This is a genomic window from Planococcus ruber, from assembly GCF_022819085.1.
In the GTDB taxonomy this organism is placed as follows: Bacteria; Bacillota; Bacilli; order Bacillales_A; family Planococcaceae; genus Planococcus; species Planococcus ruber.
The window spans coordinates 1231706-1347048 of record NZ_JALHAG010000001.1 but is presented as its reverse complement, the minus strand read 5'-3'; the positions used below and the strand labels follow the sequence as shown (position 1 = coordinate 1347048).

Annotated in this window: 83 protein-coding genes and 2 pseudogenes (1 of these 85 cut by a window edge); 16 read left to right on the top strand and 69 right to left on the bottom strand. The window is 46.2% G+C overall.

All coding sequences use genetic code 11. The features are described 5' to 3' along the window. The first annotated feature begins 474 nt into the window (after window positions 1–474). Window positions 475–1917, top strand: a complete 1443-nt coding sequence (locus MTR82_RS06705) for an MBOAT family O-acyltransferase (protein ID WP_246808401.1) — start codon at window positions 475–477, stop codon at window positions 1915–1917. Between the two features lie 11 nt (window positions 1918–1928). Next, window positions 1929–2978 (top strand): hypothetical protein, encoded by a 1050-nt coding sequence (locus MTR82_RS06700; RefSeq protein WP_246808399.1) that lies wholly within the window; start codon window positions 1929–1931, stop codon window positions 2976–2978. 441 nt (window positions 2979–3419) lie between these two features. Here MTR82_RS06700 and MTR82_RS06695 read toward each other — a convergent pair whose 3' ends face one another. Both MTR82_RS06695 and MTR82_RS06690 read right to left on the bottom strand, forming a co-directional pair. Next, the gene (locus MTR82_RS06695; protein WP_246808397.1) at window positions 3420–4187 is read right to left on the bottom strand and encodes a tyrosine-protein phosphatase; all 768 of its coding nucleotides are present in this window, start codon (window positions 4185–4187) and stop codon (window positions 3420–3422) included. A 125-nt stretch (window positions 4188–4312) separates the two neighbouring features. Further along, a complete protein-coding gene (locus tag MTR82_RS06690) occupies window positions 4313–6169 on the bottom strand; it encodes an S-layer homology domain-containing protein (protein ID WP_246808395.1) in 1857 nt (618 codons plus the stop codon). 176 nt (window positions 6170–6345) lie between these two features. On the opposite strand from MTR82_RS06690, the gene MTR82_RS06685 reads away from it, so the two are divergent. Beyond that, window positions 6346–7248: a hypothetical protein gene (locus MTR82_RS06685; protein ID WP_246808393.1), complete on the top strand. Its 903-nt coding sequence runs from the start codon at window positions 6346–6348 to the stop codon at window positions 7246–7248. Between the two features lie 45 nt (window positions 7249–7293). Here the strand turns inward: MTR82_RS06685 and MTR82_RS06680 are convergent, their stop codons facing one another. Both MTR82_RS06680 and MTR82_RS06675 read right to left on the bottom strand, forming a co-directional pair. Beyond that, a complete protein-coding gene (locus MTR82_RS06680) occupies window positions 7294–7503 on the bottom strand; it encodes a hypothetical protein (protein ID WP_246808392.1) in 210 nt (69 codons plus the stop codon). 159 nt (window positions 7504–7662) lie between these two features. Further along, on the bottom strand, window positions 7663–9060 hold the full coding sequence (locus tag MTR82_RS06675; protein WP_246808391.1) for a trypsin-like peptidase domain-containing protein: 1398 nt from the start codon (window positions 9058–9060) through the stop codon (window positions 7663–7665). Between the two features lie 544 nt (window positions 9061–9604). On the opposite strand from MTR82_RS06675, the gene MTR82_RS06670 reads away from it, so the two are divergent. Further along, window positions 9605–10540: a nuclease-related domain-containing protein gene (locus MTR82_RS06670; RefSeq protein WP_246808390.1), complete on the top strand. Its 936-nt coding sequence runs from the start codon at window positions 9605–9607 to the stop codon at window positions 10538–10540. Between the two features lie 423 nt (window positions 10541–10963). On the opposite strand, the gene MTR82_RS06665 is transcribed toward MTR82_RS06670, so the two are convergent. Beyond that, window positions 10964–13330, bottom strand: coding sequence for a bifunctional 2',3'-cyclic-nucleotide 2'-phosphodiesterase/3'-nucleotidase (locus MTR82_RS06665; RefSeq protein WP_246808387.1), 2367 nt, complete (start codon window positions 13328–13330; stop codon window positions 10964–10966). A 363-nt stretch (window positions 13331–13693) separates the two neighbouring features. On the opposite strand from MTR82_RS06665, the gene MTR82_RS06660 reads away from it, so the two are divergent. Together MTR82_RS06660 and MTR82_RS06655 are read left to right on the top strand one after the other, a co-directional pair. Beyond that, entirely contained in the window at window positions 13694–14776 is a 1083-nt protein-coding gene (locus tag MTR82_RS06660; protein WP_246808386.1) for an S-layer homology domain-containing protein, read from the top strand. A 33-nt stretch (window positions 14777–14809) separates the two neighbouring features. After that, entirely contained in the window at window positions 14810–15871 is a 1062-nt protein-coding gene (locus tag MTR82_RS06655; RefSeq protein ID WP_246808385.1) for an S-layer homology domain-containing protein, read from the top strand. Between the two features lie 101 nt (window positions 15872–15972). Here MTR82_RS06655 and MTR82_RS17080 read toward each other — a convergent pair whose 3' ends face one another. From MTR82_RS17080 to MTR82_RS06625, 4 genes and pseudogenes are all read right to left on the bottom strand, one after another. Beyond that, the gene (locus tag MTR82_RS17080; protein WP_279576975.1) at window positions 15973–19602 is read right to left on the bottom strand and encodes a S8 family serine peptidase; all 3630 of its coding nucleotides are present in this window, start codon (window positions 19600–19602) and stop codon (window positions 15973–15975) included. A 182-nt stretch (window positions 19603–19784) separates the two neighbouring features. Continuing rightward, window positions 19785–19979: pseudogene (locus tag MTR82_RS06635) on the bottom strand (helix-hairpin-helix domain-containing protein); the annotation flags it as partial. Between the two features lie 421 nt (window positions 19980–20400). After that, window positions 20401–24630 carry a S8 family serine peptidase gene (locus MTR82_RS06630; protein WP_246808384.1) on the bottom strand — a complete coding sequence of 1410 codons (4230 nt, stop codon included), beginning with the start codon at window positions 24628–24630 and terminating at the stop codon, window positions 20401–20403. Between the two features lie 262 nt (window positions 24631–24892). Further along, a complete protein-coding gene (locus MTR82_RS06625; protein WP_246808383.1) occupies window positions 24893–25912 on the bottom strand; it encodes an acyltransferase in 1020 nt (339 codons plus the stop codon). A gap of 174 nt (window positions 25913–26086) precedes the next feature. On the opposite strand from MTR82_RS06625, the gene MTR82_RS06620 reads away from it, so the two are divergent. Beyond that, the gene (locus MTR82_RS06620) at window positions 26087–27139 is read left to right on the top strand and encodes an acyltransferase family protein (protein ID WP_246808382.1); all 1053 of its coding nucleotides are present in this window, start codon (window positions 26087–26089) and stop codon (window positions 27137–27139) included. 103 nt (window positions 27140–27242) lie between these two features. Here the strand turns inward: MTR82_RS06620 and MTR82_RS06615 are convergent, their stop codons facing one another. Beyond that, the gene (locus tag MTR82_RS06615; RefSeq protein ID WP_246808381.1) at window positions 27243–29423 is read right to left on the bottom strand and encodes a S8 family serine peptidase; all 2181 of its coding nucleotides are present in this window, start codon (window positions 29421–29423) and stop codon (window positions 27243–27245) included. Window positions 29424–30063: 640 nt separating this feature from the next. Here MTR82_RS06615 and MTR82_RS06610 point away from each other — a divergent pair. Then, entirely contained in the window at window positions 30064–30828 is a 765-nt protein-coding gene (locus tag MTR82_RS06610; protein WP_246808380.1) for a C40 family peptidase, read from the top strand. A gap of 396 nt (window positions 30829–31224) precedes the next feature. Here MTR82_RS06610 and MTR82_RS06605 read toward each other — a convergent pair whose 3' ends face one another. The 9 genes and pseudogenes from MTR82_RS06605 to MTR82_RS06570 form a co-directional block, all read right to left on the bottom strand. Beyond that, on the bottom strand, window positions 31225–32523 hold the full coding sequence (locus tag MTR82_RS06605; RefSeq protein ID WP_246808378.1) for a S1C family serine protease: 1299 nt from the start codon (window positions 32521–32523) through the stop codon (window positions 31225–31227). A 165-nt stretch (window positions 32524–32688) separates the two neighbouring features. Then, window positions 32689–36312 (bottom strand): S-layer homology domain-containing protein, encoded by a 3624-nt coding sequence (locus tag MTR82_RS06600; protein ID WP_246808376.1) that lies wholly within the window; start codon window positions 36310–36312, stop codon window positions 32689–32691. 311 nt (window positions 36313–36623) lie between these two features. Continuing rightward, on the bottom strand, window positions 36624–37409 hold the full coding sequence (locus tag MTR82_RS17145) for an endonuclease I family protein (protein WP_425023883.1): 786 nt from the start codon (window positions 37407–37409) through the stop codon (window positions 36624–36626). 792 nt (window positions 37410–38201) lie between these two features. Further along, a pseudogene (locus MTR82_RS17140) lies at window positions 38202–38552 on the bottom strand (lamin tail domain-containing protein); the annotation flags it as partial. A 417-nt stretch (window positions 38553–38969) separates the two neighbouring features. Next, window positions 38970–43991: an S-layer homology domain-containing protein gene (locus MTR82_RS06590; RefSeq protein ID WP_246808372.1), complete on the bottom strand. Its 5022-nt coding sequence runs from the start codon at window positions 43989–43991 to the stop codon at window positions 38970–38972. Window positions 43992–44294: 303 nt separating this feature from the next. After that, window positions 44295–44570, bottom strand: coding sequence for an excalibur calcium-binding domain-containing protein (locus tag MTR82_RS06585; protein WP_246808371.1), 276 nt, complete (start codon window positions 44568–44570; stop codon window positions 44295–44297). Between the two features lie 425 nt (window positions 44571–44995). Continuing rightward, entirely contained in the window at window positions 44996–45259 is a 264-nt protein-coding gene (locus MTR82_RS06580) for a hypothetical protein (RefSeq protein WP_246808370.1), read from the bottom strand. 345 nt (window positions 45260–45604) lie between these two features. Then, complete coding sequence (locus tag MTR82_RS06575) at window positions 45605–45832, bottom strand: hypothetical protein (RefSeq protein WP_246808369.1); 228 nt, start codon at window positions 45830–45832, stop codon at window positions 45605–45607. A 1249-nt stretch (window positions 45833–47081) separates the two neighbouring features. Next, window positions 47082–49697, bottom strand: a complete 2616-nt coding sequence (locus MTR82_RS06570; RefSeq protein ID WP_246808368.1) for an S-layer homology domain-containing protein — start codon at window positions 49695–49697, stop codon at window positions 47082–47084. A 700-nt stretch (window positions 49698–50397) separates the two neighbouring features. Here MTR82_RS06570 and MTR82_RS06565 point away from each other — a divergent pair. Next, window positions 50398–51675 (top strand): ArnT family glycosyltransferase, encoded by a 1278-nt coding sequence (locus MTR82_RS06565; protein WP_246808366.1) that lies wholly within the window; start codon window positions 50398–50400, stop codon window positions 51673–51675. A 232-nt stretch (window positions 51676–51907) separates the two neighbouring features. Here MTR82_RS06565 and MTR82_RS06560 read toward each other — a convergent pair whose 3' ends face one another. From MTR82_RS06560 to MTR82_RS06540, 5 genes are all read right to left on the bottom strand, one after another. Then, entirely contained in the window at window positions 51908–53302 is a 1395-nt protein-coding gene (locus MTR82_RS06560) for an O-antigen ligase family protein (RefSeq protein WP_246808365.1), read from the bottom strand. Between the two features lie 16 nt (window positions 53303–53318). Next, window positions 53319–54434, bottom strand: coding sequence for a glycosyltransferase family 4 protein (locus MTR82_RS06555; RefSeq protein WP_246808364.1), 1116 nt, complete (start codon window positions 54432–54434; stop codon window positions 53319–53321). 332 nt (window positions 54435–54766) lie between these two features. Beyond that, window positions 54767–55636: a UTP--glucose-1-phosphate uridylyltransferase GalU gene (gene galU / locus MTR82_RS06550; protein ID WP_246808363.1), complete on the bottom strand. Its 870-nt coding sequence runs from the start codon at window positions 55634–55636 to the stop codon at window positions 54767–54769. Window positions 55637–55650: 14 nt separating this feature from the next. After that, a complete protein-coding gene (locus MTR82_RS06545) occupies window positions 55651–56922 on the bottom strand; it encodes a nucleotide sugar dehydrogenase (RefSeq protein WP_052650729.1) in 1272 nt (423 codons plus the stop codon). A gap of 17 nt (window positions 56923–56939) precedes the next feature. Beyond that, window positions 56940–57653, bottom strand: a complete 714-nt coding sequence (locus MTR82_RS06540) for a WecB/TagA/CpsF family glycosyltransferase (protein ID WP_246808362.1) — start codon at window positions 57651–57653, stop codon at window positions 56940–56942. 136 nt (window positions 57654–57789) lie between these two features. On the opposite strand from MTR82_RS06540, the gene csaB reads away from it, so the two are divergent. The 3 genes from csaB to murJ all read left to right on the top strand — a co-directional run bounded on the left by csaB (window position 57790) and on the right by murJ (window position 61723). Next, window positions 57790–58899 carry a polysaccharide pyruvyl transferase CsaB gene (csaB, locus tag MTR82_RS06535; protein WP_052650727.1) on the top strand — a complete coding sequence of 370 codons (1110 nt, stop codon included), beginning with the start codon at window positions 57790–57792 and terminating at the stop codon, window positions 58897–58899. 24 nt (window positions 58900–58923) lie between these two features. Further along, complete coding sequence (locus tag MTR82_RS06530; protein ID WP_052650726.1) at window positions 58924–60096, top strand: glycosyltransferase family 4 protein; 1173 nt, start codon at window positions 58924–58926, stop codon at window positions 60094–60096. Between the two features lie 106 nt (window positions 60097–60202). Further along, a complete protein-coding gene (gene murJ, locus MTR82_RS06525) occupies window positions 60203–61723 on the top strand; it encodes a murein biosynthesis integral membrane protein MurJ (RefSeq protein ID WP_246808361.1) in 1521 nt (506 codons plus the stop codon). A gap of 303 nt (window positions 61724–62026) precedes the next feature. Here the strand turns inward: murJ and MTR82_RS06520 are convergent, their stop codons facing one another. The 16 genes from MTR82_RS06520 to MTR82_RS06445 form a co-directional block, all read right to left on the bottom strand. Continuing rightward, window positions 62027–64057, bottom strand: a complete 2031-nt coding sequence (locus tag MTR82_RS06520; protein ID WP_246808360.1) for an S-layer homology domain-containing protein — start codon at window positions 64055–64057, stop codon at window positions 62027–62029. Window positions 64058–64391: 334 nt separating this feature from the next. Continuing rightward, window positions 64392–65447, bottom strand: a complete 1056-nt coding sequence (locus MTR82_RS06515) for a C40 family peptidase (RefSeq protein ID WP_246808358.1) — start codon at window positions 65445–65447, stop codon at window positions 64392–64394. Window positions 65448–65765: 318 nt separating this feature from the next. After that, complete coding sequence (locus tag MTR82_RS06510; RefSeq protein WP_246808356.1) at window positions 65766–67664, bottom strand: S8 family peptidase; 1899 nt, start codon at window positions 67662–67664, stop codon at window positions 65766–65768. Window positions 67665–67912: 248 nt separating this feature from the next. After that, complete coding sequence (locus MTR82_RS06505) at window positions 67913–69379, bottom strand: N-acetylmuramoyl-L-alanine amidase (RefSeq protein WP_246808355.1); 1467 nt, start codon at window positions 69377–69379, stop codon at window positions 67913–67915. Window positions 69380–69601: 222 nt separating this feature from the next. Next, window positions 69602–71788: a 5'-nucleotidase C-terminal domain-containing protein gene (locus tag MTR82_RS06500; RefSeq protein ID WP_246808354.1), complete on the bottom strand. Its 2187-nt coding sequence runs from the start codon at window positions 71786–71788 to the stop codon at window positions 69602–69604. A gap of 98 nt (window positions 71789–71886) precedes the next feature. After that, on the bottom strand, window positions 71887–72363 hold the full coding sequence (locus MTR82_RS06495; protein WP_246808351.1) for a VanZ family protein: 477 nt from the start codon (window positions 72361–72363) through the stop codon (window positions 71887–71889). A gap of 95 nt (window positions 72364–72458) precedes the next feature. After that, window positions 72459–73871 (bottom strand): alanine/glycine:cation symporter family protein, encoded by a 1413-nt coding sequence (locus MTR82_RS06490; RefSeq protein WP_246808349.1) that lies wholly within the window; start codon window positions 73869–73871, stop codon window positions 72459–72461. 122 nt (window positions 73872–73993) lie between these two features. Then, window positions 73994–75028 (bottom strand): CAP and S-layer homology domain-containing protein, encoded by a 1035-nt coding sequence (locus tag MTR82_RS06485; protein ID WP_246808348.1) that lies wholly within the window; start codon window positions 75026–75028, stop codon window positions 73994–73996. 133 nt (window positions 75029–75161) lie between these two features. Further along, window positions 75162–76253, bottom strand: coding sequence for an amidohydrolase (locus MTR82_RS06480; protein ID WP_246808347.1), 1092 nt, complete (start codon window positions 76251–76253; stop codon window positions 75162–75164). Window positions 76254–76256: 3 nt separating this feature from the next. Beyond that, window positions 76257–77378 carry a mandelate racemase/muconate lactonizing enzyme family protein gene (locus tag MTR82_RS06475; protein ID WP_246808346.1) on the bottom strand — a complete coding sequence of 374 codons (1122 nt, stop codon included), beginning with the start codon at window positions 77376–77378 and terminating at the stop codon, window positions 76257–76259. Between the two features lie 311 nt (window positions 77379–77689). Then, window positions 77690–78646, bottom strand: coding sequence for a nuclease-related domain-containing protein (locus tag MTR82_RS06470; protein WP_246808345.1), 957 nt, complete (start codon window positions 78644–78646; stop codon window positions 77690–77692). Between the two features lie 554 nt (window positions 78647–79200). Continuing rightward, window positions 79201–80814 carry a M20/M25/M40 family metallo-hydrolase gene (locus MTR82_RS06465; protein WP_246808344.1) on the bottom strand — a complete coding sequence of 538 codons (1614 nt, stop codon included), beginning with the start codon at window positions 80812–80814 and terminating at the stop codon, window positions 79201–79203. Window positions 80815–80829: 15 nt separating this feature from the next. Further along, window positions 80830–81990 carry an aminotransferase class I/II-fold pyridoxal phosphate-dependent enzyme gene (locus MTR82_RS06460; RefSeq protein ID WP_246808343.1) on the bottom strand — a complete coding sequence of 387 codons (1161 nt, stop codon included), beginning with the start codon at window positions 81988–81990 and terminating at the stop codon, window positions 80830–80832. Window positions 81991–82187: 197 nt separating this feature from the next. Beyond that, a complete protein-coding gene (locus MTR82_RS06455) occupies window positions 82188–83099 on the bottom strand; it encodes a DMT family transporter (RefSeq protein ID WP_246808341.1) in 912 nt (303 codons plus the stop codon). Between the two features lie 28 nt (window positions 83100–83127). After that, on the bottom strand, window positions 83128–84588 hold the full coding sequence (gene panF / locus MTR82_RS06450) for a sodium/pantothenate symporter (RefSeq protein ID WP_052650710.1): 1461 nt from the start codon (window positions 84586–84588) through the stop codon (window positions 83128–83130). Next, window positions 84585–84854, bottom strand: a complete 270-nt coding sequence (locus MTR82_RS06445; RefSeq protein WP_246808339.1) for a YhdT family protein — start codon at window positions 84852–84854, stop codon at window positions 84585–84587. Before MTR82_RS06445 ends, panF begins: the two co-directional genes overlap by 4 nt. A 223-nt stretch (window positions 84855–85077) precedes the next feature. Between MTR82_RS06445 and MTR82_RS06440 the strand changes: the two genes are divergently transcribed. Further along, a complete protein-coding gene (locus MTR82_RS06440; protein WP_246808338.1) occupies window positions 85078–85989 on the top strand; it encodes a C40 family peptidase in 912 nt (303 codons plus the stop codon). A gap of 124 nt (window positions 85990–86113) precedes the next feature. Here the strand turns inward: MTR82_RS06440 and MTR82_RS06435 are convergent, their stop codons facing one another. From MTR82_RS06435 to MTR82_RS06405, 7 genes are all read right to left on the bottom strand, one after another. Further along, window positions 86114–87421, bottom strand: coding sequence for an efflux RND transporter periplasmic adaptor subunit (locus tag MTR82_RS06435; RefSeq protein WP_052650707.1), 1308 nt, complete (start codon window positions 87419–87421; stop codon window positions 86114–86116). Then, entirely contained in the window at window positions 87414–88031 is a 618-nt protein-coding gene (locus tag MTR82_RS06430) for a hypothetical protein (protein ID WP_246808336.1), read from the bottom strand. Before MTR82_RS06430 ends, MTR82_RS06435 begins: the two co-directional genes overlap by 8 nt. A gap of 282 nt (window positions 88032–88313) precedes the next feature. Next, window positions 88314–88535 (bottom strand): DUF2187 family protein, encoded by a 222-nt coding sequence (locus tag MTR82_RS06425; protein ID WP_052650706.1) that lies wholly within the window; start codon window positions 88533–88535, stop codon window positions 88314–88316. A gap of 365 nt (window positions 88536–88900) precedes the next feature. After that, window positions 88901–89824 carry a S66 peptidase family protein gene (locus tag MTR82_RS06420; RefSeq protein ID WP_246808566.1) on the bottom strand — a complete coding sequence of 308 codons (924 nt, stop codon included), beginning with the start codon at window positions 89822–89824 and terminating at the stop codon, window positions 88901–88903. A gap of 41 nt (window positions 89825–89865) precedes the next feature. Beyond that, the gene (locus MTR82_RS06415) at window positions 89866–90690 is read right to left on the bottom strand and encodes a M55 family metallopeptidase (RefSeq protein WP_246808334.1); all 825 of its coding nucleotides are present in this window, start codon (window positions 90688–90690) and stop codon (window positions 89866–89868) included. Window positions 90691–91215: 525 nt separating this feature from the next. Continuing rightward, window positions 91216–91671, bottom strand: coding sequence for a hypothetical protein (locus MTR82_RS06410; RefSeq protein WP_052650704.1), 456 nt, complete (start codon window positions 91669–91671; stop codon window positions 91216–91218). Window positions 91672–91777: 106 nt separating this feature from the next. Beyond that, window positions 91778–92137, bottom strand: coding sequence for a hypothetical protein (locus tag MTR82_RS06405; protein WP_052650703.1), 360 nt, complete (start codon window positions 92135–92137; stop codon window positions 91778–91780). 317 nt (window positions 92138–92454) lie between these two features. On the opposite strand from MTR82_RS06405, the gene MTR82_RS06400 reads away from it, so the two are divergent. Continuing rightward, entirely contained in the window at window positions 92455–93987 is a 1533-nt protein-coding gene (locus MTR82_RS06400; protein WP_246808333.1) for a hypothetical protein, read from the top strand. Beyond that, window positions 93984–96707 carry a DEAD/DEAH box helicase gene (locus MTR82_RS06395; protein WP_246808332.1) on the top strand — a complete coding sequence of 908 codons (2724 nt, stop codon included), beginning with the start codon at window positions 93984–93986 and terminating at the stop codon, window positions 96705–96707. The genes MTR82_RS06400 and MTR82_RS06395 overlap by 4 nt, the downstream gene beginning before the upstream one ends. Before the next feature lie 52 nt (window positions 96708–96759). On the opposite strand, the gene MTR82_RS06390 is transcribed toward MTR82_RS06395, so the two are convergent. Then, window positions 96760–96903: a hypothetical protein gene (locus MTR82_RS06390; protein ID WP_199876584.1), complete on the bottom strand. Its 144-nt coding sequence runs from the start codon at window positions 96901–96903 to the stop codon at window positions 96760–96762. A gap of 23 nt (window positions 96904–96926) precedes the next feature. Next, the gene (locus MTR82_RS06385; RefSeq protein WP_110925567.1) at window positions 96927–97340 is read right to left on the bottom strand and encodes a single-stranded DNA-binding protein; all 414 of its coding nucleotides are present in this window, start codon (window positions 97338–97340) and stop codon (window positions 96927–96929) included. Between the two features lie 292 nt (window positions 97341–97632). On the opposite strand from MTR82_RS06385, the gene MTR82_RS06380 reads away from it, so the two are divergent. Then, on the top strand, window positions 97633–98070 hold the full coding sequence (locus MTR82_RS06380; RefSeq protein ID WP_246808331.1) for a YwpF-like family protein: 438 nt from the start codon (window positions 97633–97635) through the stop codon (window positions 98068–98070). A gap of 49 nt (window positions 98071–98119) precedes the next feature. Here MTR82_RS06380 and MTR82_RS06375 read toward each other — a convergent pair whose 3' ends face one another. The 20 genes from MTR82_RS06375 to MTR82_RS06280 form a co-directional block, all read right to left on the bottom strand. Continuing rightward, a complete protein-coding gene (locus MTR82_RS06375; protein WP_052650699.1) occupies window positions 98120–98503 on the bottom strand; it encodes a hypothetical protein in 384 nt (127 codons plus the stop codon). 113 nt (window positions 98504–98616) lie between these two features. Continuing rightward, window positions 98617–99054, bottom strand: a complete 438-nt coding sequence (gene fabZ, locus MTR82_RS06370) for a 3-hydroxyacyl-ACP dehydratase FabZ (RefSeq protein WP_052650698.1) — start codon at window positions 99052–99054, stop codon at window positions 98617–98619. A gap of 59 nt (window positions 99055–99113) precedes the next feature. Continuing rightward, window positions 99114–99380 carry a DNA-directed RNA polymerase subunit beta gene (locus MTR82_RS06365; RefSeq protein WP_052650697.1) on the bottom strand — a complete coding sequence of 89 codons (267 nt, stop codon included), beginning with the start codon at window positions 99378–99380 and terminating at the stop codon, window positions 99114–99116. 208 nt (window positions 99381–99588) lie between these two features. After that, complete coding sequence (gene mreB / locus MTR82_RS06360; RefSeq protein WP_052650696.1) at window positions 99589–100581, bottom strand: rod shape-determining protein; 993 nt, start codon at window positions 100579–100581, stop codon at window positions 99589–99591. Between the two features lie 257 nt (window positions 100582–100838). Then, a complete protein-coding gene (murA, locus tag MTR82_RS06355; RefSeq protein WP_246808330.1) occupies window positions 100839–102137 on the bottom strand; it encodes a UDP-N-acetylglucosamine 1-carboxyvinyltransferase in 1299 nt (432 codons plus the stop codon). Between the two features lie 343 nt (window positions 102138–102480). Next, window positions 102481–102714, bottom strand: a complete 234-nt coding sequence (locus MTR82_RS06350) for a DUF1146 family protein (RefSeq protein ID WP_246808329.1) — start codon at window positions 102712–102714, stop codon at window positions 102481–102483. Between the two features lie 130 nt (window positions 102715–102844). Further along, window positions 102845–103249, bottom strand: coding sequence for a F0F1 ATP synthase subunit epsilon (locus MTR82_RS06345; RefSeq protein WP_052650693.1), 405 nt, complete (start codon window positions 103247–103249; stop codon window positions 102845–102847). Window positions 103250–103273: 24 nt separating this feature from the next. Then, on the bottom strand, window positions 103274–104689 hold the full coding sequence (gene atpD / locus MTR82_RS06340; RefSeq protein WP_052650692.1) for a F0F1 ATP synthase subunit beta: 1416 nt from the start codon (window positions 104687–104689) through the stop codon (window positions 103274–103276). 107 nt (window positions 104690–104796) lie between these two features. After that, window positions 104797–105654 (bottom strand): ATP synthase F1 subunit gamma, encoded by an 858-nt coding sequence (atpG, locus tag MTR82_RS06335; protein ID WP_052650691.1) that lies wholly within the window; start codon window positions 105652–105654, stop codon window positions 104797–104799. A gap of 106 nt (window positions 105655–105760) precedes the next feature. Then, on the bottom strand, window positions 105761–107269 hold the full coding sequence (atpA, locus tag MTR82_RS06330; protein ID WP_052650690.1) for a F0F1 ATP synthase subunit alpha: 1509 nt from the start codon (window positions 107267–107269) through the stop codon (window positions 105761–105763). A gap of 28 nt (window positions 107270–107297) precedes the next feature. Next, window positions 107298–107828: a F0F1 ATP synthase subunit delta gene (locus MTR82_RS06325; RefSeq protein ID WP_052650689.1), complete on the bottom strand. Its 531-nt coding sequence runs from the start codon at window positions 107826–107828 to the stop codon at window positions 107298–107300. After that, window positions 107825–108346 carry a F0F1 ATP synthase subunit B gene (gene atpF / locus MTR82_RS06320; protein ID WP_052650688.1) on the bottom strand — a complete coding sequence of 174 codons (522 nt, stop codon included), beginning with the start codon at window positions 108344–108346 and terminating at the stop codon, window positions 107825–107827. Before atpF ends, MTR82_RS06325 begins: the two co-directional genes overlap by 4 nt. Window positions 108347–108508: 162 nt before the next feature. Beyond that, on the bottom strand, window positions 108509–108733 hold the full coding sequence (gene atpE, locus MTR82_RS06315; RefSeq protein ID WP_006829234.1) for a F0F1 ATP synthase subunit C: 225 nt from the start codon (window positions 108731–108733) through the stop codon (window positions 108509–108511). 58 nt (window positions 108734–108791) lie between these two features. Beyond that, window positions 108792–109502, bottom strand: a complete 711-nt coding sequence (gene atpB / locus MTR82_RS06310) for a F0F1 ATP synthase subunit A (RefSeq protein ID WP_246808327.1) — start codon at window positions 109500–109502, stop codon at window positions 108792–108794. A gap of 27 nt (window positions 109503–109529) precedes the next feature. Then, window positions 109530–109901, bottom strand: a complete 372-nt coding sequence (locus MTR82_RS06305; protein WP_235197080.1) for an ATP synthase subunit I — start codon at window positions 109899–109901, stop codon at window positions 109530–109532. A gap of 3 nt (window positions 109902–109904) precedes the next feature. Then, on the bottom strand, window positions 109905–110126 hold the full coding sequence (locus tag MTR82_RS06300) for an AtpZ/AtpI family protein (RefSeq protein ID WP_052654389.1): 222 nt from the start codon (window positions 110124–110126) through the stop codon (window positions 109905–109907). Between the two features lie 237 nt (window positions 110127–110363). Beyond that, the gene (wecB, locus tag MTR82_RS06295; protein ID WP_052650685.1) at window positions 110364–111482 is read right to left on the bottom strand and encodes a non-hydrolyzing UDP-N-acetylglucosamine 2-epimerase; all 1119 of its coding nucleotides are present in this window, start codon (window positions 111480–111482) and stop codon (window positions 110364–110366) included. A 76-nt stretch (window positions 111483–111558) separates the two neighbouring features. Then, complete coding sequence (gene upp, locus MTR82_RS06290; protein ID WP_052650684.1) at window positions 111559–112188, bottom strand: uracil phosphoribosyltransferase; 630 nt, start codon at window positions 112186–112188, stop codon at window positions 111559–111561. 155 nt (window positions 112189–112343) lie between these two features. Further along, complete coding sequence (locus MTR82_RS06285) at window positions 112344–114518, bottom strand: EAL domain-containing protein (RefSeq protein ID WP_246808325.1); 2175 nt, start codon at window positions 114516–114518, stop codon at window positions 112344–112346. Window positions 114519–114699: 181 nt separating this feature from the next. Next, window positions 114700–115343: the 3' portion of a serine hydroxymethyltransferase gene (locus MTR82_RS06280; protein WP_246808324.1), read on the bottom strand. It continues 592 nt past the right edge of the window; the window shows 644 of its 1236 coding nt (coding positions 593–1236); its start codon lies beyond the right edge, outside the window; its stop codon occupies window positions 114700–114702.

The following is a 115343-nucleotide window of genomic DNA, read 5'->3' as shown; positions in this document are numbered from 1 at the left end:
GCTCGACCCGCTTAGGGGGAACTCCCGTAAGAAGCCCGGAAAGGCACCGGTCTTCTTACTTCGTATCCCCCATGGCGCTCCCTCACTTTTGGGTGTGGTGGTAGTTTTGTTGAAATCACCTCAAAACCTGCTGAAATTACCCCAAAGTCAACTGAATTTACCCTTTTAGGTGTCGAAATCAACTTTTCTCCTGTTGAAATCACCCTGCACTTGTTTTTGTCGCTTTTCGCGAAGCGGAAAGCCGGTTTTGAGTAATGAGGTTTTTGTTTTTTGTATGAGTTCTCCCCTCCTCTATTCAGAACGGCATAACTGCCAGTGAAAAGTAGTCCATCTTGCTCTTTTTTTCGGGAAGTGTTTTGAGGTCTGTTTCATTTGCGGGTGTTTGGTTTAGAATGGGAGATAGGTTTTGTTTTCTTGGAGAATTTAGTAGAATGGATGGATTGTTTCATTCTTACAGATCAGAGGGGTTTCGTTGTGATATTTAATTCGTTTGAGTTTATCTTTTTGTTCCTTCCGATTGTTTTTGTGGTTTATTACCTGCTTGGCCGGCTGCATATTCCGTTTGCGAAAAGCTGGTTGCTCGTTGCATCGCTGTTCTTCTATGGCTATTGGAATCCGGCGTATTTGCCGCTGATTTTGGTATCGATGGTGATCAACTATACTGTCGGGGCGTTTCTTGGGAAGAACCGGGCGAAGCCGCTACGCAAAGGGATTCTGACATTAGGAATTGTCTTTAATGTCGGCTTGCTTGGCTATTATAAGTACTACGATTTCTTTGTGGAGAACATCAATATTGTGTTCGGTTCGGAGATTGTGCTGAAAGAGCTGCTGTTGCCGCTCGCAATCAGTTTTTATACGTTCCAGCAAATTGCGTATCTGGTGGATTCGTACCGCCTCGAGACAAAGGAATACAATTTCCTCAATTATGGGTTATTCGTTTCCTTTTTCCCGCAGCTGATCGCAGGTCCGATTGTACACCACGGCCAAGTGATGTCGCAGTTTACGGATAAGAAAAATTACCGGATCCAGTATGAGAACCTTTCGAAGGGGCTCTTGGTGTTTGCGATTGGGCTGTTCAAGAAAGTCGGGATTGCGGATGTGTTTGCCGGTTGGGCGAACACCGGCTATAGCGATGTTGCGTCGCTGACATTCCTTGACAGCTGGTTTACGACGCTTTCCTATACGCTGCAATTGTATTTCGATTTCAGCGGCTATTCGGATATGGCGATCGGACTCGCCCTCTTGTTCAATATCCGCTTGCCGATCAATTTCAATTCTCCGTATAAGGCGCGCGACATCCAGGACTTCTGGCGGCGCTGGCATATTACGTTGTCGCATTTCTTAACTGCTTATATTTACATACCGCTCGGCGGCAACCGCAAAGGGCCGCGGCGGACGTATTTGAATATCTTCATCATCTTTTTGGTGAGCGGCATCTGGCACGGCGCCGGCTGGACGTTCCTCATCTGGGGCGTTCTGCACGGCGTGGCAAGTGTCATCTGCCGCTACTGGAAGCTTGCGGGCTATAAGATGAACAGCATCGCCGCCTGGGTAACGACGTTTTTATTCGTCCACTTGGCTTGGGTATTCTTCCGTGCGTTGACTTTGGAAGACGCAATGACGGTGCTCGGTGCCATGTTCGGCTTCAACGGCTTCTACTTACCTGCCGGCATTTACAAACTGTTCCCGGACATCAATCCGGACTGGGTCGTGCTTCTGCCGTTTGATACGCCAACGATTCATATGTATTTCTTACTATTGATTGGTTTATTGCTCAGCTGGTTTGCGAAAAACTCGATCGAAATCAAAAATGAGATGAAACGGAATGTGCCGATGGCAATTTTTGTCGCGCTGCTGCTCTTCTACAGCACGATGCAATTGCAGCAAGTGAGCGAATTCCTGTACTTCAACTTCTAGGAGGAGATCCCGTGGACGATAAGAATTTTACAATGACGGTCATGACGATCTTCGCTTCGCTGACCGCAATTGTGGTGGCGGTGAATTTTTGGATCGATCCGCTTTGGCATTATGCCCATACGCACCTGTTCAACGATGTGCAGGTCGTGACCGATGAGCGCGAGCAGAAGACGGCGAATCAAAAATACCAGCCTAAGACAGCCGATACGCTGTTGATTGGCTCAAGCCGCAGCACGTATATCCATACGACCGCGTTTGAAGACTGGGATGTCTATAATTATTCGGTGGCGAACCTGTCGATGCGGGAATACCGGACGATGATCGAATATGCGTTTGAGAAGAATCCGGATTACGAACGCATTGTGCTCGGCGTCGATTTCTTCAAGTCGAGCACGCAGGAAGCGGAAGCGCCGAAGGATATTACGAACCACGTGGCGCGGACCGAGAAATCGTTTTACCGGACGAAGAATTTATTGTCATTGGATGTTTTTGAAACGTCGCTGAAGAATTTGCGTTTGTCTGCGGCCAATGAGATTTCTGAAGACCGCTTGTATAATCGCGAAGGCAATGCATTTGCGCGGCGGTTAAGTCCTGAAGAGACAGCTGCGGATACGGCGACTAAAATCGAGATGTTCGAGAAAAGCTTCTACGGTTCGCATTATGTGTACTACCCTCGCTATAAAGAGATCATGGGGATTGTGAAGGATACGGAGCCGGAAATTGAGAAGACCGTGTATACGACGCCGATTTCAACCGAGCTGTTCAAGTCGCTTGTGGCGACGGATCTGTATGATGACTACGAGGTTTGGCTGCGCGATTTGGTTGACGTGTACGGCGGCGTATGGAATTTCATGTATCCGAACTCGGTGACGAATGAAATTACGAATTATTACGATGGGCATCACTTTTATCCGGAGATCGGCAACCTGATCGCAAAGCGTGTGGAGCAAGGTGCGGACGCTGCGGTGCCGGAGGATTTCGGGGTTTTTGTGACGGCAGAGAATATTGAGGAACATTTGGAAGATGTGAGAGCTTTGGTTGATGGGTTGGAGATTGAGTGATGGTTTTAATAGGCGTTCGTCCCGCTTAGGGGGTGACTTTCGCAAGAAGCCAAGCAAAGAGCGCTTGTCTTCTTGCTGCGTCACCCCCATGGCGCTCCCTCACTTGGGTTGTGGTTGTAGGTAGGGTGAGAAAATCGAGAGTGATTTTTCGAGGCTGCTTGTACCTTTTGGTGCGGGTGGCTTTTTTTTTGATGGCGGCGAAATCACCCTGTCAGGTGTCGAAATCACCCTTCTCTCATTTGAAATCACCCCTCCGCTCCACGAAATCACCCTTCTCGCCTTCGAAATCACCCCACACATCAAGGTTTTGCCTTTTCTCGCTTTTTGCGGAGCAAAAACGACGGTTTTGGGCAATTGAGTTTTAAGGGTTTGGGCGAGTTGCTCGCTAACGGACTTGAGTTTCCTCACACTGCCCTTACCCAAAATAAAAACGCCTCCGCATTACGCGAAGACGTTCCACCATTTTGGTTTTGGGATGTCCTGGGGTTCCAAGACGATCAAGTTGCGGTTGAGCAGGATGCGTTCGTTGTTTTCGAGCATCAAGTCGACCATTTCGTGGCGATTCTTTTTTTCCAGGTAGTCGAGTCCTTCATTGAATAGGAATGGACGTTTGTCCAAGCTATGTACATCGGAGCCGTAGACGTGGATCAAGTTCGCATCGAGCAAGGTTAAAGCGGTTTTCTGGATGGCTTTGCCGAAACTTCCGGCGATGGAGCCGGCGGTTACTTGAGCGACAGCTCCGTGGAGGAGGAGTTTTCGCAGGCGCTCCGGCTTTTCGATAATGCCTTGGTTGCGTTCCGCGTGCGCGATGACCGGCACGTAATTGGCTAAAATCAGCTGTTGGATGATCGGCACGGTGTATGCCGGGATGCCAGATGACGGCAGTTCCAGCAAGACGTATTGCGAATCAGCAAGCGGCAATGCTTCGCCGTCTTTTAGGCGCTGCGGCAATTGTTCCGACAGGCGATTTTCAAGGCCGCTGTAAACTTTGATCGGCAGCTGCTGTTCTTCGATGTAGGCATTCGCTGCGGCCAATTGGGTTCGGACGGCCCCGATATCGGTCTTGAAATTGGGGTGGTGACCATGCGGTGTGGCGATGATGCCGGTGATTTGCTCTTCGACTGCTTTTTCAAGAAGCCGTTTTGTCTGTTCCATCGTTTCAGCGCCGTCATCGAGCCCTGCCAAAATGTGTGAATGCGTGTCAATCATAGGTGTTCTCCTCCGTTGCTTGAAAAATGTTGAGTGGAAGCCTTTCGCAGGTTTTATTAGTTGAGGGGCTTTCGTCTTTCATTTAAAAAACAGGCACTCCGGTTAAGAAGTGCCTATTCGTATGATTAGTTGATAAATTTAATTGAGTTAAGGAAATTATACAGGATTCTTGACGTTTCTGCACGTGTTGTTTCATTTTGTGAACGGAACGTGTTGTCTTTGAAACCAGACAGATAAGATGCTTGAAGCACGCGCTCAACATGCGGACGCGCTGCAGGCGAAATGTAACGGTAATCGGCGAAGCTTGATACTTTCTTCGTCGTATCTAATTTTACATCTTCAGACCCGATATAGTCCATTGCTTTGCTGATCATGATAGCCGCTTCGTTGCGTGTGATTTCGTTGTACGGTCCGAACTTGCCGTTGCCGTAGCCTGAAACGATTCCCGCTTCAACCACTGCTGCGATTTCTCCGTTGCGGTTAACCGCTTGCGTTGGAGATACGTCCGTGAAGTCTGCTGAGTTCACGTCTTCAGCCACTAAACCAAGTCCACGAGCAAGCACGGCTGCGAATTCGCCGCGCGTGATTGAAGTTGATGGCGAGAAGCTGTCCGCTGATTTACCGGAAACGATCATTTTCGAAGCCAATTTCTCGATATATTCCTCAGCCCAGTAGCCGCGGTTATCGATGTCTTTGAATGTTTTCGAGTTTTGGATCACTGTGTAAGCTGAGTTTGCCGAGAAGTACAATTTCGCTGTTTTTCCATCAATGTATGTTGGAACTGCTGTAAATGAACCGTCCTGGTTTACCCGTACGCCGACTGAAGTCGCTGCGTTAAGTGCCGTCGGAGTTTCGATTGAACGCAATACTGGGTAACCCAAGTATGTAATGTCAATAGATTTGCCGTCTTTCGCTACTGCTTTGATGCTGAATTCAATCGCAAAGCCGATTGATTTTTCTTTCGTCAATTGGTTAGCGATTTTCGTCAATTCCACTGTGATGCTCAGTTCAGAAGAAGCGACGCCAAGTTCTTTCGCAAGTGCTGCTCCGTCGATTACCGATACCGGCAATTCGTATGAAGCTTCAGATGAAGCAATGACGATTACTGCGTCAGCGTTTTTAATTTCAAGTGCTGAAGCCACTGCCAACGGAATCGATACCGCTTCGCCAGGTTTCACATCCACTGCCAATTCTTTCACAGAAGCTGCTTCTTGAATCGCTTTGATGACATCTTCCGGGTTGTTTTTCAATGTATCCGGAGTTACTTCAACTGCGCCTCCAGGAGTTGTTGTTGGTGGTTCGGTTGGCTCAGTAGGAGTTGTTCCGCCCCCGCCTCCGCCGCCGTTTCCTGGTGGTGTTACTACTGGTGGAGCATTTAAATCTGCCACTGCTTTTTCAATGTTTGAAACGATAGTTGCTAATTGTCCCGCAGAAGGTTTTACTACAATATTTTTAATAGAAGCAGGAGCAGCATTATTTTGGAAGAATGTTAATGCTCTGCTATATAGTGGATCCAAGTCTGTAATTGTAGAGTTTAATGCTCCTTCGTATAAGCTTGTACGAACTAGTTCTGCATAAGCGAATACTTCTTGTACTTGAAGATCATCCTTTAAGTATGAGCGAGCACTGTTTTTAAAATTCGTAATTCTCGTTAATGCCGCCGCTTCAACATCCTCAAGTTCAGTTGAAGATAAAGGTGAAATTAACGTGTTTAAGTTTTGAACCAGCCGGTCTTTGCTTGTGTAGTTCGCATCGATGAAAATTCCAGTTTGTTTCGCTACTTCTTTTTGTGCAATTTCGAGAATTGCTTTTTGGTCTTTATTCAAAGCTTCATAGTCAGCTGCAATCTTAGCTGCAATCTGTGCATCTGTTGGCACTTCTGTTGCAGCATCTGCTGTACCAGCCGGGATTCCTACTGCAATGACTGATGATAAAGCCATAGTTCCAGCTAGGAACATTTTCGTGTTTTTGTTTTTGCTCAACCTTGCTCACCTCTTGTTTCAAATTTGTGGTATTGTCTAATTGTAGCTTAATAAAATTGGTACTACAATATTAATTTCTGTAAAAAGTTAGTAATTCGGTAGATATTTGTATATAATTAGCAATTATTGCGGCTATTTTGATTAGAATATTTATTGAGGTATGGGAGGATTTAACGATGAAAAAGCATTGGAAAAAGATAGTTTTGGTCCTGGGGATCATCTTTCTAAGCGTTGCCGGTTATTTGGTGTATTTATTCCAGTTTAAGGAATACGACGTAGCGGACGAACAGGTGGATGAAATTACCAAAGAAAATTACGAAGTGGAATTGCCAGACGGCTCTAAGATTATTGTTGATGGCGATGGAAATGTAATAGAAGAAGGCGCTGGCGAATCCGCAGCGGATGGTTCGAAAGACTCTTCATCCGACAGCGCTGCTGGAACTGACGGCAACTCATCTGACGGTTCGAATAACGGTTCAAACTCAAGCAGCTCTACTGGAGGATCTTCTTCCGACGGCTCAACTGGCACTGCTTCAGGTACAGCCGGCTCGTCAACCTCGAATGGCGGAAACACTTCTGGCAGTTCGGATAAAGCAAGCAATTCTGGATCTAATTCCGGTTCAACTGCTGGCAATACCGGATCAAATGGCTCCGGTTCTTCTAACGCAGGCAAAGGTTCAACTGGTGGTTCTGGAAACTCCGGATCCGGCAATGGTGGATCTGGCAAAGTCACGGTTGCCCAAATCAAGCAGAAATACGAGCCAAGTTTAGCTGATATCGAAAATCAGGCGAATTCACGCATCAACGGATTGGTGAGCCGTGCGAAGAGCGAGTATGACGCGAAAAAAGCAAACGGCGAATCGATCAGCTACGGTTACTTCTATAATAAGTACATGTCTGCAGCTTCTGAACTCGAAGGCCGTACAGACACAGTCTTCTACGCAGTGCTCGGTTCGATGAAAAAAGAGTTAAAAGCGAACGGTCTCGCAGAATCGCATGCTGATTCCCTTGTTTCAGAATATGAAGCACGCAAAGAACAGCGCAAGAGCGATTTGATCAGCAAGGCTACTGGACTATAAGGACAGCAAAAATGCCGCCCACTTTCAAAAAGTGGATGGCATTTTTTATTTGTCCGGGCAAACGTTTTGGTCGGCGTACAGCGCATGTTTGACTTCTTTTAAACCATAGTAGTTCCGGAAGTAGATAAAGACGCGGCGTGGAATTCCGAGTTCTTTTGCTCCTACGGACGGCCCGTAGTTTTTTGTAATGTAGTATTCGTAAATGATGTCTTTCATGGGCTGGCCAAATTGTTCTTCCAGTTGAGTTTGATACATTTCGAACTCTTCCATAAGCACTTTTACCTACTCTCTATATTATTTTAGTTGAAACCAATAATTATCGGGGCTATAAGTTACAACCATTATAGCTCAATCGGTAATTTTTGCCTATAGAGATTCAGAAGTTTTTTGAGAAAAAATGGGTTTATTTGAAATTTACTGGTTAACGACATCCGAGATGTAATAAAAGCCGGAGTCGTCCATGACGACGGTATAGGTTTTATTGCGCTCTTCTTTTGTCGCTTCTCCTGAAGCATTCAGGAAATCAAACGCTTCGTACGTATGGACGAGTGCGTGATCTTCGTTTATTTCCACGCCGGTGATTTCCAGGTCGGTGAATGTGTATTCCATGCCCTGGCCTGTGATTTCCGTGATGTAATCGCGGATGCCGATGTAGGCCGGACTGTCATATAACAACATGTCTTCGACGTAGAAGAAATCTTGGCTGTTGAGCGCGATTTCGTAGTAATAGCGGAAATCGCCGATGAATTCACTCAGGAACACTTCATCAAAGACCAGATTGCCTTCGTGTTCGTAGTCGTATTCATAGTCTTCACCTTCGTAGTTTTCGAAGTCGTCGTATGCCGGGAACAATGCGGTGACTTGGGACTCCGTCATTGGACTGTGGACCCAGCTGTTGACGAGGTCGACCATCGAATGCATTGGAATCGAGAAGCCGATTTCGCTGCCGTCCATGAAGAGCAGTGAGTTAATGCCGATCACTTTGCCGGTTTTCGCATCAATCAGTGGGCCGCCGCTTGAGCCCGGTGCGATTTGGGCATCGATTTGGTAAATGTCTTCATAGAGGAAATCCTGTTCGAAATCGCGGTCGATCCCCGTTAAGTAGCCGATCGAAGCCGTGTTTTCGAAGCCGGACGGGCTGCCGAGCGCGATGACTTCCGTGCCGACATCGGTCGGATTCATTTCGATTTCAAGCGGCGCAATCCCTTCGTACGCATCGACTTGGATGAGCGCGACGTCGTATTTATCTGAAATGCCGATTACTTTGCCGGGCTGTTCCTGGCCGTTGATGTTCCGGACCATGACGTCTGTGAAGCCCGCCACGACGTGGGCATTGGTTACGACCATGCCGCTATCGGTGAATGAAAAACCGGATCCATAGCCATTTTCTGTTTTAATGGTATAGACTTTTTGCTGCGTTTCTTTAATGATAGCCGTCTTTTCACGCGTCTTCGGTTCTGATGGCTCCTGCTGCTCCGCAGGCGGCTGGATCGTTTCGACTTTCGTCACTTCACCAGCAGCCGGTTCTGCTGGCTCCTCTTCTTTTGGCTCTTCCGGTTCCGGCGCTTCTTCTTCGTTGACGTCAGCCGTTTCTTCAGCCGGCTGCTCGGTGCGCTGGCGTTCATCGTCGTCATCGCCGAACAATTGTGCCGCGCCGATACCTCCTGCCAGCAAAACTGCCGCAGCGATGCCGATATACAAGCCCTTTTTCTTTTTCGGCCGTTTCGAGCGCATCTCTTCCAGCGGTTCGCCGCAATTCTTGCAGAAACGTGCGCCTTCTTTATTTTTCTGTCCGCAATTCGAACAATACATAGTCGTTCCTCCTATTGGTTTTGCAAATGTTTTTTTGCTAATTATGCCATTCCCCTTTGATTATCGCCATTATACATGGTAAATAGTGCCATGAACAGATTACATAAGGTGTGTTTTGGGGCGTTCTTTACAATACCATGTTTTAAATAGACGATATTGAGCGAAGATGGTTCTTTTTGTGTGTGGAGTGAAATTTACTTGCTGGTTGCTGAACTCTACCACTGCATATGCGAAGTCTACCTACTCACCTTCGAAATCTACCACTCGAGCATTGAACTCTACCCGCCCCATCAAAATAAAGCATTCGCTGGCGAATGCTTCCGCTATTGCGTTTCGCTGCAAGCGAAACGCTGGCCATTCATTTTTTGGTATTGATCTCGAGTGCGAAATCTACCACTTGCCAGTCGAAATCAACTTTCCTTCTCTGTTTTTTATTAATAGATAGAAGTCATTTTGCAATGCGCGAATATATTTTGACTACACTAACTTTTTATATCTCTTAGCTTTGGAGATTGGTATACTTCAGGAGAAAAGGAGGAATGCTATGTTTATAAAAGAACGGACACCACCGATTGAATTAAAATGGCTGCCTCGCTTGCTGCGGCGTCTCCCTCGCCATCATAGCAGTTGGCCAAACGTCGAGAAAGCGCATTATATGATGAAAGCAGGATATGGCGGTGAAATTGAAATTGATCGACGGCTGAGGCACTTGCGCTGGAAAGATTGCCTTTTCATTGGTGACTTGCAGTTGAGTTATGCTTATTGCCAGATTGATACGATTGTCCTCACCCCTTATTTTGCGCTCATTTTGGAAGTCAAAAATTATTCTGGTATCTTGATTTTTGATGAAGAAAGCATGCATCTTCGACAAATCACTCGCCAAGGCCAGGCAGTCGGCTATCATTCGCCCGTGACGCAAGCTTGGAATGCGCGCGAAGAATTGCTGGTTTTATTTGGAGAAATGGGGGTTAAGCTCCCAGTCGATGCAGCCATTGTCCTTCCTTATTCAACGACTTTGGTTGAAAATATGCCAAAAGTATTTCCTGTGATTTATGGCCATTCTTTAAACCGTTTTATCTCCTCCATCCCCCAAAACGGAAAACCGCTTCCAAACGAAGAAATTGTTCGTATTGGCCAACTTCTTCTGGAAAAACACTCACCCTTTCCAAAGAAAAATTATTCTCAGACCTTTAAATACGCACCTGCTGAATTAAAGAAAGGTATTCTTTGCCACCAATGCGGATCAATAAGCAGCCGGATCAGTACGCGAACACATTATTGTTCAAGCTGCAATTTAAAGATTAGCGGCGGCCTGTCTTATACGCTTGATGAATGGTTTGCTTTCGCTTCTCCTAAAATCACCAACAGTCAGTGCCGAGAATTTTTGATGCTGCGTGATAAAAATGCCGCGCATCATGTTTTGACACATGCGGGATTGACTCGAAAGCGGGAGAATGGACAATTTTACTATTATAAATAAGCTACTAAGCTGACCTTTTAGAAGGTTGGCTTTTTTCTTTGATGTTGAAATCAACTAGTCGGGGTGTGAAATCTACTTACTTGCTGCTGAAATCTACCTCTGCGCATGCGAAGTCTACTTACTCACCCTCGAAATCTACCACTCGCCTATTGAAATCTACTCTCCAACCCCAATAAGGCATTCGCCAGCGAATGCCTCCTTCCTCGCGGTTCGCTGCAAGCGAAACGCTGGCCATTCAGCTTTTGAAATTGATCTTGAGTGTGAAATCTACTTGTTTGCTGCTGAAATCTACCTCTGCGCATGCGAAATCTACTTACTCACCCTTGAAATCTACCACTGGCCACTTGAAATCTACCCGCCTCCAAAAACCCCCAACCAAAAAAGCCCCCCACCAAAGGTGAAGGGCTCTCCCATTAAAATCGCTTATTTAATTTCAATGCTGTACTTCGCAAATCCGTCTGCTGCTGCGCCTAGGTATTTGATGCCGCTGTCTGCTGGCACCAATTTTTGGGCTTTGCCGGACGTTTCGAAGACGATGTTCGGGTTGCCTGCGACTGGCGCGAATGTCCAGTTGCTGTCAGCCGATGGATCGATGGTGCCGACTTCGACCATGTAGTCCATGATGACTTGGCGGTTTTCGTACGCGTAGTCTGTTTTCTCACTCGCGTTCACGACGCCTGGGAAGTTGCCGCTTGCGCGGTAGTTGTTTGTGACGACAAGGAATTCTTGCGTGTCCGTTACTGCTTTGCCGTCATATTTCAAGTTCTTGATGCGGCTTGCTTTGTCGTTGACCAATTTGCCGTCTGCGTCGTATTTCGCCGGCTGCGTAACGTCAATTTCGTACGTAACGCCGTCGATGACGTCAAAGTTGTAGGTACGGTAATCCGGGTTGATCAATTGCTGCTCCCCTGTTGCTGTTGGGTTGATTTGCTTGAATTGGCCTGCTGACATTTCCAGCCATTCCGTCAAATCAGCACCTGTCATTTTCAACGTGAAGATCGTATTGTCGTAGACGTAAAGGTCCGCTACGTTTTTAATGGCGATTTCGCCTGTGTTGATTTCAGTGTAGTAATCCGCTCCGTTGCGTCCGCCTGCTTTGAACGGTGCTGCAGCTGAAAGGATCGGCAGGTCAGCGTTTGCTGTGCCGGCTACTTTTTGCTCGACATACCATTTCTGTGCATTGTTGACGATTTGGACGGATGGATCATCTTTCACTAGAGAGAAATAGCTGTTGATCGGAGCTGTCGTTTTGCCGACCGGGCTGCGAACATATTCGATTGTGCCTTCGTGCGTTTCTTTAACCGCTTCAATGACTTCTTCTGCCACTTTATCGTTGGTTGAATCGATTGCGCGAAGTGCCGCTTTTTCAGATACGACTTCCCACTCTTCCCCTTTAGGCGAAAGTTTCAAGTCGATGACGCCCAAGTGGCTGCCGAATTTTCCTGGCATCACAACTGGCGTGCCGTTGATTGTTCCTTGATCCTGGTTGACGTTTTTCAAATCGCCGTAAGATCCTGGGAAGACATCGTGGTTATGTCCAGTGATGATTGCATCGATGCCATCAATTTCAGAAAGTTGGTACGTGATGTCTTCTTCGCCGACTTCATGCGTTTCATCACCCATTCCGGAGTGGGAAAGAACCACGACGATATCAGCGCCCGCTTTTTCAACTTCCGGAAGGAATTTCTCAACAGATTCCACTGCATCTTCAGCGATGACTTTGCCTTCAAGGTTGGCGCGGTCCCACTTCATGATGTGCGGAGCGACGACGCCGATGACGCCGACTTTGATCGTATGTTTGTCGCCGTTTCCATCCACCACTTCATGGTCGATGATTTCATACGGCTTGAATTTGTTTTCTTTCGTTTGTGCATCGTAGACGTTTGCGTTCAATACTGGGAATGGCGCATCGTCAAGTGCTTCGTCCAAATAATCAAGGCCGAAGTTGAATTCGTGGTTGCCGAGCGTTGATGCATCGAAATCCAATGATTCAAGCGCTGCATAAGCCGGGTGAAGCTCGCCGTCTTCCAAGCGGTCAACCGTTACTTTATAGCCGCCGAACGGTGTTCCTTGGATCAAATCGCCGTTGTCGAACAATAGGCTGTTCGGGTTCTGCGCACGCGCTTCTTTGATCAAGACGCCGGTTTTCGCTAAGCCAAGGCTGTTCGACACTTTATCCTGATAATAATCGTAGTTGACGAAATTGGTATGAAGGTCGGACGTTCCAAGAATGCGAAGCGATACGTCTTTAGGGTTTACTGGCTGGTATTCTTTCAATAAACGCTTGATGATGGCTGCCATTTCTTTCGGAGCGATTCCTTTTGCCGGTTTGACTGTTCCGTCGCTATAGCCTTTAAGGAGGCCGATGCCGACAGCTTCAGACAAATCGCCGACTAAGCTCTTGCTCAAATAGCGGTTATCTTTGAATGGTTTCAATAATGAACTTGGGTATTCTTTTTCCGATTCGATTGCACGGGCTGCGATCGAGAAGCCTTGCTCACGTGATAGTTTTTCATTTGGAGCGAACGTTGTCTTTGTCTTGCCGCTGGTGATGCCCAAATTGAAAGCCGCTTCCACGTAAGGCGCAAGTTTCGGATCCACATCCTTGAATGTGATGGTCGATCCATCTCCGAGTTTCACATCAAGAGCCGTCACCAATTGCTTGATGTACTCTCCGCGCGTCACTTCTTTTGCTGCAGCTTGCGTCTGAGCCGGAACCGTTGTTGCCATTGCGCTCGTTGCAAGAACCAACGCCGCTAGTGTCATCGCCGCTTTTTTCCCAATTGCCATTTTCCCATCTCCCTTTTAGTGAATAGTCTAGCTTTTTTATTATATGCCTAATAATAAAACAATTGAATACGTTTACATAAAATTTATAAAGAATTTGCCGTTAATTTTCTTTTAAATGAGAAATTTCGAGACTTTTTTGATTTTCAAGCGTCTAGTAGGAAGAAGGGCATGTCAGCTTGAAATATTTGCATAAAAAGACCTACTTACTTATTCTGGAATGTTTGTTACAGTATTATTACATAAATGTTACGAAATGACTTTATTCCATGAAACGGTTTTATTCTCAGTAATTAGGAAAAAACAGGAATAGACTGATTGCTGGCCTGTCTCTTGAAGTAACAATTCTATTTGAGGGGTGTCGTTTTGAAAAAGTTTCCATTAATCACAGGTGCCGCATTAGCAATCAGCTTACTGGCATCACCCGCATTCGCAGCAGCCGATTTGCCAAAGAGCCACGGATTTTACGACGAAATGACGTATTTGATTAATAAAGGCGTCGTTTCCGGATTTGAAGACGGCACGGTGAAACCGGATAAAACCGTCAGCCGTGCAGAAGCTGCCATCATGATCGGCAAGCTGAAAGGCTTCAACGGAACACAAAGTGCAACAAAGTTCAAAGATGTATCAAAAGGCCAAAAAGCGAGCGGCTACATCGCGGCAGCTGAAAAAGCCGGCTACATCACAGGCTACCCGGACGGCACATTCAAACCGAATGCACCGATCACCCGCGGCGATATGGCCATCATCCTTTCACGCGTCTTCCCGATGGCGATGGAAGGCATCGAAGAATTCAAGGACGTGTCACCGAACATGCGCGCTTATGGCGCAATCGGCCAAGTGGTCAGCGCTAATGTTGCAGCGGGCTATAAAGACCTGACGTTCAAACCGAATAACGCGACGACTCGTGCGCAATTCTCTGCTTTCTTAGCCCGCGGGCTGGAGCCGAAATTCAAAAATGATACGCATATGGCGCATTCGTATTTGAAAGATAAGACGAAAACGTATACGTACCGTGAAATCACGGGCGAAGTGTCGACTGAAAAATACGTAGACAGCGCAGACTATTTGGATGAGCCGCTTGGCTATTTCTGGCTCGTTGACTACAAAGACGACAGCGAAGATTACCTATACGGGGAGTACGAAAGCAGCAAAATGTACATCAACGGTTTCCCGGAAGACGGCTTTACACGCAGCCTCGTCTACCCTGTCACGAAAGGCCAAACCTTCGACAGCTGGGACGATGAATTGCCGCCGTTCAAAATTACCGGCGTCAATGTAAAAGTCGCGACTCCGTATAAGACCTTTACAAACGCAGTTGAAATTTCCGTGCTGCACCCCGAATGGGACGGCAAAAGCTACAAATACTACATGGCGGAAGGCTATGGGTTGATTAAAACCGTGCATTACGACGGCGACACGCTTTATGAATTAGTGGATGTAAAATAAACATCAAATAAAAAAGTTGAAGGGAACGATTCTTTGAAGAAATATCCGATGATCTCAGCAGCAGCACTCGCACTTACCCTACTTGTCTCACCTGCCCAGGCAGCAACCGATTTGCCGAAAAGCCACGGCTTTTATGACGAAATGACCTATTTGGTGAATAAAGGCGTCATTTCCGGCTACGAAGACGGCACCATCAAACCGGACAAGGTCGTGACGCGCGCAGAAGCCGCGATCATGATCGGGAAATTGAAAAACTTCAAAGGGACGCAAACTTCAACCAATTTCAAAGATGTTTCGAAGTCCCAAAAAGCAAGCGGCTTCATCGCGGAAGCGGCAAAAGCCGGCTTCATCAGCGGCTATCCGGATGGCACATTCAAGCCGTATGCGCCGATTACGCGCGGCGATATGTCGATCATTTTGGACCGCACATTCAATATCTTTAATGGCGTTGGGGCGCCATTCAGCGATGTATCCCCAAATATGAAATCGTATAATGCGATTGCTACCATGGTGAGCGGCAATATCACTGCTGGTTATTCGGATAATACATTCCGTCCGAACCAAGCGATTACGCGTGGCCAGCTTGCTGCTTTCATGTCTCGCGTCCTTGAGCCGAAATTCAAGAACGATACGCATATGACAAACTCATACTTGAGAGACAAAACTAAAATATACAGCTACTCAACCAAGCAAGGCACGGCTACTTTGAAATTTGAAGAAGTTCCTGTAATTGAGGGCAATGACTTTGGCTTTATGTGGGTGACAAGAACCGATTGGAATTCCGCTACTACACTGTTAGTGGAAAACGAAACAAAAGATGCGCTGATTTATGGCTTGCCATACTCTGAAGCTGAAACAGAGATTGTTTACCCGATCCAAGTCGGCAAAACTTTTGAAAATGGTTTAGGCGAGCGCTATATTTCGACCATCACTGGTGTTAATAAAACCGTCAACACACCGTATAAGAAATTCACCAATGCTGTCGAAATTACTATTGAAAGCGGTGAAAAGTATTACATGGTTGAAGGGTACGGATCAGTCAAAGCATTGGATGCTAAAGGCGAAACAGTAAGTGAACTTTCAAGCGTGAAATAAGGAGTTTGATTGAGGGCCTTCTCTACAGAGAGAAGGCCCTTTTTTATTTTGGTGAGTTCATCGCAAACAAAAAGGCACCCGAATGGATGCCTTTTTCTCTTCTATTTCAATAACTGCATTTTGCCAAGCGCGCGGTGCAGGATGACGGCGGTTTCGGCACGCGTCGTGCGGGCTTTCGGATCGAATTTATTGCCCGTCCGGCCTGTAATGATGCCGAGCGCATACGCTTTTGAAACGGCGTCTTTCGCATAGCCGCCGATTCGGTTCGCGTCCGAAAATTGGTGCGGCTTCCCTAAGTTTTTCAGCAACGATGGATTTTGGAACTCGACGGCGCGAATCGCTATGACGGCCATTTCTTCCCGCGTGATCGGGGCATCCGGGGCGTAGCTGCCGTCTTTTTTCCCGGCCACAATTCCGGCTCTGGCAGCGGCTTCGATGCCCGGATATGCCCACGCCTTGCTCGCCCCCACATCTTTGAACGTTCCTTCATAGTCCCGGAGCGGCAATTCGAGTGCCCGGGCAAGCAGCACAGCAAACTCGGCCCGGGTCAAATCGCTTTCCGGCTCGAACGTCGCCGCTGTTTTCCCGGCAATGATGCCGCGGCTCGCCAACGCTTCGATTTGCGTGCGGGCCCAGTGGTTTTGGGTGTCATTGAATCCGTTAGGGCTTGCGGCGCCTTTTCCGGAAATCACTTGTTTGCCGACATTCCCGGCTGCGTCCTCCACCCGGACGTTGACGGTATCTTTTTCTCCTGCCGTGACAGCGAATGCGAACGAACCATCCGTTGAAAGCTTGATCGGCATGGCTGCGTCTTCTTTGCCTCCAGATGTCACGGTGTAGGTGGCCTTCAGTTTTTCATTGAGGTCAAACGCCGTTCCGTATTTTGTCAGTTCTTTGTAGTAGTCGATGTATTTATCGGTGATTTTGCCGCTTGCTTTCCCTCCGCTTACAGTGCCCGAAATTTTCGGTGCGGTCGATTTGACGACGACCGGGCCAAACGACGCACTGACGACAGGCGGATTTCCGGAAACGGTCTGGCCCATGTAGTCAATTGTATACAAGCCGTCCGGAATCGGCTTTTCCTCCGGACCGCTTCCTGGAATGTACGTGCCGTCGATGTCCATTCGGTAGGAGCCCGCTGAAAGCGTGGACGCTGCATACAGATAACCGATATAGCCGTCTCCTTCAACTCCAGCTGCCGGATCCATGATGTTCCAGAGCTGGATGAAGTTCGTTTTGACGTCTTCCGTCAACACGAAACTCAATTCCGCTTTGTCGTTGATGCCGTCTTTATTAAATGAAAGATCGGTTTCCGTTATTTTGAAATTCTTCACCTCGGTTGGTGCGCCGCCGAAATCTGCAGCGAACGGCAAGGAAATTTCCTTGGAATTTCCGGATTCCGGTTTGAGGCGGATATAGCCCAGGGCTTCATCGCCTACTTGGAAATTGGCATTTTGGGATGCCGTCAGCGTAACTTTGATCAGCTCTTCGCCGCTTAACGTAAAGGACGGCTTGTCGACAGTGACCTTGGCGTCTGCAAAGGTCTTCAGCGTATCCACTGAAACGGTGTACTTCCCGCCTCCTCCGTCCATATCCTTCACTCGGATTTCTTTAGTGATGGAAATCGGTCCGGTTTCCGGATTCAGCGAACCGAATGTGATGGTGCCTTTGACATTCGGCACGCGTCTGCCGGTTTCATCTAAAATCGCTTCGTCTTCCGCATAAGCCAAAATATCGGGATGGAGCGCTTCGTAAGGATCGACCCGTCCGGCGCCTTGGGCAAACACGTCATATTTTTTCGTATCCAGGATTTTCGCGGTATTGGATAGCGCCACTTTCACGTCGAACGGCGACCAGTCGGGGTGCTTCTGCAAAAGCAGCGCGGCAATCCCGGCAATATGCGGTGCGGCCATGGACGTTCCGGTTTCATTGCCATATGCCAGATCGTAGCTTGCTTTCGGGTTGTCGGCTCTATACATCGGCAACGTCGACATGATATTGGTGCCGGGTGCCACAACATCCGGTTTGATGTCGTAGTTCGGCGTACTCGGGCCACGTGAGCTGGTGTCGTTGATGTCATCGCCTTTTAAGACGGTTTCGGTGAAATCACTGAACGAGACCGTTCCGGCATTTTGCGCAATCATGATTTTTATCGCTTCCCCGTCCCCTTTTGATAAATCGAAAGTCGGCAAAGCATCAAGCCCTTCGCCGAGAGATGCGCCAGACGGCTCGGAAAGGCTGCTGTTGTTATAGATGAGAACCGCTACGGCCCCGGCATTTTTAGCGTTTTTGACTTTTTCGACAAACGGAATGTCGCCTCTCGAAATGAGCGCCACTTTCCCTTTCACATTCAGCCCATTGAAGTTATTCGCTTTGCCGAATCCGGGAATGGAGACGATTCCGTAGCTTCCTGCCAATTGCTTGGCCGGATCCGCATTAAATGCGTTAAGCATCAGTTTGTTCACTTTCGAATAATTGAAGAGACCTGCTTTAATTTGCACTTTTCCGCTGTAGACGGATTCAGGAGTCGTCGTGTTCCCCACCGCAATTCCGAGGCGCGTAGTAGACGGCGTCCCGATCGTCCCGCGGTCCGGACCGAAATTGCCGGTGGCGGAAACGGCGACCGTGCCGGCTAGCATCGCATTATTGATGGCAAATGAACCGGCATCCGTTTCGGAATTGGTGCCGCCGCCAAGCGATAAGTTGATGACGTCGATGTCCTGTTTGACCGCTTCCTCGATGGCGGCGACGATGCTGGAATTCAAGCCGCTGCCATAAGCTCCCAGCACACGGTAGGCGTAAAGGTCGACTTTCGGGGCAACGCCTTTCACTTTGTATTTATTGGCTCCATTTGCAGCAATGATCCCGGCGACATGCGTGCCGTGCGACGTATAGAACGGATCGCCGCTTTCATCGAATTCCGGCAAGTTGCCGGGACGTTCCGACGGGCGCGTTTCAGAAGCATCGTTGTCTGCTCGCGGCCGCGTGTAAATGGATGAATGCTTAACGAAATTTTTGCCGCCTTTGTAAATTCCTTTAAATTCAGGATGGTCGGCATCAATTCCCGTATCGATGACGGCGACGCTAATACCTTTGCCGTCGATGCCTTCTGCCCAAAGTTTCTCGATGCCGAGAAACGGAGCGCTGACATTCATCGCCGGCTTGACTTCAGCATTGCCGGCTCCGGATGAAGCAGCCCGTACCGTGACATCCGGTTCCACTAACGTCACGCCGTCAATCTCCATTAATTTGTCCAAATCATCGGCCTTGACTGTTGCCGAAAAACCGTTCAACACGGTTTTGTAGCTGAATCCTACTTCATATGAAATTTGTTCGCTGGCCATTTCTTCTTTGGCCGATCTTTGCTGGCTCGCCACTTTCACTTCCGCTGAACTTTCCAGCGAAGCAGTGAAGGCTTGTCCGGCTGACTCTAAAATTCCTTTTTGCAAAGCTACCGGCTTTTCCGATAGATGGATGATGACCGGCACTTTTTGGCTGCCGGAAAGATCCTGCAAATCTTTATGTAACTTTGCCGTACGGTGGGACAATTGAAGCTGTTCGATAATCGCCGCTTGGGCTTGGAGATCTCCTGCAGTGTGGGCTGATTTTTTATACGGATTGGTTTCCGCAGTTTCCGCAGCCTCCGCAGTTTCAAAGGGTATGAGCAATGAAAGAACCAGGGCAAGGGACAGGAAGCTTCTGAAGAATTTCACGTGCAAAACCTTCTTCATGGGACATAACTCCTTCCGTTCTATCATTATTATCTGAATAATTAGATAATTTTATAATATCACATGATTCGAAAACCCCAAGGTTTATTTTAAATAATTTACAAATTATTCTTATTAGGTACTTTAGTCCTTTTAAAGGAACAAAAAAACCCAAGCTTGTGGCTTGAGTTTGATTGGCTTCTTTATTCGTCTTGATAAGTGAATCCTTTTTCGGTTAATGCTTCTCTTAGTTTCGGCAGCGAAGACGGCCCGATGCCGTGGAGCTGCCGCACTTCTTTTTCCGTGAACTTTGATAGTTCTTCAGCTGAGGTAATGCCATGTGCTTCTAATGCCCGCCTCGCCGGCGCTGAAAACCGGGAAAGAAATGGATCAACTGGGTTTGCCATTGAAATTCATCCTTTCGGTTAATGTTTGCCCCTAGTATAAATAAATCGGCGCGTATTGAAAAGGCGGCGAAGATCGCTGCTGAGTTGCTTATTATTGTGTTTTTTTCTTAAGGCCATGCGAAATTACCCCAATCGTTTCCGAAATCACCCCATTCCTGTTCGAATTCACCCCAAGACCCCTCGAAATTACCCCGATCCGCTGCGAATTCACCCTTCTCCCATTCCTCGTCTTTTGAACTTTCGCTTTTCGCTGCAAGCGGAAAGCCGGCAACTAGGTTTTGATCTTTTGAATGAGTTTCTACCTTTTAAGGATGAATTCTATAAGGAAACTAAAAGCAACATCTGCCCCACTCAGGTACCCTGCAAACATTAAAAAGCCCGAAGCAGCTTCTGCTGCTCCGGGCTTCCCTTCTTACTTCACAGTTAACTTAATGGTAGCTTCATTGCCGCCGTACGAAACGGTGATCGTTGTCGAGCCTTTTTTCTTGGCTGTGATTTGGCCATTGCTCTTCACTTCGGCAATTTTGCTGTCTTTCACTTTGAATTTCGCTTTTTTCGTGACATCTTCTTTGACTGGCTTGGCTTTGCCTTTTACCGTCGTTTGCGTCACTTTGATTTTTTCTTTCTTGCCTTCTTTTAATGACAGGTTTGCTTTATCCACTTCCAGCGTTACGACCGGCTTCGGATCTGCGACTGTCACATTGACGACAACTTTCTCTTTGCCATGCGAAACAGTGATCGTTGTTTTGCCTGCTTTTTTCGCAGTGATTTCACCGTTTTTCACACTGACAATGGATGAATCTGCTACTTTATAAGAAGCTTGTTTCGTCACGTCTTTTGTTTTCTTTTTGCCGTTTGGCAGCGTTGTTTCTTCTGTCACCGATAATTTTTCTTTATCGCCGACATTCAATTCAACATTGTCTTTGTTCACGCTTAAGTTCGAGCCATCTTGCGCCGCTGCTTGTTTCGTGATTGTGAAATCCAGCTCTGTGCGGTGGCCCGTCAAATCTTCAACGACCAATTTGTAGTCGTTGACGCCTTCTTCAAGCACTGGCACCGTTGTTTTGATGTTTTGGTCAAAACTCTTGCCGCTGTATGAAGCCATTTCGTGCGCAAAAATTTCGCTGTCATACAAGTAAACGCGGATTTGGTCGAAGTTGTCTTTAACGTTGAATGTAATTTCCACTTCATCCGTATCCAGGCCAACTGTTTTCGGCGCATCCACTAACGTAATGGTTGCCGCTTTCGTATCCACCAGGATCTGGCGGCGGATTTCCATTTCGTTATCGAATTCATCTACCGCTTTCACTGTTACATACTGCGAACCGTCTTCAAACGTCAAGGTATGCGTGAAGTTCGTGCCGTCGAATTCTTTTGCCGGCGCGCCGTTCACTGTCAATGACTTGATGGTTGAATCGTCTTCCACGCGTCCTTTTACGACTACTTCATTTTTATCATGCGTCGAAAGGACTCCAGGGGAATCAATGAAAATCACAGGTTCTTTATCTTCAGAACCGGTAACCGGCAATTCCACTTCGGTTTTATTGCCAGCGACGTCATAGAAGACGGCTGTCAATTTGTCGTCTTTTTTCAACTCTGCCGTTACGGTAAAGTCTGTTATAGCCGGTGCCAATGATTCATCAGCCGGAGTTGCCGCATCTTCCGTCAATTCCTTGCCGTTCAAGTAGACTTCCCAGCGGTCAGGCGCTGTGTTGTCTGTAAAGCTGTTGACGACAACTTTTTTCGTTTTTGGATCAAATGATGCTTTCGCTGTCGGCGCTTTCGTATCCACGATGACCGGGAATTCGATCGACTGCCATTCAGCGTTCGGATAATCAATTACGGCGCGAAGCTGCAATTTGTAGCTGCCGTCCGCTACCACTTTGCCCATCGCTTTTCCATCCCATTTAAAATCAGGCGAGAATACGTAAGGTTCCGTGCTGTCGTAGCTCTTAACCATTTCTTCTTCCGTACGGATCGTCCGCAATTTCTTGCCGTTTGCATCAAGCACATTCAGCTCGAAGTTCTTCGCATTTCGCATAAGCGAGAATACCGGAATGACGCCATCTTGCACGCCATCGCCGTTTGGAGAGAAGGCAAATTTCGTTTGATCGAATCCTTCGAGATGCGTGCCGCCGTTCAGGATGAATCCTTGGTCATCTGCAAGCATTGTCTGCCCGTAGTACGTCATCGGATCCCAAGCGAAATCATCGAAAATGCTGGCATCGTCCCATTCGCCGTTAAAGCCGAAATACGGAACGACTAATTCGGTGTTGCCTGTCACTTCTTCGTTTTCATCAGTTAGGATGACAAAACCATCTACAAAATAGCCATTTGTGAAGATTTCATCCAGTTCTGCGTCAATTGCTGAAACGTCCACTGTTACCGGGATGTCGACGGTTTGATTTGCTGGAACCGTCACGGTTTTTGGAGCTGCGATCGAGACTTCATCTGATACATTGACTGAACCGGTTTCGTTCGGCGCAGTTACTAAGACGCCGCCGCCGTCTGTTGCCGCATCCACTTGCACATTGACATCCACTGCGAATTCCGCAGCTTCATCCGAATAGTTCTGGGCTTTCAATGTGAATGCATACTGGTTGTTCTTGATTTCTTTTAATGCCACTTTTCCTTCGTTTGTCGCTTTGTTGACAACTGTTACGTCCGTTGAAAGCGCATCGTGCAATTGCATCAATCCTGCACCTTGGCGGCGAGGCGATACGAATTGGCCTTCAGCGAATTCTACCGGGTTTGCTGTATTCATCATGATGTTCTTCGCGAATTGTACACGGTCTTTTCCTTGTAAGCCAAGCTCTTCAATGCGCTGGAACACTAATGCCGTTCCGCCAGCTACGTGCGGTGCCGCCATTGAAGTACCGCTCATCAAACCGTATTCATCGTCGTTCAGCGTCGAGAAGATGTTGCCGCCTGGCGCTGTGATTTCCGGTTTGAAGTCAAGGTTCGGCGTTGGCCCCCATGAAGTGAAATCACTCATTTCGCCCGCTGCCGGGTTTTGCGTTTCCAAATACTGTCCGTCAAATGTAACCGTTACTGTCTGTCCGGAAGCAAGCGCATTTTTCATCGCTAAGCCTGCGTCTTGGACCGTTGACATAAATGGAATCGTGATCGATGGATCGGAGGCCATATTGATCGTGCCTGATGTGTTGTTGTAAATGATGACGCCTGCTGCACCTGCTGCCTGTGCCGCTTGGCCTTTTTCAACAAAGCTGATTTCACCGCGTGAAATCAACGCGAATTTGCCGGTGAAGTCTTTGCCTTCAAAATCAGCCGGCAATCCAAGGCCTGCATCTACCAGCTCATATGAGTCTTCCGGCAAATCGCGCGGATCTTTGTCGTTGGCAAGCAAGTACAATGCGCGCCCTGCTTCAGCGCCGCCGAATTGGTAGCCGAAGCTAAGTGCCGTAATGACGTCGTTTTCAAATGAAGCGACACCGAAAGAATCATAAGAAACACTCGGTGAACCGGTTAAGCCGTAATCCTGGTTTTCTGCGTATGGATAGAAGTAACCCGATCCGAACATGTCCGAGTTCCCTGCAGAAATCGAAACGAGAATGCCGTTATTTGTTGCACGTTCTACTGCTTGCTGCTCAGGATCTGATGAATCCACGAAGCCGCCAGTTGAACCGAGCGACATGTTGATGACATCCGCCCCTAATTTGATGGAATCGTCAATTGCTTTAATGTAAATATCGCCATAAGTTGATGGGTAAAGCGGATCGTTGCCGAAGACTTTTAATGCCAGAAGCTGCGCTTCTGGTGCAACGCCTTGGATCCCGCCGTTTTCTTCATTGCCGTTCGCGCCGACTGTTCCGGCAACGTGCATGCCGTGCATCGAAGCTTCAGGCCCTAAGTCAAGAATCGTATCGTTGCCATCCATATAGTTGTAGCCGAATGGCACTTTTGCTGTGTAGTATTTTCCTGCTTCCAGCGATTTGTCTGCAAGCAATGCGTCGACTTCCGCTTTGGTGATTTCACCCGTTGCGTTGTCCGTCAACACCATATCTTTATGCGATGGGTCGATGCCGGTATCGATGACGCCGACCACCATGCCTTCGCCTTTGTAGCCGTAATCATTCCAGACTTGCTGCGCCTGGACCAATGCTTTCGAATACTTCATTTCCGGTTTGATCGCCGGACGCTCGTATTCGGTTGCTTCATAAACCGCTTTTACGCCAGTTTGAGCTGCAATTTTTTCGACTTGTCCAGCCGGAACTTTTGCGGAGAAGCCGTTAAATACCGTGGTAAAGTTTTCGAGATATGTAATGCCGGGTGCTGCTGTTTTGATTTTGGATTTGACCGTATTTTGGTCCGTGACCACCGCCGACTCTAAGCTGTCTTTTGTGGAATCCGGCAAGCTCTTGTAAAGAACCCCTTTGCGTGTCGCATTTTCAATCGCCGGCTCTTTTTGGAGCTCGACAATAACGCGCACCTCTTTTTTCGGATCTTTCGGATTCGCCAGTTTGTCCGGCAGTTTAACAGCCGGCTTCTGGTTGACCTGTTTCGAGACCCCTGCAGCCGAAGTGTTCGGTGCAGCAGATGCTCCCGTGAAACCGAAGGCCACTGAGCTGAACGTCAACAAAACCACAAGCGCTGTGATGATGAGATTGCGTAAATTACTCAATTGTTTTCCCCCTTATGATAGTGTGGTTGCTAAAGAAAAATTAGCGGCATATCAAATTTACCATATTATTAAAATATTCTAACTAGTCTGATGTGATTATTTCTTCTTTTTTCCAGCTCTTTTTATGTAGGTATATGTAAGCTTCAAGACTATCTCAGCAAGGCTTTATGGACTATTTGAAAATCTATTACCGGGACTTATGGCGTTTTTTCCTAAATGAAACCCCATCTCTGAGTAAGAGACGGGGTTTCAAACACATAGCTTATGGCACAATATTCTTTATTACCGGGATTTTCTGCAGCACGAGAATGATCCCGAGGGAAATCAGGAATATCAGCATCCAGGAAACCGGGATGCCAAAAGCCGGATGGATCATCGTTTCGTTGATGCCGAAGAATTTATTCAAGTACAGCTGGATCAGCGGATGGATCACGTAGATGCCGAGCGTCGCCATGCTGATGCGGGTGATGATGGGATTTGGGTTCAGGCGGTTACTGAGCTTTTGGAAAAGGACGAACAGGAACAGCGAAATGAAAAACGCGTTCGGCCGGTAATGCTCGTAGTAGAATTCATCCAGTTCACCTGCCTGATGGGTCAAGGCGGCCGTTCCCCAAATAGTCGCAATATAGCCGACCACCGCTGCTGCACCGAGCCAAAGCAGATGCTTTTTCGCCAGCGGATACATGACGAGATAAGCGCCGAGCATGAAATAGCCGATGTACGGCGAGAACAGTCCGGCCGGCACCGCGAGTTCAAAATCCAGGTATTTTGGGAAGAACGGAAGGATGGCTGAAAATAGGAGCCAAAATCCGAGAAGCCATTGGAACGCGGCCTTCGACATGTAATGGACGAGAATGCGGAGAAACGGCGCCATCAAATACAAGCCGAGAATGGTATACATGAACCAAAGATGATAATAGACGTCGTCGGTCAGGAACAATTTGGCCATTTCCCAGGCCGTGTAGCTTTCGCCCAGTTCCATCACATTATAGACCATATAAAAACCGCTCCAGACTACAAGCGGGATCAATAATTTGCTCAAACGCTTTTTCAAAAAGTCGCCGACCGGCTCATCCGGATGCCGTGTCAGCAGCAGCGCGCCGCTCAGCATGAAGAAAATCGGCACACACCAGCGCAAGCCCGAATCGATGACGTTCGCAAATTGCCACGCCCATTCATCGGTCGCCGCACTGTTGATGATTTTTGATACCACATGAACGCCGACCACCGCGACGATCGAAAACACACGAAGCCAATCCATATAATCGTATCGTTCGTTCATAGCCCCGCCCCTTTGTAAAACTCTCTTTTCTCTACACATCCCCTTCCCGCCGATTGTTGAAACTCCCTTTTGACTGAAACGAAACGGACACATGCACTTCTATTTTTCCCATTGCAATTTGATATAATAGGTCTCGTTATAAAAAATGCACTTGATAGAAACGGAGTTATCTTCTTGAAACAGTTAAACGAAATCAATATGATCCGGGCCTTTGCCTGCCTCAGCGTCGTCTATAACCACGTGCTGACGAATTACGCAAAGTTTGCCGAAACGGATTTTACCGAAACCCCTGTATTTTTGGCCATCCGCTATTTATTCCTGTTTGCTACCCCGGTTTTCATCCTGATTTCCATCACCTTGCTGTCGCGGAATTATCCGGATAAGCTGCCGAAGGATTTTCTATGGAAACGGGTCCAATACATTTTCCTGCCGTACGTGTTGATTGGTCTGCTGTCGGCGTATATCACTGCCCAGCAAAGCGGCGGCGCCTTCTGGCCGACCGCTTGGAACATCATCGGTGCAGGCGACTGGCACGGTTTCTTCATTCTCGTCATTTTCCAGTTCTACCTCTTGTACTATGTGCTGAACCGGCTGCTGCGGAAGATCAATCCTTTTGCTGCCCTCGCTTTCGCCTTCGCGCTTTCATTTGCCCACCTATATGCGCTGGAGCATCTGGAAAGCTACCGCCTGTTCATTTTTGAGGAATATCCGCTCTGGTACCGGACGTTCATCTTGGCCTGGCTATTCTATTTTGTTGCCGGCTTTTACATCGGCGTCTACTACGACCGGATCTTTGCGTTTCTGGCGAATAAAATCTGGCTGCCTTTGCTCGCTTCTGCGGCAAGTTTCAGCTGGATTTACTTTCACGCATCGGAAACCGATTATACCTTGGTATCAAGCGACCGCTACGATATGTTTTTCTACACGCTGTCGGTTTATTTTCTTATGACCGTCCTGTTCCGGAAATTAGAGAAGCCGCGGCCGCTGCTTGAAATCATCAGCAGCTTCTCGTTTTTCATTTACTTGTCGCACATGCTGTTCATCCTGGCACTCGGCCGCATTGTCAAAGTTTTCGAAGACAGTTTCCTTCTATATACTGGCTCTTTGCTGCTATTTACGCTCGGCATCTGCATCGGCGTCGGCGCTTTGCTGTATGTCAATCGCGCGACCCAGTGGATCACCGGACGCAACCGCTTGATGGACCGGCTGCTCGCACGAATGGAATAAGTGATGTGAGAACCGATTCGATTGGGAATCGGTTCTTTTTTTTGGCTGGAAAGCTTCTATAAAAGAAAGGACCAATTCTAAATGCGAATCGGCCCTTCTTCCTTTATTGCGCCAGACGGTAAATGAATACCGCCAACTGGCCTCTTGTAATATTCCGGGAAACGCCAAATTGCGTCGGCGTCAATCCGTCGGTCACGCGATTCGCCACTAGCGCATTGACGGACTCTGCATAGCGCGTTGAAACGTCTGTGAAAGCGGATCTTTGATTGCCAGACTCCAATTTGTATGCCCGCTGCAAAATGATGGCCACTTCGCCGCGCGAAAGCGGATCGGAGGAGCCGAAACGCGTTGCGGTCTTTCCGCCGATGATGCCTGCCTGTTTTAAAGCGTTGACGGAGCCTGCAGCACGTTCCGGCACGTCGCCGAAACCGGATGGCTTGGCCGCCGCCGTATCCAACTCCAATTCTTTTGCGAGCCAAATGGCCGCATCGGCACGGATGATCTGGTCGGCGACGCCAAATTCAGCGGCGGATTTTCCTTGCGTAATTCCTCGCTGCACCAAATAATCGACTGCTGGTGCATAGAACGAAGGAACGTCATCGAAATGGATCCTATTCGGCGCTGCTTGAGGATTCGGGCTGTTGACAACGACCGTCGCCGTTTGGCCGGCGAATTCGAGCATAATAGTTGCGATGCCGTATCCTCGAACGGTGATCTTTCCGTTTGTCACCGTTGCCGCTTCTTCATTGTTCGAATGCCAACTGGCTTCGTTCGTTACCGCCGTTTTTTGGCCGTTTTTAAACAGAGCTGTAGCGGAAACCGTAAAAACGTCGCCGGGTTTGCCCACAAAGTTCGTTTGGTCCGTTTCCAGTTTCACCACGGGATTCGCTTCAGGCTGCGGAACCGTGATGGTCGCCGTTGCCGATTTTCCGCTAAATGTCGCTGTGATGGTCGTGCTGCCATATGCGTTTAATTGAACTTTGCCGTTTGCGACCGTCGCAATTGTCCGATCAGCGGATGACCAAATTGCATCTGGCGTTACATTTTGCACGCTGCCGTCTTGGTATGTCGCTGCCGCGGATAAACTGAGTAGATCGCCAGGCGCTCCAGACAACGTTTTTGCATTCAACGCAAGGCTGGTCACGGCATTTATTTGCTGAGGGCGCGTCACTGGTTCAAACGATGAAGCCTGGATAATCCCGTAGCCATAATACGGATCCCTTCCTGCCGGCCCTACGTCTCGCGTATGGCCAATCAAAATTTGGCGCGCTTCCTGATTTGTCGAATTCGGGTAGGCTTGCTTGATCAATGCGAGTACACCGGCGACATAAGGCGTCGCCATCGATGTGCCGCTTAAGTAAGCATATTGGTTTCCAGTGTAAGTGCTCAGGATCCGCTCGCCCGGTGCCGTTACTTCCAACGTGCTGCCGGTAGAAGAAAAATCAGCCCGCTTCGAATAGCGGTCAACCGCACCTACTGCAATAACGGATGGATACCGGGCAGGGAAATCGACCGTGTCGCCCGCTCCTGTAGAATTCCCGTCGTTTCCGGCCGCTGCCACGATCAGCAATCCGCTGGCATAAGCCCTGTCCACTGCCGATTTAAAAGCTGTCGAGCCCGTTTGAGAACCCGCGCTCAAATTGATAATGTCCATGCCCTTCGCGACCGACCAATCAATGCCTTCGATCATATCGGATACATATGCCTGGCCTTTCGCATCAAAAGCTTTGACTGCATACAGCTCCGCATCATAGGCAACCCCTCTGACCCCGTAGACATTATTTAATCCCCCGATGATGCCCGCTACATGGGTGCCATGCCCTTGATCATCTGCGTAAGAGTTTGTGTAGCTGACTGTTGATGTACCACCGGCAATTTTTAAATCTTCATGCGGTGAAATTCCGGAGTCTATGATGGAAATTTTTACACCCTTCCCTGTAAAACCAGAATTCCATGCTTCCGGGATATTGCTCGAAGCGATTCCCCAATCTTCCATCTGCCCCTGAAGCTCCACAATCGCATCTTCTTCTATATAAAGGACCCCCGGATCTTGCTGTAATTCTGCAATAGCTGCAGGAGTCAGCTCTGCCGCAGCCATATCGACAGCCGCGTATTCTTCCGTCGCTGCTCCGCCTACTTCCTCGATAACCTCTTTCATATCTGCTTGTTCTTCAAAAACGACAATCACTTTCTGCGCTTCTTCCGCCTGTGCCAGAACGGGAACTTCTCCTACTCCTGCCAACATTAGCGCCAGCGCAATAAAACTTCTTCCTATGCTCTTCAACGATGAATCTTCCTTTTCCCATGAATAAAAACTCTCATTTATATCCATATTTTTACTTTATTTTTAACATCTTTCCATTAACAGTATATAATTTTTTCTTATTTTTTGTCTATTTTAATCTAATTTTATTAAATTATTATTTCGAAGTAGTAAAAATACTTAGAAAACTATTATACTTCCATAAAAAGTAAAAGTTTAATGAGCTATAGGTAAAATTTTCTCTCTTCTTAAATATTTCAATTTTCAGTCATTTTAATTACACTATTTATTCGTGGTTTCCAGATCTCCCATTCACGGTGTGCTAGTACACTTTTTCTTGGAAGTTATAATGATTGAAATATTACCTGTCAAATCTCCTTATTTTTACATTTATACAGATCAAAACGAGCGCAAAAATGAAATATTTAGCGCATATAACCACTATTTCTGATTTTTAAACATTTAGAAGCGGTTTTTTATTTCTTGAAAAACCTTGATATAACTGGGTTTATTAAACATATTTTTCTTTGTAACGAAACTGTAATATAACTGCAATCTAACTGACGTTGTTTTTAAATGCAGGAATCTATATAGTTAAAAACAGATTCCAACGAAAACAAAAACTTATATTTAGATAATATAAAATGTTAGGGGAAAAATAATGAAGAAATTTGTCTTTTCAGTATTAGCAGCAAGTACACTACTCCTTAGCCAAACAGCCGCGGATGCACAAGCAGCCTTCAATACAAACGACGAGGTTCTTTCAACTTATGAATCCACTACTTCCGTAGATGCTTCAGTAGAAGTCGAGCAAGTTGCAGCAAGCAAAGCAACTGCGAAATCCGGAACTTTCAAAACGAAATACAACACGAACGTACGCCAGGATGCTGGCACAAAATACAAAGTTGTCACTCTAGCGAAAGCTGGCACAAAAGTTACAGCGACTCACCAAAAGAAAGTCGGCAAAGAAACTTGGTACAAAGTAAAAGCGAACGGCAAAGCCGGTTGGGTTTTGAGCTCACTTCTTACTTCAACATCTTCTTCAGTCGCTAAAGTATCAAACACAGCTTCAGCTTCAACAATCGTCTCTAAAGCATTGGCACTGAAAGGCACGCCTTACAAATTCGGCGGCACAACCACTGCAGGATTCGATTGCAGCGGATTCACGCAATACGTATTCAAGCAAGCAGGCAAGAGCATTTCACGTACAACAACAACTCAGTTCGCTGAGTCAACTACCGTATCAACTCCACAAGCTGGAGACTTGGTCTTCTTCGCTAACACATACCGCGCTGGGATCTCTCACGTCGGGATCTACATCGGCAACAACCAGTTCGTTCACGCTGGCGGATCTAAAGCAGAAGTTGTTAGCTTAAACAACTCTTACTGGGGACCAAAATTCCATAGCTTCAAACGCATCAACTAATCAAATAGGAAAGAGCCAGGCAGTAATTGCTTGGCTCTTTTTTTTGCGTTGTTTTATATAGAAGGAATTTTTGTGGCGCGGGGTGATTTCGTGTGGTGATGGGGTAATTTCAAAGTGTCACGGGGTAATTTCGCATGTGCCGAGGGTAATTTCGAGGCTGATTAGGGTAATTTCGCACACAATCCAAAGATTAAGTGCATGAATGGATGCGTTCCGCCTGCTGCGAACCGCGTTGGCGAAGGTGTTAATTGGAGTGAGTTGATTTCGACCGGTCAGTGGTAGACTTCGCGGACGAGTTGGTAGACTTCGAAGGCTGAGTGGTAGATTTCGCACCCGCAAAAGTTAATTTCACAGCCATACAAAAAGAGAGCCAGCGAATAGCCAGCTCTCTTCCCCTTATTTCATTTCAATGTTCTTGATCTGGTAATCCCCATATCCATCGATCACCACAGTATAAATCGCTGTGTGCTCGATCGTAGCGGTCTCGCCTGTTTCTTCATCGTGGTAGGTCAACGTAGCTCTCACTTCGACAAGCGCTTCTTCCTCGCCGATTACGACACTGTCAATCGAAGGAACAACGGCATCGAATGTGCGCGTCTCGCTGCGGTTCGTTTCGACGAAGTTCTTGCCTTCTGTTGCTCCTTGGCTGTCCGGCAGCAAGTACGACTCGTAATACGCCAATTCCGGATCGTTCAACGAGTACGGCAGCAATTCATAATAAGCGGTGATAAAGTCGCGCAGGATGGTTTCTTCAAAGAAGGCATCTTTGACATCCGGCAGGACAATTTCCTCTTCTTCGTACGTAATCGGATCCGCTGCCCATGCGTTCAGCTGGTCCACAACCGCATACATTGGAATCGCGTAGCCGATTTCCGGATTGTCTTCCAGAATGATCGAGTTGATGCCGAGCACTTTCTCGCTGTCCAAATCGATCAGCGGCCCGCCGCTCGACCCTTTCTTCAATACGGCCGTCATTTCATACATATCCGTGTACTCGTAGCCATCTGAGAAACTTGCACCGGTTGCAGTGATTTCCCCTTCTGTGACGGTATTGCTGACGTCTCCCGGGCTGCCGATCGCCACCACTTCAGTGCCTGGCTCTGCAGGCGATGTCGCGATGCCCATCGGCTGTTTGCCCGCCAACTCTTCCACCCGCACCAAGGCGATGTCTTCCGTTTCAGAAATTCCGGCAATCTGGCCGCTGAATTCCTGGCCGTCGCTGTTCTTCAAGACAATATACGAGGCATCTTTCACGACGTGTGCGCTTGTCACGATATCGCCCTGCGTATTAAACAGGAATCCGGATCCCTGCTCCAAATCCGTGTAGATCGTATAGACATGCGCTTTGGCATTTGCGATCATCAACGAACTGTCTTTTTTCGGCGGGATAATGACGGTTTCCGTCTTCACCGGCTCTTCCGGCTTCTTCACCACCGCGTTTTCGACCGTGCCCTGCACGACTTCTTCCGGCGCTTCCAGTTCTTCAATTTCACTTACGTCAAATCCCGTATACACCATGCCCGCGAAATCTTCTTTCATCGGAGGTGCGGCATTCGATTTCGAATCCGGCGTAAAGGCTAAAAAGTAAACCCCGAGCCCGATCGCTGCCAATAAAACCAAAGACAATATACTAAGCAGCAATCGTTTATTGCGCGATTGGCTCTGCTGTTTGCGTTTTCCTGTTCGGTTATTCATCGATTCCCTCAACTCGCTTCTGCTTTTCTCTTCCTATAATAGACGGTCCAAAAGCCATTTGGTTTCAATTCCTTCCTATTATAGCAAGTCGATTGTGCGGTTGCCAGAATCGAGGGGGTTATTTAAAGCAAAAAGCTGCAGCCATGGTTGGCTGCAGCTCTCGCATTAATCTAATAAATCCAATTTATCAAGTCCGCGGTAAAGGATGACAATCGTTTCAGCACGTGTGATGTCTGCTTTTGGATCAAACTTGTTGTGCACACGTCCAGAAATAATGCCAAGTCCGTAAGCTTTCGCTACTGCCTCTACTGCGTGTTTGCCGACGTTTTTCGCATCTGCAAACTTGTGGGAAGCATCAATGCCTTCTAAAAGCGAAGCATCTTGATACTCGATTGCGCGGATCATCATCGCGGCAATTTCTTCACGCGTGATTTCAGCATCCGGATCGTAGGTGCCGTCCGTTTTACCGAAGACGATGCCTGCTCGCGCAGCCGCTTCGATTCCCTGGTAAGCCCATGCTTTAGATGTTCTCACATCTTTAAATGTACCTTCGTATTCTTTCAACGGCAATTCCAAAGCACGCGCTAATAGGACGGCGAATTCAGAACGTGAAAGTTTGCTTTCAGGTTCGAACGCTTCTGTGGATTTTCCGAAGACAATCCCTTTTGAAGCCAGCGCTTCAATTTGTTTTTTCGCCCAATGCGTTTGGATATCATCAAAAGTTACAGGTTCTAGAACTTCCGGTTTTTCCGGCTCTGTTGGTTTTTCTGGTTCAACTGGCGGATTTGGATATGAAGGATTCTCAGGTATTATTACCGGCTTTTTCAAATCCATTTGTACCAGAACAGGATCGTGGTCAGAAGCACGTCCGTGCTCTTCCATAAACATTGAATTGATGTGAATCATATCGATTTCTGTTCTATCTTTCAGGTTCTTCGTTACTAATACATGATCAAGAACCTGGGAGTTTCCTTGGTAATAGTAAGAGTAACGGTCTTCTACTGGTACATCTTCGACTTTATTCGCCAAAACATCGCCTTTTAGTGCAGCTAGAGCTGGTGTGAATTCAAAATCATTCATATCTCCTGCTACAACCACATTCAAATTAGGGTTTTGAGCCAAACCTTCTTTGATGAAACCATTAATCGCTTTTGCCAATTCAATGCGTTCAGGTACAGACCCTAAAGTAGGAGGCTGATTCTTGCCGAATAGCGGCTGATCTCCGCCTTTTGAATTTAAGTGAGCACCGATAACGACTACTTGCTCCCCTTGGAATTCAAATTGCGCTGCCAGTGGTTTTCGTGTACCCGGCATTGGAATCGGTTGGACACGACCTGGGTTCAACGCAAGTTCACCATTTACCCAAGAATTCGTTTCTGTTGCTGACCCTTTCGTTCCTTCGGATAAAGTAACGCGTTCAGGGTTATACAAGTAGCCAACGCGGATATTCCCGCCTGGCTCCCCACCGTCTTTATTGTACTCTGGAGCAATATCCGTCCATTCGTATGTTGGACCTTTTGCTTTTTCAATTTCACTAATCAACCGTTCATAAGTTGCAGTTGCATCGCTGTTTCCTGAAGTGATCGGACCGTCATTGTCTTGGACTTCCACCATCACGATGATGTCCGGAGAGTTCAAATCTTCGACGAATGATTCAGCAATGCGCGCTGCTTTCTCATTTGACGTATGGCTTGGATCTGCAGAAAAGTTCTCTACATTATAAGAAGCTACTGTCAATTTATCCTCTTGCTTTTGGATCCACGTTTGCTCTGGTGCAGTGCCTCCATCCACGAGTTTTGGAAGGTCGCTTTCTACTGCCCAGATCTTATAGTTCCCGAAGCCAAAGCCTAGGACCCCTACTGGAGTTCCATCAAACGAATCGCCGGCTTTTGCAAGGAATTTTTCATTGTCAATATCGAAAGCGATGCGCTCTGGGTTGTAATCGTCTTCTGCAATCAAGATGCCGCCTTGTTTATGGAAAGCATTATTGGTCGCATTTTTAGAAACGACAATTACTTCCCCGTAGCTTTGAGGGCCAACAATTTGTGCGTCAGCAACGCCGACACGCATCAGTTCAAGCGATTCCCAGAAATCGATGCCATCAACATCTGGATTGAATTGAGTCAACCCATCGGAATCGATTGTCTTAGTCGGCGGGAATACATCTTTGCCGATAATAATTGGTGCTGGAAGCTCTGCAGTACCATCTTTTACGACATCAGTTGCACGAATGCGCGTGATTGGAAGATCGTTGTCTTTAGCATCTGCGTACCCTTCCTGGAAATGTTCTTCCACTGTACCGCCTACAGTAACCACATCGCCGACTTTCAATCCGTGCGATTGTTTGTTGACCATGATCGCTTCTGAAGTTGTAATATCATTATCCGGATTTGTGTCTTGGATCACAAAGTTTGCCGTGTTGTATAGATGCGTCACCACACCTGTTACCCCAGCAACTGGGTTGTTTTGATATTCCGAATAATGGCCTTTGCCTTGAATATCACGGATTTTCAGATCTTTTGTTTTAAGGACCGTGTAGTTAAATGTAAAAACTTCCGAAGTGTTGTCTCCGACAGCAATTGCTTTGATCACGGTGTCTTTTGTCAATTCGATCGGTGCTGTGTATTTTGTGCTCGCTGTTGTCGGGTTAGAACCATCTATTGTGTAGTAGATAGCTGCATTTTCCCAACCCGATTGAAGTGTAATTTCTGTCCCTTCAGAAACAATTCCAGGGAAAATATCAACATAAACAGCGGGTTTATTGACTAAGTCAAAGCTTTCGCTGCCTAATGTCTTCACTTGATAAGAAGCATTGAATTTAGATGCGATTCCCGTTACATGAATCAAATCGCCTTCTTTATATTGCTTGATAAACTGGTCATAAAGCAACCCGTTGCGGTTATCGTTGCGGATCGTGATCGACTCGCCATTTTCTGCAAGCGCTGTGAATTCAAACGTACCATAGTTGAATGATTTCAAATCGGTAATGGTTACATTTTTTAGTTCAATCAATTCGCCTTGCGTGTCTTCACCGATACCAGCTGGCGTCAGCGTTTGCAAAGCAGGAAGCTGATTGTTTGAAGAAAGTTTTTTCACATCACTTGGCTGCAATTGCAGTTCGCCGGAATACAAGGAAACTTTCCCCGTCAGCTTAACGTTATCTCCTGGGGTTAAGCCGTAATCCGTGCTTGTGTAAACGTAAATTCCACCGGTTTCATCTTGGACATAAAAGGCTTTGCCGCCCCAGAAACCAGTACCCGTAGTTACAGTCCCTTCCACTTCGATCAATTTATCTGCTGTTGCACGTGCTTCAGCAATTGAATCGACTTTTTCTGCAGATGGTGCTGGAGGAGGAGTTTCACCATCAGAAAGAATGGTAAAAGCAGTTGGAGATTTTAATCCAGGAACTCCAAAGTATGCTTGAAGAGATCCTGTAATTACAACTTCTGCTTTAAAATTTGATGGATTATCAACTAAATTTAATTCTGTTCTAGCTGCTGATTTACTTGGTAATTCCACAGGCAGAATTTTCGTCGGATCGGTTTCATCAGGCGAATCTGCAATTCCTAAGTTACTCGGAACTGTAAATGGCGCTACCTGATTAAATTTCGGACCAGTTGCAGTTGTCCCCACAATATATCCTTTCACAGTCTGAGTTCCTGTATTATTTGCAATTGCTTCTGCAACCGTAATCGGTTCAGCCGCTTTTGCAGTGGCCATATAAGGCAAAGCTGCTGACAGAACCAAAATAAGGCTCAAAAACAATTTAATCCATGCATTTTTTGACAAACTTTTTCACTCCTTGGATTTTTTTGGCGTTACAAACCAATTATACAGGGAGAATGTAAGCGCTTCGTAAATTTTCTGTAATCATTCAAACTATTTACCCTTCAAGATTATTAAATTGTTAATATATTCTATATTTTAATCATTTTTAATCATTTATTGTACATATATTCGATGATTTCATTTTCTTCTAATTTCTTATATGTCTTATTTAATTATATTTTAAATTGAATAATGGATGGCTACTAAGAGGTCTTTCATCTTTCAACCATTAAAAAGCCCCGCAAAAAACTCTCTGCAGGACTCTCTCCATCTCAGCTCGCATCCCAAATCGACGCTGCCCATTCCGGGTGGTCGACAAATGGATTGCGGTTGCCTTGAATGTCTTGAATTTTTTCGTTGCGCTGGCGTTCCCAATCGCTGACTGGATCCTGCTCATGCCATTCAAGTAAAACAGACAATTTCCCATGGTACGGCGCTGATCCGTTGTTCAATAGTTCGTTCAGCTCCAAATCCACTGCGTCGCCCGGTTCGTAGCGAACGGCCATGTAAAATAGCATGCGCGCTACATCGCCTTTCACTCTATCCGGTGGCTCAAACGAATTCGCTGTTCGCAGACAGCCGTCACAGCCGCTCACTTTACTGCCGCCGTAGTCAAAGTCAAGATTCCCGCGAGCCCCGTTCACTTGTACATCTGTCGGACGCAAATGATGGATATCCGTTCCTGCGCCGCGCGATGTTCCAAAATCTCCGTGCGACTTCGCCCACGTGTGTTCCCTGTTCCAGTCGCCGACATTGCCGCCGTTCAATGATTTCGAACGTGATTCACCGGTATAAAGAAGGATGACATTATTCGGATTGTTCGGATCTTCATCCGTCACTTTTAACGCATCCCATACTGCCGAATAGCTCAGCTGGTCGTGATCGTCGATGATTGCATGCAACTCATCTTTCAATGCATCGCCGCTCAAACCTGTAGCTGTTTCGTAGTAGCTTCCCGTTGCTGGAACTTCTTCTGTCACCGTTACTGAGAACGATTGCGTGATGCTCTTCTGGCCATCGGTCGCCGTCACACCGATAATATGGGAACCAGCCGGCAGATCCACTGTCAAGATAGTTCCTGCTACACTGCCTTTAGTGGAAGTAAAGGCGAGATTTTCCCCTTCCGGATCCGCGAAGTATTCCGTTAAATCATATTGCAAACTTTTCCCACTCTTCACTTGTTCATTGGCAAATGCTTTCAGCATGACCGGCGCTTTGTTCTCGGCCGGCAAATGAGGCGAATTCATCGGCTGACCGGCTGCGTCGTAAAATTCGATCGCTTCGTAATCTGCTCCGTTGGTAAACTCGATGTCCTTGACGTTTTCTGCCCCTCTAACTTGAGAAACTTTCGGGCCATCAACCACCACTTTAGCCACTTCGATTCCTTTAAAATCAAAAATGGATTCTGCCCTAGCCGGACTCAATACCACTTTCACATTTTGAAAGCCAATTCCGTGAAATTCAGCGTATTTTCCTTTCAAATAGACCGCATCAGAAATCGCTGTCTTACCCTCGAGCGTCAACGATACGCTCGGCTGGCCAATATTCAATTTCTTCTTGTTTAAGTTTTTATAATGAAGGAACTTTTGAGGTTCGATCGGTTCTATCCCTGGTGCCGGTTCAGGATCTGGCGTTGGTTCCGGTTCTGGCTCAGGTTCTGGAGCCGGTGTTTCACCGAAGCCCGTCATGGTATGCGCTCCAAGGTGCTCGAACGTATCTGCCGGATAAGCGATCCATTCGTCCGCAGGATTGAATGCATCGTCCACAATGCGATCGCCCGCTTGAATCTCGGTTTTGCGGACCAGCGTGACATCTTTCGCATTTTCAATGCGCGTGCCCACTTGGCCAAAAGAATCGATTGGTGTGCCGTCTTTCCTCAGCACTAAAGCATCATCGCCATTAAAATTGATAACATTATTATTTTGTAATTGCCCTTTGCTCTTGATGCCTTCAGCTGCCTGGCCATTGTAGATGACCACCGTCTCTCCACTAGCCACCGTTCCGGATAAATCCATCTCGCTTTGCACCGTCGTGCTGCCATTTGCATACAAAGCTAACGAGTAACTGCTTAAATCGATAGCATTTCCTGTGCCATTATAAATTTCAATCGCTTTGTTCATGCTGCTGCCTTCAACGTACTCCGAGATAAAAAGATCGCTTGCCGTTGTCGCTGCTTGAACCGGTGATTGTGCTGTTGGCATCCACAATCCTGCCGCCAACCCGATCGACAATAAGACTTTCACAGGCTTGCTCCATTTTCTTTTGGCCATTTGTGCTGTTCCTCCTCTGTTCTTCATATTCCTATTTCCCCCACATCCCACCAAAAAAATATTGTAAATTATTTACTTATAATAAAGTAAATTTACAATTTTAACTATTCTCTACTTACGACTTTAACTAACTACAATTCTTACGTCAACGCTATTTAGAAACTATTACATGAACTTAATAAAAGCAAAAGCCTATAATGAGAAACGGCAGCTCTACTCTGCACAAATTTATTTCATTTTTTCTGTCCCCAATACTCTCGTAAAAAACAAAAGCTCCACTGCCTAATTTTCGGCAATGGAGCTTTTCCAACTTTTATTTATTCTAATTAGGGTACAAGGAACAGGGATTTAATCGACCATTTCTTCTAAAAAGAACTCCCCTTTATGCGTTCCGCCAATGAGGACCTCTTGGCCGAGAACAGAAGAAACGATTTTGAAATGAGATGAATCAATAACTACCGCTGTTGCTGGCACCTTGGCTTTTGAAAGCTGACTATTGATTGTAGTGACCATATTAGAGATAGCAGCGAATTTTGTGGTCAAATTAATTGTAGCTGTTTTTTCGCCAACACTGACGGTAAACGAACGATTTTTAGAAGCATCCAAATCTTTTCCGGCACTGTAGTTCTGTTCAAAAAAATAATTCCAGTCCGGCCCTTCCAATCGAATCGTCGACGCGCTGCCGGACAAATATGAGTTGATTGAAAATGTGTCATTAAAACCGTAAGAATTCACTGTACGATTCATAAGCCCATTTACGCCTAATTTCGCATAGAAATAATCTTGAATCGCGCTATCCACTACGCCGCCCATTGACTGGCCTCGCGTAAAGTCCGTTGAAAGCTTCCAATATATGTTGACAGGTATTCGGTGCTCTCCAGCCACAATCACAAAACTCTTTGGATTCCCTGTAAAGTCACCCACAGTGACAGGCTTGCTGCTCAACGACGCACTAGTTGCTTGGGACGTTGAGTAGTCGAAGTTCGAAATGGATTTGCTGTTAACGAATAACGGCAATTCTTCAACCGCCACTTCAACTGAAAACGCTTGGCCGGCAAAGTCGATATCTGTTTGATCGTCCCATTTCGCTGCAAATGTATAAGACCCAGCTGCCTGATGATTATAGCCATCCACATCTGTCCATTCGGCTACTGTCAGTTCTCTTGTTTTGCCGCTCGCAAGCACTACTTGTATTTTTTGCGGCAATAAGCTTTCATATGCAGCGGGTGCCGTATTCGTGCTTCCTGCTTTGATTGTGTCAATGGCAGTAAAACCAGTGATGCTGTATTTAAGAGAATCCAGTGCATTTGCAACGGCTTCTGCTTTACTGTTCACTTCTGCGTTGGTCGTTTCCGCAAGGCGAAGTGCAGCTTTCAGCACATTTACGCTGCTGGCAGAATAGTGAGCTTCCTCGATATCAGCTGCTCTGTTTTTGGCCATATCCAATTTTGCTTGATCCGCAAAAACAAGTTGGTCAATGGCTTGCCGAATCATCGCTGTTTTCGCTTTTACTTCATTGTTGCTCTGGAGCTGCTGAATGGTTAAAGCCGAAGCCAACTGCTGATAGCTCTCTTCCGTATAGTCAGCTTCAACATACAGTTTCGCATCCAGCATCGCTGCTTCTAAAGCCGCTTGGCCAGCAAATACAAGGCCTGTTATCGCTGTGTTGATCGCATCAGCCTTTGCTTTTGTTTGGGCTTCTGTAGTCGGCTTCGGCAGCTCCAATGCCTCTTCTAAATTACTGTAAGTAGAGCTCGTAAAGTCCGCACCCAAGTAGTTAGATGCAGTTGCTATTGCTGTATCCAATGCGGCTTGGCTTGCAAATACCAATTGGGAAATGGCTGAATCGATGGCATTCTTCTGTTGTTTTACTGCCGCATTGCTCGTTGGAACAGGCAAATTCAAAGCGGCCGTCAATTCTCCATAGCTCATTGACGTATAATCGCCTGTTTTGTAGGTTTGGGCTCTTTCAATCGCAGCGTCTAAACTGTCTTGGTCCGCAAATACCAATTTTGAAATGGCACTGGCAATTTGATCGGCTTTCGCTTTCACTTCTTCATTGCTAGAAGGCTTCGAGATCGCCAAAGCATCGCTTACCTTTTTATAACTTCCATCTGTATAATCAGCTGCAGTCAACGACGCTGCTTTTAATTCAAGTCGGTTTAACTTGTCCTGGTCTGCAAATATTAATTGAGCAATCGCACTGGCAATTTGGTTAGCCTTTGCTTTTACTTCTTCGTTGCTGGAAGGCTTTGAGATTGCTAAAGCATCGCTTACCTTTTCATAACTTTCGACTGTATAGTCTGCTTCAATCAATGACGCTGCTTTTAATTCAATTTGGTTTAACTTATCCTGGTCCGCAAATATCAATTGCGCAATGGCACTGGCAATTTGATTCGCCTTCGCTTTTACTTCTTGATTGCTAGTAGGAGCAGGAATCATCAAAGCACCGCTTACCTTTTCATAGCTGTCAGCGGTATAATCTGCTTCAACCAAAGCCCCTGCTTCCAGTGCAATTTCATTTAATTTGCCTTGATCTGCAAATACCAGTTCAGAAATAGCCTGGTGAATCACCGCTATTTTGTTTAATACTTCTTGATTGCTTTGCGGCTTTTTCAAAACGATAGCCAGTTCCAATTCATTAAAACTAGCTGCCGTGAAATCAACCGCTACGTAAGTTTCTGCCTTTCTTAACGCTGCATCTAAATCCTGCTGATTCTTGAAAATCAGTCCTGCCATCGCTGTTTGGATCGCTTCCGCTTTTTCCTTGGCCAATTGGTTGCTTGTCGGCAACGGTAGATTAAGAGCTTCTTCGACCTCAGCAAAACTTGCTAACGTATAGTCTTTTTTTGCTAATGCTGTTGCAGAATTGATTGCCTCGTCCAATGTTTTCTGGCTTTCAAACACAAGCGCTGAAAGAGCTAAAGAAACCGCTTCTACTTTCGCTATCGCTTCCTGGTTGCTGTGTGGCTGCGCCAAACCGGCCGCTTCTTTTACGCGCTGATAGCTCGCTGCCGCGTAATCTGCTTCTTTTAACGCGTCCGCTTTTGCCACAGCGAGGTCCAGATCAGCCTGCGCTGCAAATACCAGTTGGGCAACTGCCTCATTGACCTTCGCTGCTTTTTCAATTGCCTCGCCAAAAGTTGCTGGCACGGCTATTTCTTTTGCTGCTGTCAACTTTTCAAAGCTTTTCACGGTATAATCTTCAGCTGCAATTAAACGGGTAAACCGGATGATTCGGTCACTGATATAACTTGCCGCATTCTTTTCTATTCCCTGGATCAACATCTGATTAGATTCGGACACTTTTTCTTCTTCCAATAATTCCAGTTCTGTCTCCCAGTCTTTAAAGACTTCTTTTATCGGTGATTCCAGTTTATCCAATGGCAAGTCTAAATCGACCAATTGATAAAACGGAAGGCTTGCTGCCTCAATAAAGCTTTTATGGAAGGCATCGACAGGTGCTTTGCTTACATAATACTGGACTTGCCCCGGCTTAATAAGTGAACTTGAATGGGCAGGCGCGTTCCCGCTGACACTGCCTTTTCCTTCCACTGCCCAAATCGTTGGCGTTCCAGTAGTTTCCTGTGTATTGATGATTGATCCGGACACTTTCAATTCTGAGTTGAAGAGTGTTGCATCCGACCCTTTCGATACTTCAATCCCACCGAACTCATTTCCTTCTACTGTCGTTGTACCTGTCAATTCAACAGTTGAGCCGTTGACTAACAAAGCTGCATCAGCGCCGGTTCCTGTAAAATTATGCAATAGCACATCCTTCGCTCCATAAACTTGAAGGGCATAAGTTCCTTCCCACCCGTTAACGTCTGCCATTTTTACATTTAAATCAAAGACTTTCGCTTGATCTGCCAAAATGACAATTCCGCTTCTTTCACCGGTTTGTGCCGTGTTTAAACGATTGGTGAACTGGAGCTTAAACCCTCGTCCATTCAGGTTCACTGTACGATTGATTTTAATCTGCTCGGTTAACCCCTCAATATTTTGAGTTAAGTTGATGGTTTTGATTCGCTCTGCAGCTAATGCCGCTTCCAGCTCTTCGAGATTTTTCACGTAAGCTGTCGTAATGATGCCTGGACTGCCTGGATTCTCAGTATTCATTTCTACCAACTTACCAAAAGAATCTTTAACGATAATGCCTTGAAGCGCTTCCAGTATATCGATTTTCCCTTTAAAGTTATCGATTGTAGCCCCGTTTGCTTTAAAGATCATTTTCTTCACTGAAGATTGTTCACCGACATTGACTCTTGCAGCTTGATTTACGGTTACCAAATTGATTGAACCGATTAATGCCACTTTCCCTGTTGTGTCTAGCGCCAATTCGTCTAATACGATGCCATTTTCTACATTAGCAAAACTTGCGCCATCGATGTCTCTAATTACGACTGAATGCAAGATTCCTCTGTTGTAAAACGTACTTGCTTTGACATTAACAATCGTGGTTAGCCCAGTAATTTCAACGTTTTCTCCGACAGTGAAATCAGCATTGGGTACGTTGACAGTTAAATTCCCGGCTAACTTGCCGCTTTTTATAGACGACGTTAAAAAGAAATCCGAGTTTGCATTATTTTCATAGCTTATATTTCCGGTCAATACCTGCCCATTTAAATCTAATTTTACATTTCGTTTAATGATAAGGTCTTTAGATAAAACGATACTTTCTGCCAATAAAATATGTTGGATGTCTGTATTTTTTAAAGCGGCTTGCAATTCCAGTTCGTTTTTCACTATGGCAGAAGACGGTGCTGCATTTTCCAATTTCGATAGTTTATGAAGGAAAATAGCAAATTCACCGCGTGTGATGGCTTGAGTAGTGCCAAATGAAGTTTTCGTTTTTCCAGAAGTGATTTCAGTTGCTACTAGTGCAGCAACTGAGTCTGCGTACCGTGAAGATACATCAGTGAAAGTCATTTTAGTTTTTTCACCCTTCAGGTTAAACGCTTTTGCCAGCATGATGGCCGCTTCGCCGCGCGTAATTTCTTGATCCGAAGCAAAAGTAGTAGCGGTTTTGCCATTAACAATGCCAGCTGCTTTCAATGCATCCACATAGTTTTTTGCACGTTTCGGCACATCTGTAAATCCAGAATCAGCAGGTGCATTTACATCTAGCTTCAGTGCTTTTGCGACCATTACTGCTACATCTGCACGCTTAATTGGTTGGGCTGTCCCAAAACTAGTAGCAGTAATTCCTTGAGCAATCTGGTTTTCAGTTAAATAGTTGATTGCTTCATCGTAGCGGTTTGATACATCTGAATAAGGTGCTGCATAAGCAGGTACAACAGCTGTTGCGACTAGTGAAGCCGTAATTGCTGCAGCTGCAAATTTGCGGTGTGAATTTGATAAATAGGCCATTATGATGGTTCCCCCGTATTCTCTCTAAATGTTTAACAGCCGCCCATACAGATGTATTTACCAAAATAAACCACAAAATTACAAGTTAAAGGTTACAAAGTCATAAATACACTTATATAATTGGTGCTATATTCTCATGTTAGCAATATTATTGTAAATTTCAATACATTTTATAATTTTTTTATTATATTTCCAATAATTGTGTTATATTTGTAAATGTTTGTCAGTAATTTTTCCTATCTTTTACAATTTGAAAAAGCCTCTCAGCTTAGAAGCTGAGAGGCTTTTATCTGAATTCATATTTTATCGTTCGCAAGCGATATTGTCTTTATCGCGGTCGCTTTTCTTGTTAGCATCATATAAAGCTTGAGAAACGAACGGTTTATACTTCGATTTTCCGCCTTTATTTGTCGCTTTTGAAGAACGGGCAATACCGCCTGCATAGACCTTGTTGATCTCTTTGCAGTTCGCATACGTCTTCACTTTCGCCCCTGCTGCATCTGCCGGCATTGGTGCTGCACTGAAAGTAAAGCTAAGTGCCACCATCGCAGACAAAACTGCAAAACTAAGTTTTTTCATTGTAATTTCCCCTCTCCCTTTGTGCTGGTTTTCCAATAACAATTTCCAAGTGGTTTATGCCATCCAAATATTGTTAACTTAAATATTGTAGCAGGTATTTATTCTTACGACTATAAATCTATATATATTTTTCTTCATAACAAAAGTTTTATTAAGTTAACAAGATAATTCAGCCTTAAGACTTTATTTAGGATCTATCGTTCAGACCTCCCTTTCCTCCTTTTTCTTGCTTTTGCTCCATTCAATTATGACTCTTTTTACTTCTTCCAAACATGCAAAAGCCAAATCTTGAAACCGTTAAGGTTTCTGAATGTGGCTCATTTTTGGAGTACTAGTCCAATTTCAGAACAATTATTTGCATCTGACCGTCCATAACTGCAAATAAAAACTTCGCCATAAGGCGAAGCTTAGTCTCTTATAATGTTTTAAATTCCTCTTTCATCATTCGGTACAGTGGCTTTATATGTGCCATATCCATCTGTTTCAATAGTGAAAACCATATTACTTGGAGCGCCATTCGGAATACCGATTCGGTTTGTTTCGATTATATAACCAAAACCATTTTCAGACTCCGAAAGTTTCGGAATTTCTAGTCTTGATTCCTCACTTGAACCATTAGAAGCTTCGGACCCTAAGAAATAATAATAGATCCCAGTAATTGAATCTGACCATTCAAATTTTTCTCCCACTACAATATAATCATATGCACTCTCTCCGCGTTCAAAAGCAAGTTGTGTTACTTTTTCGCTATTCTTGTCTTATACCTTCTCTATCTTTCGGTTTTATAACAAGCCTACACCGCACGAGCGACTTTCATCGCATACGGCGTGCAATCTGCAATATTCTTTTACTAACTTATTCCCTAAAGTTATAATACTTTAACTGATATAAAAAGTATATATTTATTTTCGTATTAATTTATGTAAAGAACAGGAAAAAATTATATCAATTAATTACTCTTTTTAGCCGATGCGAACAGTATCTTTTTCATAAGAAAACCCCACCAATTGGCGGGGTTTTCGATGTTGTTGAAATTAGTAAGTCGTTCTCACAGTATTGGATTCAATTTCTTTGCCTTCATCTGTACCGACCAATTTGAAATCATAAGAGGTTCCAGACGTTAACCCTCCTACACGTACAGCAGTGCTGGTTTCGGTCAATGTAGTAGTTCCAGTGTAATTCTCTCCCGGACCATCAAAAACGGAGGTAATTGTTGAATCCAGCCATGTTTCCCCACCATCAGAGGATTGTTGTACTTTCAAAGTATCAGCACCTGTAACTGCACTAAACCGAAAAGTTAATTCTCCTTCTCCTTTGTAACCGCCTACTCTGAAATCATTCACTGCTACTATAGTTTCGTTTGGTTCGCTATTCTTGTCTTATACCTTCTCTATCTTTCGGTTTTATAACAAGCCTACACCGCACAAGCGACTTTCATCGCATACGGCGTGCCATCTATGACAATTCCCTTAAAAATTTTCCCTACAAATATAATACTCTATAATCCTATTCAAGTATATAACTTTTTCGCGGGACTATTTATCTACTCTAAAGATAGTTAAAAACTTAATCTTTTATTCCTTTTAGCCCTAAATACGTTTGGATAAATTCTTTTAAAAAAAGTTATAAAGGTTACATATATATTAGGCAAATCAATTTGTACTTGTTCAATCTTTGTCAAATTTATGTTTTTTAAATCTATAAAATTCACATTTATATAGTGCTTCTTTTTATTTTCTGTTATTTCACATTTTAAGTAGAAAGAAATTGAAGTCTTTACTATTTTTTCATCAGAGTTATTTGAACAATTCATTTTTCAGTATAAAAGTATTTTGAAGATACCAAAAAAAGTCCACCACATTGAGTGATGGACCTTAAAAATTAATATTTGAAACAAATTATAGGGAAATAAGTTTCAGAAAGCATCACAGACTGGGTTTCTTCGCTCCTATCGGTTTTCTCCTCTTCTACCATTACTGATAAAATACAATCGGCCGATCATCAACACTACTATAAACCCGCTGCCATTCTGCAAGGTTCACTGGTGCTAACACACCTCTTCTAGCAGAACTTCAAACGTTCCATTTAATTGATCCCTCTTTTTAATTGCCTTAGGCTTCCACTATCCAGGAATAAGAACGTAAAGATTAACAGTTCGAATTAGCCAAACGCTGCTTATTATTTCAAATAAACAGATCAGTTATGAGCTCCTAGCTTACCTTCGCATAAATGATTACCTCACCCTGCCTACATGGATTCGTTATCCTAGCCATAGCCATTTTTTAAAGAGCCCCGCCTCGTTTATGAGTACGACTTCACCTGACTTCGCCCTTTTGGAATGTTAGTTCCGCACCGGACGCAGGAGGATTAGGCTGCTGATTTTGAACTGTTTTCAGCAATCGGAACTTCCCCGATTAATTCAATTAAACAGTTAGAAAATCAGCCCCTAATTAAAGGGACTGATTTTCCACTCATTTCATTTCGGTTGAAATTTATAGAGTAACGTTTCGTTTAGTTTTGTTGAGAAGCTGGGATTACAGCTGATCCTGAAACTGAAACTGTTCCAGCTGCTGCTGCATTTCTTGAAATTGAATCATCAGTGATTGCTACTAATGGGTTAGTATCAGCGTTTTGTGGAACGATCGATACTGTAGCAGCTTGAATTGCATTGATTGGAGCTGCAGTAGTTAAGATAACGTTATCGCCATCAACTGTTGCGCCTGTTACTGCAATTGCAGTTCCGTTAACTAGTACTGAGAAATCATCAGTTACGTTGTTAGCTGTATTAAGAGTTACACCTTCACTGAAAGTCAATTCAATACGGTTAGTAGTTGCATCACCTTGTGCTTGTACAGCGTAGCGAGCAGATACTAATCTTGGTGCAACGTTATCACGCAAAGTGATGTTTTGTGTGTAGTTAGCTTTAGGAGTCGCTGCAGCATTTGCTACGATAGTTTCTCCTTGAGCAGTCTTAACGTTTTGTGAAATTTCAAATTTGTAAGCTGCATCGTCAACTACTGTGAAAGTAGATGGTAAACGAAGTTCAACTACGTTTTTGCTTCCAGCAAATACTGCTACTGTTCCAGCAGGTAGTGGAGCATTATCTAAAGTGTAGTTAGAAACTGTCAATGCTGAATCAGTTACTTCTTCACCGTAGTTTACGCTAATTACATTATTAGAAGGTACAGATACTGAACCTGCAGCCAATGTTTGGTATCTAGCTGGAGCTTCGCTTACTGCTGTAGCAGTTAAAGCTGCATTATAGTTAGCTTCTGCATCTCTAAGTGCATTTGCCGGGAATGCAATGCTGTACGTTCCAGCTTGTGCTGCACCAGCAATCGTCAATTCAACTGCAGATGTAGTTGCTGTTGGCCCTTGAACAACTCGGACACCGCTTGCTACTACTTCAACGCCTGCAGGAGTTGTTACTCTAACTGTAGGTGCTCCGTTCAAAGCAACTAGTTCATTGAATGGAACAGTGATCACAGTAGATGAAACTTCGTTAGCTGTAACTGTTTCAACAGTGTTTAGTGAGTTGTTCAACAACGCTGGTGCAGTTGTGTCTCTAGTTAAAGTTACATTTCCTGTGAACGGGTTACCAACTAAAGTAACGGCATCGCGGTAGTTAGAAACTGTTACAGAAAGATTTACTGATGATTGGTTAGCTGAGTAAAGTGGGTTTAAAGGTGTATTTCCTTCAAAACCAGTTTCAGTATCAACAGTTACATAATACTGAGTGTTGCCAGTGCCTGGTACTACTGTTACATCTGTAGTGTATTCTGTTGAACCTTTAAGCACTTTAAGAGTTGGAGCTGTTACTGCTTCGCTGAAAGTAACTTTGAAAGTATCAGAATCAACAGCAGTAATTGATTGAGTTGTTGGAGCTGTTACGTCATCAGATACATTGTAAGTAGTGCTCAAAGTGCCTGCTTCATTTCCAGCAACATCTTCAAGACCAACTAATGTAAGTGAATGTGTACCTTTATTTAATAGAGCTAATCCGTTAGCAGGAACAGCATAAGTGTATGATCCTGCATCGTTAGAAACTGCAGTAGCACCAGCAAGGCTTACTTGAGTTCCATCTACGCGCAATACTGTTTGATTAGCAACAAAGTTTACTTGCTCATCAAAAGTTAGAAGTAAATTAGTTCCAGCTACACTTACATTTGCAAGTTTAGGTGCAACTGTGTCTCCTTCAAATAGGAATGATTCTTCGTAGTCTTTGATGATTTGGTAGTCAGTAGTAATTACGTTGTTTACAGTAACATCGTAAGTTGTTTTATCCACTAATGCACCTGGTGCAAAGCGAACGATTACTGATTTACCGCCTTCTTGCAATTCAATATCAGTAGGAACGATATTAGCTTGTTGTGATGGCGCTGCTGCATCAAACTCATAGTTAGCGATTGTTTCAGCTGAAGTTTCTAAAACTTCTTTGTTGAAAGTTACTAAAACTTCAGTAGCGTTAAGTGCTTTTACATTAGCTGCTACAGGAGCTTCTTCACCAACAATGTATTCTTCCAAAGCGTAAAGGAAGCGAGCGAAGTCTCCACGTTTGATGTTGTTAGCAGTACCGAATTGAGTAGCTGAAATACCGTTAGTTACATCGTTAGCAACTAGAGCAGCTACTGCAGAAAGGTAACGATCGTTTACATCAGTGAATTTAACGTTTGCATTGTTTCCTTTTAATTTGAAAGCGTTAGTAAGCATGATTGCTGCTTCACCGCGAGTGATTGAATCGTTGAAACCGAAGTTTGTAGCTGATTTACCGTTAACAACGCCAGCTGCTTTCAAAGAGTTGATAGCTAGAACGCCACGAGTTGGTACGTCAGAGAATCCTGAAGTAGGTGCATCTTTATCGTTAATACCAGCTGCATTAGCGATCATGATAGCTGCGTCTCCACGTTTGATTTGAGCGCTAACTCCGAATTGAGTTTCGTTCAAACCTTTAGCAATGTTGTTGTTTACTACGAAATCAACAGCTGCTTGGTATTGCTGAGCAACGTCAGTGAATGCTGCAGGTTTTACTTCTGCTGCGAAAGCTGCAGGTACTACTGCTGTTGCTACTAATGTAGCTGTCGCTGCAGTTGCAACGAATTTTTTGTAAGACTTTGGTTGGTAAGCCATGTGTGTAATTCCTCCCTGTTTTAGGTGTTAATGTGGTAAATGATGAGTATTGGTTAACCCAATTTAATTATACTGATAAAAGCTCTTCCCTGCCACTATATCCTAAATTAATATGACTAAAGTCTAAAAGTTAGTATTGCGAATAAGTAGGCAGTTAGCAAGAGATTATCAGAAAATTAAACTCTAACTTAGTTTAACAAAGATATTAAAGATTTCAACTGATAAATTAAAAATGTATCCTAAAAATTACACTTTATTGTAAAAAAGAGTCTATAGTATTACAAAAAATACAGAATCTCGAAGCTTTTCGTGTGATTTAGGGGTTTTTCGCCTATCAATCTGGAAAATCTCCTCTCTCACTAATGTTTAATTATACACAAAAACTAAATTCATATTCATAAATTGTTGTTAATATTTTATTGTTCCAATTCCATGGTTAAGGGTCAGAATGCTTACATCAGATTATTATGAAAATTATTTATCATTCAGATAAAATATTGATTTATTATTCGTTTTTAAATAAATACCATAGTTCGAAACGTTTAGTTCTTTCATAATTTCAGGATTTCTTAATTTTTTCCATTCGTGACTAAAGAGGTGTTGTGAAAAACTAGAGATATTTTCCTTTTCTTCGTGAAATGGCTGAGAACTTCTCTTCTATCCTTTATAATAGGAAGGGCTATTCATTTAGGAGGATATAATGATTACAAAGATTACAAAACTCAATTTCTGGCTTTGGATTCCACTCGTCATCGGATTCTTTCTCCGGTTAGCGATTCTTGTTTACTATGGACCCGGCCTTTCTTTAAACAGCGACGATTACTTCTACATCGACAGCGCGAAGTTTTTACTGGAAGAAGGCAAACTGGTCTACGTTGACCATTCGGAGCCGACTGTGCACATCATGCCCGGCCTTCCGTTCTTGGTTGCTAGCGTGTTTTTCTTTTTCGGCACAGGAACTGTCGGTCTCGCCGCAGCTAAAGTTGCCATGATCTTGATCGGCTGCCTGAGCATCTTTGGCATTTACAAAATCGGAGAACGTTTGTTCAGCCCACTAGCCGGTTCTGTTGCGGCGTTGATCCTCGCGCTTTATGTACCGATTGCAGTGACGGATAATTTGATCGCTACAGAATCGCCGGTTACTGCCGCTTTCATCTTCTTCGTTTATTTCTCGCTGCGTCTCGCGAACACGCATTCGATGAAAGATTTTTACTGGGTCATCGGCTTGTATTTGTTCATGCTGATGTTCCGCCCGACAATTGCGCTGTTCCCGGTTATTTTGCTCGTGTATTTAGTATTGAAGAAATATCCTGTCAAGATTGCGCTGAAACAGTTTGGCATTGCCGCTGTTTTGCTGCTGCTTGTGATGGGGCCGTGGTGGGCGCGCAATTACATCGCCTATGACGCATTTATCCCGCTCTCTGGCGGCGCAGGCAATCCAACTTTGCTCGGTACCTATCAAGGACACGGCTATAAATACGGGCCGCCTTTCGACGTTGTCGTGCAGCAGCTAGTCGATGAGCATCCGGAAGCCAGCCGCTACGAACAGAATATTTACCAGATGGAAGTGGCAAAAGAGCGGATCCAAATGATGCGTGAGCATAATCCTGACTGGTTCTGGGAAACGTATACGACAGCCAAGCTGCGCATCCAGTGGGAAGAGCCTTTCTATTGGCTGCAAGTGTTGAGCATTGAAAAAGAGACGATGCGCTCCGCCTATCTCGCGTTGTTCTGGACCGGACTCGCCTCTCTTCTGCTGATGTTCGCTGTCAAAGCGCGGATCTGGAAAGAATGGCTGTTCATTGTCCTGTTCATCTTGTACTTCACGGTGATGAATAACCTATACCTGGCTTACCCAAGATATAACCAGCCGCTCCTGCCGTATTTCTTCCTGGCAATCGGCGGCATGGCCCATGTATTGGTGAACTTTGTTAATCGAAAGAAAATAAAAGAAGCTGAGTTGGAGAATCGTTTATAGCGATTCTCCGTCAGCTTCTTTTTTTGTATGAGATAATATTCCGCAAAACAGCTCCGCTAAAAAGATATGCTCCTGCATCGCTACGCTAGCTTCGTCGCAAAGACTTGGCCTTGCAAGCCACGGCCAATGTCTTTCCTGCGGGCTTGCGCCGAAGCGTCTTATTAGTATTACTTCTTTAGTTCAACTTATATAGACAAAAAATCCGCATCAGAAATTCTGATGCGGATTTTTATTAGCTCTTCGATTTAATTAAATTCTCTTTCACGACCAGCATCGCAAGGATGGCTGCCAAGTAAATCGATACGGCCGGTGCTGTCAGCACGTGGCCCGCTGTATAGGCAATGCCGATGCCAAGCAGGAAGCCGACGCCGTAAAGCACGTAGAAGTACGTGAAATGCGTTTTCAGGTTGCGGATAAAGTGGAGCAAGTATTTGCCGGCGAAGTAAACAAACGGCGCCATCAAGTAGATGAATCCGATAAATCCGAACGAATAAAACCAATCATGGAAATCCATTTCGATCATTTTCGGTGTTTTGCCTGGAAGCTGCGGCTCATAGTTTCCGGCAAAGCCCATACCGAATAGTTGCTGTGAAATCGGTGAACTGTAGAAATCGTCTTTCATAACTTCTTTATACTTTTCACGCGAACTGAAAATCAAATTTTGTACTTGATCGTTTGTAATTACCGGTTCTTCTTGTTCTTCAAACCCTTCGTCACCTTCGACAAGCTCTCCTTCTCCTGGTCGCTCTACAGCTTCACCGAAGTTAAGGCCAAATGATTCTAAGTGCGCAAACATATTGCCAAATACTGGTGTGAATGGTGTTACTACCACTAAAACCACTGTCAAGACTGCTGAAATCAATAAGTTTGATTTTACATTGGCTGTCTTTTTCTTCATAAAGAACAGCATGATCAAACTGCCGATTAAGACGGATAAGAGCACAATGAGGATGCCGCCATAGCCGACTTTCGTGCCAAGCGCTAACATGCCAAGCGACAGCAGGACGAACGGGATCCAAGCCCATGGCTTCTTCCAGGAATTGGTCTTTTCTGCTCCGTAAAGCGCCATGATCGGCAATACGATGGCCATGATGGCTCCGATTTCATTGCCCGCATAGAACCAGCCGGTGAAGCCGACTTTCGTATGCGAGTAGTTTGAAAGGCTTGTTCCGGTGATTTGCGCTACGACGAACACAATTCCGATAACCATGCCCGAAAGCCAGAAAAACTTCGTCGTTTTGCCGGAAATGTCGTAATCGCGAGCTTTCAACTCACGGTAAACGATCATTAATCCAAGCAAGACAATATGGAAATAAATTACTTTATTGAAAAATTTAAGCTCTTGGAACAAATAATACGGATCTTTGACTTGCAGGTTGACCAGGACATTGGCTGCGAGCAATACCGCTAATCCAACCAAATAAATCGTAAAGATCCGGCTGATCTTGCTTTTCTTTGAAGCCCATAGAAGGACAAGGAGCAAAGCGACCATATAAGCGGCGCGGATTAGCACTCCCACTGTTATGCTGGTGTCCACAACGAAAATGGACGCGGTCGTCAGAACATCAATGACTGGCTGCAGGGCGATAAAAGCCACTAGGAGCATAAGAATTTTTTTATAATTCATGGTTGGGAATCCTCTTTCATTTTTTTAACCGAAGCTCGTGAAAAATCGCTGAAAGTTTCGATTGAATCGTTTTTTGTTCGTACTGTTGAGCGGTTTGATAAGCGGCTTGGCCGACTTGCTGCTTTTGTTCAGGCGTAAGCGCGTTATAGGCGGCTAAGCCCCTTGCCAAATCCTGCGGGTTGCCGGGTTCGAAAAGCCAGCCGTTTTCGTTTTCTTTCGTGTAATCCAAAATTCCGCCGATGCGGCTCGCGAGAATCGGGGTGCCGCAAGCCATCGCTTCCAGGCCGACAAGCCCTAAGCTCTCCCCTTTTCGGGTGGTCGGGAAAATGAAAAGGTCGATGATATTGTAAATCGCAGCAAGATCTGCATGCTTCATCAATGGGAAATGCACCACTGATTCTTCCAATCCAAGGCGTTTGCGGAGTTCGAAAAATGCGGCGTCGTCTTTGCCGGAGCCGACCATGATCAAGCGGGTCTTGGCTCTTTCTTCCGGATGTTCGTTCAAAAAAGCGGCGAACCCGTTCAATAGGTGGTCCCAGCCTTTTCCGACGTCCATGCGGCCGACATAGCCGAAATAGCGGAAATTCGGATCGAGTTTATACATCGCCATCAATTCGGCGTTATTTTCTTTGTTCGGGTAGAACACAGCCGCGTTGACGCCGCCGGAAGGGAAAATCCGGATCGGTGTGCGGACCTGGTATTTTTCTTTGACGAGTTTTTCGTAGTAATGGGAAGGTGTAATGATCATTGTGGATTGGCCCAGCAGTTTTTTGACGTTCGGCTGGAATTTCTCCTGCGAAGCCACTTCCGGCACCACGTCACTGCCGTGGACATTGGTGACAATGCGTACGGATGGCTTGAGTTTTTTTAAAACCAATAAAGGCAATGCGTTATGGGCAGCGTAATGCACATAGATCGCATCATACTTGCCGCTCATCCCTTTCCGGACCACGTTCGCGTAATGCTGTGCATAGCCGAGCGCTTTTTGCGCCTTGCCGGTCTTTTTCGTCAGCACCGCTCTGTCGATGCTGAATCCCTCGTCTTTCAAAATGGCTTCCGTATTTTGGACGAAAACGCCATAGCTAGGAAATGCCTCAGAAGGATACATATTCGATACCAATAAAATCTTCAAACTGTCCCTTCCCTTCCTGTTCGTGAATGTGTTTTTATGAGTGCAAATTATAGGTAGTAAGAGATATTCCGCAAAACAGCTCCGCTTTCCAGCGGGCTTGCGCCGAACTAACTTTGGCTAAACGCCAAAGTGGATTTCGGCACTTCGCTATCCCGCGGGAGTCTCCGCTGTTTTGCTCCATATCTAAATGAATATTTCTTTTGATTTATAACTTACTTAGCGCCGCCGCGCCTATGGGCTAGACGAAGCAATAAGACAAGTGGTTTTCTTGGCTTATTGCGGGAGTCATGCCCTAAGCGGCGAAGCGACTATAGAAACGACTCTTCTATTAATTACAATCCCTCAAGCTTCGTTTTCATGAACTTGATCAAGTCTTCGCGCAGGTCTGGACGCTGCAAGGCGAATTCTAGGGTGGTTTCGACAAAGCCGAGTTTTTCCCCGACGTCGTAGCGATTGCCTTCGAAGGCGTAGCCGTAGACGTTTTGGATCGTATTCAACTGCTCGATCGCGTCAGTCAATTGGATTTCTCCGCCTGCACCGACTTTCATCTGGTCGAGGTATTTAAAGATTTCCGGCGTGAAAACGTAGCGTCCGATGATCGCCATATTAGACGGAGCTGTGCCGGCTCTTGGTTTTTCAACAAACCCTTTCGCGCGGTAAAGCTTGCCCATCCGTTCCGCTGGATTGATGATGCCGTAGCGGTATGTCTCGTTCTCCGGCACTTCCATCATTCCGATGACGGAGGATTGCTGTTCGTCGAACTGGTTGATCAATTGCTTCAATCCTGGCGTTTCCGCTTGGATGATGTCGTCGCCGAGCAGAACCGCAAACGGCTCGTCGCCGATGAATTTACGCGCTGTCCATACGGCGTGCCCTAGGCCAAGCGGCGATTTCTGGCGGATGTAATGGATATCCACTTTGCTGGAAAGCTGGACCGCGTTCAACAGCTCGAATTTCTCCGACTCCGCTAAACGCGTTTCAAGCAAGTGGGCAGAATCGAAATGGTCTTCGATGGCACGCTTGTCTTTTCCGGTCACGATGATAATGTCTTCGATGCCGGATTCAATCGCTTCTTCTACGATATACTGGATCGTCGGTTTGTCGACGATCGGCAGCATCTCTTTTGGCATGGCTTTCGTGGCAGGAAGGAAACGCGTACCAAGTCCTGCAGCGGGGATGATCGCTTTTCTGACTTTTTTCATTCGGCTTCCTCCTCTTAGTTTTTCGAATCGCCTAGCAAGTAGACGTCAAATCCTGCAGCTTCCCATTTTTCGCGGTTGATGCAGTTTTTCGTGTCGATGATGATTTTATTCGCCACATTCGTCAATGTTGTCGGATCGATGTCGCGGAATGCCTGGTGATCCGTCAATACGACCAACGCCGATGCGTCCTGGATCGCTTCATCGAAGCTTTGTGTCTGTTCCGGCAAGTTGTTGACTTTGATATGCGGATCGTGCGCCGTCAGTTTCATGCCGCGTTCGCGGAATTGCGATACGACTTCCACAGACGGACTTTCACGCATGTCGTCGATGTTGCCTTTGAATGCAAGGCCAAGAACCGCGATTTTCGGGTCTTTAATGCCTTTTGCGTTCAAGATATCCGCTGTCAGCTGCGCTGTGTAAGACGGCATGCCGTCGTTTGTTTTGCGTGCCAAGTGGATGAGTTTCGATTTTTCCGGATCCAATTCAACTAGGAACCATGGATCCACCGCGATACAGTGTCCGCCGACGCCAGGTCCTGGCGTGTGGATGTTCACGCGCGGATGGTAGTTCGCAAGCTTGATCGCTTCCCAAATATTGACATTGATTCCTTGGGCAATCATAGCGAGTTCGTTGGCAAATGCGATGTTGACGTCACGGTATGTATTTTCCATTACTTTGACGAGTTCCGCTGTTGTTGCGTCTGTTTCGTGCATCTTCCCTTCGACAAACGATGCATACAATTCAGAAGTCAGGCGTGCCGATTCTTCGTTGATGCCGCCGATGATGCGGTCGTTGGTAACGAGTTCCTGGAACACACGGCCCGGGATAACGCGTTCCGGCGAGTGGGAAACGAATAGTTCGGTTCCAATTTCAAGACCGGATTGAACAAGTTCCGGCATCATGACATCTTCCACCGTTCTTGGTGGCACAGTCGATTCCAAAATGACTAAATTGCCTTTTTTCAAGAAAGGCACAACCGAAGCCGTCGCTTTGCGAACGTATTCAAGTTCAGCCGTTTTATCTGCTTTGATCGGTGACGGAACCGCAATGATGAAGACGTCTGCTTCTTCCGGTTTCATGGAAGCTGTCAGCATGCCTCCGTCGATGGCCATGTTGAGGCGTTCCTGCAATCCGTTTTCTTCTATATGAAGCTCTTTATTTTGAATCATGGTTACCGCTTTTTCATTGACGTCTACGCCATGGACTTTGTGTCCGTGGTTCGCAAACATAACGGCTGTCGGCAAGCCGATGTAGCCAAGTCCGACAACACAGATGGATTTCTTCATTTTGACATTATCTCCTTTTATCGTGATCGCAATACTTTAAATAAGAAAACCGGCAAGTTGAGCTGGCGTTTGAAGCGGGAAGGGCTGGCGAGAAGCCTGTAAAGCCATTCGATCCCGAGTTTCCGGAATGGTGCCGGTGCGCGTTTGACGGTTCCTGAGAACACATCAAAACTGCCGCCAACCCCCTGGAATACTTGGACGTTTGGCAAGCTCTTCAAGTTTCTTCTGATCCAAAGTTCTTGTTTCGGGCTGCCGAGCGCAACGAAAAGGATTTTCGCCCCGCTTTGGTGGATGCGTGAAACAAGCGCCGCTTCGTCTTTTTCATAGCCGTTCGTGTAGCCGGCTACGCGGATATTCGGGTGCTGCGCTTGGATGTTCGCGATCGCTTTTGTAACCACTTCTTCCTTGGCGCCATAAAAATACACAGAATGGCCATCACTTTCTGCAAACTTCAGCAATCTCGCCATCATATCGACGCCGGTGACGCGCGATGTGATGCCGCCGCCTTTTATTTTTGCAGCGAGCAAAATGCCGACGCCATCCGCGATCTGGTACGTGGAAGCGTTGATCAATTCCTTCACTTTTGGATCGCGCTGGGCGCTCATCACTTTTTCCGGGTTTACCGCAATGATGGTCGACTGTTTGCCAGCCCCAATGCGGACCCTCAAATCATTTATTATACCTTCATATGACAGAGGCGAAACGTCCACCCCTAAATATTTTTCCTTCATTAGTCAAACCCTCGATTCAGTCGCTTTCAATTTTATTAGTATAGCAGATTTTTAGAGGAGTTGCACAGGCTGTTTGACAAGTGGTAGAATTTAGCGAGGACAAGGCTTGCGAGCTTTAGTTTGAGGAGGAAAATATGTGAAAATTGTACTATCTGGCTTCTATGGATTGGGCAATACGGGTGACGAAGCGATCCTGAAAGCCATTATTGATAACTTGCGTGCAGAGTTGAATAACCCAGACATTACCGTCTTTTCATTGTCACCGGAAAAAACGGCTAAAGAATACAATGTGAAATCAGTTTACCGCGCATGGCGCCGTGAAAATAAAGAAAAAGTCAAAGCGCTGCGGAGCGCCGACCTGCTGATTTCCGGCGGCGGCGGCTTGCTGCAGGATACATACCCGACGAAATTCCTGTTCGGCCCCCTTCCGTATTATTTGCTGATTGTGATGCTCGCAAAACTATGCGGAACAAAAGTGATGTTCTTTTCTCAGGGCATCGGCCCGGTCACGTCGACTTGGGGCAAGATTTTGATGAAAGTGTTTGCGAACCGCGCCGATTTCATTACCGTGCGCGACCAGTATTCGAAGGATTATTTGAAAAAGCTTGGCGTGACGCGTCCGGAAACGGTCGTGACGGCGGATATCGTGTTCGCGTTCAAAGCGGACGAAGAAGACCGTGCCTATAACTCACTGCCTTTAACAGGCAATGAAAAAATCGTCGCTGTGACCGTGCGCCCATGGTTCGACAATCCTGATTACATCGAAAAAACGGCTCGCCTGCTTGACCAGTTGATCGAGCTTCGCGGCGTGACGCCGGTATTCGTTCCAATGGAAGGAAAATACGACGTCCCCGCTTCAAACGATGTGCTATCGAAAATGAAGCATGCGGATAAAGCGATGCTGCTCGGCTCCGACTTTACGCCGAATGAGTTCTTGAACTTCATTCGCCATGCCGAACTGACGGTCGGCCTTCGCCTGCACGCGCTGATTTTCTCAGCCCTTTCAAATGTGCCGCATCTCGGCTTCAGCTACGATAAAAAAGTGGAAAGTTTCCTGAAGCGTTCGGGCATGTGGGACTATTCGTTCCGCCTGGGCGAAATCGATGAAACTAAACTGCTCGAGAATGCGTTATATCTATTAGACAACAAAGAAGCTGCGCAAGCGATCATCGAACCTAATGTCGCGACGCTTCATGCAGAAGCCATGCGCAATGTGGAATTATTGGAAGAGAACTTTGTGAAATAAAGGATCTGGAGAAAGGAAAGAATCATGAAAATTTTATTGGCAACATCTTACGACTACCCCCACCTCGGCGGTTTGTCGACCCATATGACCACGTTGAAGACGGGTCTTGAAAACTTGGGGCATACGGTTGAGACGCTTTCGTTCTCGGACGTAGCCAAATGGCGCCGCGATTTGATTGCCCGCGGGCCTTCGTTCGTTCTGAACAAAATGTCTTTAGGCGCCGGATACGTTTGGACCTTAAATCGCCGCCAAGGTTTCTTGGAAGCGATGCTGAAACAGGAGAAATACAAATCCTTCGACATCGTCAACGGCCAGGACGTCTTCGCGACGCGCGCGTCGTTGAACGCGGGGCTTCCGACGGTCACAACGGCCCACGGCTATTTGACGTATGAAGGGATTTCAAAAGGTTCGGTCGCTGAAGACAGCAAGCACAAACAGACTTTGCTGAATGTTGAGTTCAGCATGTACAAGAAAACGCGTGCCGTCATTACGGTCGATACGCGCATCAAAGAATACATCAAGCGTGAATCCGGCGTAGATGCGACGATGATCAAAAACTTCATCGATGTGGAAGACTTCAAACCGGAAGTCGAACGCCGCGCTGAATTCCGTACGAAATACAATTTGCCGCAGGATGATTTGATTTTCTTCATCCCGCGCCGATTGACGAAGAAAAACGGCGTCATCTATCCGATTCTTTCTTTCCCGCCTGTGCTCGAAAAATACCCGAATGCACGATTGGTATTTGCCGGAACGGGTGAAATGATGGATGACATGAAAGCGAAAGCGCGTGAACTCGGCATCGAAGAACGCGTGACAATGCTTGGCGCTGTTGACCATAAAGACATGATCCAATATTATGCTTTGAGCGATATCGCCCTTGTGCCGTCGATCTATTCGGCTGGCGTTGAGGAAGCGACGTCGATTTCCGCTTTGGAAGCGATGGGTTCCGGCATTCCGTTGATTGCTTGTGCCGTTGGCGGCTTGAAAGAAATCGTCGACCACGAAAAAGACGGCCTGCTTGTCGAAGAACGCAATGTGGAAGACCTGTCGAATGCCATGATCCGCTTGTTGGATGAGCCGGCGTACGGGCAGGAGCTTGCGAAAGCGGCCCGCGAAAAAATCGTCGCGGAATACTCGCATTTCGCAGCGGCTGAGAAATACGAAGCCATCTACAAAAAAGCGCTGAAGAAATAAGAACTTGAGCTTAAATACAACCGGCGGCTGACTCGAGACTTTCGAAGTCAGCCGCTTTGCTTGTCTGTGCCACGTGCGCACACACTTTCAGAAAGAAGGGAAATTGATGTCCAGTCTTAAAAAAGCGGCCATATGGACCACCGGGCTTGCACTCCTATTAAAATTATCGGGCTTCCTTCGCGAATCGATCGTCGCAAAGGAATTCGGGGCTTCCGATGCTACCGATGCCTACTTCCTGGCGTTTTCATTTATCACACTGGTCGTAGCGATGATCGCCACCGGCTTTAACAACGTCTTTTTGCCGATGTACATCAAGCGCCGGAAATCCGGTGAAGATAAAGACGACACGAACGCCAATGCCTTATTGAACTGGACGATGATCCTGTTCGTCGGCATTTCGGTCGCCGGCTGGTTCTCTGCCCAGTGGCTTGTGCCGCTCATCTACCCGAAGATGTCGGAAGGCGCTGAACCGATTGCCGTTGAAATGACGGAAGTGTTCTTCATCTTCATGGTCTTTATCGCCCTAGCCGGCTTATTGGAATCCTACCTGCAGTCGCGCCGCATTTTCGTGCCGACCTTGATTTCGAAATTGCTGGCGACGTTGATGTCCGCTGTGTTTGCTTTATTATTTTCAGACATTTGGGGAATTTATTCGCTGGCATACGGGTTCGTTTTCGGGACGGTCGTCGGGGCATTGATCCAAATCTATTATTTGATCCGCTCTGATTATTCCTGGAAACCGACGCTGCGCCTGGAATCCGACTTCAAGAAAGCCTTTATCATCCTGATCGTCCCTTCCCTCCTGAACTCGGTGGTCGGGCAGATCAACCTTTTTGTCAATAAAGCCTTTGCATCCGGCACCGGCCTTGAAGGTGCGGTGACGTATTTGAACAACTCGCAATTGATCGTCAGCATTCCGAATGCAATTTATGCCGCAACGCTCGCGGCCATCATCTTTACGTTGATGTCGGAACAAATTGACGATCTTCCGAAATTCAAAGATACCGTCTTCCGCGGCATGGAAATTTCGTTCATCACGCTCGTGCCGATTGCGGTCGGGCTTGCGGTTGTCGGAGACGCTGTCGTGTCGTTCATCTACGAACGCGGACTCTTTACCGCTGAAGACACAGCGAACACGCACCTTGCCCTCCTGTTCTATTTGCCGATCATCATTTTTCAAGGGATGCAATTGATTCTGTCGAAATCGATGTACGCACGCGGAAAAACGGCTGTCGTTTTCCGCATTTCCGTGACGACGATCGCTGTCAACTTGCTGCTGAACTGGCTGCTCGTTGACCGCTACGGCTACACGGCGCTCGCTTTCGCCGCTTCTGCCGTATCCATCTACTACTTCACCGTTTCGATGATCGTGGTGTATAAAGATTTAGGCTGGGACCAGCTGCGCCGCTTCGGCACAACCGCTTGGCGCATCCTGGTTCCGGCGCTTGTCATGGGTGCTGTTGTATGGGGCGCGAAACAGCTGCTTGGCGCCGAAGACTGGTATTCATTGATTCAATTGGCGGTGCTTGTACCGATTGGAATCATTGTCTACGCAGGGATGCTGCGCATCGTCCATCCGCATGGCTTCAAGCGTTTCCTCGGGCTTGCAAGACGCGGAAAGAAATAAAATAGGTTGATTTGATTGAATGAAAGATCCGCTGCGGCGGGTCTTTTTTTGTTTGGGTGGGCGTCAGGGGTGATTTCGAGAGTGTTTGGGTAATTTCGGACGCTCGAAGGGTGATTTCAGACTCGAATGGGGTAATTTCGCAAGCTATCCGGGTAATTTCAGGTGATTGGTGGTGATTGCGCAGCTATTTTAGGCATTTGGCTTCATCTAGAATAAGGTGGATTGATTTCAGATGCTTAATGGTTGATTTCAGCCAAAACAGTATAAAAAAAGGGGCAGCCGCAGCTGCCCCTTTTCTCAATTTCAGTTGATGACATCGACCAGGTCCGAACGGATCCAGCCAAAGCCGTTGTTGGTATCGTGTTCCGGGTTCAAGTCGGAAATGACTTTGTACCAGTTGTAGCCGTCTGTGTGTTTTTTCGTTTCGACGATGACCACCGGGTAGCCAAAGGCATTTTCAACTCCCAGGTACGTGCGTTTGTATTGATACAGCAAAGCGCCTTCTGGAGCATTGCGTACATTTACTGACGCGGTATTCGTGATGCCGAGCTTGTATTTGTTGATGTCTTTTTGGCCCAGTTCCAAGTCAGCGCGGTACATATGCCCCGCCACTTTCGATCCCCATGTCGGGTCAGAAGCGTAGCTGACGTTGAAGCCTGTGGTTTTATTGCCCGGCGCTGCTCCGTTTGCATAAGAGCCGTTCGGGTTGACGTAGTTGCGGTTCATGTATTCGCGCGCGAACGCATCGATGCTGCCTTCCGGCTGCTTGTACGTCGTGCCTTCATGCGGCGAACCGTCGTAAACGCGGATGCCGAACAGGTTGTTCTTCGTCTGTGCATTCGCGCTCATGCCATACGCACTTTCGTGCATTGCTGCCGACAGCATGAACAAGGCATTGATGTTGTATTTCTCCTGCATTTCAAGGAAATATTTCCCTTTGCCGATCAGTTTTGATTTCGTGATCGCGTCTTTGTACGTTCCTGACGAACTGTTCAAAGCAGTCAAACGACTCATGATGTATTTATCGAGTTCCGCTGCTGAGTAATTCGTTTTCGTGCGGACCGATTGGTATTGGAAGTACGGGTAGTGCACCACTTTCGACGATCCTGCTGTAAAGTGGACGCCGTCGTGGCTGTAGTATTTCACGCCTTGCTGCATCGATGAAGGTGCTGGTCCGATGGAATAGCTCGAGCCTTGTTTATTCACATAATTGTATTGGAAATGGCTAAGCGTCCCCCACTGGCTGACGATGTAGTAGTCGCGGTCTTTGATCAATTCATAAGGCACAAAATCCACTTCGCTGTGCTTCGCATAGCCGATCGTTCCGCCGACCTGCACTTTGACGAAATCAGCGTTTGAATCGATGTAGCGGATTTCACGGCCGTGTTCGATATACGTCGCTTGTTTCTTGAAATCGGTATCGTAGTAGATCGTTGTGACTTGCTTGACGCCGTTTAATACCCGGTCGCCGAACGCAAGCCCGCTCTTCACGCGGATGATTTCATCGCCGCGCAGAATCGCTTTTGCGGATGCCACGTTCTTGAACGATTCCGCTGCGCTTAGATAATCTTTATGTCCGTATTCCTGTTTAACTAACTTCCCGTTTTCAACGTACCCTAAATAATAAAGGCTGTTGTCTGTTGGAGGCGTTGGTGCAGGAGTTGGATCCGTTGGTGCCGGCTGCTCAGGCGCCGGCGTCGGAGCTGCTTCATAAGCCGTTAAGAAACGGTAAATAAAGGCTGCTGCCTGCTCACGTGTCGCATTGTTTTTCGGTTTAAAAGAATAAGTCACAGGTGAAGTTTTGTAATCCGGATAGCCGAAGACAATATCGTAGTTGGCAATATTGTAGATGGCGCTTAAGGTCACGGATGACATTTCATTTTCATCGGTAAAACTCATGCGTTTCGGATTTAACGTCATCTTGCTGTATTCCAGCATGTTCTTCACGGTGATTGCCACTTGATCACGCGTAATCAGCGCTTGCGGCTGGAATGTGTCTTTCGTGATCCCTTGCATGATGCCGGCGGCGTACACTTTGCCGACTTCAGCGCCAAGGCTTGAATCGCTTCGAACGTCTTTGAATGTATGCGTCCCTGCCGGCAGTTTCATGGCCCGGCTAATAAAAGCGGCAAACTGCTCACGCGTCACGTTTTCAGTTGGACGGTACGTGCCGTCTTTGTAGCCTGAAAGGATGCCGCGGTTGATCATTTCATTCATTTCTTTTTCCAGGGCGCTGCCCGGGACTATGTCACTGGCCTGGCTTGGTGATGATGCGAACCCTAAAACTCCCATAATCAACAAGATAGACGCAACGAATTTACTAATGTTCTTCATGAAGTCCTCCTTATTTCTGCCTGATTTCAGTGTAATGCATTTTTGTCCTTTAAAAAAGGTTTTTTATGGCATGTTCTGAAAGAACGAGCCCTTTGCCTTATCAAAAATACAGTAAAAAAAGTTTCTTCTATAGAACTAGTTCTTTTGTTTCGAAAAAATGAGAAGAACGTTTTACAGTTGCCATGAGTTGCTCTCTAATTGTGTCGAGTTTTCCTCAAAGTGGCGTGAGTTGCTCGCAAATATTGGCGAGTTTCCCTCAAGACGGTTTGAGTTGCAGCTAAAAAAAACTGCCGCCCAACCATTTTCATGGCTAAGCGGCAGTTCTTGTCTTTTATTATTTTGCGTTCATTGCGCTGTAAAGGGCTGCAGCGAATTCTGCACGGTCTGCATTCGATTCACCATAGTAATTCGATGTTTGGAAGACCGTTGTTTGATCGATTGCTTTCAATGTCACGATTGGCTTGTGCGCCCAGAAAGAAGTTGCCACATCCAAATATTTCACTGAAGCTGTTTGTGCTTGAATTTCTGCTGATGTCGACATCTGGAAGGCTCTTTCCAGGATGACTGCCAATTGCGTTTTCGATAACGGTGCGTACATTCCGAAAGATCCGTTTGTAAATCCTTGGAGAATTCCTGCTTCGTTCATCGCTGCAATATCTTTAGCAAACGAATGGTTCGCTGCGACGTCGCTGAATTGGACTTTGTTTTTCGCTGTCAGGCCGAGCACGCGGTTGATCATCGTTGCTGCTTGTCCGCGCGTCACTTCTTCTGATGGGCGGAAATCTTGTTGGTGGTAGCCGCTGATGACGCCCGATGTGTTCAATGTTTTGATGGCTTCATAAGCCGGGTGAGACGTTTTCACATCCACGAAGTTGCCGTCTGTTACTGGCGGCAGCGGTTTCGGCTCCGCTTTTACCGGAGCTGCGCTTTGTACGCTGCTCAAGCGTTTCGCGCCTGCATATTTCGGTCCCCAGTACGGGTTCGTGTTAATATTTGAAACATTGACTCCGCCGCTTTCAGCAGAGACCACATTGCCGTCACCTAAGTATATTCCTGTATGCGAAATGCCTTTTTTATATGTATTTGCGAAAAATACAAGATCACCTTTTTGCAGGTTGCTTTTTGATACGGACGTTCCTACGTTGTATTGTTCTGCGGATGTTCTCGGCAATGAAATGCCGAAATGGTTAAAGACGTATCGGATATAGCCTGAACAATCGAACCCTGATGGCGTTGTTCCGCCAAATTTATAAGGGGTGCCTTTAAATTTCAAAGCGTATGCTGCTATATCGTCTGGTGTTGCTCCACTGGCATCTGCTTTAGTTGTCATAAACGGACTAGCTGTTATCAATAGGACAGCAATCATCATCAGTATAATACGTTTTTTCAAATCGTCACCTCTAAGTATTTTTGGCGATTCAAAGCGCTGATCAGGCGCTGAATCTTTCTTTTTTCTTAACCTGTTTTAGATTCTAACAGACATACTGCCAATATTAGGTTACGATTCTATTACAGTTGTGTAACATTGCCTAGAATCAGGTTTAGAAACTTGGTAAAGCGGGCAAAATAATGAGTTGGCGCCTGATTATTGAGTCCTGAAAAGAAATAAAATCACTCTATTTCGAGCTAATCTTACTGAATTGAAATTTAAAAAACCGCAAAACGGCCCTTCCGTTTTGCGGTTTTTATAGTTAAATATTTACTTTTATTATTTAAATAGTAATGGATTTTCCGTTCTTGCCAAGAATACGCTGAACGAATAGCGGTTCATATTCAGGCTTGGTCCAAAAGTCGTTTCGTTTACGCCTAAAGTAATGCCTTGCTGCGTCATTGCTTGGATTGCTTCGTAGCTTGCCATGTTCTCGTGGACGTCCGTGAACGGCATTTTTGCGGCTGGATCAAAATCGAATTGGTACGTTTTTTGGATCAACAATGCCATTTCAGCACGCGTTACCGACTGGTAGGGACGGAACGTGCCATCCGGGAAACCGGACAAAATCCCTTTATCATAAGCTGATTGAATATAGCCGGAAGCTGCATTATTCGCGCTCACGTCTTTAAAGACGGTATTGCGTGCTTTTCCGTCAAGCCCTTGAGCTCTGCCGATCAATATCAGCGCTTCTGCGCGGGTGATTTCTTTTCGCGGTTTGAAGGTTCCGTCTGTGTAGCCGCTAATTCTATCGTTGCTGTAGAGGTAGCTGATATGCGGCGCAAACCAGGACGACATCGTTACATCTTTAAAGGCCGGCTCTGTCAGCGTGATGGACAGATTCTCCGACTTTTTCACGCCTTTTGCATCCGTGTAGCTGAACGCAAAGGAATAATTTCCTTTTGTTTTGTACGTTTCCCATTTGTTCGTACCTGTACTTTTCAATTCCGCATCCCCTTCTTTTAGAGAAGGCGAAGCTGCAAGCTCAGGATTTTTTAAGGTAAAGGAAATGCCGCCTTTTTTAATGGCCGCTTGGATAAACGGGACGGCTTTGATTTCTTTTTCGTATTGAATCGCCCCAAAGCCAAATACATTGTCGCGGCCAGGCGTTCCTAAATCTTTTGCGGTTGCTTGCGCCATTTCACGCAATTTCACGTTCGAAAGGCCCGGATACTGCTCTTTGTAAATGGCAAAAACACCTGCGACATGGGGAGCAGCCATCGAAGTGCCCGTTAAGTTTCGGTAGCCGTCAATTTTATTGTCCCATTCGTCGAGCTCTTTTGGATACGTGCTGAAAATCTCTGTTCCAGGAGCTGCAAATTCCATTGAAGGCCCGATCGACGAGTTTTGCTCTCTTGAAAAGTCATTGTTAACGGCGCCTACTGCGATGACCGACGAATACTTGGCCGGGTACGTCATCGTGTCCATCTGTCCGGAACCGCCTTCGTTTCCGGCTGCGGAAACAATAATCATGCCTTGCTTATAAGCTTCCTGCAGCATCAACTCTAGCGGCCGGTCATTGACCGAAATGGAAATGCTCAAATTCAAAATATCGATTTTATTTTGAATCGCCCATTCCACGCCTTTCGTAATTTGCGCTGTCGATCCGGCTCCACGGTTGTTCATTGCTTTGATCGCGTACAATTGCACATTCGGTGCGATACCGATGATGCCGGAATCATTTTTTTGTGCTGCAATAATGCCCGCTACGTGAGTGCCGTGCCCGAAATTATCATCGTACGGAACTTTGCTCGCACAAACAGCTGCCGTACAGACGCCGCCCGCCACTTTCAGGTCGGGATGCTCCGTATCGATTCCTGTATCCAGGACCGCCACTTTCACGCCTTTTCCGGTATAAGGGGAAGTTTGCTTCGGCGTGCTTTTAATCATTGAAAAAGAAGGAGAGACAAGGTCTGCTGCAGTTTCGTACTGCCGGTTCGGGTAGATCTCAGCGCTAGAAAATCGCTTTTGCAAAGCCGCTTTTTCCGATTCGCTTAGCTCTAATTCAACGAGCGGAATTTCCTCGAACTCTTCGGCAGGTGTCCCGAACTGTTCTTTAATGGCCTCCAATTCTGTTTCATTCGCATGAATCAAATATGTATCGGTTTCTTCCGCAAAAATGTGGGAAGGCAGGAATAGAAATGCAACTAGTAAAGCAAGTAAGCCGACGCGTTTCATGGTGACGATCCCTCTTTTCTCAGTATATTTCTCATGATACCCTAAGCGGGATTTTAAAAAACCGGACAAAAGATCGAAAAACGTATTTTTTTAACATTAATATTATTAATTTAAAATAAAAAACTAGCTTTTGCTATTTTCGTGGGTATTTGAGACAGCTGGATAGTTCGATTAGAACTAGAGAAATGGCAAGGTGAATAGAGGGAAATAAAAATTCCGCCTGGCAGCTGCCTGGCGGAATTGAAGGATTAATGAAGTTTTTTGGCTGGAGATCCGCTTACTGTGCTGTAGTAAGGAAGGATATCGGTACGCCCTTCATAGTTATAGAAGTAATCAAGTGTTCCAAGGAATAAGGCTCTCCCCATTTTCTTGCGTTCTGCTTCTGAGCCGATGTATTTAATATCCGTTGAGTTGTCGATGAAGCCCATTTCCACTAGTGCAGCCGGAACGGTATTTTCACGAAGAACCGCATAGTTGCCAGCGCTGTTGTTCGGGTTAACGCCGCGGTTTCTTAGTGTTGGCCAAGCTTCCATCATGCGGTTCTGCAAATAGATCGCTAAAGCGCGAGACTGTTTCACGTTTGGATTAGTTGCAGCCGTTTTTGCGTAATAATACGTTTCCTGGCCGTTCGCTGTTCCGTTAAATGCGTTTGTATGCAGGCTGACGAAAATATCTCCGTTATTTTTCGAAGCGAATTTTGCACGGTCTCTCAATTCCATAAATGTATCGCTTGTACGTGTCATTTTCACATTGATCGGTGTTTTATCAAAATACGATTTTGTATGAAGTCCAATATTCAATACGACGTTCTTTTCCATATAGCCATTGCCGATGCCGCCGGAATCCTGCTTGCCGTGGCCTGGGTCAAGAATGACCGTCAAATCGCTGCCGCCGATCGGTGCCGGGCTTGGAAGTACAGATCCCGGTTTGGTTGTAGAAAGATAGCTTGTCGCCACGTAGCCGACTACGCCATTTACACGGATGTTTGACCAGCCGTTAGATGAAGTGCCAACGCCTACAGCCGTTCCGCTCTTCAATTTACTGATGACTTTGCCGGAGTTGCTTGGTGCTGAACGCATGTTCAACGTATCTGAACCGGTGTTAACGTACATCGTTGTGCTAAATGAAACCTCGCCTGGCTTCACGCGGAAGCTTTCGTTCAAGCTGCGTGCCAAGAATACGGCAAAGTCAGCACGGATGATCGTTGCTTCCGTTCCGAATGTGCCATCCGGGAATCCTTGCGCAATTCCTTTATTCATCAAGTTTGTTGCAGCTCCCGAAAGGCTAGTTCCACCAAAACCGAAAGCTTTGTTAATCAAGACAGCCATTTCTCCGCGTTTTAATACCGTATTCGGTTTGAATGTGCCATCAGGATAACCTGAAATAACGCCTTTTTTCACCATTTCTTTGATGTAGCCCGATGCAAAGTTGCCGGCGCCGACATCACTGAATTCCGTGTTTTGTTTCGTTCCGTTCAATCCGAGTGAACGGCCAAGCATCGCTGCCGCTTCTGCTCGGGTAACTTGTCTGCTTGGTACGAAATGAGTGTTCGAAACACCATTGACAAACCCTTTTTCCACCAAGAAGGTGATCTCCGCTTTTGCACGATGCGTGTCTCCGATGTCTTTAAAATTTGTACTGGCATTCGCTGGGCTTTGTGGGACGATTATTGAGGCAATTAATGCAAAACATAGCATCATAATCCATTTTTTCAAATCTCATTTCCTCCTAGGGTTTAGTTCTCTTCACATACCTTAACCCAATTTATTGAAAATTTCTATGTATCATTTGGTCTAATTCGCCATTTAGACCTGTCTTTTAGCTAGTTCGTGTAGGTAAAAAGAAGTAAAGCCCAACCTCGTATTGAGGTCGGGCTTTTGATTTTATTAATTTCTTCATATCTCCTCAATTAAACTTTTACAAATAATTGAAGGGAATTAATTTGCTGCAGCTGCTGGATTTACATCCACAATGCGGCCTTCTGTTTTTGGTGTAACCGTGCCGATTCTTTCCAATTCTTCTCTTAAGTTCTCCCAATCTGAAAGGCCTAGATCGGTTACGCGCCCTTCTTCATATGCTTTTGCAAAACCATCGAAGCCGTCGCCGCCTTTCGCAGTGAAAGCATTTGTTGCAACTGTATAAGTTGTAGCATCTGCAATAGCTGTCAATGTACCGTCCGCATTTTTCAATGAGATCGAAACGATGCGTTCGCCTGCTGGTTTCGAAGAATCGAATTTCACTTCTGCTCCAGATACGTGCAGGAATCCGCCGTTTTCTTTCGGATATTGGCCAACACTTGTTTCAAATGCATCTTTCAATTCTGCACCCGTCACTTTCATTGTAGCCAATGTGTTGCCGAATGGAAGAACTGTGATGATTTCACCAACTGTGATCGGGCCAGCATCAATGCCTGCACGGATTCCGCCGCCGTTCTGGAATGCCATGACGACATCTTTGTTGTATGTTTTCGCTTTCGTTAACATACCGTCTGTAATGATGTTTCCAAGAGCTGTTTCGTTTTTGCGAACGCTTGGTGCTGCTGGGTTTTCACCCGTACGCGGCGTTTCAAGAGCTGCTGTTGCCGTCGCTTTTGTTTCAGTTTCAGAAACTTTCTTCACGCCTTCTTTATATGGCGTCAATACTTTTAATGCCGCTTCGTCTTCAGCCAATTTGCCGACTTCGATCAATTCTCCGTCATGGCTCACGACAACGCCTTCGTCATCGAACTTAACATCCAATGTCCCTAAGTTTTCGCCGTATTGGCCAGTTTGAACAATTACAGTCGGTTCATCTTTAGCGCCTGCAACTACCGGTTCAGCCAATTTCGTATGGCTGTGTCCGCCGACGATGACATCAATCCCTTGGACCGCTTTTGCCAATTCCAAATCGTTGTCTATGGTCGGGTTGTCGTCATAGCCAATATGCGTTAAAGCGATGACTTTGTTGACGCCCATTTTTTCAAATTCGTTGACCATGTCCTGCGCTTCTTTGATGTAGTCTTCATCAAACGAAACCAGTTCCGGGCTTGCGATGTCTTCTGTTTCTTTCGTTGTCAAACCGAAAATCCCCACTTTTTCGCCATTTACTTCTTTGACGATGCCCGTGTAGATATTCGCTTTTTCAGGTGCAGAAGAAATTTTTGTTTGGAATAAACCATCGAATAATGGATCTTTCGAGAAGTCCACGTTTGCTGAAACGAACGGGAAGTTCGCTGCTTTCACGAATTCCTGCAATGCTTTATGGCCTTCAGGAGATGAACCTAAGTCGAATTCATGGTTCCCGAATGTCATGGCATCGAAGTTCATCAAGTTCATTAATTCAGCATCCGCTTTTCCTTTGTATTCATTGAAGTAAAGCGTTCCAGAGAACACGTCCCCCGCATGAAGCAATAGGGAGTTCGGGTTTTCTGCGCGGAATTCTTTCGTAGCCGTTACTAATTTTGCTGCATCATCCAAATGGGCATGCGTATCGTTCAGGTGCATCAATGATAGTGAGAATGTATCATCTTCCAAAAGGAATTTCGCTGTACGGTGAAGGAAAAGAGCAGCTTCACCGCGTGTTACAGGAGCGCCTGCTCCGAATTGAGTAGCCGTCTTGCCGACTGCCAGTTTATTTTTCACTAAAGCGTCTACATATTTCGCAAAACGCTCGTTAACATCTGTAAATTGCGTTTTCTTCAAATCATCGTTGATGTCCAACCCTGCTGCAGTTGCCAGGATTTTTGCTGTTTCGTTGCGTGTCAATGGATCGCTGGCGCCAAAGCGTTTCGCCGATTTCCCGTCGATGAATCCTTTTTCCGCCAATGCATCCACTGCCCATTTCGCGCTAGCTGGAACGTCCGTAAACCCAGAATCTGCATACTTGCCGCTTGAAGTGTAGCCGAGTGCGCTGGCAATCATGACTGCCGCATCTTGGCGCTTCACACTGTGATGTGTACCATACGTCGTTGCTGTTTCACCTTTTACGATTCCGAGATCAAACAAAAATTGAACGGCTTCTGTATAACGATCCGGCACATCAGTAAATTTCATCTCTGCTGCTGATGCTGGTGAAACTGCTGTTGCCACTGCCGCGATCGCTACTGCTGAAGCGACAAACTTTTTGTTTTTCAAGACATTTGTCATGTGTTCTTTTCCTCCTTAGGGAATGGGTTTTCTCATGCATCTCTACTTTACCAAATTTGTGACTTACGTTCTATAGAATTTGCGTAATTTTTACAATCTTACAACAGAGAATGTTGTTCTTTTCTCCTAGCTTTTATTTTCCGGAATAAAAACAGGCAGCTTAATGCGAGGAGGGCGCCTACTGTGTCAAGAAGAACATCGGCGGCCATCGGGCTTCTGCCTCCGGTCACCGCTTGATGCAGCTCATCCAAAACGGCGATGAAAGCTGTTATCGGCAAAGCGAGCCACGCCAATTTTTTCGGCAGGAAGCTGGCAATGGCTAATGCAATCAGGCCGAAGATCGCCACATGCGCCCCTTTTCGGATAAAGAATTCGATAAATAAATAATAGCCCCTTTCTTCAATGGAAATTACGCTTCCCCAATACGTAAGTTCGAGAGTACTGAGTGTGGAATAAAACGGCATGGACGGAAAATATTTTTCAAGCGCCGGTATTAATGATTGCTGCTCATAGGTTTGGCTTGAAGAGATAAATAACACGATAAATAAGGCAAGAACGATTATTATTTTTTTCATATGCAAATTGTATCATTTGCCGCACCGTTTTTTACATTTTTTCCCGCAAAAAAACACATCTGCAATCGCAGATGTGCTCCTATTTAAATTCTCAATTAATCCCGGTGATGTTCTCCCCAGCATTCGGTGTTCTTCAAGCCGGGAATATTTTTCGCAAAGAATTCCGGATTCTTGCCGGCTTTCCGTTGATCGGTATAGTCGTGAAGCACTTTGAACGCCGTCTTCCCGAGAATCGCAATGACCGTCAAGTTAAGCACAGCCATGAGGCCCATGAACAGATCGGCCATATTCCAAACCAATTCGACTTTCGCCAATGCACCGAACATCACCATGGCCAAAACGCCGACACGGTATGCGGTCAGCCAATTTTTATGTGCATTGATGAATTCGATATTGGTCTCGCCGTAATAATAGTTCCCAATGATCGAACTGAAGGCAAAGAATAGAATCGCTCCAGCTAAGAAGTAAGGCGCCCAATCGCCAACATGCACGTTAAGTGAGGCTTGGGTCAACAGGATGCCTTCCTGTTCTCCTGTTTTATAGACGCCCGCCAAAATGATGATAAAGGCAGTCGCTGAACAAATCACAATCGTATCGAAAAATACGCCGAGGCTTTGCACAAGCCCTTGCTTCGCGGGATGCGAAACGTTGGCAGATGCTGCCGCGTTCGGAACGGATCCCATCCCGGCTTCGTTGGAGAACAAGCCGCGGCGTACGCCTTGCATGATGGCGATGCCGATTGCCCCGCCTGCCGCTTCTTCAAGCCCAAATGCACTTTTCACAATCAATGAAAAGACCGCTGGGATTTCAGTGACGTTCATAATGATGACGTATAGCGCAACCAAAATATAAAGAATCGCCATGACTGGAACCAATACTTGGGTGACGCTCGCAATTCGCTTCACTCCACCGAAAATGACCAAAGCAGCCAGGATAACCAAAGCGATGCCGACCGTCCAATTCGGAATGTTGAAAACATCCCCAAATGATTCGGCAATCGTATTGGACTGGACCGAATTAAAGATGAATCCAAATGCCAAAGTTAAAAGAATAGCAAAAATAATGCCAAGTTTACGGTTGCCGAGCGCCATTTGCATATAGTAGGCTGGGCCGCCGCGGAATTGGTCGCCGTCTTTAATTTTGTAGACTTGCGCTAACGTACTTTCTACAAAAGCGGTCGCCATCCCGATCAAAGCGACGATCCACATCCAGAAAACAGCTCCCGGCCCACCGATGGCAATCGCTAATGCGACGCCCGTGATATTCCCGGTCCCGACGCGGGAAGCCGTGGAAATCGTAAAGGCCTGGAATGCGGAGACTCCACTGTCGCCGTCTTTTTTCTCTGTGATAACACGGAACATTTCTCCGAACAGGCGAATCTGCACAAATTTTGTGCGGATGGTGAAGTAAACGCCAAGCCCGAGCAAAAGCGCAATCAGTATGTACGTCCATAATAAATCATTGCCTTCATTGACAATCCAGTTTAAGCCATCAATCAATGCATCCATATTTAATCTCCTCTTGTTCATTTTGTAAATATCTATCTATACCCTAATATACCAGTGAGAAACAGATTGCTTATGTATTTGTAAAAGTGAAAAAATCCTCTGGTAAGAGAGGATTTCTCACTTTAGTTGATTGCGAAGAGGTGAACCCAATACGGAATGCCGTCTTCGTCTTCCACATAGCCCACGCCAATCGACGTATAGCTTGGAAGCAGGATATTGTCTTTATGGCCTTTCGATTCCATCCAGGCGTCCATCGTTTCACGGGAAGAAGCGTAGCCGAGCGCAATATTCTCCCCTACCTGGTTGGTCGGATAGCCGAAATGCACCGCCATTTCCGAAGGTTTGCCGTAAAGCGGGGATACGTGGGCGAAATAGCTATTGTCGACCATGTCTTCCGCTTTCAATTGGGCGATTTTCGATAACGCCGGATCTTCCTTAACCATCTTCAATCCTTTTTTCGCCCGTTCTTTATTGACCATGGCGATTGTGTCGAAAGCAACTGAATTGATGCCGGAATACAATTTCAAGTTCGCATCATACGTAATGGACTTGTCTTTTACACGCTGGTCGAATTTCAATGCCCGTTCCGTAAACGCCGCCAGTTGTGCTCGCGTTACCGAAGCTCCTGGCTGGAATGTGGTGCGCGTTACGCCGTAAGAAATGCCGACTTCGGCGATGGTGATGATGTAATCATGCCCCCAATAATTTTTCGGTACGTCCTGGTAAGATTCCAAATGGTTGGAATCCACTTGGATGCCAAAGCCTTTGATAAGAATTTTCGCCATTTGCGCCCGTGTCAATGGCGCTTCCGGGTTAAACGAACCGGCATCCGAAAAGACGCCTTTTTCCGTTAAGGCATTAATCTGTTTGTACGCATAATGGGAAGTGGGCACATCTTTAAATTTCGCTTTAAAGCTGGTCTTTCCATCAATTTTCAACGCTTTGGCCAATACAATAGCCGCCTGCGCCCGTGTGATTTCCTGGCTCGGTTTGAAATTCCCGTTCGAATAGCCGGTTATTATTCCGGAATCCGCTAAGGTATGTACGGAATGATAAGCCCAATGCTTTTTCGATAAATCGGTGAAATGATGTGCACTCACCGTCATTGGCAATAGAAACAGGAAGAGGATAATGGCAGCTGACAGATATTTTTTCATTCGAGCACCGCCCTTTCTTTGATGTTATTGCCCAGGAAATAGCTTATTTTGGCTTCATACACTTTCTATACCCATTTTCACATGCTTTTTACACCAAAATATTAAAAAAGTCCTTTATTTTAACAAAAATAAATTATGTTCTTCTAATTGTTTCAGCAAGTACGCGCGCACCGATGTCCAGTGCTTCATGGTTGAATGCCATATCCGGATGATGCAGCCCCGGGCTCAAGTCCGCGCCGATTCCAAGCATGGCCGCTTTCAATTCCGGCTTTTTAATCGTATAGAAATGGAAATCATCCGCTCCAGTCGTTTCAATCGGCGGGGCTGTGCGTTCATCTCCGATCACTGAACGGATCGCACTGTCTGCCAGTTGTCTAGCGTCTTCTGACACTTCTGCTGCCGGCGTATAATCGGTCCACTCCCATTCCAAGTCTACGTTATGAAGCGATTTAATCGAATCAAATCCGCTGTCGATCCGGCTGCGGAGTTCGTCCATCAATTCGTTCGACTGAGAACGGACATCGAGTGCGAATGTGGCATTTCCCGGAATGATATTGAGGCTGTTTCCACCTGCTTGAACATTTGTCAGTTTCACCGAATACGATTCGAACGGCGAAAAGTAAATCGTTTTGATGAATTGATGGATCGCTGCAATCACATCGATGGCATTTTGGCCTTGGTGCGGCCGCGCCCCGTGGGCATCGCTTCCGCTGATCTTCCCTTTCAGGAAAATGCCCGATCCGTGATGGATGGCCGGCGCAACTTGGCCGAACGGCAATTCTTCGATCGGCCGCAGATGGACGCCGTACAGATGCGAAACGCCATCTAGGGCGCCTCGCTCAATCATCGCAAGCGATCCGTTTCCTTGCTCTTCTGCCGGCTGGAAGATAAAACGCACACGTTTCGTCAAGGTTTCTTCTTTCAAATACAGAAGCGCACCGAGCACCATGGCCATATTCGCATCATGGCCGCACGAATGGTTGGCCTGCACTTTCCCTTTCACTTCCTGCCAAAGTGCGTCGATGTCTGCCCGTACAGCAATGACGTCCGGTCCATGGCCGATTTCTGCAATCAACCCGGTGACATCGTCGAATATTTTGTACTCGATTTGGAGCTCTTCCATGATTGCCGCCAATTTTTTCGTGGTCTCGAATTCTTTCCAGCTCACTTCGGGATGTGTGTGGAAGTGGTGGAAGTATTCCAGAATTTTCGCTTCATGACCCATGGGTCAAGCACCTCCTTCAACTATGCACGAAGCGATCGTGAGCTTTTCCAATTGCGCTTCGTCTATATCGATGCCAAGCCCGGCCTTTTCCGATAAATGGACGTTCGGCAATTGATAGTTTAAGTTGCCGATCTCTTCTTGGAAAAGAAGCGGGCCGGTCAGCTCGGAGCTTTGGATGTTGCGGCGCGCCATTACTGCGTGATAGCCGGCTGCGGATCCTACGGAAGATTCGACCATCGAGCCGATTTGCGTAATGATGCCGGCGCTTTCTGCCGCTTTCGCCATCTGGATCGCCGGGAAGATGCCGCCGGACTTCATTAATTTGATGTTGATGTAATCGGCTGCATCTAGCCGGATGATTTCAAGTACATCTTCCATCGTCTGGACGCTTTCATCCGCCATGATTGGCGTCGAGGTTTTCCGGCGGACTTCCGCTAACCCGCGGATTTCGCCCATCCGGATCGGCTGTTCGATCCAAGTGAGCTGCGCTGCGTCGAGCTGGTTGATCACTTGGACCGCATGCCCGACCGTTTTCCATCCTTGATTGACATCGATGCGGATGGGCATCACTTTTCCGACCGCTTCGCGAACGGCATAGATGCGCTCGATGTCTTTGGCTGAATCTGCACCGCCCACTTTCAATTTCAGGCTGCTGAAGCCTTGGCCGACGGCGAGCTTCGCTTTTTCCGCCATGACAGCCGGCTCTTCGATGCTCAAGACTTTGGGATACTGAAGCTGTTCATGCGCCCGTCCGCCGATCAGATTGTAGACCGGCTGGTTCGCCGCTTTCCCCATCAAGTCGTAGCAAGCGATATCAATCGCCGCTTTCGCCGCCTGGTTGCGGACAATCGAGCCGTTCATGAGGTGATGGATGTGTTCAATATCAAATGGATTCTGCCCGATAATCTGCGGAATCAAAACGGTGCGCAAAATTTCGTACGCCCCCGCCACTTGTTCGCCGGTCACATGCTCGTCCGGCACCGCTTCCCCGTAGCCGACGAGGCCTGTATCCGTTTCCAGTTTGATGATGATCGCCGGCATGTTCGGGTACGTGGCGTAGGAAATGATGAACGGTTCTTTTAATGGAAATTCAACTGCGTGGATATGTGCTTTGGTAATTTTCAACGCTTCTGCCCCCTTGATTTATGTATAAGGTAAATTGTACACAGGATAATTGCTCCAAACAATGAGGATTCTGTAGGGTTTCGGGTGGTGGGAGGCGGCTGGAAATATTTTCTTCATGAAGTAGGAGGGTTTGTTCTTACATTATCTCAGTTTGTTCTTACACTATACCGCGTTCTTCTGACACTATTTTATTTTCTTCTTACATACCCATGTTTTAACCCTTAGATGCCTAAGCCAGTTGCTTCGCAACCGGCCCTTGGTTCGCTTGCAGCGAACGAAAAATAAAAACCTCCACAAAATACGCAGAGGTTTTATTGCCATTTAAGATTTTCTTTTGGTTGATAGGTGCGAAAACATCGACTGCCGCTTTCTTCTAGATCCACATTTTTTAGTATACGCCTGGCGGTATCCGAATCCCTTAATCCGAGGAAATTCATGCATTCTTTTGCAGTGATGGTCGATTTATAAATCATAAACCATTCATCTAGTGCCTTGAGATGCGCGTTTCCGCTAAAAAAATTACAGGTTTTGCAATGCCATCTGCGGTTAATCTTATTCATCTTTTTCACTCGACACTGTTCGCAAAACACACCGCTTTCTATCTCGTGGAAAGCTATATTGAATTTGGGGGCTAGCGGAAAAGGTTGATAGGGTTGGTGCATGGAGAGGAGGAGTTGTCCGATGGCATTCATTTGCTCGAGGGTAATAAGGGGCTCCGTACTTTGGAATCGATGCAGCTGGACCATCACTTCGTCGGCTTTCCACACATTTACACCGGGCGGTACACCCTCCATTGTCTGGGACGGATAAGCGAGGACGATGGCCGTTTCAATTTTCAATGGATAACTGAAGCGCTTCAGCACCTTCTCCATTTTGATCTTGGCTGTTTCCGCTTGCACCACCGGACTTTTATACGTTTTTTCTTGGCCATTTGCCAAGGTTTGGTGCAAACCGCTCGGATTCGTGGTGAGACGCAGCTTCCCGGACATGTTTTTCACTTCTAAAATCATCAAGAAACTTTGTGTAATCAATAAGGTATCGATCTGAATTTTCTCGGGCAAACTTAAATCGTGGATGAATAGATGCGGATAGGGCGGATCGAAGAACTCCAGCATTTCGTCTAATCGTTCTTCTCCGCCTATTCCCGCTTGAGCTCCTTTAAGAACGTCAGAGATTGTATTTCTCATCGGATGTTGAAGTGACATCCGCCTCAATAGAGCTTCGTATCCTTCAATTTTGATCGGCTTTTCCCTGTGTTTAATGATCATATTTCACACCTCCTTCTGTAAGTGTAGCAGGTAGGGTTAATACATTCCATAAATATCCAAATTCCATTTTTGATTACGATATACGGGGCAAAAATGAGATTTGAATGGTTTCTATTTGGTGATTTTTTATTTCTACTTTAATTGTGTCGCTTTGTACTTTAATTGTGTCGGGTTCTACACGAACTATGTCCATTTCTACTTGAACTAATCCGCTGCCTACCGGAATTGTGTCAGTTTCTCTCACAAAACCTAATCGCCTAAGCCGCCCGCTCCGCAGGCGGCCCTTGGTTCGCTTGCAGCAAACGAAAAACCAATTTGTGAGAAGATACTGTTTTTCTATGGACACGAATGGCTTATCTATCGACACTGGTTCACCTTCTACCGACACTAGTTCCTCTCTTACTGACACTAGTTCCTTTCTTATCGACACTATTTACCTTTCTATCGACACTAGCCACTTTGCTATCGACACTAGCCACTTTGCTACCGACACTAACTCCCTCCCCACACACAAAAAAAGAACCCCCACCCTAAGTGGAGGCTCCCGCTTTTATTCAATGCCTGCTTTTAATAGGAATCGACAAGATCATCTCTTCCAGCAGCACCGGCATTTCTTCGAATGTGTTTTTGATGTGCAGGCGTTCGGTGCGCTTGTGGGCGTCTTTGCCGAAGGGGCCGACGTTTAGCACGGGTACTTTGAGTTCTTTCATGGCTTGGAACGGGATGCTGTAGGTGTCGCCGTAGACGGGTGTGTTCCGTTCGTAGGTGATCCAGCCGTCGCCTTGGTCGCCGTAGTTGACGTAGCTCAAATCCGAGATGCCGTTGAAGTAATGGACTTGCTGCATCTCTAGCCCGAATTTATTCATCGCGTTGGTTGTGACTTGTTCGACGCATTGCTTGACGAGTTCATCTTCCGAAGAATTGACGGCCGGGTAGTACGGCGGCGCATAGAGCAGCACAATAGCCGGCGTCAGTTCCTGGCAATTGATCAGCAGAATGTCGACGATGTGCATCGATTTTTCGCGGACGTCCCATTCCGGGTGCATCAGCGTATCGTATAGGGCTTCGTTGACGTAGTCGATGCCGAATTTGCCGATGGCGTAATCCATCAATTCCTGGTAGCGCATGACGCGGATTTCGCCGACCGGCTCGATGCTTTCGCGCTCGCACATCGCCAGGTAATCGCGTGTACAATGGGCGGCGGCGTCTTTTGCCACTTGCTCGAAAATCTCGAACACTTCTTCAGCGTTGCGCTCCATCATGAAGACGTTATACATCGCGCTCGTGCGGTATGGCGTCTGTGCAGAGTATTCTTGTTTGATGTCACGCTGCGTCAAAGTTACCGGCAGCGGCGTTGTTTCCCCGTAGACGGTTTCTTTGAAGCTTGGATTCCATTCCATCCGGTGCGTCAAATACGTCGAAATATAGCTTGACGTGATGCCGGACAGCGGCTCGCCGACGTGCGTTTCTTTGCCGTAGAACAGGGCGGACGGCATGATTTTGCCGATGGATCCCGTGTACAGGTAATGGGCAGTGTCGCCCGGCTTCATCGCAAAAACCGGTTCGCCGTTTAGGAATAAAATATATTCGAGCCCATGCTCACGCTCCAAATCCAGCAGCTTTGAAACGCCGTAGCGCATGCCGGCTGAATTTACTTCTTCATCCGGCACCGTCATCAGCACGAGATTGATCGGCCAGTTTTCATGGGCCGCTTTTTCAATCGTCGCCATGTGGAGCGCAAGCCCCGCTTTCATGTCCATTGTCCCGCGCCCGAATAGGTAGTCGCCGGAATCAAGGTCGGCCTGGGCTTCCGGATCGAGTTCATCACGGACCAGCTTCAATGCTTCCCCGAGTTCAAGCGGACGGCAAGCGAGCGGCTCCAAATCTCCATATTCGTCTGTATGGACCGTATCGAAATGGCTGATGAGCACAATCGTGTCGGCCGCTTCCGGATGTTTGTAAAGCGCCGTCACGTACTGGCGCCCCCAGTTGACTTCACCGAGAAACAGATGGTCCGGATTCTCCTGGAAATAGGGAATCGTCTCTAGTTTTTCTTTTAGCCGGCCGGCGAATTCCACTTCGCCTTCAGTCAGCGTCATGCTTTTCCAGCTCACCAGTTCACATAACAGCTCCTGCAATTTATCCGGCGTCCCCCACATTAATGCCATCTCTATCTCCCCTTTCTAGTAATCCAAGGTCTTCAGCCAAGCCGCCATCCGCTCCATCGCCTGTTTGAGCGTCGGCATGGAGTACGCATAGGAAATCCGCAGGAAGCCTTCGCCGTATTCGGTAAACGCGGTGCCCGGCACTGCAGCAACCCCCGCTTCTTTCAATAAACGCGTGGCAAACTCAAATGAACTCATGCCGTATTTGGCGATGGAAGGGAAAATGTAAAAGGCGCCGTTCGGCTTCACTACGTCAAGCCCCATTTCGGTCAATTTTCCATAGACAAATTCCAAACGCTCCATATAGGCCCTGTTCATTTCCGCCGGCACATGCCGGTTATTTTTCAGCGCTTCGATCGCTGCGTATTGCGTCGGCACCGAAGCACAGACCGTATTGTACATATGCACTTTCAAGATGTGCTTCACGTATTTCTCAGGTCCGAGCAGAAAGCCCATCCGCCATCCGGTCATGGAATGCGATTTCGACAGGCCGTGGATCAGGAACGTCCGGTCTTTAATGTCTTCAAAGCACGCAAATGACGTATGCGAGCCGATAAATGTGTTTTCGCTGTAAATTTCATCCGTCAGCACAAAAATTTCATGCTTCTTTAATTCTTCCACAATCGGCTCCATCTGCTCTTTCGACAACGTCACACCTGTCGGATTGGATGGGAAATTAAATAAGATGGCTTTTGTTTTCGGCGTAATCAAGGCTCCAATCGATTCAGCCGTCGGCACGAGTCCGGTCTTCGACGTATCCAGCAGGACCGTTTTGCCGCCGTTCAAGGAAACAAGCGGTTCATAGCCGGCAAAGCAAGGCGCCGGAATAATGACTTCGTCGCCTTCGCAAAGAATGGTGCGGAACGTCGCATCAAGTGCTTCGCTGGCGCCGTTTGTCGCAATGATTTCCGTCTGTGGGTTATATGTAAGGTTATACGTATCGCTAAAAAAAGACGCAATTTCCTGCCGCAGTTCAAGCAGCCCAGCGTTATGGGAATAGCTTGTCATATCAGCTGCAATCGCCGCTCTCCCCGCTTCTTTGACTTTTTCCGGCGTTGGAAAGTCGGGTTGGCCGATCGTTAAATTGATTGCGTTGGGGTAGTCGACCAATTGATTGAAAAATTGGCGGATTCCCGAAATCTTCAGCGCTTCGGCGCGTGGATTCAATTGTAAGGACATGTTCATACTCTCCGTTTCACGTTTTGGCTTTCCTCTATTATATTGCAATAAATGAGAAAATAAAGGGCGGCGGGCTGAGAAGCTTCGCACCATTTTCTTCCATTCCGAAAATCACTTGAGCTTTTATACAACTTCACCATGCCCTACTACAAAAAATCCCACCCGCCGTCAAATGACAGCAGGTGGGATCTCCTCTTTTATTCCATCCGTTTTCTTCTCTTTCGGAGCAGATCTTCCGCAGCGCCTGAACCAAATAGCACGCCGATGACAATCAGCACCAGGCCGTAAATATGGCCGCTGGTAATCTTTTCACCGAGGATGACGGCCGCTCCAACGAGAGAAAACAGTGTGTTCAAATTCATGAAGATGGCGGCTTTTGTCGGTCCCGCTTGTCCAATCGAGTAGTTGTAAAGCATATGCCCCATTGCCGTTCCAATGATGGCGGAGAAAGCGAAGCCCAGCCAGAAAATCGCGGGCACTTCTTTGAAGGCTTGAATTTCTCCAGGTTCCTGGATCAAGGAAATCATGAGCAGTACGATTGAACCGAGCACAAACATATAGCCCGTCAACACACGCGGATCCATGGTAGCTGCCGCTTTCGCGATGACGATATAGCTGAAGACTTGCACCAAAATCGATAGGAAGACAAAAATGTCGCCGATGTTCATGCCGGAAGCGGCTTCGTTTCCGACAAGCACCGTTGCCGATACTCCGGCAAGGCCGATGAAAACGCCGAGCCATTGAAGTTTCGACGGATAGCTTCGCATGATCAGCGACACCAGCACGGCTGTCAGCATCGGTCCAGTCCCGAGGATCAATCCGGCATTCGAACCGCTCGTAATGGATAGCCCGCTCGACAAAAAGTAATGATGGCCGACAACATTCAGCAAAGCGCCAAGCCCGATGTATTTCCATTCATTCCTCTTCGGCCATCTCAACAGCCGCATGGCAGCGAGGATGCCCATAACAGCCATTCCGGCAAGCATGATCCGGAAAGCCGTGAGCGTAATCGGATCGACAAATTCGATCATGTATTTGACGACGGGCAGATTAATGCCCCACATGAGCATGACGAGCGTTAAGAGCAGATAGATTTTCCATGGTTTCAAATCTGAAGACCTTCCTTCGCCCGGCCGATTATTTCGCTGCCCTCACATTATAGTCGTATGCTCCTCGCCCAATCAGCAAACTGAACACGATAAAAGCGACGAGTGAAAGCAGGACCGGCAGCGTGACCGTATGGACTCCGAACAAATTGCCATTCGCTTCATTGTACAAGTGAAGGAAAACGTAGCTTCCGATTCCCGTCACCATCGAGGCAATCGCTCCGTATTTATTGCCCCATTTCCAGTACAGCCCAAGAACCACCGGCCAGATGAATGCCGCTTCCAAACCGCCGAATGCAAATAAATTCAGGAAGATCAGAAGGTCTGGCGGATCCAATGCGAACAGGAAGACAATGATGCCAAGCGCCGCTGTGACGCCAAATGACAGGCGTTTGATCGCTTTCAAATCGGCATCGGGTTTGATGTAATTCAAATAGACGTCTTTGACAATCGATGAGCTGACCAAAATCAGCAAGGAATCGACTGTCGACATGATAGCTGCCATCGGAGCCGCCAGGACAATTCCGGCTGCCCACGGCGGAAGCGTTTCAAGCGCAATCATCGGAATGACTTTGTCGCCGATATCGATGCCCGGTAAAATCGGGCGCGCGAACACACCGATCAAATGCATGTTCAGCATAATGAATCCGGTAACGATCGTTCCAATAATCAAGGCCCGGTGCATCGAACGCGAACTTTTGTAGGACATCGCGCGTACCGTAATTTGCGGCAAACCGACCACGCCGACACCGACCAGAATCCAGAAAGACGAAACGTAAGCTGCGCTCAAATTGCCGTCTGCCCCGTAAGGCGTCACCAAGTTCGGATTTTCATTGATCAAGTCCGCCATGATATTCGAAATGCCGCCGCCTGCGATAATGACCGCAATCAGCAAGATCAAAGTTCCGATAAACATAACCGCTCCCTGCACCGCATCAGTTACCGCTACTGCGCGGAATCCGCCGATGGTAACGTAAACCAGGACGCTGACCGCGAAAATGAATAAAGCCGTATTATACGGAAGGCCCGTCAGCGATTCGACCAGGCGCGCTCCGCCGATCCACTGTGCGGCCATCGCAGAAAACAGGAAAATGATGATGCTGAGCGCCGATAAGATCACGACCCATGTGCTGTTGTAGCGCGCTTTTAGAAAGTCGATCATCGTGACCGCTTCGTAGCGGCGCGCCATGATCGCAAACTTCTTGCCTAGGATCATCAAGACAAAATAACCGGTGACCACTTGCGTCATCGCGAGCAATACCCAGCCGAAGCCCATCGTGTAAGCCGTTCCGGGCCCACCAAGGAAGCTTGAGGCGCTGCCGTAAGTCGCGACCATCGTCATTGCGAGTACGAAACCGCCTAGTTCCCGGCTTCCGAGGAAATAATCATTGATGAAATTTGAACTTGCAGAAAGTTTGGTGCTCGACCAATAGCCGATTGCAAAAATGATTAATAGGAAAATAAACATCGGAATGATAACTGCATAATTCATCGATCATCGCCCTCCTCATCAAAAGGTACTTCTACAAAGAAAAATTTTACGATGACAATCACTAAAACGACGATCACCAAAAAACCTACTACGCAGCTCCAGAAAAACCAATCCGGCAAACCGAATACATAGCTGTACTCTTCAACCGGCCGGCTTCCCATTCCATAAGCGAATGCGAACCACCAGACAAAATTGAATAATGCCAATCCCAATCCAATCAACGCTTCCCGGTTCGCAATTTTAAAACGCCAATCCGTTTCTTTCATTTATTCCACTCCGTTCTATAGTCTTAATTCCCCTTTAGTCTTTTGACGCAATTTTTTCATTTTAAAAGTTGTATTTAGTTTCTTTTCCTTTCATCAAAACCTTATTAAAATGACCTTTTTCTTATCTTACCACTAACGATATACGTAAAATATCCTAAAAATCTATTGACTGAATATTCTTTATCACCTATATTAAAAACATCTTACCTTTGGAGGTTGAAGCATGAAGCAACAATTACTGTCCGGTGTATTGGCTATCGCTCTATTCTCCACCGTCTCTCTTCCCTTGGCGGAAGCCGCAACGTATAAGGTACAACCTGGAGATACCCTTTACCGAATCGCCCAAAAATACAAAGTCAGCGTCGCGGATTTAAAATCCTGGAATAAGCTCAGCAGCGACTCACTCTACGCCAACCAATCCCTTAATGTCGGGAACGCAGTGATCGCCGCGCCAAAAAAAGTGAAAAACCCGGTGAAAGCAAAAGTGACGGCTAAACCAACCACTCCGGCGCCGAGTGCCGGCACCACCACTTACACGGTCAAAAAAGGCGATTCGCTTTACAGCATCGCGAAAAAATACGGGGTCACGGCAGACCAGATCATCGCTTGGAACAAGCTCGGGTCCACGAACCTTCTGGTCAACCAAACCTTGAAAATCGGCAGTGCCCAACAGCCTTCTAAAGTCGTTCCGGTATCCGCTGAAAAGCCCGCTCCGATTCCTACTCCTGCACCGATTGCAGCGCCTGTCGGCAATCAAGCTAGCTCCATTTATGCAGCTGCATTGAAAATCGCCTATTCATTAGAGCGTACACCTTATGTATTCGGCGGCGCAACCCCTGCCGGATTTGATTGCAGCGGATTTATCTATTATGTTTACTCGCAGGCAGGATTAAAAGTATCCCGCACAGACACCGTCGGCTTTTATAATCTTTCTTCTGAAATCGCCAATCCGGCGATCGGCGACTTGGTCTTTTTCCAAGATACATATAAGCCAGGCATCTCGCATATGGGCATATACGCCGGCAATAACTCCTTTATCCATGCCGGCAGCAAAGGAATCGAAGTGTCCAATTTGGCTACCCCTTATTGGAATCAGCATTTCGTCGGATTTAAACGCTTAAAAGCTTTGAAATAAGCCAATCGAATCATTCGTTCAGTTCTTTATTATGTATTCTTTCTGCCGAGCAGGCAATCTTTTCTTTTAGCTATTAGATGCAAAAACCCCTTGGCCTTATGTGCGGCCAAGGGGTTTTTCCTGCTTATCGTGCAAGCAAGTATTCGATATAGTTGCGCCAGTTCGTGTTTTTCGCAAACTCGAAATCCGGCTGTTCGCTTGGAAATGGCATAAAGACTGCCGGCGGAGAAGTGAAGTTTTCGAGCTTGCCGTCTGTGACAACGACTGTTCCTGGAACCACGCCTTCAGACAACACCGCTTTGCCATTCAAATCAAAATTGACCATAACAGGAACGGCGGCAGCATAGCCTTTTTCAGTTAAGGCATTGACTGAGCCATTCATGTCTGCCCGATCGAAGATCCACGATTCCGGCAAGGCAACAGCATCCGCTGCCTCGTTGGTGATGATTGAAGCGTTGGCTTTGCTGCCAAACGGCATGCTTGCTTCAATCGGCTCGTCGGTCATGATATGCACGGCATAAAATGCCAACGGATTCTTCTGCTCTTTCGGATCCAGTGTCCGGTAAGCTTCCAGCCATCTTGTTTCTTCAGCAGGAACCTGTGATTTTTTCAATACCGTCCCAGGCATTGCTTTCCCCATGCCTTCCGCATGCACAAATACCCGGTCCTGTTCGGAAACATCTTGCCACTCATCTTCTAATACGTAGGTGACAAATGATCTTTCATTGGAATAAATTTCAATGCTAAGCGGTTCCGAGTTTCGCTGAATGGAAGACACGACGCCTTCCACCGGACTGATCAACGCCGGATTTGAAACACTTTGCGCCAATTGCGCTTCCACAACGGCCAGTTTCGAATCGATGGCTGCCAGCTGCTGCTCGGCTTGGGCAATGCCCGCTGCATACGAGCCGTCTTGCGGCACTTCTACATCGACCCCGACAGACAAGTCAACGTTCAGTTCAACCGTGTCGCCTTCTCCGTTTGTGACAGTCGAGTTATCCGAAGCGTCTCTCGACTCTGAACGGCTTTGCTGGCTGGAGCGGGCCGATTCAAGCGAAGATTTCGTGCTTTGGACTTCGCCTCTTTCCTGCAGCAATGCATCTCGTTCAGATTCCCAAATGGCGCGCTGGTCTTCTGATTCGGCTTCGTTCAACATCGCCAGTTCTGAACCCGCTTCAATCACGTCTCCTTCAGAAACAAGCCATTGCTCAATCGCTTCTGAGTCTTGAACGTAAATTTGCGTCGCACCAAGCGGCTCGATCAAGGCCTCTTTTGCTAACTTTTCGGTGTACGTATTCGCATATGCCCGTTCGTATTCACTGACGTATACGTCTTTTGCCAATATGCTTTTGTCGCCAAACATCAATAAGGCATTCGTGGCCAAAAATGCGGTGACGGCGACGGAAAGGCCGATGAAAAAGAATCTATTCAACGGAAGCGCCTCCTCTCGTGAAATCGGCAATGATTTCATCAAGCGGGATCAAGCTGAACGAGGCGACCGTCAAAGCCACAACCACGTGAATGAGAATCAATGCAAATAAAACCTTTTTCGGAGAGTATTCTGTAAAACTCCGGACATAACGGTATTGCACAGCAACGATGAGTGCGGTGAACAGCGTCAGTTGATTGAAGAAGAAAGTTAAAAACGGTACATCCAGGAATGATGCCGCCATTGGCCCAAACGATAGTATGGAAACGGGCAGCGTATAGCCGACAACTGCAAAAATCACGAACGTAATGGCTTTCTCAATAATTAAGAGGGCGAGGACGTACGTCTGCATGACCAGAGCTGACCGCCAAGGCATCTTCGTGATGCGGGCGAATAAATAAGCCACCCCGTAGGAATGGAATGCCAGGTAAAGCCCGGCCCAAATCAACGTTCCGGCAAGCGAAGTCCAACGTGCGAGCGTATACGTATCCCATTCGCCAGCGGCAAGGTACGGCGTCAACGAAGACGTATTCATCCCCCAAATTTCGCACAGCGCAAAAACCAGCAAGCCTAGAGCGAGAATCCAGGCAAGCCGCTGATTAAATCGTCTCATCTCCGATTCGTGCAAATTATGTATAAGTTCTCCCTGTCTGGTAAAATAATGCCAGAATTTAAAATCAAATATCATGCGTTGTGATTCCTTTCGGTGCAAATGATGGTTCTGCATACTTTACTTTACCAAAAAACGCTAATCTTTGAAACGCAAAACCTGCCACATTTTTCAATATGCGGCGCTTTGAGCCAAAAGGCATAGAATAAGCACCGCCAAATCCAAAAAACGCCAGAAAGCTCTGCCTAAAATAAAAACCTTCCGAGGAAGCGGAAGGTTTAAATCTTAAACAATTTTATATTTCTTATGTGAAATTACGGTCATATTGGATGCCGCACCAATTTCTTTTGCATCTTCCGGCGAAATCTCGACAATTACCGAATTATCCATGATTTTAAAAATGGTTCCATTGACTTCCACGCCATTGCGAGTGAAGGAGATCCATTCGCCAATTTTGCGAGCTGCTACAAATTCAGAAACTTCTTTTTCATGTGGTTGAAATGCCATCGTTATCCTCGCCTCTCTTTATAGAAACAATATCTATTCATTATAGCATAAATCGACGAGGATTTCACCTCTTAAGGCGCTTTACATTTCGGGGGCTGACGGACCGTTTCCGCTTTTCTTTATTGTCCAGACTCCAACGGCCAGCCCCTCGGGATATTAAGCCACCCAGCTCTGGAAATCAGGATTTCCGACGCTGTGCGCCTTAAGCCTGTCGGGGCTGACGGGCCGTTTCCGCTTTTCTTTATTGTCCAGACTCCTACGGCCAGATTCTTGGGACATAAACCGTTCTGGCTGTGCGGCACAGATCGCCGCTTCGCCAGCCCGTCTTATGTCCGGCGAATCTACACGGCCGTTTCCGCTTTTCTTTATTCGACGCCCGGCAGGATGGTCAATGTTTTTTCATCCGCATCGAGCCTTGCCTTCACGCCAAGCGGTACGGAAAAATGCGGTTCGCAGTGGCCGATCTTGAAGCCTTTGACAACCGGGACTTTCATTTCTTTGAAATAATCCTCTAAAACTTGATCCAAAGTCAGCGATCTTTCCGGCTTTTTCGGTTCCGCGTTTTTAAAATCTCCGATAACCACTCCAGCCACGCCATCAAATTTGCGGGCCATGCGCAAATGGTTCAGCATTTCATCGACTTGATACGGCTCTTCGTCAATATCTTCGATCAATAAAATTTTGCCGGCCGTGTCCAGATCAAATTTCGTGCCGATCGCTGAACGGATCAAAGACAGATTGCCCCCAACCAGTTCCCCTTCCGCCACACCGCTTGTCAACGCAGTCAAAGGCGAGATTTCTTCCGAATAAAACAATTCAAACGGCGCAAACAGCTGGCCGAACATCCGGGCGCTGCGTTCGTGGAAGGTATCTTTCCCAACATCAGAAGCAAGCATCGGCCCGTGGAAAGTGACAAGGTCTGCGTATTGGCCAATGGCCGTATGCAAAAACGTAATATCGGAATAGCCCCAAAACACTTTCGGGTTTTCTTTGAGCATTTGAAAATCGATCTTTTCCGTATAGCGGGCTGCCCCATAGCCGCCGCCGGCACAAATAATTCCTGCGATTTCCGGGTCTTCAAACATGGCATGGAGATCTGCTAATCGTTCGTCATCGCTCCCTGCTAAATGGCCGTGTTTCGCTTCGACTGATTTCCCCATTTTCACTTTTAAGCCCAGCCCTTCTATAAAAGGCAATGCTTTCTGCAAGTTTTCAAGATTCGGCGGGCTTGACGGCGAAATGATCCCGACCGTATCTCCTTTTTTTAAACGTTTTGGCATTGTGCGCAAATCCATCCACTCCTTCTTATCATTTATATTCCTGGTCGTTTTCAGCAGAATTTTGCTTGGTCTGCAAGTTCTGTCATGACGAGCATTGCGCGGTAAGCTTCCAGTATATCTTTTGCCTGGAACCGGACAACCGTGGTGCCTTCTTCAATTTCACAGCCTGGCATCATTGCGGCCAGCTCCGCTTCTCCGTAATTGGTGAATTCAATCCGCAGGAGCGGCGATTCCGGCGGCGCGAGCGGCTCCACATTCCCACGGTTTTGAATTGCTTCTTTCGTCTTTTCTTTTAGGAGTTGCTGCGCTTTTTTCGGATGAAGGGTCTTCACCGCTGAACGCGTTATACTTTCTTTCACTGCTGCTGTGACAACATTCGGGATAAGTGCTTCCGCTTCCCGGCAAGCACAGTCATCGCCGGCGACGAATAAAACCGGTACTCCGAAATGACCCGCTACGTAGGCGTTAAAACCCAGCTCTCCAATTTCGGTTTCATTGATCCACATGGAGCGGACCGCAAAAACCATGGCATGCGACATGACGCCTTTTTGTCCCGCCCGTGCGTGGTAGCCGGCCAACAGCAGACCGTCGAAACTGGAATCCAGCCCTTCTACCATCGATAGCCTCTTGACGCCGCCCGTGATCAGTTCCGCCTCTTCATGCAAATCTTCTGCAATGAGATTGTTCATTTTCGAATGGCTGTCGTTGATGACAAACCGGGCAGCCCCTTGTTCATATGCCCCGTGGATAATTGCATTGGCATCTTGGGTCATCAAACGGCGGCCGCGTTCATAATTCGGTTCTTTAGACATCACATATGTATAATCCGGAAGCGCTGTAACGCCTTCCATATCCATCGACAAATAGAATTTCATACCGGCTGATTTCCTTTCCTCTCAACTTCTTATTTACAAATGTAGCAATAGCAGGCGATGAATACAATTGCTATCTATTCCTTGAAGCAAGGAAAATCGATTCTTTTCATATAAAACGGACGAATTACAAATTATTTAGAATTTTTAGTTATTTAGATTCATGACGGATTCTATAAGATCTCTTATGATAACAATAAGCTATAAATAACAGGGAAATCGCAAAAGGGTTTCCGCTATAGCACACTAGATCTTCTGACAGCAAAGGAGCGATTGCAGATGAATTTTGAAAAAGTATTGGAACTGGAATTAGGAGATCTAGCACTTGGATTAGTCGGTTCGACCATATTTATGTTCATGCTGACGATTTTCACAGCTTTATGAGAGGTGACTTATGAAGAACCCTAAAGAATAAAAGCCCTTTTCCGCATATCCGGAAATAGGGCTTTTATTCGTTTTTGCGCACTTAAAAACGCCTGCTCCTCTTTAATGGCCGGGGCAGGCGTTTATCCATAATCCATATCCACTTTACAAACCTCCATTTTGTTGTTCTTCGAGCAAATGATGGAACATTTCTTCATTGCGCTCTGATAATGCATAGTCGATCATGCGGTTGAAGTTTTCTTTTTCAAGAAAATGAATCGCTTCTTCAGCTTCTTGCTTCGCTTGGTCATTCACTTCCAGCAAGCCCGCTCTTTCTTCCTGCAAAATCGCCTGAAGGTGCGTGTGGATATCTGAAACCAGCAGCAGTTGATAAAGCGGCAAACGGATGAAACGGTTTCCTTTCTGGAACACAAACACTTCCGAAAGGTTTTCCACTTGGAAGGTGTTTAAATTGACGACGATTTCTTTTCCTTCTACCGGGATAAAGTGAAACAGCTCATCATCTTTCATGATTGAGAAATATTGATAAGCAAAGACGAATTTAATCAAATGATCTTCTTTCTTTGTATAAAAAGGCTTCATCAATTTAACGTGCAACATGACACTCCCCCCTTTATAAGAAATTAGAATTTTCTTACTACATTAATCATACCATGAATTTGCGGTTTCGGATATAAAAAAGCACGGGATAGCCAGTCTATGCCAATTATTTTTCTGCTTTCAAAACAGCAGGCAACACCAAAAAATGCAATTGATCCGGGTGGACATGAAGAAACAGAGAATCAATTAGGCAATAAATAAAATCTTCAAATGCCTGCTCAGTCAACTGGCCCCTGTAAAAGACAATACGATTGTTTTTAAAATCGAGCCGCACGGCTTTCAATGGACTATTGCCTGAAACTCGTTTTCCAATGAATACGAAACTTTCCTTCATCGGCAATGCGAGCCAGGAAATTTTTCGGTATTCGTCATTGGCAATCAATAGAAATAATTCAAATCTTTCCACATCTTCTTGCTTTAACATATACCCAAAATCCGGTATCTCCAAAACATATGAATTGATCAATCTTACTCCTCCTTGGCTGGCTTCATTGTTTAGAAATTGTTTGTTTAGTCCGCAAAAATTGCTTTGCCTGAAACTCTCTTAAAGCAATTGGTTTGTTCTAATTCAATGGGAAGGCGATGCCGTTTTCTCTCTTCTCACTTCCCCTACACGCCTATATGACAGCATTCGTGATGATTTCATCAAGAAAATAACAAAGAGAATTCCGTGATTAAAATCTAAATACCTAAACAAAGACAGCAATTAACTTTCCTTCATCGTTTACGGAGAAGCTGTAAAGCCGTATAATAGAAGGAAAGTTTTATTTTGGGGCGATGTAAATGGCAACAGTTCAACACTTGGCAAAACGTTTTGATGATACGATCCACAATTATATGGCTGCTATCGACGACTCACTCAATCCATCTCGTGAAATGGATGAGGAAATGGTTCGAAAAGCAGTCTTTTTAGTGCGCCATGATGGCGTCCAGATTCTGTCGTTCAATGAAGAACGGCTCCTGCTCGAAGCCATCGTAAAAGACGCTCATACAGTTAAAGTTGTTTTGAATTTCGAAAAAATGACAGCGGTTTGCGCCTGTCCGCAGGAAGAGAACTGCCGCCACAAGCTTGCGGTCGTTTTTTCCCTCTACCAAAAAATCGGCTCGTTATCGGAATGGGTGGCCGCTTGGCGCGCCCGCCCAGCAGAACAGCTTAATTTGCTGACGGATAAACGGTCTCCGGTGCAATGGGTCCACATTATCCGCAATGCATGGCGGGAACCGGTTCCGGATTACACGAAACGCAATTATTTCTACTTTGAACAGTTATATGACGGCCGATTGAAAAACGCGTTGTCATTTGTTCCGCTTGAACGTGAATGGAAAGTATTTTACCGCACCTATGCCCATTTGGTTTCTTTGATGGAAGTATGGGAAACGTATATCGCCGGCACCCAGGAAGTGCACCATTCGTTCTTTAAAACGTGGTTCGATGATGAATTGCATGCGCTCCGTGATCTGTTGGAACAATTACGCGTTCAGCACCGCACATTTGAAGCGGATGCTTTTCTGGAACATTTGAGAAACTTGGTGCATAGTTTTGTTACGGTGAAAGACGGATCCTTTTCGCAGCGCTTTACGGTTTACCAGTTGTTCTGGACATCTCTATTTACGACAGCGAAGCTCCGGAAAGATGAGCTCGCTTCGTTTGCCCGTCCAGAACCGCGAATCGAAGCCTTTTTCGCCATTCTGCTTGGCGATAACGTCAAAGCAAAAAAACTGACACCGGATGAAACACCGGATTGGGTGCAGCTTGCCATCCTCGCAGAAAGCGAAACACATGAGCAAGCGTTGACCGCCATTTTGATGTCGATCAAACCGAACGTGAGAACCTTCCTATTTGAAGGCCTTTATACACAATACCGCCACCAATATGTGCGGGTATTGAGCAGGCTGTTTTCATTGATCCATTTAAGCGAAGCCGATTGGGAAGATTTGTTTAAACAGTTCGGCCATTACGGCCTCCCGGCTTATTCCACTTATTTAATCGAGAAAAAACAGTTCAAGCAATGGGCGGAACTTCACCACCTCCACAATTCCCCGCTTTATTTCGCGGAGGAATGCGGCTTGAAAGAAGTGCAGGAAGCTGCTCCGGATTTCGTCCTCCCTCTGTTCCACCGCTATGCGATGGATTATTTGGAAGAACGCAACCGCCCCAGCTATAAACAGGCGGTCCGGATGTGGAAGAAAATGAAAGCCGCTTGCAAGAAAAGCGGTCAACTGGAGTTCTGGAATGCGTATATCAATGAGATTCGTACGCAAAACAAACGCCTGCGGGCACTCCAGGAAGAGATCGAGAAAGGACATCTTGTATGAATCAGTTCCAAACCGAAGGAAACCGCACCTATTATTTAAAAATCCGGCGCTCGGAAGAATTCCGGGTGCAGGCGATAAATGAAACCGGCAACCGGATTCCGCCGGAAGTCTGGAAACCGTACCTATACTTCCTCGACAAAGAAAGCTTTTTCGGCTTGACTGCCCGGATCGACGGACTTGATCTGCTATTGACGCCTGCTGAATTTGTTCGTTTATTTCAGCGGGAAGCGCATCACTATGTGTCCTTTTCCGGCCAGACTCCAGAAGACGAAACGTGGCTGAATCTTGCGGGAAAAGTGGCCGATTCCTTAAACGATCCAAAGCTATGGGATCATATCTCGGTCGACGGAGAAGACATTTTGATCGATTCGGCATACGGAGATCCGGAAATCCAGGATTTTCTGAGCGATACCATCAAACATCAATTGCGCCAAAAAGGATTGTCCACGGCTCAGCTGCCATTCATCCAGCATTTTGTCCAGCAGGCCGGATGGGACGGTTTGCCTGCAAGCGACGACTACGTCATGGCAGTCCAACTCGGCGAACCGCAGGACGATGCTTTCTGGTCCTTTAAAGTGGTTCTTCGCTCCAAACGCGGAAGCGTCTACTGGACCCCTTCCAAACGGCGGATGGATGAACCTTTCGATAAAGTGCTGCCTGAAAAATGGCGGAACCATCAGCAGGAGATCAAAGAAAAACAGATGCTGATCCTGAGCCTCTGCCCTTCTGTAGAAAACTATGACGAAGACCGCCTTTACCACGCGGAATGGACAGATGCAGAAGTGCTGGAGTTCTTGCGCAATGATGCGGAGATTCTCCAATCATTCGGCATCGAAGTTTCCATTCCCTCTTGGCTAAAAGCGGTCCAAGAATCCAAAATCCGGGTGAAGGCCAATATCCATTCGCCGGTCAAAAAAGCTTCCGTAGTCGGCTTGGATCAAATTGTCCGTTTTGACTGGCAGTTTTCATTGAACGGCCACGAGCTCAGCATGCAGGATTTCCAACAGCTCGTAGCTGAGAACAAAGAATTCATCCGCATCGGCAATGAATGGGTACGGGTAGATTCCAATTTGCTCATGCAGCTTCGGAAAATGATCGAAGAAGCGGATGACGCCGATTGGACAATTAAGGACATGCTGTTCCAGAATGTCCCGGAAATTATGCTTGAGGAAGGTGCAGATGAAGAAGACCCGCTCATTGAGTTCCATCTGAATCGATCGTTGCGGACCTTGCTCGATAAATTGCTGGATAAGCGCGATTTGCCGGAAACACCGATTCCTGAAAATCTCCATACAGAACTTCGCCCTTATCAAAAGACTGGCTTCGATTATTTAGTGTTCATGCGCGAAGAAGGCTTTGGCCTTTGCCTAGCAGATGATATGGGACTTGGAAAAACGGTGCAATTGATCACTTACCTTCTGCATGTTCATGCGAAGAAGTCGGAGCAGCCTTCATTGATCATTTGCCCGACTTCCGTGCTCGGCAACTGGCAAAAAGAGCTGGAACGCTTTGGCCCGGACTTGAAAGTCGTCACTCATTACGGCAGCACCCGGCCAAAAGGCGAAGATTTCCAGGCGTTCCTGCAGAATGAGAAACCGGATGTCGTGTTGTCTACGTACGGCATCGCGTCTTCCGATGCAGAAGAAATCCAAGGCGTCCACTGGACGAGCATCACATTGGATGAAGCGCAGAATATCAAGAATATGTATACGAAGCAATCCCGCACCATCCGCAAATTTAAAGGCGACCATCATATCGCTTTAACCGGGACCCCGATTGAAAACCGGCTATCTGAGCTTTGGTCGATTTTCGATTTTATCAATAAAGGCTATTTGTATCGCATCAAGCAGTTCCAGGAGAATTTCATGATTCCGATTGAACGCGACGATTCCGAAGAAACGAAAGAAAAGCTGCGGCAGCGCATTCAGCCATTCTTGCTGCGCCGTACGAAAAAAGATCCGGACTTGCAATTGAATTTGCCTGAGAAGCAAGAGCAGCTGGAATATTGTCCACTAACGCCGGAACAAGCAGCTTTATATGAAGGTTTAGTGCAGGACACGGTGCAGAAAATGGAGACGCTCACCGGATTTGAGAAAAAAGGCCTTGTTTTAAAGATGCTCAGCAAACTAAAACAATTATGCAATCATCCGTCATTGTATTTGAAAGAACCTTATACTTCCGCCGCAGAAATATTGCCGCGGTCTCAAAAACTTGAACGCATTGTGACTCTGGCGGGAGAAATTGCCGAGCGCGGAGAACAATGCCTGATTTTCACTCAATATATCGGCATGGGGCATTTATTGCAGCAAGCCATCAATGAATTATATGGCCATGAAGTTCCCTTCTTGACTGGAAGCATGCCAAAAAATCAGCGCGATTCTCTCGTAGCTGCTTTCCAGAACGGCAAATTTCCGATTTTCATCCTCTCGTTAAAAGCTGGGGGAACCGGTTTAAACCTGACAGCAGCTACTCATGTGCTGCATGCAGACAGATGGTGGAATCCGGCAGTCGAAAACCAGGCAACAGACCGGGCTTACCGAATCGGCCAAACCCAATTCGTGCATGTCCATAAATTCGTGACCATTGGCACAATTGAAGAAAAAATTGATGCGCTGCTGACTCAAAAGCAGACAATGTCCGAACAATTTATCCAGTCCAGCCAGTGGATGACGGAGCTGTCAGACAGTGAATTGAAGGAACTGTTTACGTATAATCTATAATGATCCGGCTGAGCCCCCACCCAACCGGATCTCCTTCTGGTCAGCGAAAACGTCATCCTTGCTGGACGGAACGGATGCTTTCTTTCAGTTCACCCAGTTCCCGCTCCGCCTCTGCCAAACGGCGATGAAGCAAGGCGGTCAGTTTGATTAATTGCTCCATATGCACTTCCAATTGCAATTGAACGTTTTTTGGCATAACTAAGTGCCTCCTTATCCTAATTAAGTGCTTATAACAGTGGCCGTTCCTGGCGGCTGGAAATCAAAGTCTGCTTCAGACCCAGGTTCCAGCGGTTTAGGAGCGGCTTCTTCTTTTGGCCGTTTTTTATCCAGAAAACGGATTTGATCCCCCAGCACTTCTGTGACATAAACGCGGGAACCGTCTTCTTTATCGTAATGGCGGGATTGCAATCTCCCTGTCACTGCTACCAAAGAGCCTTTGGTGCAGTATTTCGAAACGTTGTGGGCAGGCTTGCCCCAGGTGGAGCAGAGAACAAAATCCGTTTCCACTTCTCCTCGCTGATTTTTGTAATTCCGGGACACAGCGACGATGAAAGAAGTATGTACGCGCCCTTCGCTCATCACACGCATTGTCGGGTCTTTTGTTAAGCGGCCAACGATTCCGACTTGATTCATTTTTTCACCTCCTTTTGGCTTATTAACACTATACTAAGGAAAGTGAATATTGCGCAAAAGGCGAAATTCCATTTTTGGTTCGAAAACGACGATGAAATCTGATTTTTCATCCAATGCAAAAATTGTTTTTTTCCGAAACCCTAATGGCTAAGCGGTTTCTGAAGTCTTTTCTGGTTTGCGGAAAAATGGAATTTGGCATAATAACAGGAAAAATAAAACGGTTTTCCAGCCGAGAAGCGGCATGTTTTCGGCTATGCTATACTGAAAAAAAGCGATGTTTGGAGGAATTGGCGTGAAAACATTTAAAATGCTGTCACTTGGAGTCGTCAAAGAAGACGAGGTGACGGATTATCCTTTAATTGATGGAATCATTATCAACCAAGAAAATAGCCACCGTTCATGGGTGCTTGAAATGCTGATGGAATTAGACTACAAAGAAAGCTTCGATCGAATGATGGAAACTGGGGATATCTATGATGTGAAAGTCGTCATCTCTTACCCTGGAAACGAACCGGCCACCTTTGAAGTAGCCATCTATGACGTCAAAGTCATGGGCAACCAAGTTTCCGTGCTCATGAAAGGAACCTTAAAACGAGCGCGCCGGAAATATGCGGAAACGCTATTGTCCGAACTGCTTGAAGACGGACTCGAAGGCGAGGAGCTGCTCGAGCGCTTCGAGTCGGACATGCGCACACGTCCAGGCTTGCGAAAAGACGAATCCAAAGCATAAGAAAAGGCTGGCCAAGATGGAATTCCATCTCGGCCAGCCTTTTATATAATTAGTTCTTCATGGCTTTTAATTTCGTTTCCACAAAAGCTGCTTCTGCTCTGCATGAATAATCGAAATGCGTGTCCATCGATTCCTGCATGATTTCAATACGGGCGATCTGGTCTTCTGAAGGCGGCTCGTTCAAAATCTTATCGATGATCTGATTCATTTTATTCGCCACTTCTTCATGGAACTCCGGGCTTAACTTGACTTCGAGCGGAACCTTCTCATACCAAGCGGCTCTGTTTTCGATATAGTCTTTCCAAACTTTGACGAAGTCTTCTAAATTAAAACGTTCTTCATCCCACTCGATATCCGCCATGTAGGCTTCAAATATTTTTGAGATGGAGCGTGTGATGCTGCTTTTAACGCCTGTCGGCAATGTTTTGTACATGGTAAACCTCCTACACTCCGCAAGAAAGAATAGCACTTGCTTCCCGCTATTCCCCTCCTATGTATTTCCCTGAATCATTTTACAGGAATGAACTTTCAAATACAAATCCGAGTTTATTTTTCAACTACCGGCCCTAACGCGAATAAAATATCGCATTCACAAGCGATTTCGCCGTCGACTGTGGCAATGGCATGCCCTTTGCCCATCGATCCGCGCAATTTCGTCAATTCCACTTCCAACCGCAATTGGTCGCCCGGAACGACTTGGCGCTTAAAGCGGCAATTATCGATGCCGGTGAAGAATGCCAAGCGGCCTTTGTTGGCTTCCAGCTGCAATACCGCTGCCGCTCCAACTTGCGCTAAAGCTTCGACGATCAGTACACCCGGCATAACCGGATAACCAGGGAAATGGCCATTGAAAAATTGCTCATTGGCTGAGACGTTCTTTAACCCTACCGCTTTTTTGCCCGCTTCGATTTCCAAAATCCGGTCCACCATCAAAAAAGGATAGCGATGCGGTAAAATTGCCTGAATTTGTTCGGTCGTTAACATACTCCCACTCCTTCAACCATAAATTATGTATTTGCTTGAAACTCATACAAGCGGAAAAATTATTTCTTTCCGCTCATGATGTCTATGATATGCTGCCATGTTTCCCATTTCAGGGCATCCTTCGGTTCGCCGTCCCCAATGACGCCATAACCGACCATAGCCCCCAGAATTGCCGCCAGCACGATCAATGCCAGGACAAGAACAATTCGAAGCCAGATTGGAAATAAACGAATTTGGACCCACCAAGTCTGTTTATCATCCTTTTCCGGAGCCTTTTCGGCTTTTGCTTGTTTTCGAAGGGAGACCTTCTTTTTTGTTTCAGCCATTCACTCAGTCAACCTTTCTATTGATGCATGCCTATCTAAGGCAGTCAATCTTCAAGAATTCTATACGGCAGTGGCTACACCCTGTATCGCTTTTTAAGAGATCCGGATTCCCACTTCGGTAATATGCATTAATTATCATTATACTAAAGATTTTTACCATCGCCATAAGGCATTCTGCTTAAAAGTCGACTGATGCCTTTATACGGTTTTAACGGCGCGAAAGCTTCTGGATGTTGTCCAAAATGATGCCCGTTCCAAGCGCCACACAATCCATTGGCATTTCGGACAGAGAAACCGGGACTCTCAATTCTTCTGCAAGCAATTGGTCAATGCCATGGAGCAGGGCTCCGCCGCCTGTTAAAATCACCCCGCGGTCGATAATATCCGCTGAAAGTTCCGGCGGTGTTTTTTCGAGCACGCTTTTCGCAGAAGCGACAATCATGGCGACCGATTCTTTCAAGGCTTCTTCTATTTCAGCAGACTGAATTTTGATGATCCGCGGCAATCCGGTCATCATGTCACGGCCGCGAATTTCCATTTCTTCGCTGCGGCTGCCGCCATACACAGAACCGATTTCAATTTTGATGTTTTCTGCTGTTCGGTCGCCGATCAATAATTTATATTGGCGTTTCACATACTGAAGAATGTCGTGATCAAAAACATCGCCTGCCACTTTAATCGATTCACTCGTTACGATATCGCCCATGGATAAAACAGCGATATCCGTCGTCCCGCCTCCGATATCAACGACCATATTGCCGCTTGGCTGATAAATGTCCATTCCGGCTCCGATTGCTGCCACTTTCGGCTCTTCTTCCAAGAACACTTTCTTGCCGCCCGATTTCTCGGCTGCTTCCCGGATCGCTTTTTGCTCCACGCTCGTAATATTGGTCGGGCAGCAAATCAAGATGCGCGGCTTGCTCATAAAGCCTTTCACTTTCAAACGGTTCAAGAAGTACTTTAGCATCATTTCAGTCACGTCAAAATCTGCGATGACGCCATCTTTAAGCGGCCGGACTGCCACAATATTTTCAGGTGTGCGCCCGATCATTTTGCGGGCTTCTTCCCCCACTGCCAATACACGATTTGTTTTTCGGTCAAGCGCAACAACCGATGGCTCATTTAATACGATGCCTTTTCCTTTTACGTGAATTAAAACATTTGCCGTCCCTAAATCAATACCGATATCTTTTGAAAACATTATTACGCTTCCCCTTCCAGCTTTCTGTACCTACTCTGTTATCTAAAAAGACTCTCCTAAATGAACATTTTAGCATAGTGTGATTAGAAAAGAAAAAGAATTTTCAAGGAATAAAGACCCGATTCGAATCAGAAAATATTTCATCAACCATAAAATTTTGTGATAATGATTTGCGCGCTTTCAAAACCGGGCACAATAAAACCCGTGAGGCGAATTGGCCTCACGGGTTATTGAAAGAAAAATAAATGATGGTAGAATTAGACCGTTTGTTCCTCTTTGACTTCCGTTTCAACTAAAGATACGCGTTCAATATCTGCTCCCAAAGCGGCAAGCTTCGAATGGAAATTCACGTAGCCACGATCTAAATGCTGCAATTGGTTAACGCGCGTAATGCCCTCAGCAGCCAAACCTGCTAGGATCAATGCGGCTGCAGCACGAAGGTCTGTTGCTGCAACTTCGGCTCCTTGCAATTGTGAAGGGCCTTCCATGATGACTGAGCGTCCTTCAATTTTAACCGACGCGTTCATGCGGCGGAATTCTTCTACGTGCATGAAGCGGTTTTCAAAAACAGTTTCTGTTAAAATCCCATTACCAGTAGCCGTCAACATTAAAGCCATCATTTGAGACTGCATGTCTGTCGGGAATCCCGGATGCGGCATTGTCTTGATATCAATTGAACGAAGCGGACGGGTTGAACGGATGCGCAATCCTTCTTCTTCCTCTTTAATCTCGACACCCATCTCGCCCATTTTAGAAATCAATGCAGCCATATGTTCAGGCACTGCATTTTCGATGATGACATCGCCTTCCGTGATCGCTGCTGCTACCATGAATGTTCCAGCTTCAACACGGTCTGGAATAATGTGATGAACTGCTCCGTGCAATTCTTCTACTCCTTCGATGCGCATTGTGTCTGTACCGGCACCGACTACGCGGCCGCCCATTTCGTTGATATAGTTTGCTAAATCTACAATTTCCGGTTCTTTTGCCGCGTTCTCGATGATTGTCACGCCATCAGCTAAAGCAGCTGCCGACATGATGTTTTCAGTTGCGCCGACACTCGGGAAATCCAAATAGATTTTTGCTCCGCGAAGTCTTCCGTTCACATTCGCTTCAACAAAACCGTTTCCAAATGTAATTTGGGCACCCATTGCTTCAAAACCTTTTAAGTGCTGATCGATTGGACGAGAGCCGATTGCACAGCCGCCTGGCAAAGCAACTCTAGCGAATCCATTACGCGCTAAGAGTGGCCCCATCACCAAAATTGAAGCACGCATCTTTCTCACATATTCAAATTGTGCTTCACTGGATAATGTTTCTGATGAATCAATCACCATTTCATTCTTTTCAGGGAAGTATTCAATCGACGCATTTAAACTTTTAAGCACTGCTTGAATAGTGTATACGTCTGCTAGATTAGGTACTTCCTTAATGATGCTTTTTCCGGATGATGCGAGTAGTGCTCCTGCCAGAACTGGCAAAACTGCATTTTTAGCCCCTTCTACTCGAACTTTCCCTTTTAATTTTTGGCCGCCTTTAACGATAATCTGATCCACTGATATGCCCTCCATATGTTAAATATTCATCTATATGTACCCTTTAAAGTCCAATGTCATAGTTTGCAAACAAAACCTTTTCCATAATACCCGTTTTTTATTAATTATACAAGTAACTTAACGCTCATTTTAGTAGTTATATTATCCAGTTAGTATAACATTCGTATAATAATGAGTCCTTATGTCCGTCCCATAAAATTATATATTACAATTTGATTACAAACTCTAATTTCCCTTATTTTTACGAGCTAAACATGAATTTCGTTATTCCCCGGGAAATAATTTTTAAGGTTTGCTGTTTTGCCATATGCGCGAAAATCGCTCTCATGGCAAACTAGCAAACCTAGAATAGATAAGGCAATTGTCTTGACCATGAAGAGATGTTCAAAAAGAAAGTAGACACCGCTGTCCCAATGGCAATACTGAGGAAAATATACAGGATCTGCGCTTGCAGCACATGCTGTTTGCGGATCCATTTCTCAAACATCACTGCACGCAATGCGTAAAACGCGACACCCGTAAAAAAGATATGGCTGACAATTGAAATGAGGGCTTGCTGCCCAATGGCGGTTTCCATCTAACTGATCCCTCCTATTTAAAAAGCGGGCAAAAGTCAATTTCCCTTCTGCCCGCTCATAACATTCTACTCTTTTCATTTAATGTCTGAACTCCAACGGCCAATTCCTCAGCCGTTTTCGCTTTTCCTATTAAATGTTACCCTCATAAACGTTGATACGATTCTTCGCACGTCTTAATGCTAATTCTGCACGTTGAAAGTCGACTTCACCTTTGTTCGCCTGAAGCATCGCTTCTGCACGTCTTGCAGACTCTTGTGCACGCGCCAGATCAATATCTGTCGCAAGTTCTGCAGACTGAGCAAGAATCGTCACTTTATCCGGACGAACTTCCAAGAATCCGCCGCTTACAGCTGCTAATTCAGTCGAGTTCTCTTTCTTCAATCGGACTGCACCGATTCCAAGAGGAGCTACTGTAGGAATATGGCCAGGCAAGATACCCATCTCACCTGTCGCTGTAACTGCTATTACCATAGAAACTTCTGAATCGTATACCGGGCCGTCGGGAGTGACAATATTGACTGTAATGGTCTTCATTTTTTCCCCTCCTGGTCCCTTGTTTTAGACTTCTACGCCCATGCTTTTAGCTTTTTCAATAACATCTTCAATACGTCCTACTAGACGGAAAGCATCTTCCGGCAAGTGATCGTATTTACCAGCAAGAATTTCTTTGAATCCTTTGATCGTTTCTTGAACAGGAACGTAAGAACCTTTTTGGCCTGTGAACTGTTCAGCAACGTGGAAGTTCTGAGAAAGGAAGTTTTGGATGCGGCGTGCACGGTTAACCGTCAGTTTATCCTCATCACTTAACTCATCCATACCAAGGATGGCAATGATATCTTGAAGTTCGCGGTAGCGCTGAAGCGTTTCTTGAACTTGGCGGGAAATTGAATAGTGTTCTTCACCAACGATTTCAGGCGACAATGCGCGTGAAGTCGAAGCCAAAGGATCCACCGCTGGGTAGATACCCATTTCAGAAAGTTTACGCTCAAGGTTCGTTGTCGCATCCAAGTGAGCGAAAGTTGTAGCCGGAGCCGGATCCGTATAGTCATCGGCTGGTACGTAAATCGCTTGGATAGATGTTACAGAACCTGTGCTTGTAGTCGTAATACGCTCTTGCAATTGACCCATTTCCGTAGCAAGTGTCGGCTGGTAACCAACGGCTGAAGGCATACGTCCTAGTAGGGCAGATACTTCAGATCCTGCTTGAGTGAAACGGAAAATATTGTCGATGAACAAAAGAACGTCTGCGCCTTGCTCATCACGGAAATATTCTGCCATTGTCAAACCAGTCAAGGCAACACGCATACGCGCACCAGGCGGCTCGTTCATTTGGCCGAAGACCATTGATGTTTTCTTGATAACGCCAGAATCGCTCATCTCGTGGAATAAGTCATTTCCTTCACGTGTACGTTCACCAACACCAGCGAATACAGATAAACCACCGTGCTCTTGCGCGATGTTGTTGATCAATTCCTGGATAAGAACGGTTTTACCTACACCGGCACCACCGAAGAGACCGATTTTACCACCTTTGATGTAAGGAGCAAGCAAGTCTACTACTTTGATACCTGTTTCAAGAATTTCAACTTCTGTGGATAAGTGTTCGAAAGTCGGTGCTGAACGGTGAATCGGGTCACGGCGTTCAGTTGTTGGAATTTCTTCCCCTAAATCGATGACTTCTCCTAATACGTTAAATACGCGGCCTAAAGTTACTTCTCCAACTGGAACAGTGATAGCACTGCCTAGATCGGTTACTACTGAACCACGTTGCAATCCATCGGTGGAATCCATCGCAATTGTGCGTACTGAATCATCACCAAGGTGAAGCGCCACTTCAAGCGTCAATTTCACTTGTTGTTGGCCTGGACGATCAATATATACAGTTAGGGCGTTGTAGATCGCTGGAAGTTGGCCATTCGCAAACTTAACGTCTACAACCGGACCCATAACTTGAAGAACGTGTCCTGTGTTCATGCTGTTCCCTCCTGTCTTACTTTTTTTCGTATGGTTAAAGGCTTCGGCACCCGGCTTTTCGTGGTTTAAAACCAATCCGATCGGCTAGGCGCACCAGCTTTTCTGTTCTATTCTAACGCGGCTGCTCCGCCGACGATCTCAGTGATTTCCTGAGTGATCGCTGCCTGGCGGGCACGGTTATATGATAGAGTCAATCCATCGATCAACTCACTTGCATTATCGGTTGCGCTCTTCATAGCGGTCATGGACGCAGCGTGTTCACTTGCCTTACCGTCAAGAACTGCACCAAAAATCAAGCTTTCTGCATATTGGGGAAGAAGAACTTCCAAAATCGCTTCGGCTGATGGGTCAAACTCGTAAGAAGCAGTTGAACCAGTCGTTTCGATATCCGTTAATGGCAAAACTTTCTTTTCGGTAACTTCTTGCTGAATAGCAGAGACAAAGTGATTGTAGTACATATAAACTTCATCATACGTACCATCTGAGAACATACCAACAGCTTTGCGCGTTATTTCTTTAATATCAGCGAAACTCGGGTGATCTGGAAGTGCGATTGCACTATCTAGAATCGTCATTCCCTGCTTAGCAAAGAAATCCCGTCCTTTACGGCCAATACTTAAGATAACGAACTCGTCATTTGAGGTATGGCGCTGACGGATTTTGCTCATCACTGTACGAAGAATATTACTATTGTATCCGCCTACTAATCCACGATCCGAAGTGATGACAAGATAAGCAGTTTTTTGTACGGGGCGTGTCGTCATCATTGCATGGCTCGTATCATTTGATCCGGCCGCGATTGAAGCGACAACCTCCTGAATTTTTTCCATATAAGGAACGAACGCTTTCGCATTCAATTCAGCACGGTTCAACTTTGATGCAGAAACCATCTGCATCGCTCTTGTGATCTGGCTTGTTTTCTTGGTTGACGTAATGCGGTTTTTTATATCGCGTAAAGATGCCACTGGTATTTCACCACCTTATTATTTTTTCTTCTAGTCCGAACGAAAGTTTGTTTAAGGCACTTCCATTCAGCAGCAACTTATGAAGCTGCTGAATGTGAAGCTTCTCTTATTCTGATTTTGCGAATGTGCGTTTGAATTCGTTGATTGCTGCGCCAAATGCTTCGTCAGAAGGCAAACCTTGCGTAGTGCGGATAGTTTCTAAAACTTCTGTGTGGTTAGAATCCAGCCAGCTTGTCAATTCAGCTTCGAAACGTTGGATATCTTGAACCGGAATATCATCAAGGAATCCGCGAGTCAAGGCATAGAAGATGACAACTTGTTTTTCAACTTTGATTGGATTGTTCAAATCTTGTTTCAATACTTCAACTGTACGTTTCCCACGCTCAAGTTTTGCTGCAGTAGCTGCATCAAGATCTGAACCGAATTGAGAGAACGACTCTAGCTCACGGTATGCAGCCAAGTCAAGGCGCAATGTACCTGCAACTTTTTTCATCGCTTTGATCTGAGCTGAACCACCAACACGTGATACAGAAAGACCTGCGTTGATCGCTGGACGTACACCCGAGAAGAATAGATCCGATTGAAGGAAGATTTGTCCATCCGTAATCGAAATTACGTTTGTTGGAATGTAAGCAGAAATATCGCCCGCTTGCGTTTCAACGAATGGAAGAGCTGTAATCGAACCAGCACCCAATGTTTCATTCAATTTTGCAGCGCGTTCCAATAGACGGGAGTGCAAGTAGAAAACATCCCCTGGATATGCTTCGCGGCCTGGAGGACGGCGTAGCAATAGCGACAATTCGCGGTAAGCCGAAGCCTGTTTAGTCAAATCATCATATACGATCAAAACGTGTTTGCCATCGAACATGAACTCTTCCGCCATTGAAATACCGGCATAAGGAGCCAAGTACAATAATGGAGCTGGTTGAGATGCAGATGCCGTCACGACGATTGTGTAATCCAAAGCACCGTTTTTACGCAAAGTTTCTACTACGTTACGTACAGTAGATTCTTTTTGTCCGATTGCTACATAGATACAAATCATGTCTTGGTCAGCCTGGTTCAAAATCGTATCGATCGCTACAGAAGTTTTACCTGTCTGGCGGTCACCGATGATCAATTCGCGCTGTCCACGGCCGATTGGCACTAGAGCATCGATCGCTTTGATCCCTGTTTGAAGTGGTTCATGAACCGATTTACGGGCCATAACCCCTTGTGCAGGGCTTTCGATCGGGCGAGTTTTTGTTGTGTTGATCGGTCCAAGACCATCAACTGGTTGGCCAAGCGGATTTACGACACGTCCGATTAGTTCTTGTCCTACCGGTACTTCCATAATGCGGCCAGTCCGACGTACTTCATCGCCTTCTTTGATGTCTGTGTAAGGCCCAAGGATGATGATACCAACGTTGTTGGCTTCCAAGTTTTGTGCCATACCCAGGACACCAGTAGAGAACTCAACAAGTTCTCCAGCCATGATGTTGTCGAGGCCATGAGCGCGTGCGATACCATCACCAATCGTGATTACTGTACCGACGTCGTCAACTTTCATCTCAGATTGATAATTTTCAATCTGCTGTTTGATCAAGACACTGATTTCTTCAGCTTTGATGCTCATGTATTTCACCCTCTCATAATTTCCTGAATTAACCGATCAACTGACGTTGCAAGCGGCCCAATTTCGAGCTGATGCTGCTGTCATAAATGCGGTTTCCGATTTGAAGACGCAATCCACCGATTAGGGATGGATCAATGATGTTTTCGATGCGCAAAGATTGCTTACCGATTTTTTTAGCGAAAGTCGCAGAAATCGATGCACGCTCTTCTTCCGTCAACGGACGGATCGAATAAACTTTGGCATCTTCGATTCCCTGTGCTTCGTTCGATAAGTTAATGAACTCATCAGCTAATCCGCTGACTTCGTTCAAGCGGCGGCGTTCTGCCATCAATTGAAGTGTGTTCATAACGTAAACGTTCACGCCATTGAATACTTCACTGATTAGATTTGTTCTTTTTTCAGCTGATAGTTTAGGAGAAACGATCAAGTTGTAAAGTTCCGGAGTCAAGTTAAAGACTTTCTTCACTTCACGCAAATCCATTTCTACTTTATCAACCACTTCATGTTTTTGAGCGATTTGGAATAAAGCTAATGCGTAGCGTTCTGAGACTTGGCTCATTGCACTTCGCCTGCCTTCGCAATCGTTTCGTTAATCAACTGGCGGTTGTCTTCTTCAGAGATTTCTTTTTCCAACACTCTAGATGCTGCAAGCAATGACAATGCCACAACTTCTTCGCGTACTGCAGAAATCGCTTTTTCACGTTCGTTCGCAATTTCTTGGACAGCTGCATCTTTCATGCGGCCAGCTTCAGCACGCGCAGTCGAGATAATGTCCTGACGCGAAACTTCGCCTTGTTTTTTAGCATTCTCAACGATTTCTTGTGCTTGCGTACGCGCTTCTTTTAACAAAGTGCGCTGTTCTTCAAGCATTTTTTGTGATTCCTGGCGGCTGTTTTCAGCCGTTACGATTTCACTAGCGATCAATTCTTCACGCTGCTGCATGATTCCCATCAAAGGACCCCATGCGAACTTTTTCAATAACAGCATCAAAATAATGAAAACTGCTAGTGTAGCGATGATATCTCCGACGTTCAAAAACTCCCCGGATGCACCGAGTACGAGGTGATCAAAAAACACGATTGTTTCACTCCCTTCAAGAGCCTAAAATTCAGTTTCTTCTATTATAAGATCTTTAATATAAGATGTTTATTCAAATTTGAAATGGGCCATACAAACATAAATGGCGAAAAACCTGCCGAAGCATTCCCGCCATTTAGCATAATGTATGAAAAGCTACTACTATTGGTTCATAACGATGAACGCGATAACTACAGCAATGATTGGCAATGCCTCAACCAATGCAACCCCGATGAACATAGTTGTTTGAAGAACGCCACGAGCTTCTGGCTGGCGAGCGATCCCTTCAACTGTTTTTGATACGATAAGACCGTTACCAATACCTGCGCCTAGTGCTGCTAAACCTACTGCGATTGCTGCTGCTAATAAACCTAATGAACCTGTCATTGTAATTTGTCCTCCTCAGGATAGTTGTTTTTTTCTGCTCAATTTGAACAGTTTATACTCAATGGTCGTCGGCAACTTTATGCGATAAATAAACCATCGTCAACATAACGAAAATAAATGCTTGGATTGCACCGATAAAGATCGAGAATCCTTGCCAAGCCATCATCGGAATGATAGCCGTTGTAAAGCCGACAACGCCAGCTCCGCCGAGTCCCGCTAATAAGCTAAGCAAGATTTCACCTGCATAGATATTACCGTAAAGACGCAGACCAAGTGTCAGCGTATTTGCGAACTCCTCAATGATTTTCAACGGGAACAAGAATGGCATCGGTTTTAAATAACCTGCACCGTATTCTCCCAACCCTTTGAGCTTGATGCCATAATAATGGCTCAAAATGATGACCATGGCGGCCAAAGTCATTGTCACTGTTGGATCAGCTGTCGGGGATTTCCACCACAGTTCGCCATAGACAATGATCGAGAACGGAAGACCTAACATATTCGAAACGAAAATGAACATGATCAGCGTAATTCCGAGTACGTGGAATCGCCCGCCGTCTTTCCAGTCCATGTTGCTCTTGATCAGCCCTTTTACGAAATCCATTACCCATTCCATGAAATTTTGCATGCCGGTTGGCTTAAGCTTTAAATTCCGAGTAGAAATGAAGGCAATTAGAAATACGATAACAGCGGCTACGATGAGCATCATAACGTTCGATAAGTTAAACCAGATCCCGAACACTTCAAGCATAGGAGCTTCATGACCCACGATAGTTTCACCTCTCTTTCCACTTTCTTAATGGTGTTTCACATGATAAACAATCCGTTCTGCCAACAGCAGAACATAAGGGATCATCAACCCGATTACTGTACTGACCAAGTGAATATGCTCAGCGAACAATAATGCCATCGCTACAGCAGCTACACCTGATGCAAACCGTAATGCCGTTCCAAGCGAACGAACCTTCGAGCCTTCTGCCACCGCCCGGTCGAATTTTTCCATCCGGCGAACCAGAATCCACATATTATAAATGCCGAACAAAGTTCCGATCAACAGACCGGCGAATACCTCTTGATAAGGGGTAAACCCCCAACCAATAACGAAGGCCGCCAGGATGAAATAAATCATTCTTTTTAGTCTTGTATATATCTCCCTAAGTCCATCCATTTTTCATTTGTCTCCTGATTCGAATTTTCGGACGGTCTGCAGCATTGCCCACACACCGGCAAACATGCCCGTGAGCAAGCAGATGATTAAGAAAAGCGGGGCGGTTCCGAATTGTTCATCGAGCCACATACCTGTGAACGTACCGATGAGCACGGACCCGACAAGTTGTGAGAGGATAGCACTGTAAAGTGCCATCGCTTGTAAGGGACTTTTTGTTGGGCGCATGATAAACCCCTCGAGTTTCGTTTGATTTGACATTTTACCCCTATAAAAGAGCAGTCGCATCAGGCTTTCGGAACAACATCTATATGTAAGAAAACCTTCTCATGCATACCCTTTGTAAGCATACAATAGGGGTAAAATCATGTCAATTCCTAGAAGTGAAAAACTTCACAAGCAAATACCCTCCGACATATTCTTGACAAATTCGTGTCCGACATGTCCTCTCAACCATTTCGCCGCTTATTTCTCAGAAAAATAAGTGTGCAGCGCTTCAACGATCCGGCGTGAAGCCTCTCCGTCCCCGTAAGGGTTTGAAGCATGCGACATTTCTTTATAGGCGCTTTCATCTGTCAACAATTCTTTTGCCATTGAATAGATCGTTTCTTCTTCTGTTCCGGCAAGTTTCAATGTGCCAGCATCGATTCCTTCCGGGCGTTCTGTCGTATCGCGAAGAACGAGTACCGGCTTGCCTAGCGACGGAGCTTCTTCCTGGACGCCGCCTGAATCTGTCAGTATAAAGAATGAACGTGCCGCAAAGTTATGGAAATCCAAGACTTCCAGCGGTTCGATCAAATGGATGCGCGAATCGCGTCCGAGAATTTCATCTGCCACTTCACGAACTGCCGGATTCATATGCACCGGGTACACGACTTGGATGTCATCGTGTTCTTGAATCAACCGTTTGATGGCACGGAACATATTGCGCATCGGCTCGCCTAAGTTTTCACGGCGGTGGGCTGTCAACAAGATCATCCGGTCTTCGCCGATCTTTTCAAGGATCGGATGGCTATACGTTTCACGCACAGTCGTTTTCAACGCATCGATTGCTGTATTGCCGGTAATGTAGATGGTTTCTTCTTTTTTGTTTTCATTGCGCAAATTCTGTGCAGATTTTTCAGTCGGCGAAAAGTGGATATCGGCCATTACGCCCGTCAGTTGGCGGTTCATCTCTTCCGGATACGGCGAGTATTTATTGTGCGTACGCAAGCCTGCTTCTACATGGCCGATGGCAATCTGATTGTAGAACGCTGCCAAGCTCGCCACGAAAGTTGTTGTTGTATCGCCGTGCACCAACACGATGTCCGGCTGCGCTTTTTTCATCACTTCGTCTAAGCCAAGCAAAGCACGCGTCGTGACGTCGCTCAATGATTGGCGGTCTTTCATAATATTCAAATCGTAATCCGGCGTAATCTGAAATGTCTCAAGCACTTGATCGAGCATCTGTCTATGCTGAGCTGTTACCGTCACAATCGGCTCGATTGTTTCCGGATGCTTTTGAAGCTCGAGCACTAGAGGCGCCATTTTGATTGCTTCCGGGCGCGTGCCAAAGATCGTCATTACTTTCCACTTTTTCGTCAAACTAATCAACCTCGTTTTCATATTATTTGAGTTAGGAAATGATTGCCTCTGCTTACAGCAATCGCTTCCGCTTTTCTTATTTCGTGCCGAACAATCTGTCGCCGGCATCTCCAAGTCCTGGAACGATGTAACCGTGGTCATTCAATTTCTCATCAAGTGCCGCAATGTAAATATCCACATCCGGATGCGCTTTTTGCAAAGCTTCTACACCTTCTGGAGCTGCGATGATGCACATGAAGCGGATTTTGACAGCTCCACGTTTTTTAAGTGAGTTTACTGCTTCAATGGCAGATCCTCCTGTAGCAAGCATCGGGTCTACAACAATTAACTCGCGCTCTTGGACATCTGACGGCATTTTAAAGTAGTATTCAACCGGCTGCAAAGTTTCCGGGTCACGGTAAAGGCCGATATGCCCGACTTTTGCCGCTGGAATCAATTTCAAAATTCCATCGACCATGCCGATTCCTGCACGGAGAATTGGGACGACGCCTAATTTCTTCCCTGCCAGTATTTTCGAAGTCGTCATTTGGACGGGCGTTTCAACTTCAATATCCTCCAACGGTAAATCTCTCGTAATCTCAAAAGCCATCAATGTAGCAATTTCGTCTACCAATTCGCGGAATTCTTTTGTTCCTGTGGATTTATCACGGATATAAGTCACTTTATGCTGGATCAACGGATGATCAAATACATGTACTTTTCCCACGGCACATCTCTCCTCTTTAAAATTTATCTTAACTAGTATAACAGAAAATTTAGGCCGCTTGGGCTTGTAGTTCGCATTGCAATTTTTCAGTTAATTGTCATCCGCCGCTCAAAAATCGGCAAAATAAAAAACCGAAGCGAAAAACTCCGGTTTGTTTATAAAAGGTTGGCTTCTTCGAGCGACATCGGACGGTAATAGAAATAGCCCTGCCCTACCCGGCAGCCGAGCGAAACTAATATGCTTCGCTGCTGCTCTGTTTCGATGCCTTCTGCGACAGCAGTCATGTTCAAGTTTTCCGCCAGTTGAATGATCGTTCTGACGATCGCAAGCGTTCCGTGTTCATGCATATTGGAAATGAATGAACGATCGATTTTAATTTCACTGACCGGCAGCTTCTGCAAATAACTGAGCGATGAATAGCCCGTTCCGAAATCATCCACAGAGCTTGTGAAGCCGTAGCGGTTTAATTTCTTAAACACCTGATGGGCGGTTTCGATATCCACGAAGCCGATCCGCTCGGTGATTTCAAGTTGGATCCATTTGTGTTCAATGCCGTATTCAGCCATTCGGTCAACTAAATGTGGAATGAACGAATGGTGGAAGAAATGATCAGCTGAGATATTGACAGCGACCTGGCGCAATTCAAGCCCCAGTTCTTTGCGCTTTTTCAGCCAGGTAAGCACCCGTTTAAAAACAACTTGTTCCAATAGACGGATTTTGCCGTTCTTTTCCGCTGCCGGAATGAAGACATCCGGTGCAATACTGCCAAGCTCCGGAGAATTCCAACGGGCCAAAGCTTCAAAGCTGATGATTTTTCCTGATTTCAAATCCACTTTCGGCTGAAGGTGGACATCGATTTCCTCGCGGCGCAGCGCAGCCGATAATTCATTGGCGATCCGCAAGTCCCTCATCATGAAATCATCGTGTTCATTTTCAAAATAACAGATGGATTCCCCCGCCCGCAATTTTGCTTTTGACAGCGCGCTGTCTGCATAGCGGATCAGTTCTTTCTCATCTTGCTGTTTCGGCGTAATCAGTGCGACGCCCATTTTTAACGTTAAAAACAATTCCATATCTTGCACATTGGTCGGTTCGATCACACATTGCGATAACTTTTCTAAATACGCAGGCACATCGCCTAACGGATTCAAGTTGACTAACGCGATGGTCGAATCGGAAAAGCGTGCGATGACATGATTTGCAGACATGCCAGCTCTTAAGAAACGTTTGCCGATTTCCCGGATGAGTGCATCTCCTGCAGTATGGCCGTACTGGTCGACTACTTTAATATATTCATCTGCTGAAACGAAAGCGACAAAGCCCTCTTTCTTTTCATCCAGCAATTCTTTTAACTCATTGATGAAATAATTCCGGTTCGGCAAAGCGGTTTCTTTATCGGTATACGCTAAACGCAAGATTTCTTCTTGCTGCTGCGAATACCTTACCGTCAAAGACACAATGGAGCCAATCTGCTCCACGAAGGCAATGTCCTCTTCAGTCGGCAATGTCTTGTCTGTGAAATAGATGCCGAATGTCCCGATTGCTTTGTCATTTGCGTCATCGATCGGCACCGACCAGCTGGAAGTAAGGTGAAGCTCCTCCACCAGATATTGATGGCCATTCCACAGCGGACTCGCCTTCATGTCTTCCACTATGACTGTTTGATTGGTGTGGAAAGCGGCTCCGCACGTACCCGTCACCGGAGAAGACTGAATTTGCTCGACTTTATCATGAAATTCACTTGGCATCGATTTTCCGGCCCCTACTTGAAAGTAGCCGGCATCATTGACAAAAAGCACCGTGCATTTCGTATCGTCTTTGAAAAAAGATTCCACTGTATCGCATGCTTTTTGAAGCAAAAAGCTCAACAGATAGCCTTTTCCCATATCGTTATGGATTTGCTGCTGCAAATTGATCAATGCTTCTGCGCGCTTGCGGTCGGTAATATCCCGCTGCAGCATGATCGTGAACGTAAAGTCCGTTTCATGCATGATAATTGGCTGGATCGTGATTTCGTTCCAGAAAGGCAGCCCGTCTTTGCGATAATTAACGATTTCAAAAATGCCCGCTTTTTTCGATTCCATGCAGTTTCTGATTTTCTGTCCGACCCGTTTATCCGTTTTCGAGCCATGCATAAACTTGCCATTCTGCCCCAAAACTTCCTCTTCCTCGTAGCCGCTCATCTCTAAAAAGGATTGGTTGGCATAAATGATCGGATGGTTTTCCAACTCTGTATTCAGCACAATAAAACCTGTCTGGAATTCCATTCCCAAACGCCGCAGCCAATTAATGATCACTTTTTTCTCTTCATGTATTTCGTGAGTCGGCATACGCGGTTCACCCAGCTTCCCTTAGTTAATGTATTCTATGTATGGCAGGTTTCTGAAGAAAATAGGAATAAGTAACATTTTTAACGAAATTCCCCGTTTTCCTCCCAAAATAGAGAGAGTGTTTTTCAAAAAAGAGGAAAAAATACAGCTGCCTAACTTACTCCTTGGCAGCTGTATTCCCTTATTTGTATAATGGAAAACTAGCTGTGAGCTTTGCAGTGCGTTCAGCAGCTTCTTTTTTCGCATTTTCATCCTCAGGATTTTTCAGCAAGGATGCAATAATCGATGCAATTTCTTTCATTTCCGGTTCTTTAAAGCCGCGTGAAGTGACAGCCGGCGTTCCTAAACGGATGCCTGACGTGACAAACGGGCTTTCCGGATCATATGGAATCGTATTTTTATTTGTCGTGATTCCGACTTCATCCAATACGTGCTCCGCCACTTTTCCGGTTAGACCGAGTGAACGAAGGTCAATCAGCATCAAGTGGTTGTCTGTTCCGCCAGAGACGATATCTACGCCTTCAGCTTTCAATCCTTCAGCCAGTGCATTGGCATTTTTTACCACTTGTTCGATATAAGTTTTAAATTCAGGCTGCTGCGCTTCGCCAAATGCAACCGCTTTTGCAGCAATGACGTGCATTAACGGCCCGCCTTGAATTCCCGGGAAAATCGTTTTATCGATTTTCTTAGCAAATTCCTCTTTGCAAAGAATCAACCCGCCGCGAGGCCCGCGCAAAGTTTTATGTGTGGTCGATGTGACGAAATGGGCATGCGGAACCGGGTTTGGATGGGCACCGACTGCAACAAGTCCCGCAATATGCGCCA

What these genes read in the sequence shown, in the direction of transcription:
- MTR82_RS06695 (WP_246808397.1), bottom strand. Translation starts at nt 4,187, where the DNA reads ATGATTGACACGCATTCACACATTTTGGCAGGGCTCGATGACGGCGCT.
- MTR82_RS06685 (WP_246808393.1), top strand. Translation starts at nt 6,346, where the DNA reads ATGAAAAAGCATTGGAAAAAGATAGTTTTGGTCCTGGGGATCATCTTT.
- MTR82_RS06680 (WP_246808392.1), bottom strand. Translation starts at nt 7,503, where the DNA reads ATGTATCAAACTCAACTGGAAGAACAATTTGGCCAGCCCATGAAAGAC.
- MTR82_RS06675 (WP_246808391.1), bottom strand. Translation starts at nt 9,060, where the DNA reads ATGTATTGTTCGAATTGCGGACAGAAAAATAAAGAAGGCGCACGTTTC.
- MTR82_RS06670 (WP_246808390.1), top strand. Translation starts at nt 9,605, where the DNA reads ATGTTTATAAAAGAACGGACACCACCGATTGAATTAAAATGGCTGCCT.
- MTR82_RS06665 (WP_246808387.1), bottom strand. Translation starts at nt 13,330, where the DNA reads ATGGCAATTGGGAAAAAAGCGGCGATGACACTAGCGGCGTTGGTTCTT.
- MTR82_RS17080 (WP_279576975.1), bottom strand. Translation starts at nt 19,602, where the DNA reads ATGAAGAAGGTTTTGCACGTGAAATTCTTCAGAAGCTTCCTGTCCCTT.
- MTR82_RS06625 (WP_246808383.1), bottom strand. Translation starts at nt 25,912, where the DNA reads ATGAACGAACGATACGATTATATGGATTGGCTTCGTGTGTTTTCGATC.
- MTR82_RS06610 (WP_246808380.1), top strand. Translation starts at nt 30,064, where the DNA reads ATGAAGAAATTTGTCTTTTCAGTATTAGCAGCAAGTACACTACTCCTT.
- MTR82_RS06605 (WP_246808378.1), bottom strand. Translation starts at nt 32,523, where the DNA reads ATGAATAACCGAACAGGAAAACGCAAACAGCAGAGCCAATCGCGCAAT.
- MTR82_RS06590 (WP_246808372.1), bottom strand. Translation starts at nt 43,991, where the DNA reads ATGGCCTATTTATCAAATTCACACCGCAAATTTGCAGCTGCAGCAATT.
- MTR82_RS06585 (WP_246808371.1), bottom strand. Translation starts at nt 44,570, where the DNA reads ATGAAAAAACTTAGTTTTGCAGTTTTGTCTGCGATGGTGGCACTTAGC.
- MTR82_RS06570 (WP_246808368.1), bottom strand. Translation starts at nt 49,697, where the DNA reads ATGGCTTACCAACCAAAGTCTTACAAAAAATTCGTTGCAACTGCAGCG.
- MTR82_RS06565 (WP_246808366.1), top strand. Translation starts at nt 50,398, where the DNA reads ATGATTACAAAGATTACAAAACTCAATTTCTGGCTTTGGATTCCACTC.
- MTR82_RS06560 (WP_246808365.1), bottom strand. Translation starts at nt 53,302, where the DNA reads ATGAATTATAAAAAAATTCTTATGCTCCTAGTGGCTTTTATCGCCCTG.
- galU (WP_246808363.1), bottom strand. Translation starts at nt 55,636, where the DNA reads ATGAAAAAAGTCAGAAAAGCGATCATCCCCGCTGCAGGACTTGGTACG.
- MTR82_RS06545 (WP_052650729.1), bottom strand. Translation starts at nt 56,922, where the DNA reads ATGAAGAAATCCATCTGTGTTGTCGGACTTGGCTACATCGGCTTGCCG.
- MTR82_RS06540 (WP_246808362.1), bottom strand. Translation starts at nt 57,653, where the DNA reads ATGAAGGAAAAATATTTAGGGGTGGACGTTTCGCCTCTGTCATATGAA.
- MTR82_RS06530 (WP_052650726.1), top strand. Translation starts at nt 58,924, where the DNA reads ATGAAAATTTTATTGGCAACATCTTACGACTACCCCCACCTCGGCGGT.
- murJ (WP_246808361.1), top strand. Translation starts at nt 60,203, where the DNA reads ATGTCCAGTCTTAAAAAAGCGGCCATATGGACCACCGGGCTTGCACTC.
- MTR82_RS06520 (WP_246808360.1), bottom strand. Translation starts at nt 64,057, where the DNA reads ATGAAGAACATTAGTAAATTCGTTGCGTCTATCTTGTTGATTATGGGA.
- MTR82_RS06510 (WP_246808356.1), bottom strand. Translation starts at nt 67,664, where the DNA reads ATGAAACGCGTCGGCTTACTTGCTTTACTAGTTGCATTTCTATTCCTG.
- MTR82_RS06500 (WP_246808354.1), bottom strand. Translation starts at nt 71,788, where the DNA reads ATGACAAATGTCTTGAAAAACAAAAAGTTTGTCGCTTCAGCAGTAGCG.
- MTR82_RS06495 (WP_246808351.1), bottom strand. Translation starts at nt 72,363, where the DNA reads ATGAAAAAAATAATAATCGTTCTTGCCTTATTTATCGTGTTATTTATC.
- MTR82_RS06490 (WP_246808349.1), bottom strand. Translation starts at nt 73,871, where the DNA reads ATGGATGCATTGATTGATGGCTTAAACTGGATTGTCAATGAAGGCAAT.
- MTR82_RS06485 (WP_246808348.1), bottom strand. Translation starts at nt 75,028, where the DNA reads ATGAAAAAATATCTGTCAGCTGCCATTATCCTCTTCCTGTTTCTATTG.
- MTR82_RS06480 (WP_246808347.1), bottom strand. Translation starts at nt 76,253, where the DNA reads ATGGGTCATGAAGCGAAAATTCTGGAATACTTCCACCACTTCCACACA.
- MTR82_RS06470 (WP_246808345.1), bottom strand. Translation starts at nt 78,646, where the DNA reads ATGATCATTAAACACAGGGAAAAGCCGATCAAAATTGAAGGATACGAA.
- MTR82_RS06465 (WP_246808344.1), bottom strand. Translation starts at nt 80,814, where the DNA reads ATGGCATTAATGTGGGGGACGCCGGATAAATTGCAGGAGCTGTTATGT.
- MTR82_RS06460 (WP_246808343.1), bottom strand. Translation starts at nt 81,990, where the DNA reads ATGTCCTTACAATTGAATCCACGCGCCGAAGCGCTGAAGATTTCGGGA.
- panF (WP_052650710.1), bottom strand. Translation starts at nt 84,588, where the DNA reads ATGAATTATGCAGTTATCATTCCGATGTTTATTTTCCTATTAATCATT.
- MTR82_RS06445 (WP_246808339.1), bottom strand. Translation starts at nt 84,854, where the DNA reads ATGAAAGAAACGGATTGGCGTTTTAAAATTGCGAACCGGGAAGCGTTG.
- MTR82_RS06440 (WP_246808338.1), top strand. Translation starts at nt 85,078, where the DNA reads ATGAAGCAACAATTACTGTCCGGTGTATTGGCTATCGCTCTATTCTCC.
- MTR82_RS06430 (WP_246808336.1), bottom strand. Translation starts at nt 88,031, where the DNA reads ATGAGACGATTTAATCAGCGGCTTGCCTGGATTCTCGCTCTAGGCTTG.
- MTR82_RS06425 (WP_052650706.1), bottom strand. Translation starts at nt 88,535, where the DNA reads ATGGCATTTCAACCACATGAAAAAGAAGTTTCTGAATTTGTAGCAGCT.
- MTR82_RS06415 (WP_246808334.1), bottom strand. Translation starts at nt 90,690, where the DNA reads ATGAAATTCTATTTGTCGATGGATATGGAAGGCGTTACAGCGCTTCCG.
- MTR82_RS06410 (WP_052650704.1), bottom strand. Translation starts at nt 91,671, where the DNA reads ATGTTGCACGTTAAATTGATGAAGCCTTTTTATACAAAGAAAGAAGAT.
- MTR82_RS06400 (WP_246808333.1), top strand. Translation starts at nt 92,455, where the DNA reads ATGGCAACAGTTCAACACTTGGCAAAACGTTTTGATGATACGATCCAC.
- MTR82_RS06395 (WP_246808332.1), top strand. Translation starts at nt 93,984, where the DNA reads ATGAATCAGTTCCAAACCGAAGGAAACCGCACCTATTATTTAAAAATC.
- MTR82_RS06390 (WP_199876584.1), bottom strand. Translation starts at nt 96,903, where the DNA reads ATGCCAAAAAACGTTCAATTGCAATTGGAAGTGCATATGGAGCAATTA.
- MTR82_RS06385 (WP_110925567.1), bottom strand. Translation starts at nt 97,340, where the DNA reads ATGAATCAAGTCGGAATCGTTGGCCGCTTAACAAAAGACCCGACAATG.
- MTR82_RS06375 (WP_052650699.1), bottom strand. Translation starts at nt 98,503, where the DNA reads ATGTACAAAACATTGCCGACAGGCGTTAAAAGCAGCATCACACGCTCC.
- fabZ (WP_052650698.1), bottom strand. Translation starts at nt 99,054, where the DNA reads ATGTTAACGACCGAACAAATTCAGGCAATTTTACCGCATCGCTATCCT.
- MTR82_RS06365 (WP_052650697.1), bottom strand. Translation starts at nt 99,380, where the DNA reads ATGGCTGAAACAAAAAAGAAGGTCTCCCTTCGAAAACAAGCAAAAGCC.
- mreB (WP_052650696.1), bottom strand. Translation starts at nt 100,581, where the DNA reads ATGTTTTCAAAAGATATCGGTATTGATTTAGGGACGGCAAATGTTTTA.
- MTR82_RS06350 (WP_246808329.1), bottom strand. Translation starts at nt 102,714, where the DNA reads ATGGAAACCGCCATTGGGCAGCAAGCCCTCATTTCAATTGTCAGCCAT.
- MTR82_RS06345 (WP_052650693.1), bottom strand. Translation starts at nt 103,249, where the DNA reads ATGAAGACCATTACAGTCAATATTGTCACTCCCGACGGCCCGGTATAC.
- atpD (WP_052650692.1), bottom strand. Translation starts at nt 104,689, where the DNA reads ATGAACACAGGACACGTTCTTCAAGTTATGGGTCCGGTTGTAGACGTT.
- atpA (WP_052650690.1), bottom strand. Translation starts at nt 107,269, where the DNA reads ATGAGCATCAAAGCTGAAGAAATCAGTGTCTTGATCAAACAGCAGATT.
- MTR82_RS06325 (WP_052650689.1), bottom strand. Translation starts at nt 107,828, where the DNA reads ATGAGCCAAGTCTCAGAACGCTACGCATTAGCTTTATTCCAAATCGCT.
- atpE (WP_006829234.1), bottom strand. Translation starts at nt 108,733, where the DNA reads ATGACAGGTTCATTAGGTTTATTAGCAGCAGCAATCGCAGTAGGTTTA.
- MTR82_RS06305 (WP_235197080.1), bottom strand. Translation starts at nt 109,901, where the DNA reads ATGGATGGACTTAGGGAGATATATACAAGACTAAAAAGAATGATTTAT.
- MTR82_RS06300 (WP_052654389.1), bottom strand. Translation starts at nt 110,126, where the DNA reads ATGCGCCCAACAAAAAGTCCCTTACAAGCGATGGCACTTTACAGTGCT.
- MTR82_RS06285 (WP_246808325.1), bottom strand. Translation starts at nt 114,518, where the DNA reads ATGCCGACTCACGAAATACATGAAGAGAAAAAAGTGATCATTAATTGG.